Annotated in this window: 90 protein-coding genes and 7 pseudogenes (1 of these 97 running past the window's edge); 56 read left to right on the forward strand and 41 right to left on the reverse strand. The window is 72.7% G+C overall.

The features are described 5' to 3' along the window. The 5 genes and pseudogenes from ABD946_RS39675 to ABD946_RS39695 form a co-directional block, all read left to right on the forward strand. Positions 1-373: pseudogene (locus ABD946_RS39675) on the forward strand (transketolase family protein); the annotation flags it as partial. 106 nt (positions 374-479) lie between these two features. Continuing rightward, positions 480-674 (forward strand): annotated as a pseudogene (locus ABD946_RS39680) (SDR family NAD(P)-dependent oxidoreductase); the annotation flags it as partial. A 73-nt stretch (positions 675-747) separates the two neighbouring features. After that, positions 748-1,251 (forward strand): SDR family oxidoreductase, encoded by a 504-nt coding sequence (locus ABD946_RS39685; RefSeq protein ID WP_345290671.1) that lies wholly within the window; start codon positions 748-750, stop codon positions 1,249-1,251. 68 nt (positions 1,252-1,319) lie between these two features. Continuing rightward, positions 1,320-3,023, forward strand: a complete 1,704-nt coding sequence (locus tag ABD946_RS39690) for an ABC transporter substrate-binding protein (protein WP_345290672.1) — start codon at positions 1,320-1,322, stop codon at positions 3,021-3,023. 98 nt (positions 3,024-3,121) lie between these two features. Continuing rightward, positions 3,122-4,411, forward strand: coding sequence for an MDR family MFS transporter (locus ABD946_RS39695; RefSeq protein WP_345290574.1), 1,290 nt, complete (start codon positions 3,122-3,124; stop codon positions 4,409-4,411). Positions 4,412-4,477: 66 nt separating this feature from the next. Here ABD946_RS39695 and ABD946_RS39700 read toward each other — a convergent pair whose 3' ends face one another. From ABD946_RS39700 to ABD946_RS39710, 3 genes are all read right to left on the reverse strand, one after another. Continuing rightward, on the reverse strand, positions 4,478-5,284 hold the full coding sequence (locus ABD946_RS39700) for a hypothetical protein (protein WP_345290575.1): 807 nt from the start codon (positions 5,282-5,284) through the stop codon (positions 4,478-4,480). A 169-nt stretch (positions 5,285-5,453) separates the two neighbouring features. Then, entirely contained in the window at positions 5,454-6,614 is a 1,161-nt protein-coding gene (locus tag ABD946_RS39705; RefSeq protein WP_345290576.1) for a metallophosphoesterase, read from the reverse strand. Between the two features lie 87 nt (positions 6,615-6,701). Further along, entirely contained in the window at positions 6,702-7,874 is a 1,173-nt protein-coding gene (locus tag ABD946_RS39710; RefSeq protein ID WP_345290577.1) for a LacI family DNA-binding transcriptional regulator, read from the reverse strand. Between the two features lie 329 nt (positions 7,875-8,203). On the opposite strand from ABD946_RS39710, the gene hisC reads away from it, so the two are divergent. Continuing rightward, a complete protein-coding gene (hisC, locus tag ABD946_RS39715) occupies positions 8,204-9,283 on the forward strand; it encodes a histidinol-phosphate transaminase (RefSeq protein WP_345290578.1) in 1,080 nt (359 codons plus the stop codon). 62 nt (positions 9,284-9,345) lie between these two features. On the opposite strand, the gene ABD946_RS39720 is transcribed toward hisC, so the two are convergent. After that, positions 9,346-13,557 carry a ricin-type beta-trefoil lectin domain protein gene (locus tag ABD946_RS39720; protein WP_345290579.1) on the reverse strand — a complete coding sequence of 1,404 codons (4,212 nt, stop codon included), beginning with the start codon at positions 13,555-13,557 and terminating at the stop codon, positions 9,346-9,348. Positions 13,558-17,580: 4,023 nt separating this feature from the next. Here ABD946_RS39720 and ABD946_RS43340 point away from each other — a divergent pair. From ABD946_RS43340 to ABD946_RS39790, 14 genes and pseudogenes are all read left to right on the forward strand, one after another. Then, positions 17,581-19,572: pseudogene (locus tag ABD946_RS43340) on the forward strand (RHS repeat protein); the annotation flags it as partial. Between the two features lie 754 nt (positions 19,573-20,326). Continuing rightward, positions 20,327-20,950 (forward strand): polymorphic toxin-type HINT domain-containing protein, encoded by a 624-nt coding sequence (locus tag ABD946_RS39730; protein ID WP_486334150.1) that lies wholly within the window; start codon positions 20,327-20,329, stop codon positions 20,948-20,950. Then, entirely contained in the window at positions 20,950-21,666 is a 717-nt protein-coding gene (locus ABD946_RS39735; protein ID WP_345290581.1) for a hypothetical protein, read from the forward strand. The genes ABD946_RS39730 and ABD946_RS39735 overlap by 1 nt, the downstream gene beginning before the upstream one ends. A gap of 114 nt (positions 21,667-21,780) precedes the next feature. Continuing rightward, the gene (locus ABD946_RS39740; protein WP_345290582.1) at positions 21,781-22,173 is read left to right on the forward strand and encodes a hypothetical protein; all 393 of its coding nucleotides are present in this window, start codon (positions 21,781-21,783) and stop codon (positions 22,171-22,173) included. Between the two features lie 276 nt (positions 22,174-22,449). After that, complete coding sequence (locus ABD946_RS39745; protein WP_345290583.1) at positions 22,450-23,772, forward strand: efflux RND transporter periplasmic adaptor subunit; 1,323 nt, start codon at positions 22,450-22,452, stop codon at positions 23,770-23,772. Between the two features lie 17 nt (positions 23,773-23,789). Continuing rightward, a complete protein-coding gene (locus ABD946_RS39750; RefSeq protein ID WP_345290584.1) occupies positions 23,790-24,527 on the forward strand; it encodes an ABC transporter ATP-binding protein in 738 nt (245 codons plus the stop codon). Then, the gene (locus tag ABD946_RS39755; RefSeq protein ID WP_345290585.1) at positions 24,524-25,723 is read left to right on the forward strand and encodes an ABC transporter permease; all 1,200 of its coding nucleotides are present in this window, start codon (positions 24,524-24,526) and stop codon (positions 25,721-25,723) included. Before ABD946_RS39750 ends, ABD946_RS39755 begins: the two co-directional genes overlap by 4 nt. A 7-nt stretch (positions 25,724-25,730) precedes the next feature. Beyond that, positions 25,731-26,420 (forward strand): hypothetical protein, encoded by a 690-nt coding sequence (locus ABD946_RS39760; protein WP_345290586.1) that lies wholly within the window; start codon positions 25,731-25,733, stop codon positions 26,418-26,420. Positions 26,421-26,553: 133 nt separating this feature from the next. Then, complete coding sequence (locus ABD946_RS39765) at positions 26,554-27,318, forward strand: response regulator transcription factor (RefSeq protein WP_345290587.1); 765 nt, start codon at positions 26,554-26,556, stop codon at positions 27,316-27,318. Between the two features lie 17 nt (positions 27,319-27,335). After that, the gene (locus tag ABD946_RS39770; RefSeq protein WP_345290588.1) at positions 27,336-28,784 is read left to right on the forward strand and encodes a sensor histidine kinase; all 1,449 of its coding nucleotides are present in this window, start codon (positions 27,336-27,338) and stop codon (positions 28,782-28,784) included. A gap of 195 nt (positions 28,785-28,979) precedes the next feature. Then, positions 28,980-30,518: a cytochrome ubiquinol oxidase subunit I gene (locus tag ABD946_RS39775; RefSeq protein ID WP_345290589.1), complete on the forward strand. Its 1,539-nt coding sequence runs from the start codon at positions 28,980-28,982 to the stop codon at positions 30,516-30,518. Positions 30,519-30,539: 21 nt separating this feature from the next. Then, a complete protein-coding gene (cydB, locus tag ABD946_RS39780; protein WP_345290590.1) occupies positions 30,540-31,544 on the forward strand; it encodes a cytochrome d ubiquinol oxidase subunit II in 1,005 nt (334 codons plus the stop codon). Between the two features lie 27 nt (positions 31,545-31,571). Next, positions 31,572-35,372 carry a thiol reductant ABC exporter subunit CydD gene (gene cydD, locus ABD946_RS39785; protein WP_345290591.1) on the forward strand — a complete coding sequence of 1,267 codons (3,801 nt, stop codon included), beginning with the start codon at positions 31,572-31,574 and terminating at the stop codon, positions 35,370-35,372. Between the two features lie 9 nt (positions 35,373-35,381). Further along, positions 35,382-37,166 (forward strand): GAF domain-containing sensor histidine kinase, encoded by a 1,785-nt coding sequence (locus tag ABD946_RS39790; RefSeq protein WP_345290592.1) that lies wholly within the window; start codon positions 35,382-35,384, stop codon positions 37,164-37,166. 7 nt (positions 37,167-37,173) lie between these two features. Here the strand turns inward: ABD946_RS39790 and ABD946_RS39795 are convergent, their stop codons facing one another. The 3 genes from ABD946_RS39795 to ABD946_RS39805 all read right to left on the reverse strand — a co-directional run bounded on the left by ABD946_RS39795 (position 37,174) and on the right by ABD946_RS39805 (position 39,703). Further along, positions 37,174-38,010 (reverse strand): HAD family hydrolase, encoded by an 837-nt coding sequence (locus ABD946_RS39795; protein WP_345290593.1) that lies wholly within the window; start codon positions 38,008-38,010, stop codon positions 37,174-37,176. Between the two features lie 69 nt (positions 38,011-38,079). Further along, entirely contained in the window at positions 38,080-38,691 is a 612-nt protein-coding gene (locus ABD946_RS39800; RefSeq protein ID WP_345290594.1) for a hypothetical protein, read from the reverse strand. A 124-nt stretch (positions 38,692-38,815) separates the two neighbouring features. Then, positions 38,816-39,703 (reverse strand): LLM class flavin-dependent oxidoreductase, encoded by an 888-nt coding sequence (locus tag ABD946_RS39805; protein ID WP_345290595.1) that lies wholly within the window; start codon positions 39,701-39,703, stop codon positions 38,816-38,818. Between the two features lie 304 nt (positions 39,704-40,007). On the opposite strand from ABD946_RS39805, the pseudogene ABD946_RS43345 reads away from it, so the two are divergent. After that, positions 40,008-40,436 (forward strand): annotated as a pseudogene (locus ABD946_RS43345) (class III lanthionine synthetase LanKC N-terminal domain-containing protein); the annotation flags it as partial. A 46-nt stretch (positions 40,437-40,482) separates the two neighbouring features. Continuing rightward, entirely contained in the window at positions 40,483-42,546 is a 2,064-nt protein-coding gene (locus ABD946_RS39810; RefSeq protein WP_345290596.1) for a protein kinase domain-containing protein, read from the forward strand. 173 nt (positions 42,547-42,719) lie between these two features. Here ABD946_RS39810 and ABD946_RS39815 read toward each other — a convergent pair whose 3' ends face one another. Next, the gene (locus ABD946_RS39815) at positions 42,720-42,884 is read right to left on the reverse strand and encodes a hypothetical protein (protein ID WP_345290597.1); all 165 of its coding nucleotides are present in this window, start codon (positions 42,882-42,884) and stop codon (positions 42,720-42,722) included. Positions 42,885-43,223: 339 nt separating this feature from the next. Further along, entirely contained in the window at positions 43,224-44,072 is an 849-nt protein-coding gene (locus ABD946_RS43245; RefSeq protein ID WP_380149530.1) for a hypothetical protein, read from the reverse strand. On the opposite strand from ABD946_RS43245, the gene ABD946_RS39825 reads away from it, so the two are divergent. From ABD946_RS39825 to ABD946_RS39880, 12 genes are all read left to right on the forward strand, one after another. After that, positions 43,996-44,826, forward strand: a complete 831-nt coding sequence (locus tag ABD946_RS39825) for a hypothetical protein (protein WP_345290599.1) — start codon at positions 43,996-43,998, stop codon at positions 44,824-44,826. The genes ABD946_RS43245 and ABD946_RS39825 overlap by 77 nt on opposite strands. Continuing rightward, positions 44,823-45,656 carry a hypothetical protein gene (locus ABD946_RS39830; RefSeq protein WP_345290600.1) on the forward strand — a complete coding sequence of 278 codons (834 nt, stop codon included), beginning with the start codon at positions 44,823-44,825 and terminating at the stop codon, positions 45,654-45,656. Before ABD946_RS39825 ends, ABD946_RS39830 begins: the two co-directional genes overlap by 4 nt. Continuing rightward, positions 45,653-46,576, forward strand: coding sequence for a hypothetical protein (locus ABD946_RS39835; protein ID WP_345290601.1), 924 nt, complete (start codon positions 45,653-45,655; stop codon positions 46,574-46,576). Before ABD946_RS39830 ends, ABD946_RS39835 begins: the two co-directional genes overlap by 4 nt. A gap of 158 nt (positions 46,577-46,734) precedes the next feature. Further along, a complete protein-coding gene (locus tag ABD946_RS39840) occupies positions 46,735-47,688 on the forward strand; it encodes an ABC transporter ATP-binding protein (RefSeq protein WP_345290602.1) in 954 nt (317 codons plus the stop codon). Next, complete coding sequence (locus ABD946_RS39845) at positions 47,681-48,610, forward strand: ABC transporter permease (RefSeq protein ID WP_345290603.1); 930 nt, start codon at positions 47,681-47,683, stop codon at positions 48,608-48,610. The genes ABD946_RS39840 and ABD946_RS39845 overlap by 8 nt, the downstream gene beginning before the upstream one ends. A 9-nt stretch (positions 48,611-48,619) precedes the next feature. Then, the gene (locus tag ABD946_RS39850) at positions 48,620-49,537 is read left to right on the forward strand and encodes an ABC transporter ATP-binding protein (protein WP_345290604.1); all 918 of its coding nucleotides are present in this window, start codon (positions 48,620-48,622) and stop codon (positions 49,535-49,537) included. 58 nt (positions 49,538-49,595) lie between these two features. Beyond that, positions 49,596-50,312: an ABC transporter permease gene (locus tag ABD946_RS39855; RefSeq protein ID WP_345290605.1), complete on the forward strand. Its 717-nt coding sequence runs from the start codon at positions 49,596-49,598 to the stop codon at positions 50,310-50,312. 321 nt (positions 50,313-50,633) lie between these two features. Next, complete coding sequence (locus ABD946_RS39860; RefSeq protein ID WP_345290606.1) at positions 50,634-51,359, forward strand: FadR/GntR family transcriptional regulator; 726 nt, start codon at positions 50,634-50,636, stop codon at positions 51,357-51,359. 100 nt (positions 51,360-51,459) lie between these two features. Beyond that, on the forward strand, positions 51,460-52,686 hold the full coding sequence (locus ABD946_RS39865; RefSeq protein ID WP_345290607.1) for a CynX/NimT family MFS transporter: 1,227 nt from the start codon (positions 51,460-51,462) through the stop codon (positions 52,684-52,686). A 98-nt stretch (positions 52,687-52,784) separates the two neighbouring features. Beyond that, the gene (locus tag ABD946_RS39870; RefSeq protein ID WP_345290608.1) at positions 52,785-53,996 is read left to right on the forward strand and encodes a threonine synthase; all 1,212 of its coding nucleotides are present in this window, start codon (positions 52,785-52,787) and stop codon (positions 53,994-53,996) included. A gap of 112 nt (positions 53,997-54,108) precedes the next feature. After that, complete coding sequence (locus ABD946_RS39875; RefSeq protein ID WP_345290609.1) at positions 54,109-55,026, forward strand: sporulation protein; 918 nt, start codon at positions 54,109-54,111, stop codon at positions 55,024-55,026. A 160-nt stretch (positions 55,027-55,186) separates the two neighbouring features. Then, positions 55,187-57,145 carry an LCP family protein gene (locus ABD946_RS39880; protein WP_345290610.1) on the forward strand — a complete coding sequence of 653 codons (1,959 nt, stop codon included), beginning with the start codon at positions 55,187-55,189 and terminating at the stop codon, positions 57,143-57,145. A gap of 101 nt (positions 57,146-57,246) precedes the next feature. On the opposite strand, the gene ABD946_RS39885 is transcribed toward ABD946_RS39880, so the two are convergent. From ABD946_RS39885 to pheA, 3 genes are all read right to left on the reverse strand, one after another. Beyond that, positions 57,247-58,050, reverse strand: coding sequence for an HAD family hydrolase (locus tag ABD946_RS39885; RefSeq protein ID WP_345290611.1), 804 nt, complete (start codon positions 58,048-58,050; stop codon positions 57,247-57,249). After that, positions 58,047-59,321 carry a serine--tRNA ligase gene (serS, locus tag ABD946_RS39890; RefSeq protein ID WP_345290612.1) on the reverse strand — a complete coding sequence of 425 codons (1,275 nt, stop codon included), beginning with the start codon at positions 59,319-59,321 and terminating at the stop codon, positions 58,047-58,049. The genes ABD946_RS39885 and serS overlap by 4 nt, the downstream gene beginning before the upstream one ends. Positions 59,322-59,977: 656 nt before the next feature. Next, a complete protein-coding gene (gene pheA, locus ABD946_RS39895) occupies positions 59,978-60,913 on the reverse strand; it encodes a prephenate dehydratase (protein WP_345290613.1) in 936 nt (311 codons plus the stop codon). A 380-nt stretch (positions 60,914-61,293) separates the two neighbouring features. Between pheA and ABD946_RS39900 the strand changes: the two genes are divergently transcribed. Then, on the forward strand, positions 61,294-62,058 hold the full coding sequence (locus ABD946_RS39900) for an ABC transporter ATP-binding protein (protein ID WP_345290614.1): 765 nt from the start codon (positions 61,294-61,296) through the stop codon (positions 62,056-62,058). 731 nt (positions 62,059-62,789) lie between these two features. Further along, positions 62,790-64,319, forward strand: a pseudogene (locus tag ABD946_RS39905) (ABC transporter permease); the annotation flags it as partial. A gap of 331 nt (positions 64,320-64,650) precedes the next feature. Here the strand turns inward: ABD946_RS39905 and efeB are convergent. The 6 genes from efeB to ABD946_RS39935 form a co-directional block, all read right to left on the reverse strand. Further along, positions 64,651-65,865, reverse strand: a complete 1,215-nt coding sequence (efeB, locus tag ABD946_RS39910) for an iron uptake transporter deferrochelatase/peroxidase subunit (protein WP_345290615.1) — start codon at positions 65,863-65,865, stop codon at positions 64,651-64,653. 5 nt (positions 65,866-65,870) lie between these two features. Then, positions 65,871-67,952 carry a FixH family protein gene (locus tag ABD946_RS39915; protein WP_345290616.1) on the reverse strand — a complete coding sequence of 694 codons (2,082 nt, stop codon included), beginning with the start codon at positions 67,950-67,952 and terminating at the stop codon, positions 65,871-65,873. 6 nt (positions 67,953-67,958) lie between these two features. Then, complete coding sequence (locus ABD946_RS39920; RefSeq protein ID WP_345290617.1) at positions 67,959-68,462, reverse strand: copper chaperone PCu(A)C; 504 nt, start codon at positions 68,460-68,462, stop codon at positions 67,959-67,961. Beyond that, on the reverse strand, positions 68,459-69,139 hold the full coding sequence (locus ABD946_RS39925; protein WP_345290618.1) for an SCO family protein: 681 nt from the start codon (positions 69,137-69,139) through the stop codon (positions 68,459-68,461). The genes ABD946_RS39920 and ABD946_RS39925 overlap by 4 nt, the downstream gene beginning before the upstream one ends. Positions 69,140-69,219: 80 nt before the next feature. Then, positions 69,220-69,966 carry a YcnI family copper-binding membrane protein gene (locus ABD946_RS39930; protein WP_345290619.1) on the reverse strand — a complete coding sequence of 249 codons (747 nt, stop codon included), beginning with the start codon at positions 69,964-69,966 and terminating at the stop codon, positions 69,220-69,222. Between the two features lie 140 nt (positions 69,967-70,106). Continuing rightward, complete coding sequence (locus ABD946_RS39935) at positions 70,107-70,925, reverse strand: hypothetical protein (protein ID WP_345290620.1); 819 nt, start codon at positions 70,923-70,925, stop codon at positions 70,107-70,109. A 230-nt stretch (positions 70,926-71,155) separates the two neighbouring features. Here ABD946_RS39935 and ABD946_RS39940 point away from each other — a divergent pair, with 230 nt between their 5' ends. Continuing rightward, positions 71,156-71,806 (forward strand): ATP-binding protein, encoded by a 651-nt coding sequence (locus ABD946_RS39940; protein WP_345290621.1) that lies wholly within the window; start codon positions 71,156-71,158, stop codon positions 71,804-71,806. 59 nt (positions 71,807-71,865) lie between these two features. Next, positions 71,866-72,717 carry a nucleotidyltransferase domain-containing protein gene (locus ABD946_RS39945; protein WP_345290622.1) on the forward strand — a complete coding sequence of 284 codons (852 nt, stop codon included), beginning with the start codon at positions 71,866-71,868 and terminating at the stop codon, positions 72,715-72,717. 4 nt (positions 72,718-72,721) lie between these two features. Here ABD946_RS39945 and ABD946_RS39950 read toward each other — a convergent pair whose 3' ends face one another. Continuing rightward, the gene (locus tag ABD946_RS39950) at positions 72,722-73,504 is read right to left on the reverse strand and encodes a thioesterase II family protein (RefSeq protein ID WP_345290623.1); all 783 of its coding nucleotides are present in this window, start codon (positions 73,502-73,504) and stop codon (positions 72,722-72,724) included. Positions 73,505-73,642: 138 nt separating this feature from the next. On the opposite strand from ABD946_RS39950, the gene ABD946_RS39955 reads away from it, so the two are divergent. The 4 genes from ABD946_RS39955 (at position 73,643) to ABD946_RS39970 (ending at position 77,038) form a co-directional block, all read left to right on the forward strand. Further along, on the forward strand, positions 73,643-73,888 hold the full coding sequence (locus ABD946_RS39955; RefSeq protein WP_345290624.1) for a hypothetical protein: 246 nt from the start codon (positions 73,643-73,645) through the stop codon (positions 73,886-73,888). A gap of 27 nt (positions 73,889-73,915) precedes the next feature. Beyond that, positions 73,916-75,178: an amidase gene (locus ABD946_RS39960; protein WP_345290625.1), complete on the forward strand. Its 1,263-nt coding sequence runs from the start codon at positions 73,916-73,918 to the stop codon at positions 75,176-75,178. Between the two features lie 232 nt (positions 75,179-75,410). Next, positions 75,411-76,028, forward strand: a complete 618-nt coding sequence (locus ABD946_RS39965) for a TetR/AcrR family transcriptional regulator (RefSeq protein ID WP_345290626.1) — start codon at positions 75,411-75,413, stop codon at positions 76,026-76,028. A gap of 140 nt (positions 76,029-76,168) precedes the next feature. Further along, the gene (locus ABD946_RS39970; protein WP_345290627.1) at positions 76,169-77,038 is read left to right on the forward strand and encodes an alpha/beta fold hydrolase; all 870 of its coding nucleotides are present in this window, start codon (positions 76,169-76,171) and stop codon (positions 77,036-77,038) included. 57 nt (positions 77,039-77,095) lie between these two features. Here ABD946_RS39970 and ABD946_RS39975 read toward each other — a convergent pair whose 3' ends face one another. Next, positions 77,096-77,308 (reverse strand): DUF5302 domain-containing protein, encoded by a 213-nt coding sequence (locus ABD946_RS39975; RefSeq protein WP_345290628.1) that lies wholly within the window; start codon positions 77,306-77,308, stop codon positions 77,096-77,098. Positions 77,309-77,606: 298 nt separating this feature from the next. Between ABD946_RS39975 and ABD946_RS39980 the strand changes: the two genes are divergently transcribed. Continuing rightward, positions 77,607-78,428, forward strand: coding sequence for an integrase (locus ABD946_RS39980; RefSeq protein ID WP_345290629.1), 822 nt, complete (start codon positions 77,607-77,609; stop codon positions 78,426-78,428). A 79-nt stretch (positions 78,429-78,507) separates the two neighbouring features. Here the strand turns inward: ABD946_RS39980 and ABD946_RS39985 are convergent. Beyond that, positions 78,508-79,230, reverse strand: a pseudogene (locus tag ABD946_RS39985) (pirin family protein); the annotation flags it as partial. Between the two features lie 65 nt (positions 79,231-79,295). On the opposite strand from ABD946_RS39985, the gene ABD946_RS39990 reads away from it, so the two are divergent. Continuing rightward, positions 79,296-80,996 carry a recombinase family protein gene (locus ABD946_RS39990; protein WP_345290630.1) on the forward strand — a complete coding sequence of 567 codons (1,701 nt, stop codon included), beginning with the start codon at positions 79,296-79,298 and terminating at the stop codon, positions 80,994-80,996. A gap of 69 nt (positions 80,997-81,065) precedes the next feature. Here ABD946_RS39990 and ABD946_RS39995 read toward each other — a convergent pair whose 3' ends face one another. The 10 genes from ABD946_RS39995 to ABD946_RS40040 all read right to left on the reverse strand — a co-directional run bounded on the left by ABD946_RS39995 (position 81,066) and on the right by ABD946_RS40040 (position 91,729). Next, positions 81,066-81,740 (reverse strand): recombination directionality factor, encoded by a 675-nt coding sequence (locus ABD946_RS39995; protein ID WP_380149507.1) that lies wholly within the window; start codon positions 81,738-81,740, stop codon positions 81,066-81,068. Further along, positions 81,737-83,191, reverse strand: coding sequence for a replication initiator (locus tag ABD946_RS40000; protein WP_345290632.1), 1,455 nt, complete (start codon positions 83,189-83,191; stop codon positions 81,737-81,739). Before ABD946_RS40000 ends, ABD946_RS39995 begins: the two co-directional genes overlap by 4 nt. A gap of 267 nt (positions 83,192-83,458) precedes the next feature. Next, positions 83,459-84,868 carry a cell division protein FtsK gene (locus ABD946_RS40005; protein ID WP_345290633.1) on the reverse strand — a complete coding sequence of 470 codons (1,410 nt, stop codon included), beginning with the start codon at positions 84,866-84,868 and terminating at the stop codon, positions 83,459-83,461. A gap of 112 nt (positions 84,869-84,980) precedes the next feature. Further along, a complete protein-coding gene (locus tag ABD946_RS40010; RefSeq protein ID WP_345290634.1) occupies positions 84,981-85,364 on the reverse strand; it encodes an SCO3933 family regulatory protein in 384 nt (127 codons plus the stop codon). A 2,045-nt stretch (positions 85,365-87,409) separates the two neighbouring features. Further along, positions 87,410-87,862 carry a hypothetical protein gene (locus ABD946_RS40015; protein WP_345290635.1) on the reverse strand — a complete coding sequence of 151 codons (453 nt, stop codon included), beginning with the start codon at positions 87,860-87,862 and terminating at the stop codon, positions 87,410-87,412. Positions 87,863-88,094: 232 nt separating this feature from the next. Then, positions 88,095-88,595 (reverse strand): ATP-binding protein, encoded by a 501-nt coding sequence (locus ABD946_RS40020; RefSeq protein ID WP_345290636.1) that lies wholly within the window; start codon positions 88,593-88,595, stop codon positions 88,095-88,097. 75 nt (positions 88,596-88,670) lie between these two features. After that, positions 88,671-89,513 (reverse strand): hypothetical protein, encoded by an 843-nt coding sequence (locus tag ABD946_RS40025; protein WP_345290637.1) that lies wholly within the window; start codon positions 89,511-89,513, stop codon positions 88,671-88,673. Continuing rightward, positions 89,497-90,351, reverse strand: a complete 855-nt coding sequence (locus tag ABD946_RS40030) for an aldo/keto reductase (RefSeq protein ID WP_345290638.1) — start codon at positions 90,349-90,351, stop codon at positions 89,497-89,499. Before ABD946_RS40030 ends, ABD946_RS40025 begins: the two co-directional genes overlap by 17 nt. 38 nt (positions 90,352-90,389) lie before the next feature. Then, positions 90,390-91,577 carry a cupin domain-containing protein gene (locus tag ABD946_RS40035; RefSeq protein ID WP_345290639.1) on the reverse strand — a complete coding sequence of 396 codons (1,188 nt, stop codon included), beginning with the start codon at positions 91,575-91,577 and terminating at the stop codon, positions 90,390-90,392. An 11-nt stretch (positions 91,578-91,588) separates the two neighbouring features. Continuing rightward, the gene (locus tag ABD946_RS40040; protein ID WP_345290640.1) at positions 91,589-91,729 is read right to left on the reverse strand and encodes a hypothetical protein; all 141 of its coding nucleotides are present in this window, start codon (positions 91,727-91,729) and stop codon (positions 91,589-91,591) included. A 173-nt stretch (positions 91,730-91,902) separates the two neighbouring features. Between ABD946_RS40040 and ABD946_RS40045 the strand changes: the two genes are divergently transcribed. After that, on the forward strand, positions 91,903-93,219 hold the full coding sequence (locus tag ABD946_RS40045) for an NsdA family TPR-like regulatory protein (protein ID WP_345290641.1): 1,317 nt from the start codon (positions 91,903-91,905) through the stop codon (positions 93,217-93,219). Position 93,220: 1 nt separating this feature from the next. On the opposite strand, the gene ABD946_RS40050 is transcribed toward ABD946_RS40045, so the two are convergent. The 4 genes and pseudogenes from ABD946_RS40050 to ABD946_RS40065 form a co-directional block, all read right to left on the reverse strand. Further along, complete coding sequence (locus ABD946_RS40050) at positions 93,221-93,754, reverse strand: NUDIX hydrolase (RefSeq protein ID WP_345290642.1); 534 nt, start codon at positions 93,752-93,754, stop codon at positions 93,221-93,223. 162 nt (positions 93,755-93,916) lie between these two features. Further along, positions 93,917-94,867 carry a pirin family protein gene (locus ABD946_RS40055; protein ID WP_345290643.1) on the reverse strand — a complete coding sequence of 317 codons (951 nt, stop codon included), beginning with the start codon at positions 94,865-94,867 and terminating at the stop codon, positions 93,917-93,919. Between the two features lie 93 nt (positions 94,868-94,960). Further along, positions 94,961-95,191 (reverse strand): annotated as a pseudogene (locus ABD946_RS40060) (pirin family protein); the annotation flags it as partial. Between the two features lie 124 nt (positions 95,192-95,315). Further along, entirely contained in the window at positions 95,316-95,837 is a 522-nt protein-coding gene (locus ABD946_RS40065; RefSeq protein WP_380149505.1) for an SseB family protein, read from the reverse strand. A 159-nt stretch (positions 95,838-95,996) separates the two neighbouring features. Here ABD946_RS40065 and ABD946_RS40070 point away from each other — a divergent pair, with 159 nt between their 5' ends. After that, a complete protein-coding gene (locus tag ABD946_RS40070) occupies positions 95,997-97,826 on the forward strand; it encodes an acyl-CoA dehydrogenase (protein WP_345290644.1) in 1,830 nt (609 codons plus the stop codon). Positions 97,827-97,938: 112 nt separating this feature from the next. On the opposite strand, the gene ABD946_RS40075 is transcribed toward ABD946_RS40070, so the two are convergent. Genes ABD946_RS40075 through ABD946_RS40085 form a run of 3 tightly spaced genes read right to left on the reverse strand, consistent with a single transcriptional unit; the run spans position 97,939 to position 101,449 of the window. Beyond that, entirely contained in the window at positions 97,939-99,192 is a 1,254-nt protein-coding gene (locus ABD946_RS40075; protein ID WP_345290645.1) for an ABC transporter permease, read from the reverse strand. Beyond that, positions 99,192-99,971: an ABC transporter ATP-binding protein gene (locus tag ABD946_RS40080; protein ID WP_345290646.1), complete on the reverse strand. Its 780-nt coding sequence runs from the start codon at positions 99,969-99,971 to the stop codon at positions 99,192-99,194. The genes ABD946_RS40075 and ABD946_RS40080 overlap by 1 nt, the downstream gene beginning before the upstream one ends. After that, positions 99,968-101,449, reverse strand: coding sequence for a peptidoglycan-binding protein (locus ABD946_RS40085; RefSeq protein WP_345290647.1), 1,482 nt, complete (start codon positions 101,447-101,449; stop codon positions 99,968-99,970). Before ABD946_RS40085 ends, ABD946_RS40080 begins: the two co-directional genes overlap by 4 nt. Positions 101,450-101,813: 364 nt before the next feature. On the opposite strand from ABD946_RS40085, the gene ABD946_RS40090 reads away from it, so the two are divergent. Further along, positions 101,814-103,115: a M18 family aminopeptidase gene (locus tag ABD946_RS40090; RefSeq protein WP_345290648.1), complete on the forward strand. Its 1,302-nt coding sequence runs from the start codon at positions 101,814-101,816 to the stop codon at positions 103,113-103,115. Between the two features lie 92 nt (positions 103,116-103,207). Here ABD946_RS40090 and ABD946_RS40095 read toward each other — a convergent pair whose 3' ends face one another. Then, complete coding sequence (locus tag ABD946_RS40095; RefSeq protein WP_345290649.1) at positions 103,208-103,630, reverse strand: DUF350 domain-containing protein; 423 nt, start codon at positions 103,628-103,630, stop codon at positions 103,208-103,210. A 106-nt stretch (positions 103,631-103,736) separates the two neighbouring features. Here ABD946_RS40095 and ABD946_RS40100 point away from each other — a divergent pair, with 106 nt between their 5' ends. The 6 genes from ABD946_RS40100 to ABD946_RS40125 all read left to right on the forward strand — a co-directional run bounded on the left by ABD946_RS40100 (position 103,737) and on the right by ABD946_RS40125 (position 109,770). Next, positions 103,737-104,042, forward strand: a complete 306-nt coding sequence (locus ABD946_RS40100; protein ID WP_345290650.1) for a hypothetical protein — start codon at positions 103,737-103,739, stop codon at positions 104,040-104,042. Between the two features lie 7 nt (positions 104,043-104,049). Next, entirely contained in the window at positions 104,050-105,270 is a 1,221-nt protein-coding gene (locus tag ABD946_RS40105) for a glutathionylspermidine synthase family protein (RefSeq protein ID WP_345290651.1), read from the forward strand. 79 nt (positions 105,271-105,349) lie between these two features. Further along, the gene (locus ABD946_RS40110; protein ID WP_345290652.1) at positions 105,350-106,153 is read left to right on the forward strand and encodes a hypothetical protein; all 804 of its coding nucleotides are present in this window, start codon (positions 105,350-105,352) and stop codon (positions 106,151-106,153) included. Positions 106,154-106,185: 32 nt separating this feature from the next. Continuing rightward, positions 106,186-106,986: a hypothetical protein gene (locus tag ABD946_RS40115; RefSeq protein WP_345290653.1), complete on the forward strand. Its 801-nt coding sequence runs from the start codon at positions 106,186-106,188 to the stop codon at positions 106,984-106,986. A 95-nt stretch (positions 106,987-107,081) separates the two neighbouring features. Next, positions 107,082-107,903 (forward strand): hypothetical protein, encoded by an 822-nt coding sequence (locus ABD946_RS40120; protein ID WP_345290654.1) that lies wholly within the window; start codon positions 107,082-107,084, stop codon positions 107,901-107,903. Positions 107,904-107,955: 52 nt separating this feature from the next. Continuing rightward, positions 107,956-109,770, forward strand: coding sequence for an NHL domain-containing thioredoxin family protein (locus tag ABD946_RS40125; protein ID WP_345290655.1), 1,815 nt, complete (start codon positions 107,956-107,958; stop codon positions 109,768-109,770). A gap of 3 nt (positions 109,771-109,773) precedes the next feature. Here the strand turns inward: ABD946_RS40125 and ABD946_RS40130 are convergent, their stop codons facing one another. Both ABD946_RS40130 and ABD946_RS40135 read right to left on the reverse strand, forming a co-directional pair. After that, on the reverse strand, positions 109,774-110,367 hold the full coding sequence (locus tag ABD946_RS40130) for a GNAT family N-acetyltransferase (RefSeq protein ID WP_345290656.1): 594 nt from the start codon (positions 110,365-110,367) through the stop codon (positions 109,774-109,776). A gap of 106 nt (positions 110,368-110,473) precedes the next feature. Next, positions 110,474-111,757 carry an adenylosuccinate synthase gene (locus ABD946_RS40135; RefSeq protein ID WP_345290657.1) on the reverse strand — a complete coding sequence of 428 codons (1,284 nt, stop codon included), beginning with the start codon at positions 111,755-111,757 and terminating at the stop codon, positions 110,474-110,476. A gap of 126 nt (positions 111,758-111,883) precedes the next feature. Between ABD946_RS40135 and ABD946_RS40140 the strand changes: the two genes are divergently transcribed. The 3 genes from ABD946_RS40140 to purM all read left to right on the forward strand — a co-directional run. Beyond that, positions 111,884-112,708 carry a diacylglycerol kinase family protein gene (locus ABD946_RS40140; RefSeq protein WP_345290658.1) on the forward strand — a complete coding sequence of 275 codons (825 nt, stop codon included), beginning with the start codon at positions 111,884-111,886 and terminating at the stop codon, positions 112,706-112,708. A 219-nt stretch (positions 112,709-112,927) separates the two neighbouring features. Next, positions 112,928-114,508 carry an amidophosphoribosyltransferase gene (purF, locus tag ABD946_RS40145; RefSeq protein WP_345290659.1) on the forward strand — a complete coding sequence of 527 codons (1,581 nt, stop codon included), beginning with the start codon at positions 112,928-112,930 and terminating at the stop codon, positions 114,506-114,508. A gap of 82 nt (positions 114,509-114,590) precedes the next feature. Continuing rightward, a protein-coding gene (gene purM / locus ABD946_RS40150) for a phosphoribosylformylglycinamidine cyclo-ligase (RefSeq protein ID WP_345290660.1) crosses the window boundary here: on the forward strand, positions 114,591-115,343 show its 5' portion. Its footprint extends 333 nt past the window's final position; only the first 753 of its 1,086 coding nucleotides appear in the window; the start codon lies at positions 114,591-114,593; the stop codon falls past the right edge of the window.

The following is a 115,343-nucleotide window of genomic DNA, read 5'->3' on the forward strand; positions in this document are numbered from 1 at the left end:
CGCCGCACCGGAGGCGGCCGAGGTCTGCCTGGTCTCGGTCGGCGAGGTCGGCACCGAGCTCAGCCTGGCCGCCCGCCGGGAGCGGCCGGAGCTGGCGCACGCCCACCTCTGCTACCTGGACCACGAGCACCTCGCCGAGGCCGCCGTCCAACTGGCCGGACGGTACCGGCGGTTCGTGGTGGTCGAGGAGCACCGGGCGGCCGGCGGGGTGGCCTCGGCGCTGGCCCTGCTGCTCCGGCAGGCCACCGTCCACGGGGTCAACGCGGGCCAGGGCTGGCCCTCGCACGGCGGTGACCACGACCACGTGCTGGCCGAACTCGGCCTCGACCTCCCGACCGTGCTGGCCGCCGCCGAGGCCGCCGCCCACGACTGAGCGGGCCCCTGGGCCCGCGTGGCCGACGTACCGGCCGACCTGCCCGCAGGGCAGGAGATCTCACCCGACCACAGCACACCCGCAGCACACATGAGGAGCGACACGGATGGATCTCGGACTCGCCGGCAAGGTGGCGCTGGTCGCCGCAGGCACCAGCGGACTGGGCCTGGCGGTGGCCACCGCCTTCGCCCGGGAAGGGGCCACCGTCTCGGTGGCCGGGCGCGACCCCGAGCGGCTGGCCCGGGCGGTCGCGGCGCTGGAGAAGGAGTCCGCCGGTGGCTCGGTGAGCGGCTTCCCGCTCGATGTCCGGGACGAGGAGGCGGTGGCCGACTGGGTGGCCCGGGCCGCCGAACTGCACGGCGGGGGTCGACATCGTGGTGACCAACGCGGGCGGCCCCGGCCCCGGACACGCCACCGAGCACAGCGTGCAGACGTACCGGGACGCGGTGGAGCTGAACCTGCTCTCGGCGGTCTCGCTGGTCTCGGCCGCCGTGCCGCACATGCGCCGCGCCGGCTGGGGCAGGGTGCTGTTCATCACCTCCCTGGCCGCCAAGCAGCCGATCTCCGGCATGGCGCTCTCCAACACCGTCCGGCCCGGCCTGCTCGGCTACGCCAAGTCGCTGGTGCACGAGCTGAGTCCGGACGGCATCACGGTCAACGTGCTCGCCCCGGGGATGACCAGGACCCCGGAGCTGGAGCACTGGGCGAAGGGTCTGCCCGGCGGCATCCCCGGCCTGACCGCCGACATCCCGGCGGGCCGGCTGGCCGAGCCCGAGGAGCTCGGCGCGGCTGCCGCCTTCCTGGCCTCCACCCGGGCCGCCTTCGTCACCGGCACCGTGCTGCCGGTGGACGGCGGCGCCACCCGCAGCCTGCTCTGACCCACCGCCGTTCACCCGACCACCCGCCGGCGGCAGCCCGCCGGCCCGGACCGAAGGAGTCCAGCATCATGACCGATCGGCGTGGCCCCCAGGACGACACCACCCTCGACCCGACCACCCTCGACCCGACCGCCCACCCGGGCGGCCAGCGACTGGTGATCGACCATCAGGGAGTGGTGACCGCCCCGGCGCCCGAGGTGCCCGGTGCCCGGCCCGGCGGTACCGTCACCCTCCTCGCCGACGCCCCGCCGGAGCACATGGACCCGGCCCAGACCTACATCGGCACCACCCTCGCGGTGGCCACCGCCCTGTTCCACCGCTCGCTGACCGGGTACGTGGAGGATCCGGAGGGCGGGGTGCTCACCCTGGTCGGCGACCTGGCCACCAACGCCGGCCGGACCGACGACGGCGGCCTGACCTGGACCTACACCCTGCGCGAGGGCCTGGCCTTCTCGGACGGCACCCCGATCGGCTCGGCCGACGTGGCGCACGCCGTGGCCCGGTCCTTCTCCGAACTCGGCGACTACGGACCGCAGTTCATCCAGCGCGCGCTGGACCCGGAGCGCACCTACCGCGGCCCCGGCCCGGACGGTCGCCCCGCCCCCGGGGTCACCACCCCGGACGACCGCACCATCGTCTTCCGGCTCGCCGAGCCGTACCCGGACTTCCCGTTCTTCGCCGCCACCACCACGACCACCCCCGTCCCGGCCGACCGCGCCCCCGGCGCCGAGTACGAGACCGAGTGGCTCTCCACCGGCCCGTACCGGCGTGGGGAGAGCGTGCCGGGCGAGTACTTCGTGCTGGAGCGCAACCCGCACTGGAGCCCGGCCACCGACCCGATCCGCCGTCAGTACGTGGACCGGATCCGCTGGGAGTTCGGGGTGGACCGGACCGCGCAGACCCGGCGGCTGGCCGAGCCCGACGCGGACGACGCCACCTCGATCGCCACCACCGACGTGGCACCCGCCGACATCCTCTCGGTGCAGATCGACCCGGAGAAGCTCTCCCGGGTGCTGGACGGGCCGACCCCGTACGCCCAGTACGTCTACATCAACACGCAGCGGGTCACCGACCTCGACGTCCGCCGCGCGCTGATCTACGCCTTCGACCGCGAGTCCTACGTCGAGGCGGCCGGCGGCTCGGCCGCCGCGGAGCCGGCCACCACCGTGCTGGCCCCGATGATGCCCGGTCACCAGCCGTACGACGCCTACCCGGCCGGGCCCAACGGCGACGTGGAGCGGGCCAAGCGGCTGATCGAGGGCAAGGAGGTGCCGGTGCTCCGGTACGCCTTCCAGGACATCGCCCCGCTGCGCAAGCTGGCCCCGGTGGTGAAGACCGCGCTGGAGCGGGCCGGCTTCCGGATCGAACTGGTCCCGGTGGACCGGGCCGCGTACTACAGCACGGTCGGACGCCGGGACACCGACGTGGACCTGATCTGGGGCGTCTGGGGGCCGGACTTCCCGGACCCGGCCGGCGTGATGGACGTGCTGTTCCGCGGCGACCGGATCACCGCGACCGGCAACATGAACCTCTCGTACTTCGACGTGCCGGACATCAGCCGGCGCCTCGCCGAGCTCGGCAAGGAGACCGACCGGGCCGCGGCGGCGGCCGGGTACGCCGAGATCGACCGGGAGATCATGACCGACCACGCGCCGCTGATCCCGGTCTTCTACAAGCGGCAGTTCTCGCTGGTCGGGCCGGAGGTGGGCGGGCTGTTCGTCAGCGCGCTGTACTCCTTCCCCAACCTCACCCGCGTGCACGTGCTGAGCTGACGGAACGCCGGCAAGTCGGTCCTGCAAGGCCGTTGCCGATCCGATCGTGAACAGAGGAGGATGACCGGGTGTCGACCGAACCGCTCCGCAGGAGCTCCGTGACGTCCCGACTGCGCGCCGGCCTGGGGGGTCTGGGCGGTCTGCCGAGTGCCTTCTGGGTGCTCTGGGCGGGCACCCTGGTCAACCGGATCGGCACCATGGTCCAGCCCTTCTTCGCGCTCTACCTGACCACCAGCCGGGGCTTCTCGGTGGCCTCGGCCGGTGGTCTGCTGGCGCTGTTCGCGGTCGGCCAGGTGTTCTCCCAGCTGATCGCGGGCGCGCTGGCCGACCGGTTCGGCCGGCGTACCACCCTGCTCGGCGGAATGCTGGCCAGCGCGGCCCTGATGGTCGCGCTGGCCGGCAGTGACAGCATCGGCGCCTTCGCGGTGGAGCTGTTCCTGCTGGGGGTGGCGATCGACGTCTACCGGCCCGCCTCCACCGCCCTGGTGGCCGACCTGATCCCTGGTCAGGACCGCACCAGGGCCTACAGCCTGCTGTTCTGGGCGGTGAACCTCGGCTACACCGCCGGCGTGCTGATCGGTGGAGTGCTGGTCAAGTTCGGCTTCCAGTGGCTGTTCTGGGTCGACGCGGCCAGCTGCGCCGCGTTCGGCCTGATGGTCTGGTTCGCGGTGAGCGAGACCGCGCCGGCCAGGGCCCCCGCGGCGGTGGCGGCCGCCGGGAAGCGGGCGGAGGGCCTGGGCACGGTGCTCCGGGACAAGGTGATGACCGCCTTCGTCCTCACCACCAGCGGCTACGCCTTCGTCTACATGCAGACCATGTCCACCCTGCCACTGGCGATGCGGGCGGAGGGCCTGTCGCCCGCCGCGTTCGGTGTCGCGATGGCGGTCAACGGCGTGGTGATCAGCGTCGTCCAGCCGCTCGCGGCGAGCCGGCTCAGCCGGGCCGACCTCAACAAGGTGCTGGTGGCCGGCATGGTCCTGGTCGGCGTCGGCTTCGGCCTCAACTCCCTGGCCTCCTCCCCGTTCGGCTTCTCCGCCACCACCGTGATCTGGTCCCTCGGCGAGATCGCCTTCACCGGCGCCAGTGCCGCCACCGCCGTCGCCCTGGCCCCGCCCCACCTGCGCGGTCGCTACAGCGGCGTCTACGGCTTCGCCTGGTCCCTCGGCGGCCTCCCCGCCCCCCTGGTCGGCGCTTGGCTGCTCGGCCACGGCTCCGCCACCCTCTGGCTCGCCTGCGCCGCCATCGGCCTCGGCGCCGCCCTCGCCCAGTACCTCCTCGGCCCGGCGGTCGCCCGCCGCACCACGGCCGTCGCCGCCGCCGAGGCCGCCGCCGCCGGTACGGCGGAGTCCCAGGTCGCCGCCGGCCCGGCGCGGTCGGACGACCGCTGACGCGGTGCCCGGCGTGCGTGGTCCGGGCCTTCCGCGAGGGCAGGCCGCCGCGGTGGTGACCTGGGGTCAGACCTCGTCGGGGCCGGTGAAGTCGGGGGAGGCGAAGTCGGGCGAGGTGTAGCCCGGGCCGGTGAAGTCGGCCGGGCGCTGGGTGCGGCCGTCCGGGGTCGTGACGCCCTCGACGCCGGGGCTGGTGAAGCCGGGGCTGGAGTAGCCGGGGGAGCCGGGGCGCGGGCCCGGTCTCGGGACGGCGGCCGGCGCCGGCGCCGGATCGGTGTAGAGGTTGGCCACCAGCCAGGGCAGCAGGGCGCGTTGGTGCAGGGCGGTCAGCCAGGCCTGCCGGGCCCCGGCCAGCTCGGCGTCCTGGGCCGGGGCGGCGCCGTCCCGCAGGGCGGTGAGCAGCAGGCCGACGATGCCGACCACCAGGGCGGTGACGGCCACCGCCAGGGAGACCCAGCCGGCCGTCACCACCGCCCGGGCCAGCGCCAGCCCGGGCGAGGCGCCGCGCAGCGCGTAGCCGATCACCAGCAGCAGCAGCCCGGCGAGGCCGGCCAGGATCGGGGTGAGCACGGTGAGCACCGGGAAGAGCCCGGCGCCCTCCTCGCTGCGCAGCCGGTCGGTCAGGCCGAGCGGTGCGGGCGGCCCGGCCGCCCGCAGGGCGGTGTAGCGCTGGTACTCGTCGGCCGCCGGGGCGGCCACCGCGTCGGCCGACTGCGCGGCCTTGGTGCGGAGTTGGGCCGGGTTCAGGTGCGGCCCGGGGGCGGCGAAGGCGGCGCCCAGCGCGGGGTCGCGCAGAGCCTCGTCCAGGGCCCGGTCGAAGTCCGGCCGGTCCTCGGGGAGTAAGCGTGCGGTGTGCTGCGGGGCCTGGTCCACGGAGGAACCCCCGTTCCGTCGTCGCGCTGCGAGAGGTGCGGGTGTGCGAGATCGACTCGATGGTAGGGGCCGGAGGCGCCCGGAACACAGTCGCTTTCCGGTTTTCCGTACGTTCCGGTGCGCGCCGGGGACGTGAACGTGACCTTTCAGGACGCTTCCTGACGGTGGTTCAGTCCAGCGGCAGCCGGGCGACCAGCAGCCGGCCCTCCATGGTGACCCCGCCGTCCATCGCCACGGCCAGCTCGTCCGCGTAGATGTACGGCCCCGGCACGTGCGGCGGCACGCCGTCCTCGGCGTGCGTGGAGCCGGTCAGGTACGGGATCGGGCTGTGCCCGTGCACCACCCGGTGGCCGCCGTAGGCGCCGAGCAGCTCGTGCACCGCCTGCGCCCCGGCCGGGCCGCGGAAGGCGAAGCGCTTGGTGAAGCGGCGGAAGGCGTCCCACCACTCGTCGGCGCCCTCGTCGGCGAGCAGCCGGTGCACCGCCTCGTTGACGTCGTCCAGGCTGGCGCCGTACTCGAGGTAGGCGGTGGTGTCGGAGTGCAGCAGCAGGTGGCCGTCCTCCAGGGCGATGGCGGGCAGCCGGGAGAGCCAGCTGACGTGGTGCGACTCCAGCCGCTCCAGGTCGCTCTGCTGACCGCCGTTCAGCCGCCAGGCGGCCAGGAAGGAGGCCGTCCCGGCGGTGGACTGCACCGGCTCGTCGCCGTAGCGGGCGGCGCCCAGGAAGAGCAGTTCGTGATTGCCCATCAGGGCCCGGCAGTACCCGCCGGCCGCGGCCGCCTCGGCGGCCAGCTGCATCACCAGGTCGATCACGCCGATGCCGTCCGGGCCCCGGTCGGTGAAGTCCCCGAGGAACCAGAGCCGGGAGCGGCCGGCCGACCAGTGGCCCTCGGCGTCGATCAGGCCCTGCTGGTGCAGTGCGGCCAGCAGCTCGTCGAGGTAGCCGTGCACGTCGCCGACCACGTACAGCGGGCCGGGCGCCTCGCCGGGCTCCGGCTGCGGGTACGGGTAGTGGACCTCCTCCGGCGGGACCGGCTGGGCCAGCTCCATGGTCGGCGGGTCGTCGGACCCCGCCGCCTCGTGCCCGTACTCGTGGACGGGCTCCCGGACCGCCTCCGGGCCGTAGCCGGAAGCGGTCTGACTGACCGTCGGCCAGTGCTGCTCCAGGAACCGGGCACCGCCGTAGCCGCTGTACGTGGCGTCGTAGCCGTAGCCGCCGGGCGGCTCGGGAGGCTCGTAGTAGGAGCCGTACGGGAGCACGTCGAGGTCCTGCGGCTGGCGGGGGCCTGACTCGGGGAGCTCAGGCCCGGGGAGGCGGTCCTCGGGTGTCATTCGCCCATCATAGGAAGACCGCTCTCCCCTAGTCCCCACCTGGTGCCCACCAATCGTCCGTCGGCCGGGTCCGGTCCGTGGCCTGCGTTACATCTCCCCCGGTGGCCGGGGCGGGCTCACCGTGGTGCGCGGGCTCCGGCGTTGGGAGGAGGCGCGGACGATGAGCTCGGTCGGCATCAGGGTGCCGGGCGGTGGTCCGGCCGAGGCGGTCCGGTAGCGCGGCGGGAAGAGCCGGGTGCCCTTGACCGGATCGGAGGAGGCCCCGGGGGAGGAGTCGACCCCCTCGATGGCGTCGATCAGCAGGTTGACCACGGTGGTGCCGATCCGACGGGGCTTCAGGGAGAGCGTGGTGATGGGCGGCTCGGTGCCGGCGTACACGTCGCTCTCGCTGCAGCAGACCAGCAGCAGGTCCTCCGGCACCCGCAGCCCGTACCGGCGGGCGGCGGCCAGCAGGTCGGTGCCGTTGGGGTCGAAGAGGCCGTAGACCGCGTCCGGCCGGTCGGGCCGGGCCAGCAGCCGGTCGGCGGCCAGCGCACCGGCGGCCGGGTCGTGGGCCGGGTAGGCCTCGTAGACCGGCTCCTGCCCGACCCGCTCGCACCAGCCGAGGTAGGCGTCGGTGGAGAGCCGGGTGTAGGTGTCGGTGGAGGTCCCGGTGAGCAGGCCGATCCGGCGGGCGCCCGCCTCGCTCAGGTGGTCCAGGATGCCCAGCACGGCGGCCTCGTGGTCGTTGTCGACCCAGGCGGTGACCGGGCAGTTGCCCGGTTTGCCGTCGCTCACCACCGGGACGCCGGACCGGTAGAGCTCGCTCACCAGCGGGTCCTGGTCGGGCGGGTCGATCACCACGGTGCCGTCCAGCGCGATGTTCCCCCAGACGTCGTGCCGGGAGGAGGCGGGCAGCACGACCAGCGCGTAGCCGCGGCTGAGCGCGGCACTGGTGGCGGCCCGCGCCATCTCGGCGAAGTAGGCGAACTCGGTGAAGGTGAACGGCTCTTCGCCGTAGGTGGTGACGGTCAGTCCGATCAGGCCGGAGCGTCCGGTGCGCAGGGTGCGGGCGGCGGCCGATGGGCGGTAGCCGAGGCGCTCGGCCACCTCGCGCACTCGGCTTCTGGTCTCGTCGGGAAGGCGGCCCTTACCGTTGAGGGCGTCCGAGACCGTGGTGATCGACACTCCGGCGGCTGCTGCCACATCCCGGATGCCGGCCCGCTCCAGTCGCCGCGAGGTGGTGGGTCGCCGACCGCTCTGGTTGGCTGCTGCTGTCATGGCGGACCGATCGTATGGCGCGTGACCGCGCTGTGTGACCGGTACCGACAGAGAGTCAGAAGAACCGTTTCTCCATGAACCTTCGGCCGTGCATCCCTTCGATACCGGTCGCAATCCAGGCCTCTTACCTCTGACATGTGCCATGGGAACCCGGCAGAATGGCTGATCGGTACCCGTACCCCGAACGAGCAACTCACCCGCACGGGTGAGTGCGACCACCATCGTCCGGGGCACCCGACCGGGGTGGGACGGGTACGCACCACGGGGCCTGGCGCGCGTACGGCGATCCCGGCCGCGTACGGCACCACGATTTCGACAAGGAGCGCACCGTGACCGGTACGGCAGCACAGGGCCCCCGCCTGAGGCCGACGCTGGACGGCATCCCGACGTACAAGCCCGGCAAGCCGGCCGGCGCCGACTCGTACAAGCTGTCCTCCAACGAGAACCCCTTCGAGCCGCTCCCCGGCGTGCTGGACGCCGCCGTGGCGGCCGCCGGCTCCTTCCACCGCTACCCCGACATGGCCGCCACCGAGCTGGTCGAGGAGCTCGCCGCCCGCTTCGGCGTGCCGGCCGAGCACGTGGCCGTCGGCACCGGCTCGGTCTCGGTCGCGCAGTCCCTGGTGCTCTCCACCGCGGGCCCGGGCGACGAGGTGCTGTTCGCCTGGCGCTCCTTCGAGGCCTACCCGATCATCACCCAGGTCGCCGGGGCCACCCCCGTGCCCGTCCCGCTGACCGCGGGCGAGGAGCACGACCTGGACGCGATGCTGGCCGCGATCACCGAGCGGACCCGCCTGGTCTTCGTCTGCAACCCGAACAACCCCACCGGCACCGTGATCCACCGGGCCGAGCTGGAGCGCTTCCTGGACGCCGTCCCGAGCGACGTCCTGGTCGTGGTCGACGAGGCCTACATCGAGTTCATCCGGGACGAGCGGGTGCCCAACGGCATCGACCTCTACCGCGACCGCCCGAACGTCTGCGTGCTGCGCACCTTCTCCAAGGCCTACGGCCTGGCCGGCCTGCGGGTCGGCTTCGCCGTCGCCCACGAGCCGGTGGCCACCGCGCTGCGCAAGACCGCGGTCCCGTTCGGCGTCTCGCAGCTGGCCCAGGACGCGGCCGTCGCCTCGCTCCGCGCCGAGGACGCCCTGCTGGTCCGGGTCGAGCACCTGGTCGCCGAGCGCGGCCGGGTGACCGCCGCCCTGGCCGCCCAGGGCTGGCAGCTGGCCGACACCCAGGCCAACTTCGTCTGGATCCGCCTCGGCGAGCGCACCCTCGACTTCGCCGCGGCCTGCGCCGCCGCCGGAGTCGTGGTCCGCCCCTTCCCGGGTGAGGGCGTCCGCGTCACCATCGGCGAGCCCGAGGGCAACGACATCTTCCTCGCCACCGCCGAGGCCTTCCGCAAGTCCCTCTGAGCGGTTGAACCCCGAAGGGCCCGCAGCTCGGTGGCTGCGGGCCCTTCGGGGTTGACCGGTCGTCAGCTGCCGGACAGCCCGGCGGCCGGGGAGCCGAGCCCGGCGGCCGACCAGCGCTGCGGGTTGGTCCCGTTGCAGTCGTACAGGGTCACCCGGGTGCCGTTGCCGATGTTCCCGTTCGGCAGGTCGAGGCAGCGCCCGGACTGCGGGTTGAGCAGCGCGCCGTTGGCCTGGGGCAGCCACTGCTGGTTGCCCGCGTCGGTGCCGCCGGGGTCCTTGCAGTCCCACAGCGCGGTCGGGGTGCCGTTGGCGGTGCCGTTGTCGTGCACGTCCAGGCACTTGCCCATGATCCGGAGGGTGCCGTCGCCCCGGAGCTCGAACTGCTGGGCCGTCGAGGTGTTGCAGTCCCAGATCTGGATCGCGGTGCCGTTGTCGGTGCCGGCGGCGTTGTCGTCCAGGCACTTGGCCTCGCTCACCCCGGAGACCAGGGAGGTCCTCGCCGCGGTGGGCACGGACGACCGGTCGAGGACCGAGAGGTTGCTGACCGCCCCGTCGAAGGTGGAGCTCGGCTTCGACTGGTACTTGTACCGGCCGACCACCAGCGGGCCGGTGGCGTTCCAGGCGTTCGCCCGGGCGTGGTGGCCGGTCCCGGCCAGCGTCCCGTTGACGTAGAGCGCGATCTGCCCGGTGGGCTGGTCGTAGGTCGCGGTCAGCTGCGTCCAGGTGCCGAGGCGGACGCCGGCCGCGGCGTTCATGGTGGTGGTCTGGTCGTAGGCCCAGTCGTCGTTGTCGCGCTGCGACATGGCGAACCGCCAGGTGCTGTCGCCGCCCTCGGCCCAGAGGATGAACCCGGAGGCGTGGGCGCCGTCCTGACTGAGCACCACCCCGCCGGTGGCGTCGGCCCGGGCCCAGGTGGAGAGGGTGAAGCTGCGGCTGGTGTCGACCGCCGGGGCGGAGGTGGTGGCGACACCGGTCCGGCCGTCCAGGTCGAGCACCTTGGTGGAACGGCCCGCGACGGTGGCGTCGGCCCAGCCGGCGCCGGTGCCGCTCAGGGTGGCGTTGGTCCGGCCGCGCAGGTCCGCGGCGGTGCTGCCGGTGCCCTCGTCGAACTTCCAGTGCGAGCGGGAGATCCGGGCGTCGCCGACCGTGTTGGCGGCACCGAAGCCGGTGACCACCTTGTTGGCGGCGGTGCCGTTCAGGGTGACCAGCCGCTGCCGGCCGTCCAGTGCCCAGAGGTCGGCCACCGCGTCGGCGCTGGTGTCGCCCGAGGAGCTGAGCACCGGGTAGTCGGTGGCGTTGAGCTGCTGGGCGATCCGGGTCCGCTTGCCGTGGTCGGCGAGCGCGGCGACATCGGCGCCGTTGGCGTACTGGTACACCTCACCGTTGCCGTCGTTCCGGGCCCAGAGGTCCGGCAGGCCGTCGCCGGTGGCGTCGCCCGGGGCGATCAGCGAGAGGCCGTCCCAGCCGCCGGAGCCGAGCACGATCGGGTCGCGCAGGGTGCCGGTGCCGCCGCTGCCCTGGAACAGGATCAGCTGGGTGCCGCCCTTGCCGTCGCCCTCCACGGTGATCAGGTCGTTGCGCGGGTCGCCGGCCTCCTTCTTGGCGTCGCCGACCGCGAGGATCTGCCTGACCCGGCTCCAGTCCGCCGCGTACTCGTCGCCGCAGGGGTTGCCGGTGGCCTGCACCAGGCAGTCCTGCGGGTCGGGGCGGCCGACCGGGAGCTGCTTGGCGGCGGCGAAGTACAGGTTGCCGTTGGCGGCCAGGCCGCCCTGGGTGAGCGAGTTCCGGTAGTAGTACAGGGCGTTGTCGCGGTACGCGAACAGGTCGTCGTACCGGATGCCGTTGCCGCCCCGGTGGGTGACCTGGGTGCCGTTCCAGCCCTTGCCGCCCGGGCTGTTGGCCTTGTCGGAGGCGACCACGCCGGCGGCGGGGTCGGTGGCGGTCGGGTAGACCACCAGGTCGCCGCCCGGGGTCGGGGCCAGCAGGTCCACCCGCTCGTCGCCGGTGATGTCGCCGAGCACGGTCTTGGCCGCCGGGTTGTCCGGCGCGTAGAAGGTGTAGGTCTGCTGCTGCGAGCGGTTGCCCGCCCGGTCGACGGCCTGCACCCGGAGGGTGTTGGTGCCCCAGGTGGTGGGCGTCAGGTCGATCGCGGCACTGCCGTCACCGGTGGCGTCCACCCGCTTGGCGCTGCCGACCGGGATGTTCCCGTTGAACGCGTACTCGTAGAACAGCACGCCGCTGGAGCTGTCGGCGGAGCGGACGGTGAAGGTGCCGGGCTGACCGACGTACTTGGCCGAGCCGGGCAGGGTGCCGGCCGGCGGGTACTCGGCCGAGGTCACCACCGGCACCGAGGGCGGGGTGGTGTCGAGGCTGAACGTGCAGCCGGTGGTCCAGTTGGAGGTGCGGTCGCCGTCGCCGCCCTGGGCCCTCCAGTAGTAGCGGTGTCCGTCCTGCAGGCCGGTGGTGACGGCCGAGGCCCAGTGCGTGCCGGTGCCGGCCGAGATCCAGCCGCTGTCCCAGGCCACCGGCTCGCCGGCGGTGGTGTCGTGCACGAGGAAGTGCACGTCGTTGTTCTGGTTGTCGGGATCGCCGATCCAGGCCCCGAACCGGATGCCGGACGCGGAGTTGGTGGCGCCGATCCAGCCGCAGCCGTTGCCGTTGGCGTTCTGCGGCGCGGGGTCGATCGCCAGGCTCCACGGCTCGTACGGTGCCCGGTTGTACTCGATGTACAGGAACGGCAGGTTGTTGCGGTCCCGGGTGAAGCGCTTGAACGAGTAGTTGCCGCTGGTCTTCGACTCGTCGGCGGAGAACAGCGCGAAGGTCAGGTTGCCGCGCCACTCGTTGTCGGCCAGGTGCTGGCGGACGTCCCACTCACCGCGGGTGGTGGTGCCCGGGCAGCCGTTGCCGCCGGAGCTGTTCAGCCAGGAGGTGCCGATCGCACCCCAGTCCCAGGGCTGGGAGTTCCAGGTGGTGCCGGAGCCGAGCGGGTCGGTGGCGTGCAGCACCACGCCGCGGTTGTTGCTGCAGGTGTTGTCCGCCGCGTAGGACTGGGTGGCGTACAGCGACGCCTTCTTGATGCTCTTGTCCCGCAGGTCGCTGGTGTCCAGCTGGACGTAGTACCGCTCCAGGCCCTTGGCGGTCTGCCACTGCTGGTACCCCACGCCAGGGTCGTAACCGGCGGCGTAGGAGTCGTAGTTGACGGTGTTCGGGTAGCCCTCCTGGACCCAGGCCCAGTGCTGGGTGCCCCGGTTGGTGGGCTGCCAGGGCGGGTCGATGAAGACCGGGTAGGTGGTCTTCGGGTCGCTGAGGAAGGCGGGGTCGGGGGTGAGCGCGACGCTGTCCGCGCCGAGGTCGGTCTTCAGCCGGCTGACCTTGGCCTGGCCGCCGGGGCCGTCCTCGTCGGAGCCGGGCTTGGCGGCGGCCGGGGCCGGTGCGGTGGCCGGTGCGGCCGACAGCGGTGCCGACCTGAGCATCCGGGGGGCCGGGGCCGGGGCCGGGGCCGGGGTGGCGGCGGTGCTGGAGTCCCACATGACGGGGGAGGGCGCGTGGAAGACCACCCGGCCGGAGTCGTCGGTGGCCTTGAGGTTGCCGTGCTCGTCGGCGGTGACGCTCACGCCCCGGCTCTTCAGGCCCATGGTGAGCTTGGCGAGCTTCGGGTTGCGGGCCGCCTCGGCCGACTTGACCACCAGGACCTGGGAGATGCCGCCGGCCTGATCGGCGGTCAGCTTGAGGTCGGTACCGGGCGCGACGTCCCGGTAGGTGGCGGTGTCACCCTCCAGGGTCGGTGCGGGGAGCGCCTCCGGCCAGCTCAGCGTGATCGCCTTGCCGCCCTGCTCCAGGGTGGCGAGCGGTGCGGTGCCACCACCGGAGAGGGCCAGTGCGCCGGTGGTGGCCTTGGGCCGGAGCAGTCCGTCGGCCGACCGGGACAGCGTCGCGTCCAGCTCGGCCCAGCGGTCGCCCTGCTTGGTGCGCACCGGAGCGACGCTCCGGGAGAGGGCGAACGAGCCGTCCGGGTTGGCCACCACGGTGTCGGTCTCGGTGGTCAACGCCGGTACGGGGACCGGCTTTCCGGTGCGCTTGGCCTCGGCCTGCGCGGCGGACTCGGCACGCTCGCGCTCGCTGACCGGTCGGTCCGGCGCGGTGGTGCGGTCAGCCGCCCGCTGCGGGTCGGCCGCGAGCGCGGCGGGAGCCGCTCCCAGCAGACCGACCGAGAGGGACAGGCTGACCAGACCCGTGAGCGCGGCGGACCGGTGACCCGGCCGCCTCCGAGGCATGGCCCCCATTGGAGTACTCCCAGTATTCATGGTGCGTAGACGATGGATCGCGACGCTAGCACTCGCGGGAATGAATCTGACGCACCGTCATGGAGGGGGTCGGGTGACGCAGATCATACGTGTACTGAGCGTTGTTGATCCACTCTCTCGGGTAATTCTCATCGTTTCTTTAGGTGAGGATGATATGTCGCCATAACGGTCCAAACTGGACAGTCCCTCGCCGTCGATGTGACGGTGCGTTGGACGCCCTGAGCCGGCGTCACGAATTGATGACCTTTATGACGGACCGTCATTCCGGGATTGATGATTGACCATCACTTTGCCGCAGGTAGGCTCCCGCCGAAATTGATCATTACTGAAATTGGGGGGCGTGCCGTGCCGGCCGTGCCTGAACTTCCCGTGCCCAGACGGCGGTCAGCCGCCTTCCGGCGCACCAGCACCACCGCCGTGCTGGTGCTCTCCCTACTGGCCGGAGTCGGTCCGGCCCAGGCCGCCGAGTGGAAGCCGAAGGATCCCCGGCGCTGGTCGCCGGGCAAGCTGACGGTGTCCCAGTCGGTGCCTGGCAAGGACGCCGACTCCGGCGCCGGCCCGGCCGCGACGGGTGACCGCGCGCCCAAGTGGCGGCCCACCGAGGTGAACTGGCCGGCCGCCACGGATGCCGAGGTGAACCTCGCGGCCACCGCCCCGGCCGTCCGCGGCTCGCTGTTCGCCGCCTCCGGCGCGTCCTCCTCCGGGCAGGCCGGGAACGCCCCGGTCTGGCTCGAATCACCGGCCGCGGTGGTCGCCCCCGGCGCGCAGCGCCGGTCGGCCGGACCCAAGGCCGGCAAGGCCGAGGTCCGGCTCGCCGACCGGGCGAGCGCCGAGAAGCTCGGTGTCAACGGCCTGCTGCTGACGGTCGGAGCGGGCGAGGGCACCGAGGCCGGTGCCCCGGTCAAGGTCTCGGTGGACGTCTCCCGGATCGCCGGCGCGTACGGCGGTGACTGGATCTCCCGGGCCCGGCTGGTGGCGCTGCCCGAGTGCGCGCTGACCACGCCCGACCGGGCCGAGTGCCGGACCCAGTCGCCGGTCGTGACCGCGGCCGACCCGGGCCGTCCCGGCCTGCTGAGCACCGAGCTCGCGATGCCGGCCGGCGGCCCGGCGACCGCTCCGGCCGGTTCCATGCGGCTGAGCGCGGCGTCCGGCGGCGGTGCCGTGGTGCTGGCGGCCACCGCCGCCCCCGGTGGTGGCGCGGGCAACTACGGCGTCAGCAGCCTGGCTCCGTCGGGCACTTGGAGCGCCGGTGGCAACACCGGTGGCTTCAGCTGGTCCTACCCGATCGACGTGCCCGAGGGCCTCGGCGGCTCCAAGCCGAACGTCGGGCTCTCCTACAGCTCCCAGGCGGTCGACGGCCGCACCGCCGCGACCAACAACCAGGCCTCCTGGATCGGCGAGGGCTGGGACTACACCCCGGGCTTCGTCGAGCGCCGGTTCAAGCCCTGCGCCAAGGACGGCCAGACCGGCTCGGGCGAGCAGTGCATCTCCGGCTACAACGCCACCATCTCGCTGAACGGCCGCTCCTCCGTCCTGGTCAAGGACGACAGCACCGGCACCTGGCGGCTGGAGGGTGACGACGCGTCCAAGGTCGAGCTGCTGACCGGCGCCGACAACGGCGACAACAACGGCGAGCACTGGCGGGTCACCACCACCGACGGCACCCAGTACTGGTTCGGGGCCGGCCGCAAGCCGGGCACCCCCACCGCACCGGCCACCAACTCCGCCTGGACCACGCCGGTCTACGGCAACAACGCGGGTGAGGAGTGCAACAAGGCCGCCTTCGCCGACTCGTTCTGCAACCAGGCCTGGCGCTGGAACCTGGACTTCGTGGTCGACGCCAAGGGCGGCGTGATCACCCACTGGTACGACACCGAGACCAACAACTACCGGCGCGGTCTCTCGGCCGCCAACCCGACCGGCACGCTCACCTCGTACGTCCGCGGTGGCACCCTGAACCGGATCACCTACGGCTCCAAGCTGTCCGACCCGGACACCGTGAAGCCGACCGCCCAGGTGCTGTTCGGCACCGCCGAGCGCTGCCTGCCCGACGCCGGCTTCGACTGCGCCCCGGCCAAGCTGACCAAGGCCGACGCGGCCAAGTGGCCCGACGTCCCGTTCGACCAGAACTGCGCCGCCACCGGCACCTGCGAGAACTACTCCGCCACCTTCTGGTCCACCAAGCGGCTCACGAAGATCACCACCCAGGTGCTCAGCGGCGGCTCCTACCTGGACGTGGACTCGTACGACCTCACCCACGAGTTCCCGGACCCGCAGGACCACACCGCCCCGGCGCTCTGGCTGGCCTCCATCACCCACAACGGCCATGACGGCGCCGCCAGGCTCAGCACCCCGCCGGTCACCTTCACCGGCCAGCTGAAGAACAACCGGGTCGACTCCAGCGGCGACAACCGCCCGCCGCTGAACCGCCGCCGGATCGTCGCGATCACCGCCGAGACCGGCCAGGTAACCGACGTCACGTACGCCGAGCCGGACTGCGCGCCGGGCGCCCTGCCCACCGCCCAGGACGGCAACACCAAGCGCTGCTACCCCGTCTACTGGAACCCGGACGAGAAGAGCCCGGTCGACCCGACGCTCGACTGGTTCCACAAGTACGTGGTCTCGGCGGTCACCGAGCGGGACCCGTTCGGCACCTCGCCCGACCAGCTGGTCCGGTACGAGTACGTCGGTGACGCCGCCTGGCACCGCGACGACGACGAGCTGACCGAGGACAAGCGCCGCACCTGGAACCAGTTCCGCGGCTACGAGCAGGTCATCACCCGGACCGGCGCGGCGCCCGACGTGGTCGGCAAGTCCGCCTCCTTCTACCTGCGCGGCATGGACGGCGACGTCAAGGCCGACGGCAGCAAGCGCTCGGTCACCTTCACCGACAGCACCGGAGCCACCGTCAAGGACGGCAACCCGCTGGCCGGTTCGGTCCGGGAGACCCAGGCCTTCGCCGGCGACGGCGGCGCGCTGACCGTCTCCTCGCAGTCCGACCCGTGGCTCTCCCCGGTCACCGCCAGCCACGGCCGGGGCGGCGGCCTGCCGCCGCTGACCGCGCAGATGCTGCGCGGCGGCTCGGCCCGGGACCGCGCGCTGCGCAGTGACGGCGGCTGGCAGACCACCTCCAAGACCGCGACCTTCGACCCCGTCTACGGCATGCCGGTCAGCGTGGTCGACAAGGCCGACGGCCTGTCCGACATCTGCACCACCACCACCTACGCCCGCAACACGGCGGCCTGGATGGTCGACCGGGTGGCCGAGACCGTCCAGATCCAGGGCGGCTGCACCACCCCGACCGAGGCCAACACCCTCGGCCGCAACCGCACCTTCTACGACGGCCAGTCGCACGGCGTGCTGACCGGCCCCGGCCTGGTCACCGGCACCGAGGAACTGGACCGCTTCGAGGGCGGCCAGCCCAAGTACTCGACCGCCTCCACGGTCGGCTACGACGCCTACGGACGGGTCGTCACCAGCACGGACCCGGCCGGTGCCACCACCACGACCGCCTACACCCCGGCCGGGCCCGCCCTGCCTGACACCGTGAAGGTCACCAACGCCAAGGGCTGGGCGACCACCTCGACCTTCCACCCGACCCGGGAGACCGCGGTCAAGACCGTCGATCACAACGGCCGGACCAGCGAGCAGACCCTGGACGCCCTCGGCCGGGTCACCGCGACCTGGCAGCCGGGGCGGGCCAAGGCCACCCAGAGCGCGAACACGGTGCTCGAGTACCAGCTCCGCAACACCGGCACCAGCTCGGTCACCACCAAGACCCTGCGGGCGGACCAGTCCTACCGGGTCGGGATCGAGATCCTGGACGCGTTCGGCCAGACCGTCCAGCAGCAGAGCGACACCGCGAACGGCTCGGCCGGACGCCTCGTCAGCGACACCTTCTACGACACCCTCGGGCGTCCGAAGAAGACCAACAAGGCGTACGGCAACACCGCTTCGGGCCCGACCACCACCCGGTTCGTCGCCGACGACAACATGGTGCCCGGCCAGAGCGCGGTGTTCTACGACGGCCAGGGCCGCCCGGTCACCCAGACCTTCTCCTCGAAGGCGATCGAGCAGTGGCGCGGCACCACGTCCTACCCGGGCGTGGAACGCACCGACACCACCCCGCCCAAGGGGGACATCGCGACCAGCGTCATCACCGACGCCCGCGGCCGCTCGGTCGAGAGGCGCCAGTACAAGACCGGCGCGCCCAACGGCGAGTACGACGCCACCCGGTACGGCTACGACACCGAAGGCAAGCTGACCCAGGTCAACGACGCCGCAGGCAACGCCTGGACGTACGGCTACGACCTGCACGGCCGGCAGACCAGGGCGGAGGACCCGGACAAGGGCACCACCACCACGACGTACGACGCGGCCGACCGGCCGGTGGCCACCACGGACGCCCGAGGGGTCACCACCTACGTCAGCTACGACATCCTGGGCCGCCCGACCTCCCGCAACCTCGGCGCGGTGGACGGCACCAAGCTGGCCACGTACGACTACGACACCCTGCTCCCGGGCCTGCCCACCGCCAGCACCAGCTGGGTCAACGGCAAGGGCTTCCGGCAGGAGGTCACCGGTTACGACACGCTCTACAACCCGCTCGGCAGCAAGCTCACCGTCCCGGACGGCGAGGGCGCGCTGTCCGGCACCTACACGGCCAGCACCCAGTACGACGCGGTGACCGGCCTGCCCCGCCGGACCACCCTGCCCGCGGCAGGTGGCCTCCCCTCCGAGCGGCTCTCGGTCGGACGGAACGTCAACGGCCTTCCGGTGTCCATGGGTTCGGACAGCGTCGACTACGTCAACTTCACCGACTACGACGAGTTCGGCCGGGTCCAGCGGACCACCTTCGGTGACGTGCCCAAGCAGGTCGCCTTCACCTCCAGCTACGACCCGGCCACCGACCGGGTGCTCCAGACCCAGCTGCAGAAGCAGGACGCGGCGAACCCGGTCGACATCACCGACTACACCTACACCGAGGCCGGCGACGTCACCTCGGTCAGCACCCAGCAGGGCGCCGTCCGTGACACCCAGTGCTTCACGTACGACCACCTGCGCCGACTGACCCAGGCCTGGACCGACACCGGCACCACCACCAGCAAGCCCGGCCCGTCCGTGCCCGGCATCGGCGGCTGCACCAACGCGGCGCCGCAGACCGGCAAGATCGGCGGACCGGCTCCGTACCGGCAGTCCTTCAGCTACGACGTGACGGGCAACCGCACCTCGTTCACCGACCACGACCCGGCCGGTGACCCGCTCAAGGACACCACCACCACCCTCAGCTACCCGGCGCCCGGCCAGCCGAAGCCGCACGCCCCGACCAGCACCACCACGAAGACCGGCAACGGACCCACCGTCACCACCGGCTTCACGTACGACCAGACCGGCAACACCCTCACCAAGCCCGACGCCGCCGGCAACACCCAGACGATGACCTGGACCCCGGACGGCAACCTGGAGAGCGCCAAGACCGGTACGGGAACGTCCACCTACGTCTACGACACGGAGGGCAACCGCCTGCTGCGCCGCGACCCGGGCAGCACCACGCTCTACCTGGGCAGCACCGAGCTGACCCTGAACACCATCGGCAACACGGTCAGCGGCACCCGCTACTACAGCACCGCCGGCGGCCCGACCATCGTCCGCAGCTCGGACGGCCGGCTCGCCTACACCGCCGCCGACCACCACAACACCGGCACCACCTCGGTCGACGCGGCCACCCTCCAGGTGCAGCGCCGGGCCACCAAGCCGTTCGGCGAGGAGCGCGGCGCCCAGCCGACGCCCGGCAGTTGGCTCGGCGAGAAGGGCTTCGTCGGCGGCGCCCAGGACAAGGCCACCGGCCTCACCCACCTCGGCGCCCGCGAGTACGACCCCCGGCTCGGGACCTTCCTGTCGGTCGACCCGGTCATCGACCCGTCCGACCCGCAGCAGCTCCAGGGCTACCTGTACGCCAACAACAGCCCGCTCACCTTCACCGACCCCGACGGCCTGTTCTGGGGCAGCCTCAAGAAGGCCGTCAGCAAGGCCGTCAACACCGTCAAGGACAACTACAAGGCCATCTCCAACATCGGCCACACCGTCCTCGACGTGGCCGGCATGATCCCGGTGATCGGCGAGATCGCCGACGTCGCCAACGGCGTCTGGTACGCCGCGGAGGGCGACTGGAAGAACGCCGCGATGTCCTTCGCGGCCGTCGTCCCGGTGGTCGGCAGCGCCGTCACCGGAGCCCGGGTCGCGGCCAAGGCCGCCAAGTACGTCTCCAAGGCGACCAGCCGCACCAGCAAGGCGACTTCCGCCGCCCGCCGCGGCACCAGCTGGAGCGCGAAGGCCGGCCCGCCGCCGGGCAAGACCAAGGCGAGCGGCGCCAAGTCGGGCTCCTCGGGCGGCAAGTCCGGTGGCAGTAAGGCGAGTGGCAGCAAGGCGAGTGGCGGCAAGTCCGGTTCCAGCGGCAAGGGTTCGTCCGGTGCCGGCGGTCGCTCCGCCAACTCGGGCAGCCGCCAGGCCCCGGGGTGCAAGAACAACAGCTTCACCCCGGACACCGAGGTCCTGATGGCCGACGGCACCCGCAAGCCGATCGACCAGGTGACCAACGGCGACCAGGTGCTCGCGTCCGACCCGGCCACCGGCCGGATCGAGGCCAAGGACGTCACCGCCGTCATCACCGGCGAGGGCGACAAGAACCTGGTCGAGATCACCGTGCTCCCGGCCGGGGCCGCGGAACAGCCCGCAGCCGCTGCCCCCCCAGGTCGTCACGGCGACCGACAAGCACCCCTTCTGGCTCCCCGAGCAGAAGACCTGGACCGAGGCCGAGCAGCTCCAGCCCGGTCAGTGGCTGGAGACCTCCTCCGGCACCAAGGTTCAGATCGGCAGCATCCGCCGCTTCACCCAGCAGCAGCGTGTTCGGAACCTCACGGTCAGTGACCTGCACACGTACTATGTGCTGGCGGGTGACAGTCCGCTTCTCGTTCACAACTGCAACGTCGGGCTCGGGTACCAGAAGGCGAAGGCCAAGGAGTGGGCCAACAACGAGGGCCTCACCCACTTCATGGACCTGCGCTTCATCGACACCTGGAGCACCGAGGTGAAGAAGGCCATCGACAACCCCAACACGACGATCCACGTGTTCACGGAGCAGTTCGAAGGAGGCTTCGAGGGGATGGCGACCCGGGGCCTCGCGGGCGGATCGGGTGTTCACGCGACCGCGCAGGAGATGTCCTGGCTCGCTCGGGCCGTGATCGGTGAGCGGCGGTCCTGGGATTCGATCCAGTTCTACGACAAGAGTGGAAAGATCGACGTGCCCGAGCCCCTGTGGCACGAAAGCAAGTGGTACACCGCCTGGACCCTGGAGTGGGCCTGATGACGAACCAGGTGAATCCTCCGGGATCGTCCGCGGAGGATCTCCGTCTCCGCCACTACCCGGATCTTGTGCAGAGCGGAGGGCTTCGGCCGGCGATCCTCGTGGTCGCGGGTGCGCACCGGACCGAGCCGGGAGTCCTCGCGGAGGGCCCGATGCCGTCGGCCTCCCAGTGGAGCGTGGCGGAGTTCGCGTCACCACGGGGAGCCATGCGGGTCAACCTCGGCCATGGCGTCCGCAGGTTCGCCGTCACCCTGGACGGCCACGGGCATGTCTGGGCGAGCGGTAGCACGTCCGACCTGTCCGAGGTGGTCGAGGTGCTGGTGTCGTGGCAGCACGGGGTCAAGCTGAGGGAACTCGCAGCGAGGTTCCCCTTCATGGAGTTCGACCGGCTGAGCCAGGCCTACGAGGACGGCAACGTCGTCGAGGTGCAGTGGGACATCGTCATCGGCGACGACGATTTCCTCCTGTACCGGGAACTGCTTCTGGCCCTGCGGGAGAATGCCGGGCTGCGCGAGTTCTTCCCGTACTTCTCGCACTGGACCTTGAGACTGTCGAAGGACCAGGCGGACGCGGGGGCGGCGGAGATCCTGATCCAGCGGGCTGCCGAGGGGGAGGGCTTCGTCCTCTGGTCGTCATCGGCGCTCGACCACAAGCGCGAGTTCCACGGCGTGGGTGAGGTGCTGCGCGCGGCCGCGTCCCTGGCCGACGAACTGTAGAAACCGCCGAGGGACGCTCGGGCGAGCCGCCACCGACATTCGTGTCGGTGGCGGCTCGCGTCGAGGCGTCGGAAGGGTTCCACATCGGTTGGCTCGAGCGGAGGAGAGGAAGCCGTGCTTCAGCAGGTTCCCGTGGTGCTCGACGACTACCGGGACATCGAGGGGTTCGACCCGGAGGGTTTCCCGGAGGCCGGGAACTTCGAGGTCGAGCTGTTCGACGACCCTGAGGTCGACGGCCTCTCGCTCCGATTCGTGGACCGCCTGCTGGGCGTCGGTGTGGCGTTTCCCTGGTGGGACCGGTTGGAGGAGTGGAGTGAGGCTGATGTTCCTACTGGAACGATCAGTGAACCCTTCGCCGATCTGGAGCAGGGGTGGCGAATTCTGATCTGGGAGCACCAGGGGTTCGTCTTCGTCATGGAAGGTGACGACGGCGTCTTCCACACCTGGATTCGGATTCCCGTGGCGGTCTGGTCCGCGGCATGGCGATCCCGGCTGGGCCGTCCCTGACGTTCCGCCGAAGCCGGGTCTGCGCGAAGTTCCCGCGTCGTCGTCCGCCTCTTCCCGGGCGCGGGCATCCGCGTCACCACCGGCGGGCCACCAGGCGGGCCGGGACCATGAGTGTTCTGGGCGGAGCCTGGGAGGCGGCTGGGAGTGCGGCGGGGTGCCACCAGGGGAGCGGGAGGTGGGGGCGTGTAGGAGGTGGGGAGCCCTTGGTGAATCTCCCAGTCAGTTCCCAGGCAGGCCACAGGGGTTGGAAAGCGCCGGGGGGCAGGGTGGTGTGCCATGAAGGTGCTTCCTCGGCGGCGGGCCGCCGTCCTTGTGAACTCCGCGCTCGTGGTGGCCCTCGCGGCCGGAGGCGCGGTGGCGTACACGACCGTGGGCAGTGACAGCGGGGTGGCGGCGAGCAAGCCGCAGACCCGTACGGCCACCGTCACCAAGGGGACGGTGCTGGCCACCGTGTCCGGATCGGGCACCCTGTCGTCGCCCAGTGACGCGGGCCAGGACTTCGTCACCGGCGGGAAGGTGACGGCCGTGAAGGTGGCCGTCGGTGACGTGGTGAAGAAGGGCGACGTGCTGGCCACGGTGGCGACCACCGACGCCCAGCAGCAGGTGGACGCGGCCCAGCGCGCGCTCACCACCGCCAACGCCAACCTCACCAAGGCGGAGGCGGGCCAGAAGGTGACCACCACCACGCCGGGCAAGACCGACGAGCGCGGTCAGCAGTCCCAGCCGACCACCACGACCACCACGACGGTGGACGACGCCCAGGTGGCCCAGGCCGAGCAGCAGGTGGAGACGGCGCAGACCCAACTGACCAATGCCAAGGCCGCGTTGGTCGGTACCACGCTGACCGCCTCGACCGACGGCACGGTGGCCTCGGTGGCCGGCAAGGTCGGCGACACCGTCTCCGGCACGGGCGGCAGCGGCGGCAGCTCCGGCAGCGGCAGCAGCGGCACCAAGAGCACCGGGACGGGCACCAGCACCAGCAGCTCGCTCAGCGGGTTCGTGGTGCTGACCAACCCGGCCGGCATGCGGGTCACCGCGAACTTCTCCGAGCTGGACTCGCTCAAGGTGCGGAAGGACGCGGCCGCCACCGTCACGCTGAACGCGCAGTCCGACACCAAGCTCAACGCCAAGGTGCTGAGCGTGAGTTCGCTGCCGAACGGCAGCAGCGGGACCGGCCAGGGCAGCAGCGCGGTGCAGTACGCGGCCGTGCTGGAGATCACCGGCGACACCAGCAAGCTGCGCACCGGCCTCAGCGCCACCATCTCGGTGGTCACCGGTGAGGCGCAGAACGCCCTCTCGGTGCCGAGCGCCGCGCTCTCCGGCACCGGCTCGTCCCGGACCGCGACGGTGGTGAAGGACGACGGTTCGACCGAGCGGGTCCAGGTCACCGTCGGCGTCGAGGGCGACTCCACCGTGCAGGTGACGGAGGGTCTGACCGAGGGCGAGAAGGTGCAGTTGGTGAGCACCACGGTCAGCGGCGGCAACGGCTTCCCGAGCGGCCAGTTCCCCGGACTCGGTGGCGGTGGCGGTGGCGGTGGCGGCGCCGCAGGTGGCTTCGGCGGTGGCACCCGCAACGGCGGTACGGGCGGCGGGCGTTGATCGTGGCAGGCCGGAGCGTGACGGCCCGTCCGGTGATCCAGCTCCGGAACGTGGTGAAGCGGTACGGCAGCGGCGACGCCACGGTGTACGCGCTGCGCGGCCCGGACGGCCCCGACGGGCAGCCGCTCGGGGTGAGCCTGGACATCGCGGAGGGCGACTTCGTCGCGGTGATGGGCAGTTCGGGCTCCGGCAAGTCGACCCTGATGAACATCCTGGGCTGCCTGGACGTGCCCACGTCCGGTCGCTACCTGCTGGACGGCACCGACGTGGGCCACCTGGACGAGGGCCAGCTCTCGCTGGTGCGCAACCGCCGGATCGGCTTCGTCTTCCAGTCCTTCAACCTGGTGCCGCGCACCACCGCGCTGGCCCAGGTGGAGCTTCCGCTGGCCTACGCGGGGGTGCGCAAGGCGGAGCGCCGCAGCCGCGCGCTGGCCGCGCTGGAGCGGGTCGGTCTGGCCGACCGGGCCGGGCACAAGCCGAACGAGCTCTCCGGCGGTCAGCAGCAACGCGTCGCGGTGGCACGGGCGTTGGTGACGGCCCCGGCCATGCTGCTGGCCGACGAGCCGACCGGGAACCTGGACAGCCGCTCCACCGAGGAGGTGCTCGGCATCATCGAGGGCCTCAACCGGGCCGGCCGCACGGTGGTGCTGATCACCCACGAGGACGAGGTGGCGGCCCGGGCCGGCCGGGTGATCCGGCTGGTGGACGGGGCGGTCGTCTCGGACGTCCGGCAGCACGAGGAGGTGGCGGTGTGATCGTCTGGCAGATGGTGCGGTTCGCGTTCGGCGGGCTGGCGGCCAACAAGGTGCGCTCGGCGCTCACCATGCTCGGGGTGCTGATCGGCGTCGCGGCGGTGATCCTGCTGCTCGCGGTGGGCAACGGCTCCTCGGTCGCCGTGAAGAACTCGATCACGGCGCTGGGCACCAACTCGCTGACCGTGAGCGCCTCCAACCTGCGCGGCTCCACCACGGCGGCCAAGCCGCTCACGGTGAACGACGCCAAGGCGATCGCCCAGGACGGGGCGGCCTCGGTGAAGTCGGTCGCCCCGGTGGTGACCACCTCGGCCGCCGCGAGCTACGGGGACGTCTCGCACACCCCCGGTTCGGTGGTCGGGACCTACCCGGCGTACTTCGAGACCGCCAACCAGAAGGTGGAGAAGGGCGACTACTTCTCCAACGACGACGTGCTCAACTCCCGCAAGGTGGTGGTGATCGGCTCCACCACGGCCAGCCAGCTGTTCGCGCAGGAGGACCCGGTCGGCAAGCGGATCGTGATCGGCGGGACCCCGTTCACGGTGACCGGGGTGCTGAAGACCAAGGGCGCCAGCGGCTTCAACGACCCGGACGACGTGGTGATCGCCCCGCTGCCCACCGTGCAGAACGCCTTCACCGGCTTCGGTTCGGTCAACCAGATCCTGGTGCAGGCGAGTTCGGCCGAGAGCACCACCGAGGCGCAGGCCGAGGTGAGCCGGGTGCTGCTGGCCTCGCACGCCATCGCGGACCCGTCGAAGGCCGACTTCCGGATCTCCAACCAGGCCTCGCTGCTGACCGCCCGGGAGTCCACCACCAAGACCTTCACCGTGCTGCTCGGCGCGGTGGCCGCGATCTCGCTGCTGGTCGGCGGGATCGGGATCACCAACATCATGCTGGTGACCGTCACCGAGCGGACCAGGGAGATCGGCATCCGCAAGGCGCTCGGCGCGCCCCGGGCGGCCATCCTCGGACAGTTCCTCACCGAGTCCACCCTGCTCTCGGTGCTGGGCGCCGGGCTCGGCGTGGTGGCCGGACTGGTCGGTGCCCGCTTCACCATCGTCGGGATCACGCCCGTGGTGATCCCCGAGTCGGTGCTCGGCGCCTTCGGCATCGCGGTCGCGATCGGGTTGTTCTTCGGCAGCTACCCCGCCAACCGGGCCGCCGGGCTGCGCCCGATCGAAGCCCTCCGACACGAATAGGAATCCGATGAGCACTCCACAGAACGGCCCGGCGCAGGAGACCGACCCGCTGGCCTCCCCGCCGGACGCCCGCGACATCGCGGCCGAGCTGGCCGCCCCGCCCCGGCGCAAGCTGCCCTGGCCGACCCTGGTGCTGGCCGCCGCGGTGGTGGCCACCCTGGGCTTCGTCGGCGGGGTCCAGTACCAGAAGGGCGAGGGCGGCGGCGGCAACAGCGCCCAGGGCCCGCGGGCCGGGGCGAACCAGGGCCAGTTCCCGGGCGGGTACGGCGGCGCCAACCGGCGGGCCGGCGGCCAGAACGGTCAGAACGGACAGAACGGGCAGGGCCTGCCCAACGGCCAGGGCCTCCCCAACGGCCAGGGCGGTTTCACCCGCGGCACCGTCAAGCAGGTGGACGGCAACACCGTCTACCTCACCGACGCCAACGGGAACACCGTGAAGGTCACCACCACCGACGCCACCAAGGTGCAGCTCGCCAAGCAGGGCAAGGCCTCCGACCTGACCCCCGGTCAGTCGGTGACCGTGGTCGGCACCCCGGACGGCTCCGGCGGCTACGCCGCCACCCAGCTCACCGAGGGCGCGGCCGGAGGTTTCCCGGGCGGCTTCGGCGGTGGCCGCGCGGGTGGGCAGACCGCTGGCCAGACCGGTGGGCAGACGGGTGGACAGACCGGGGCCCAGCCGGGTCAGGGCACTCCCTGACGGGCCGGGGACGGCCCCCGGAGCGGGGATGGGACGAAGCTCATCCCCGCTTCATGGAACGCGCGTAGCCTCGCCGGGCTATCGTCCTTCGGAGGACAACCGGGGGACAGGCAGACCGGGAGGCGGATCTACGGTGCAAGGGACAGCGACCAGGACGACGGGCCAGCCGGCCGGCACGACCGGCGGCGAGGCGTACCTGCTGGTGGTGGACGACGAGCCGAACATCCGCGAGCTGCTCTCCGCCTCGCTCCGGTTCTCCGGGTTCCGGGTGGAGTCGGCGGCCAGCGGCGAGGAGGCACTGGCCGCGATCGCGGCCGAGCGCCCCGATCTGGTGGTGCTCGACGTGATGCTGCCGGACCTGGACGGGTTCACGGTGGTGGAGCGGCTGCGCGAGCAGGCGCAGTGGCCGCAGCCGGCCGACCACGTGCCGGTGCTGCTGCTGACCGCCAAGGACGGCACCACCGACAAGGTGCACGGTCTGGCGGCGGGGGCCGACGACTACGTCACCAAGCCCTTCAGCCTGGAGGAGCTGATCGCCCGGATCCGGGCGATCCTGCGCCGGGCCGGCGGTCCGACCGAGGACGGCCGGCTGACGGTCGCCGACCTGACGCTGGATCCGACCGCGCACGAGGTGACCCGGGGCGGGGAGGCCGTCGGCCTCTCCCCCACCGAGTTCAAGCTGCTGCACTACCTGATGGCCAACGTGGGCCGGGTGGTCTCCAAGGCGCAGATCCTGGACCACGTCTGGGCCTACGACTTCGGCGGCGACCTCTCCATCGTCGAGTCGTACATCTCCTACCTGCGCCGCAAGCTCGACGCCGGCCCGTCGGTGCACGGCCCCAAGCTGATCCACACCGTCCGCGGCATCGGCTACGCCCTGCGCAGGCCCCCGCAGTAGCCGGAGCCGGACCCGCCGTGTTCTCGAAGACCTCGCTCCGCACCCGTCTGCTGGTGCTCGTCCTGCTGCTGGCCGCCGCCGGACTGGCCGTCAGCGACGTCGTCGTGCTCGGCACCGTCCGGGGCAACCTGGTGGGCCGGGCCGACGACCAGCTGAAGCGCTTCGGCGAGCAGGTCTCCCGCCGGCCGCCGGACAAGGTGCTGGACGGCGGCCGCCCGCTGAACGAGCGCCGGGTCGCCCTGGCGCTGCCCAGCCAGTACGTGCTCCGCTACCTGGAGGCGGACGGGCGGGTGCAGTCCGAGAACCGGGTGCCGATGGGGGAGGAGACCAACGGTCCCCGGGTGAACGGCCTCGGCCCGGAGGTGGGGCGGGCCTTCGACGCGCCCGCCCAGCGCGGACACGGCAGTTGGCGGGTGCTGGTGCTGCCGATCGGCAAGAACGCCCTGGCCGCCGCCACCACCCCGGCCGCCGAGACCCCCCGCTACGTGATGGTCTCCATGTCGCTGGACGACGTGGAGGACACCGTCGACCGCCTGCAGGCGGCCTTCCTGGCGATCGGCGCGGTGGTGCTGGTCGCCCTCGCCGGGGTCGGCACCTTCGCGGTCCGGGCCGGGCTGAAGCCGCTCAGCCGGATCGAGCAGGACGCCGAGCTGATCGCCGAGGGCGGGCTCTCGCACCGGATGGCCCAGCCCCCGGGGCGGACCGAGGCGGCCCGGCTGACCGCCGCGCTCAACAGCATGCTCGCCCAGCTGGAGTCCGCCTCGGCCGCCCGGGCCCGCTCCGAGGCGCGGATGCGCCGCTTCGTGGCGGACGCCTCGCACGAGCTGCGCACCCCGCTGGCCGGCATCCGCGGCTTCGCCGAGCTGCACCGGATGGGCGCGCTGCAGGACGTGGACCGGGCGATGGACCGGATCGAGTCGGAGGCCGTCCGGCTGGGCACCCTGGTCGAGGACCTGCTCACGCTGGCCCGGCTGGACGAGGAGCGCCCGCTCGACCTGGCGCCGATGGACCTGCGCACCCTGGCGGCCGACGCCCTGCACGACCTGACCGCGCTGGACCCGGGCCGCCCGGTCACCCTGACCGGCCCGGGCGGCGGCGCCGTCCCGCGCCCCGCCCCGGTGCTCGGGGACGAGGCCAGGCTGCGCCAGGTGATCACCAACCTGGTCGGCAACGCGGCCAAGCACACCCCTTCGGGCACCCCGGTGCGGATCGGCGTGGGCCGGACGGAGGACGGCTGCGTGCTCGAAGTGGCGGACGCCGGACCGGGCATGACCACCGATCAGGCCGAGCGGATCTTCGACCGCTTCTACCGGGTGGACGCCTCCCGGACCCGGCAGGAGGGCGGGGGAGCCGGGCTGGGCCTGGCCATCGCCTTCGCGCTCACCCAGGCCCACCGCGGCGAGCTGACCGTCAGCTCGGCCCCCGGTGAGGGCGCGGTCTTCCGCCTCTGCCTGCCCGCCGTCTGACCCTTCCTCAGCCCGGTCCGCCGGTGTGACGGCGACCACGCACCCCCGGTGTTCGAACCGTTCTAAGCATCGGGGATACTCCCCTTGTGAACGTGTTCACGTTCACAAGCGGGCAAGCTTTGCCGGTTTTCCTGGGACGACCTGGTAAAAGTTCTTTTTGTCCGTTATGTGAGCATCGGTCAGGAAGAAGGCGAAGTGGACCTAGCAGTCGCTCACGAGACCGTCGCGCGGTGGCAGTTCGGTGTGACCACCGTCTACCACTTCCTCTTCGTGCCGCTGACGATCAGTCTGGCCGCCCTGGTGGCCGGTCTGGAGACCGCCTGGGTGCGGACCGGCAAGGAGAAGTACTTCCACGCCACCAAGTTCTGGGGAAAGCTCTTCCTCATCAACATCGCCATGGGCGTGGTCACCGGCATCGTCCAAGAGTTCCAGTTCGGGATGAACTGGTCGGACTACTCCCGCTTCGTCGGTGACGTGTTCGGCGCCCCGCTGGCGATGGAGGCGCTCATCGCCTTCTTCTTCGAGTCCACCTTCATCGGCCTGTGGATCTTCGGCTGGGACAAGCTGCCCAAGAAGATCCACTGCGCCTGCATGTGGATGGTGGCCCTCGGCACCGTGCTCTCCGCCTACTTCATCCTGGCCGCCAACTCCTGGATGCAGCACCCGGTCGGCTACGCGATCGACCCGGTCACCGGGAAGGCCCAGCTCACCGACATCGCCCGGGTGCTGTTCCAGGACACCACCGTGGTGGTGGTCCTGCACACCCTCACCGCGGCCTTCCTGACCGGCGCCGCCTTCATGGTCGGCATCTCCTCGTACCACCTCTGGAAGGCCAAGCGGTCGGGCGAGAACGACCCCAAGAAGACCGCCGTGATGCGCACCTCGCTGCGGCTCGCCCTGGTGGTCGCCGTGGTCGCGGGCCTCGGCACCGCGCTCAGCGGCGACAGCCTGGCCAAGGTGATGTTCCGTCAGCAGCCGATGAAGATGGCCTCGGCCGAGGCGCTCTGGGACACCGAGGCGCCCGCCCCGTTCTCGATCTTCGCGGTCGGCGACGTCAACGAGGGCCACAACAGCGTCGCGCTGGAGATCCCGGCCATACTGTCCTTCCTCGCCAACAGTGACTTCACCTCGGCCGTCCCCGGCATCAACGAGACCGCCGCCAGCGAGGCCGCCAAGTACGGCGGCCAGCCGCAGGACTACATCCCGAACATCTTCGTCACCTACTGGGGCTTCCGCCTCATGATCGGCTTCGGGATGACCTCCTTCGTGGCCGCGCTGATCGGCCTCTGGACCACCCGGAAGAAGTTCTTCCTGGACCGGGCGTACCGGACCGGGGACGAGGAACCGCCGCGCCTGATGCTCTGGAAGAACAAGGAGCTGGGCCCCTTCCTCACCAAGTGGAGCTGGCGGATCGGCATCTTCACCATGGGCTTCCCGCTGCTGGCCAACAGCTTCGGCTGGATCTTCACCGAGATGGGCCGTCAGCCCTGGGCCGTCTTCGGCCTGATGACCACCGCCGACGCCGTCTCCCCCAACGTCAGCGTCACCATGCAGGTGGTCGCGCTCACCACCTTCACCACCCTCTACGCGATCCTCGCGGTGATCGAGGTGAAGCTGCTGGCCAAGTACGCCAAGGCCGGCCCGGTGACCGGCGAGGAACCGCCGGCCAAGGACCCCACGCTGCGCGGCGGGGACCCCGAGGACGCCGACAAGCCGCTCGCCTTCGCCTACTGATTCGCTGACTGGGGATCTCGGATGCAATTCCACGACGTCTGGTTCGTGCTGATCGCCGTGCTGTGGATCGGCTACTTCTTCCTGGAAGGCTTCGACTTCGGCATCGGCGTCCTGACCAGGCTGCTGGCCAAGGACCGGACCGAGCGCCGGGTCCTGATCAACACCATCGGCCCGGTCTGGGACGGCAACGAGGTCTGGCTGCTCACCGCCGGCGGCGCCACCTTCGCGGCCTTCCCCGACTGGTACGCCACCCTGTTCAGCGGCTTCTACCTGCCGCTGCTGATCATTCTGGTCTGCCTGATCGTGCGCGGCGTGGCCTTCGAGTACCGGGTCAAGCGGGACGGCGAGCGCTGGCAGCGGAACTGGGAGCAGGCCATCTTCTGGACCTCCCTGATCCCGGCCTTCCTCTGGGGCGTGGCCTTCGCCAACATCGTGCAGGGCGTGGACATCGACGCCGAGAAGAACTACGTGGGCGGGTTCTGGGACCTGCTCAACCCGTACGCCGTCCTCGGCGGCCTGGTCACCCTGGTGCTCTTCACCTTCCACGGCGCGGTCTTCGCCTCGCTCAAGACCCTCGGCGACATCCGGGACCGGGCCCGCGGCCTGGCCCTCCAACTCGGGCTGCTCACCGCCGTGCTGGCGCTGGTCTTCCTGATCTGGACCCAGGCCGACGGCGGCAACGGGTGGAGCCTGGGCGCCATGGTGATCGCGGTGGTGGCCCTGGTCGGCTCGCTGGCGGCGATCCGGATCGGGCGCGAGGGCTGGTCGTTCGCGCTCTCCGGCGTCACCATCGCGGCCGCGGTGGCCATGCTCTTCCTGGCGCTCTTCCCGGACGTGATGCCCTCCACCCTGGACCCGGCGTACTCGCTCACCGTGGAGAACGCGGCCTCCTCGCCGTACACCCTGAAGCTGATGACCGTCGTGGCGGCGGTCTTCACCCCGCTGGTGCTGCTCTACCAGGGCTGGACCTACTGGGTGTTCCGCAAGCGGATCGGCACCCAGCACATCCCCACCGCCGCGCACTGACGTACCGCCCCCCAGGAGGGCCGAGCCATGCCGAAGGACCGCCGAGGGCCCGTCGATCCCCGACTGCTCCGGGAGGCCCGGGCCACCCGGGTCTTCCTGGCCGGGTCGGTGCTGCTCGGCGGGGCTGGCGCCCTCCTGACGGTGGCCCAGGCGAGCCTGATCGCCGAGATCGTGGTGCGGGCCTTCCAGCGGGGGGAGTACGGGCTCACCACCCCGCTCCTCCTGCTGGCGGCCACCGCCCTGGGCCGGGCGCTGGTCGCCTGGCTCACCGAGCTGACCGCCCACCGCTCGGTGGCCCGGGTCAAGTCCGAGCTGCGGCGGCGGCTGCTGGAGCACGCCACCGCGCTCGGCCCGGCCCACCTCTCCACCCGGCGCACCGGTGAGCTGGCCACCCTGGCCACCCGGGGGATCGACGCGCTGGACGACTACTTCGCCCGCTACCTCCCGCAGTTGGCGCTGGCCGTGGTGGTGCCGGCCGTGGTGCTGCTGCGGATCCTCGGCGCCGACCTGACCTCGGCCGCGATCATCGCCGGGACCCTGCCGCTGATCCCGCTCTTCATGGTGCTGATCGGGATGGCCACCCAGAGCCGGATGGACCGTCAGTGGGCCTCGCTGGCCCGGCTGGGCCACCACTTCCTGGACGTGGTGGCCGGGCTCCCCACCCTCAAGGTCTTCAACCGGGCCAAGGCCCAGGCCGAGACCGTCCGCCGGATCACCGACGAGCACCGCCGGGCCACCCTGCGGACCCTGCGGATCGCCTTCGTCTCCTCCTTCGCGCTGGAGCTGCTGGCCACCCTCTCGGTCGCACTGGTCGCGGTCGGCATCGGCTTCCGGCTGGTGAACGGGTCGATGCCGCTGGAGACCGGCCTGCTGGTGCTGGTGCTCGCCCCCGAGGTCTACTTCCCGATCCGCCAGGTCGGCGCGCTCTACCACTCCAGCGTGGAGGGGCTGAGCGCGGCCGACGAGGTCTTCGAGGTGCTGGAGACCCCGCTGCCGGCCGACGGCACCCGGCCCGCCCCCGACCTGCGGACCTCGGTGGTCTCGGTGGACGGACTGACCGTCGGGGACCGGCTGGCACCGGTCTCGCTGGCACTGGAGCCCGGCACCGTGACCGCCCTCACCGGGCCGAGCGGGGCGGGCAAGTCCACCCTGCTGGCCGCGCTGCTCGGCTTCGTGCCGGCCGACGGCGGCACCGTCCGGGTGGACGGCGTGCCGCTGGCCGAACTGGACCGGGCGAGCTGGCACGCCCAGATCGCCTGGGTGCCGCAGCACCCGTACCTGTTCGCCGGGACGGTCGCCGACAACCTCCGGCTGGCCCGCCCCGACGCCACCGACGCCCAGCTGCGGGCGGCCCTGGCGGCCGCGTACGCCGCCGACTTCGCCACCCCCGAGCTGGTCCTCGGCGAGCAGGGCGCCGGCCTCTCGGCCGGCCAGCGCCAGCGGCTGGCCCTGGCCCGCGCCCTGCTGACGGACCGTCCGCTCCTCCTCCTGGACGAGCCCACCGCCAACCTCGACGGCGCCGGCGAACAGGCCGTGGTCGACGCCCTCGCCGCCCTCCCGGCCACCGGCCGCACCGTCCTCTTCGTCGCCCACCGCCCCGCCCTGCTGGCCATCGCCGACCGTCACCACCACCTGACGGCGGCTCAGCCGGCCGCGGCGGACGTGGCGGCGGCTGCGCCGGGCTCGGGTGCTCGGGCCGAGGGGGCGCCGGGCGTGGCTGCGCGTGCTTCGGCTGCGCCGGGCCTCGCCGCCGCGACGCAGGCCGCGCTGGGCGCGGGCGCGGATGCGCTCGTGGGCGAGGCAGCGGAGGCGCCGGCCCGCCCGGGCGGGTCTCCGTCCGTCCCCGTCCAGACCTCCGCCGACGGCGCTGCGTCCGTTCCGGAGCGGGACCGGGCTCGGCCGGGCGGGCCTGCGTCGGTCGCGGCCCCGTCGGCTTGCGCCGGCTCCGCCGTGCCCGCCCCGGCTCCGCCGGGCTCTGCGGCGGCGGCCGGCCCGGGCGTTGTTTCACGTGAAACCGGGACCGGGCCGGAGGCCGACCCACGGCGGACCGCTGCCGTGCGGCCCCGGCTCACCCTGGCCACCGTGCTCGGGAGCCTCGCCCTCGGGTGTGCGGTGGCGCTGATGGCGACCTCGGGGTGGCTGATCTCGTACGCCTCCGAGATGCCGCCGGTGCTGTACCTGATGATGGCCGTCACCTCCGTCCGGGCCTTCGGCATCGGCCGGTCCGTCTTCCGCTACGCCGAGCGGCTGGTCTCGCACGACGCGGTGCTCCGCGCCCTCGGCGCGGTCCGCACCACCGTCTACCGCCGTCTGGAGCGGCTGGCCCCGACCGGCCTGCCGGCCTTCCGCCGGGGCGACCTGCTGTCCCGGCTGGTGGCCGACGTGGACGCCGTCCAGGACCACCACCTCCGTTGGCGCCTGCCCGCCGCCGTCGCCGCCACCGTCTCGGTCCTCGCCTCCGTCGGCCTGGGCCTCTTCCTCCCCGCCGCGGGCCTCCTGCTGGCCGCGGGGCTGCTGCTGGCCGGGGTCGCCGTCCCGGCCCTCGCGGCGCGGCTCTCGGCCCGGACGGAGCGTCAGCAGGCCCCGGCCCGGGGCGAGCTGGCCACCGCCGTGGTGGACACCCTGACCGGGACCGCCGAGCTCACCGTGGCCGGTGCGCTGCCGGCCCGGCTGGCGGTGGCCCGCGAGGCCGACCGGCGGCTGACCGCGCTGGCGGCCGGATCGGCCGCCGCGCTCGCCCTGGGCAGCGGCCTGATCGCCGCCGTGACCGGCCTGACCGTGGCGGCGGCCGCCGCCCTGGGCGTGCACGCGGTCTCCACCGGTGCGCTGGCGGGCGTCTGCCTGGCCCTGGTGGTGCTCACCCCGCTGGCCGCCTTCGAGGCCGTCTCCGGGATGCCGCTCGCCGTCCTGGCACGGGCCCGCAGCCGGGGCGCCGCCGCCCGGCTGGACGAGCTGCTGGCCGCCGAGCCGCCGGTGGTCGAGCCCGCCGACCCGGTGGCCCCGGCCGAGCCGGGCTCCCGGGTGACGGTCCGCGGCCTGACGGCCCGTTGGCCGGGCCGGACCGAGCCGGCCCTGGAGGGCGTCGACCTGGACCTGGCGCCCGGCCGCCGGGTGGCCGTGGTGGGCCCGTCCGGCTCCGGCAAGACCACCCTGGCGCTGGCGCTGCTGCGCTTCCTGGAGCCGGAGGCCGGGCGGATCGCGCTGCACTGTCCACAGCCTGTGGACACCCGGCGGATGGACTCCGACGACGTCCGCCGCTCGATCGGCCTGTGCGCCCAGGACGCCCACCTCTTCGACAGCTCGCTGCGCGAGAACCTCCGGCTGGCCCGCCCCGGCGCCACCGACGGGGAGCTGCGCGCGGCCCTCGCCGGGGCCCGGCTGCTGGACTGGACCGAGGGCCTCCCGGACGGCCTGGACACCATGGTCGGCGAGCACGGCGCCCGGCTCTCCGGCGGCCAGCGCCAGCGCCTGGCACTTGCCAGGGCGCTGCTCGCCGGGTTCCCGGTGCTGGTGCTGGACGAGCCCGCGGAGCACCTGGACCTCCCCACCGCCGACGCGCTCACCGCCGACCTGCTGGCCGCCACCACCGACCGGGCCACCCTGCTGATCACCCACCGGCTGGCCGGGCTGGACGGGGTCGACGAGATCCTGGTGCTGGAGGGCGGCCGGGTCGTCGAGCGCGGCGGCTGGCGGGAGCTGACGGCCGATCCGGACGGGCGGCTGACCGCCATGTGGAAGCGGGAGCAGCTGGCCGACGGAGCCCTCGCGTCGATTCCCGAGACCCGCCACGAGCCTGCGCACGGCCCCCTGCAAACCGTCACAAACTAGGCTCAACCCATGGAGACTCCGGAGCAGAGCACCGACCCGACCGCGCACCGCGTGCCCGAGATCGCCTCCCTCGGTCTGGACACGCTGGTCACCGAGGTCTCCGAACGCCTCCAGTCGGCGGCCGCCGTCACGGACCGGATGCAGCGCCTGCTGGAGGCGGTGGTCTCGGTCGGCGCCGGCCTCGACCTGCACGCCACCCTGCAGCGGATCGCCGGTGCGGCCGCCGACCTGGTCGACGCCAGGTACGCCGCCCTCGGCGTGGTCTCCCCGCACAACGACGGGCTCTCCGACTTCATCCACGTCGGCATCGACGACGAGGCCGCCGCCGCGATCGGCGAACTCCCCACCGGGCGCGGCATCCTGGGCGCGCTGATCGACCACCCCGAGTCGCTCCGCCTCGCCGACCTCTCGGCCGACCCGCGCTCGGTCGGCTTCCCGCCGCACCACCCGCCGATGAAGTCCTTCATCGGCGAGCCGATCCGGGTCCGCGGCGAGGTCTTCGGCAACCTCTACCTGGCCGAGAAGAAGTCCACCTCCGGCGCCTTCACCCCCGAGGACGCCCAGGTGGTGCACGCCCTGGCGGCGGCCGCCGGGGTGGCGATCGAGAACTCCCGGCTGTACGAGGAGGGCCGGCGCCGGGAGCGCTGGATCGCCGGCGCCTCGGCCGTCACCACCGCGCTGCTCTCCACCGACCGGGCCCAGGTCGCGCTCACCGTGGCCGCCGAGCAGGTCCGCGAACTGGCCGACGCCGCCCTGGGGATGATCCTGCTGCCGACCGGCGACGGTCAGATGCGGGTGGCGCACGCCTCCGGGGAGAAGGCCGAGTTCGTCCAGGGCGAGCTGCTGCCGCCCAGCAGTTTCGCCGCCGAGCTGCTGCGCGGCGAGAGCGTCTACCTGGACGACATGTCCACCGACCCGACCGTGGTGATCCGGCTGGCCCGCTCCTTCGGCGCCTCGATGGCGGTGCCGATGATCGCGGCCGGGCGGGTGCTCGGCGGCCTCTCGGTCTGGCGCAGCGCCGGGGCCCCGCCGTTCACCGAGTCGGAGAAGCAGCTGGCCGAGGCCTTCGCCTCGCAGTCGGCACTGGCCCTGCGGCTGGCCGAGGGGCAGCGCGACCAGCAGCGCCTCGCGGTCTTCCAGGACCGCGACCGGATCGCCCGGGACCTGCACGACCTGGTGATCCAGCGTCTCTTCGCCACCGGGATGATGCTGGAGGGCGCGGCCCGGCGGGCCCTGGTGCCCGAGGTGAAGACCGGCATCGGCAAGGCGGTGGACGAGCTGGACGCCACCATCCAGGAGGTCCGCACCACCATCTACGCGCTCCAGCACGACGACCACGGTGACGAGCCCGACAACCTGCGCACCCGGGTGCTGCGGGAGGGCAGCCAGGCCGCCGCCGCGCTGGGCTTCAAGCCCTCGATGACCTTCACCGGCCCGGTGGAGAGCCTGGTCGGGGAGAAGACGGGCCGTCAGCTGCTGGCCGCCCTGCGCGAGATGCTCTCCAACGCGGCCCGGCACGCCCGGGCCTCCCGGGTCGGCGTGGAGCTCGACGCCACCGTCCACCTGGACGCGGAGGGCCACCCGCTCTCCGGCGACCCGGAGGCGGCGGAGCGGCCCGGCTGGCCCGGCGTCCTGCTCACCGTCACCGACGACGGCGTGGGCATCCCGGACGGCGGGCGGCGCAGCGGGCTGAAGAACCTCACCCGGCGGGCCGAGGTGCTGGGCGGCGACGCCTGGCACGAGCCCGGCCCGGACGGCCGGGGCACCCGGGTCCGCTGGTCGGCCCGGCTCTGACCGCCCCTCAGGACAGTCCGAGCAGCTCCTCCACCACCCGGGCCACGCCGTCCTCCTCGTTGCTGAGGGTGTGCTCGGCGACGGAGGCCAGCACGTCCGGGTGGGCGTTGGCCACCGCGTAGGAGCGCCCGGCCCAGGCCAGCATCTCCAGGTCGTTCGGCATGTCGCCGAAGGCCACCACCTCACTGCGGTCGATGCCCTGCTCGGCGCACCAACCGGCCAGCGTGGTGGCCTTGGTGACCCCGAGCGCGCTGATCTCCAGCAGTGCCACCGGGGCGGAGCGGGTGATCTCGGCGTACCGGCCGGCCACCGCCCGGGCCTTGTCCAGGAAGACGTCCGGGTCCAGCTCCGGGTGCTTGACCAGCACCTTGAACAGCCCGTCGACCCGGCCCTCGGCCAGCAGCCGCTCGGCCGGGGCGACGGGGTGCTCGTTCTGCGAGTCCCACATGAAGAGCGAGTACTCCGGCTCCCGGGCGAAGCCGCCGGGGAACTCGAAGGCGAAGGCGCTGCCCGGCAGTTCGGCCCGGAGCAGTTCGACCACCCGGAGGGTGTCGGCCGGGGCCAGCGGGAAGGTCCGCAGCAGTTCGCCGCGGTGCACGTCCACCACCGCCCCGCCGTTGGAGCAGATGGCCACCCCGTGGCCGCCGATGTGCGGGCTGACCTGCGCCATCCAGCGCGGCGGCCGGCCGGTCACGAACACCACCCGCACGCCGGCCCGCTCGGCCGAGGCCAGTGCGGCGGCGGTCCGCTCCGAGACCACGCCGCCCGAGCAGAGCAGCGTGCCGTCCAGGTCGGTGGCGATCAGCCGGGGCGGGCGGGGCAGCGGGCGGGAGGAGTCGGTCACCGCTCCATCTTCGCTCACCGCGCCCGCCCCGGCCGCTACCGGGACCACCCGCCCCGGCCGCCACCGGGACTACGGGTGCCAGACCTCGCGGATCGAGGTGATCTTGCCGGTGCCGTCCAGCGAGATCTCGTAGATGCCGCCGGAGCAGCTGTACGGGTCCTTCACCTGGGCCCGGTCCACCAGGCAGTCCCCGATGTGCTGCCACAGCTCGCCGACCGGCACCGTCTTGACGTTGCCGGCGCCGGTGGAGATCTGCGCCTTCACCGTGGTCGCGAACATGTAGGTCTTGTCGGCCCCGGCGCCCTCGTAGTGCCCGTCGTTCGGGTCACAGACGAACTTGGCGTCCTTCACGTACAGGGTGTCCTGCTTGGGCGGCTTCACCGCCTGGACGTACTTCCAGTTCGGCTTCGGCGCCGGGGTGCTGCACCCCTCCACGTCCTCGCCGGTGCCCGCGTCGCTGCTCGCCGCAGCGGTCGGGCTCTTGCTCGCGCCCGCCTTCGCGGTGGCCTTCGCGCTGCCCGAGGCGGAGGCGCTCGGCGCGGCCGAGGGCGCGCTGCTCACCGTCTCCGACGGGGCGGCGGCGGCCCGCCCGTCGCCCTCGTCCTTCTTCTGGCACCCCGTCAGCCCCAGCACCAAGGCCGAGACCACCGCAACACCCGTCACCAGTCCACGAGCTGACATACCGACGACTCCCCCGCACTTCGATCCACGACCGTCAACGACCGGACAGGCTACCCACCACCGCGGACGCCCGCGCCCGGACCCCTGGTTCTCCAGCGGCCCGGGCGCTGATCGAGGGGCGGTCTCAACCCAGCTGGGCCAGGCCCTCGGTGGCGATCCGTTCGAAGACCGCGAGGTCGTTGGCGAAGATCGAGTCCGGCACCGGCCAGTGGATCACCAGCTCGGTGATGCCGATCTCCCGGTACCTCCCCGCCCAGTCCACGAAGGCGTCCAGCGACTGCAGCGGCTTCTCCGCCGTCGACCCCTGGAGCAGCACCTTCTCCAGCTCGGCGACGTCCCGGCCGCGGGCCTCGCAGGCCACCGCCAGCTTCGCCAGCTGACCGGCGATCACCGCCGGCGCCTGCTCCACCGGCACGTCGGCCGCTCCGCGCGGGTCCCCGTACGTCACCCAGCCCTGCCCGTGCTCGGCCGCCAGCCGCAGCCCGCGCGGCCCGGTCGCCGCCACGTAGAACGGCACCCGGGGCGTCTGCACGCAGCCCGGGACGTTCCGCGCCTCGACCGCCGAGTAGTACGTCCCCGCGCGCGTCGTGGCGTCGTTGGTCAGCAGCTCGTCCAGCAGCGGCACGAACTCCCCGAACCGGTCCGCCCGTTCCTTCGGCGACCAGGCCTCCTGCCCCAGCGCCGTCGCGTCGAACCCCGCCCCGCCGGCCCCGATCCCCAGCGTCAGCCGCCCGCCGGACACGTCGTCGAGCGTGATCAGCTCCTTCGCCAGGGTCACCGGGTGCCGGAAGTTCGGCGAGGTCACCAAGGTCCCCAGCCGGATCCGCTCGGTGGCCGTGGCCGCCGCCGTCAGGGTCGGCAGTGAGCCGAACCACGGCTCCTCGCGGAACGAGCGCCAGGAGAGGTGGTCGTAGGTGTAGGCGGTGTGGAAGCCGAGGTCCTCGGCCCGCCGCCAGATCTTCTGCCCCTCGCTCCACCGGTGGATGGGGAGGATCACCGTACTGAGTCGCATGGGACCGACCCTACGACGCACGGGGGCGGACGCCCCGTCAGGAGCCGTGCGGGACCGGCGTGGTCGACCCGGCGCCGCCGCCACGGCCCCGGCCGCCACCGCCCGGGCCCGGTGATCGACCTGACAGGGTCCGGAGCCGGCCCGGGCGGGCGGAGCTGCGGCCATACCGCTTCCGAACCGTCCGTGAACCCGCGCGGGACTCCTCGGCGTCAGGCTGTACCGACCCGCTCCGCAGGAGGTTCCGTTGTTCGACGCGATGTCCGAGGCCTTCGCCGACGCGCAGTTCTACGCCCCCCTCGGCACGATGGCCGACCCGGGCCGGCGCTTCGCCCCCGCCCGGGTGCCGGACGGCTGGCGCGGTGCCGACCGGGACGTCTGGACGGCGTGGAGCGCCCCCGGGGTCCGCCGGGCCGAGCAGGGCTGGAAGGTCCACGTGTCGGCGCGGCTGGAGCGCGCCCAGGAGGTCCTCGACCTGGTGGCGGACCGGTGCTTCGCCGAGGGGGTGCCGTTCAAGCACCTGTCGGCGCACTTCTTCTACCTCGCGCTGCACCACAAGCACGCGGCCCGGCCCCAGGCGGGCAAGTTCTGCGCCGCGTACCCGCCGGACACCGAGGCCGCCGGACGGCTCCTCGCGGCCCTCGCCGAGGACCTGCGCGGCGAGGAGGGCGGGTACGTCCTCACCGACCGCCGGTACCGCGACTCGCGGACCGTCCACTACCGGTACGGCGCGTTCGGCCCCCCGGAGCCGGCTGCTGGCCGACGGCACCGCGCAGCCGCTGGTGCGGGACGGGCACGGCCACGAGGTGCCGGACGTCCGGCTGCCCCGCTTCGCCCTGCCCGACGGGGTCACCGACCCCTTCGTCACCGAGGAGCCGGCCCCGCACCGGGGCGCGATCCGGATCCGCGGCTACGAGGTCCTCACGGTGCTGCGGCCGAGCAACGCGGGCGGTGCCTACCGGGCCCGCGACACCCGGACGGGACGCCTCGTCCTGGTGAAGGAGGCGCGGCCGCACAACGGGTACACCTGGGACGGGGCCGCCGCCCAGGAGCGGCTGCGACGGGAGTACGAGACCCTCACCGCCGTGCACGCGGCCGCTCCGGGCGCCTGCCCCGAGCCGCTGGACCACTTCACCGAGTGGGAGCACGACTTCCTGGTCATGGAGCTGGTCGAGGGGCTCCCGCTGGTGAAGTGGATCAACCGCAGCTCGCCCGTGCTGCTGGCCGGCCGCCCCGCCGAGGACTTCGACCGGTACCACGCCGCCTGCCGCCGCCTGCTCGGCTCGCTGGACGAGGCGCTCGGCCGCCTGCACGCGCTGGGGCTCCGGTTCGGCGACGTGAACCCGGGGAACGTCATCGTCACCCCCGCCGGGGACGCCAGGCTGGTCGACTTCGAGACCGTGACCCCGGTGTCGGCGGCCCCCGCCCGGATGGGCACCCCGGGCTTCGTCCCGCCCCGGGCCCTCGCCGCCGCGCACCCGGACCCCCTGCTCTCCGACCGCTACGGCGCGGCGGCCGTGGCGCTCGCCCTGCTGGCGCCGTTCCCCAACGCCCCGCAGCTGACCCCGGCCAACTTCGCGCTGCTGCGCCGCGACCTGGCGGCCGTCTCGCCGGTGCCCGAGGACCTGTGGCGGCGGGCCACCGCCTTCCACCGGCGGGGTGCGGACGAGGCCGCGGGCCTGCCCGGCCCCGAGGAGGTGGAGGCCGACCCGCTGGGCTGCCTGGCGCGGCTCGCCCGGCGGACGGCCACCGGTCTGCTCGACCTGGCGGCCCCCGAGCGCCAGGACTGGCTCTTCCCGCCGTCGCCCTCGGCCTTCGGCACCAACACGGTCTGCCTGGCGTACGGGACGGCCGGCGTGGTGCACGCCCTGCACCGGGCCGGCCTGCCGGTCCCCGGGGAGGTCGGCGAGCGGCTGCGGCGGGACGCGCTCGCCTCGGCGGACGCGCTGCCGCCCGGGCTCGCGGTCGGCTCGGCCGGCGTCGCGCGGGTGCTGGCCGAGGCCGGGCACCTCGACGAGGCGGTCGGCCTGCTGCGCACCGCCGACGGCCACCCGCTGACGCGGACCACCAGCACGCTGGCGGGCGGTCGGGCCGGGGTCGGCCTCGCCTGGCTCGCCCTGCACCGGCGCACCGGCGACCCGTGCCACCTGGAACGGGCGGCCGCCGCCGGGGACGCGATCCTGCGCACCCCCGACCTGGGGCCCACGCTCGGCGCCGACGACGCCCGCGGCCTGTTCCACGGCCGCTCCGGGCCGGCCCTCTTCCTGCACCGCCTGGCCGACCGCACCGGGGAGCAGCGCTACCGTCGGGCCGGACTCGCGCTGCTGCACGAGGAGTTGGACCGCGCGGTGGAACTGTCCGACGGATCGCTGTCGTTCGCCGACAACGGCGTGCGCCGTCGGGTCATGCCCTACCTGGCCACCGGCTCCGCCGGGATCGCCACCGTCCTGCTGCGCTACGCGGCGGGCCCGGCGGCCGACGAACGCTGTGCCACCGCCCTGCCCCGGGTCGTCGCCGACACCCGCAAGGTCAGCGCGGCGCAGCCCGGCCTGCACGACGGCTTCGCCGGCCTGGTCCACCTGGCCGCGGAGCACGCCGACTCCACCCGGGACGGAGCCGACCGCGACCACGCGGTGCGGCTGGCGACCGGGCTCCTCAAGTACGCCGTCCCGCACGGTGACGGCGTCCGCTGGCTCGGAACGGGCTCGCTCCGGTTCAGCGCCGACCTGGCCAGTGGCAGCGCGGGGATCCTGCTGGCACTGTGCCGAGCCCTCCACGGCCCGGGTGACGACCGGTTCACCCTGGATCCCCTCAACCAACCGCAGAGAGAAGGGAGTTGGCGATGACCGAGGTTCTCGCCCTGCAGCAGCTCGCGTTCGAGGACGACGAGGAGTCGGAGGACCGCATGTTCCCCTGCTTCAGCATCTACGAGAGCACGATCACCCAGTCCGACTTCTGACCGCCGGAGTCCCCCGCCGCCGCCCCTCGGGGCGGCGGCGCACCGGCGCGTGACGGACCGTCAGGCCTCTGACTGGGCCTCCAGGAAGTAGGCGGTCCCGGTGGTGTCGGCGGTGGTGCCCATCAGGGCGGCGACCACGGCGGCCCGGGCCTCGTTTACGTTCGGCCGGTTCACGCCGATCAGATCGAGTACCCACGCCAACTCGTCGGGCAGTACGACACCCATTCCGCTTCCACCCCCGTGGCAGACGACCCCAGCAGGCTAGCGGTGCCGCCGCCCTCCGGCACGGACATCATCGGATCCGGCCGGGCGAGGTGTTCGTTGCGGTTCGGTCACGGGGTGTCCGGTTGAGTGGGCATTGTGACGGATCGTCGGGGAAATCGGATTGGGGGGTGGGGGGAATGCGAACCATAATCCGTGCTGTCACGCGCGAGGGCGTGCTTCGGTGAGGAGCAGGGGCCCCGCGTTCGGTTCTTCCGGGGGAGTGCCTTGTCCGCGTCCGAGTACGCGTCAGCACCCGTGCCCGAAACCGCCTCCGTGGAGGCGGCCGGGCCCGAGGGTGGGTCAGTGGGGACGTCGAGCAGCGGCGGTCGGATGCCGCGGGCGCTCGGGGTCGGCCTGGCGGTGGCCGGGCTGGTCGCGGTGACCGCGACCAGTGCCGCCGTCACGGTGGCGGTCGGGAAGCCGGAGGGGAAGCCGGTCGCCGCGGCCGCGCCCTCGGCGAGCGCGAGCGCGTCCGCGACGCCGAGCCCCGGCCCCAGCCCGAGTGCGTCCGCGACGCCGTCGGCCAGCCCGACGCCCGCGCCGAAGCCCACGCCCTCGTCGACCCTGCACGGCACGGTGGACGGGGCGACCCACGGCGGCGACCTGCGGTACTTCCTGCTGCCGATGCCCTGGGGCGCCGAGTCCTACGGCCCGTCGGACGGCGTGAAGTTGACCACCGAGGAGGTGGCCGCGGAGTTCTCCAACGCCGAGGAGATGGGCGAGGTGCTCGCCTCCTACGGCTACAAGAACGACGCGGCGACCCGTCGCTACCGGACGGCCGACGGCCGCCAGGAGGTCAACGTCCGCCTGCTGCGCTTCAAGTCGCGGCAGATGGCGAAGGAGTTCGCCGACGGCATGACGATGAGCAAGGGCGAGAGCTTCGGCATCGACGGCGACCCCGACGGCCGCGGCATCATGCTCAAGCCCGAGCAGGAGGCGTGGACCGGGAAGATGGTCGGCCTCTCCTCCGTCGGCGACGTCGAGTACCAGGTCACCGTGTACGTGAAGGGCACGCCGGACAAGGCCGCGCTGCACGACGCGATGAAGCGTCAGCGAGAGAGGTTGTCCTCCGGTGGCTGAACCGTTCACCACGCCCGAGAGCACCACGCCCGAGAGCACCGCGCCGGAGAGCACCGCGCCGGAGAGCACCGTGCCCGAGGCCCTGGCGCCCGAGCTGCTCGCGGCCGGTGGCGACCCGGAGCCGTCCGCGCCGCGCCGCCCGCTCTCCACCGCCCGCCTGCTGCTGGCGGCCCTGCTGGTCGGCCCGCTGCTCGGCGCCTCGGTCGGCTACGCCGTCCAGGCGGGCAGCCCGCCCACCCCGCTGCCCGTGCTCGCCGTGCCCTCGCCCACCTACCCGGCCGCTCCGGCGGACCCGCAGGCCGTGGCGGAGGCGGCGGTCGCACCGCTGAAGATCGACGGTGACCTGCGCACCCTGCTGGTGCCCCGGCCGCAGGGAACGGAGGACTGGGACTACGACTACGTGTCCGGCTCCGGCTGGTTCACGGTGGGGGAGAAGGCCATGTCGGTCGGCAACTCCGCCTCGTACTTCCGGTCCATGCTCCAGGACGGGTTCCGCCGCGACGCGGTGGCCACCTGGCGCAAGGGGGACGTGAAGTGGCGGGTCGAGCTGATCCAGTACCACTCGGACAAGGCCGTCGCCGCGCAGCGCGAGGCGGAGCGCCACGAGGTGGGCGCCCTGCCGCTGGGCGGGATCTCCGGCGGCGTCTACCAGACCGACGACACGGCGCAGACGTACGTGGACTCCACCGAGCAGTACTACTCCGGGGAGGCGCTGGCCCGGCGCGGTGACGTGGTGATGCGGATCACCGTGTTCTCGCCCGCCAAGGTCGACCGGGACGAGCTCGCCGGCATCGCCAAGCAGCAGTGGGAGCGGCTGGTATGAGCATCCTCGAGAACCCCGGATCCCCGCAGCAGGAGCAGCGGTTGACGGAGGGTCCGGAGCAGCGGCGCCCGAGCCAGGCCCGGCGCACGGCGCTGCGGGCCGGTGCCGCCGTGGTGGCGGCCGCCCTGCTGGGCGTCGGCATCGGCGTCGGTATCCTGCGCGTCCGGTACCCGGAGGGCGGGACCGCGGCGGCCGCGCCGTCCGGTCGGCCGTCGGTCGCGGCGACGGCCACGCCCTCGGCGTCGCCGAGCCCGTCCTTCGGCACCAGGGAGAACGGCAGCCACTTCGGCTCGCTCCGCGACCTGCTGCTGCCACTGCCGGACGACCACCGGGTCGGCCCGGACGCGGGCGCGTACGGGAACGACACCGAACTGACCGAGGACCAGCGCAAGAACTGGGTCGAGGACCAGCTGCACGACCTGCCCGAGAAGCTCCGGGACGCGCTGCGCAAGGAGTGGCAGGACCAGCCGCTGACCGGTGCCGGCGTGCGCAGCTACGTGGCGTCCGACCACTCGTACGTGGTGACGATCTGGCTGCTGAGGTACCACCAGGAAGCGATCAAGGCGGACACCGCCTGGCAGAACGCGTTGGGTTCGGACTCCGGCCTGTACCGGATCGGCCCGAGCGTGGCCGGTCACGAGCAGGCGCGCTGCTTCCTGCCGTACGCCGCCCCCGGGGCCAAGATCGACCGGCTGGTCTGTTCGGCGGCCGAGGGCGACCTCCGGGTCGAGATGCAGGTGGAGGGGATCGCCCCGCTGCCGAAGGAGAAGACCGTGGAGCTGTTCAGCCGTCAGCTGGACCGGCTGGCCCGTCCGGGAGCGTCCGCATGACCGAGCAGAACGCGCAGCCGGAGCAGAACGCGCAGCCGGCACCGACCGAGCCGCCCGTGCGGGCCGTCGCCCCGCCGCCCGTTCCGGAGCAGTCCGCCCCGGCGCCGGACCCGGCCCCGGCCCCGGCGCCGGCCGAGGCCGACGCCGACGCCGACGCCGTGCCCGGCACCGAGGGCCCGGCCGCGGAGCGGCCGCGCCGCCCCCGCCGCAAGGTGCGGGCCCGCTGGGTGGCCGCCGTGCTGGTGGCGGTGCTGACCGGCACCGGCGCCGCCGCCGCGGTGATCGCCCCGGAGCGGACCGAGCTGCCCGGCCTCAGGACCCCGAACGACGGCCGGTACGTCCTGCCGGAGTTGACGCTGCCTCCACTGCCCTCCGGCCGGCCCGCCCCGTCGGCCAGCGGTGCGGGCAACCGGCACCACGCCGACCTGCGGCAGCTGCTGCTGCCGGCACCGGCCGGGGTGACCGCCGCGGCCGAACGGAAGGGCTGCGGGGACTACGCCGAGCTGGAGAAGGAGCCGGCCGAGGCCCGCGCGATCCTGCTGCAGAACGGTTGCCGGGACGCGGTCCGCCGGGTCTGGACGGCGCCCGACGGCACCCGGACCGAGCTGTGGCTGCTCCGCTTCGGTTCCGAGGACGAGGCCAAGGCCCACTACCTGGTGATGAACTACGGCCAGCTCAAGGAGCCGGCCGGGCTGGAGGCCTCGGTCGACGGCATCGCCCCGGAGATGGACCGGATCACCACCGTCAAGGTCAGCGCGGACAAGGCGGGCAAGCCCGGCGAGCAGCCCCGGCCGGTCGCCAGGGCCGCGTACTTCCAGCGCGGGGACGTGACGGCGCTGGTGCTGACGGCCAATCAGGAAGGTGTCCCGCTGCAGGCCTTCCGCCAGGTGGCCATGGGCCAGTTCGGCATGCTGGGCTGACGCCCGCGCCCGGCACCGGGCCTGGGCTGACGCCTGCGCCCGGCACCGGGCCGTCCGACCCTTAGGGGCTGGGCGGCCCGGCGTCATCCTGGGGTAGGGGGAGCGGCTCCTCTCGCCAGCTCATTCCACCCACGGGGCGCGGCCACTAGGTTGGGACGGTGTCCACCACTGTCATCAAGACGGACGCCCTCACCAAGAAGTTCCCCCGGGTCACCGCACTGGACCGGCTCACCGTAGAGGTGCAGCCCGGTGTGGTCGGTCTGGTGGGGGCGAACGGGGCGGGCAAGTCCACACTCATCAAGATCCTGCTCGGGCTGGCCCCGGCGACCTCCGGCACGGGCCAGGTGCTCGGCCTGGACATCGCCACCGAGGGCTCCGCGATCCGCGAGCGGGTCGGCTACATGCCCGAGCACGACTGCCTGCCGCCGGACGTCTCCGCGACGGAGTTCGTGGTGCACATGGCCCGGATGGCCGGGCTGCCGCCGGCCGCCGCGCGCGAGCGGACCGCCGACACGCTGCGCCACGTCGGCCTGTACGAGGAGCGCTACCGCCCGATGGGCGGCTACTCGACCGGCATGAAGCAGCGGGTGAAGCTGGCCCAGGCCCTGGTCCACGACCCGCAGTTGGTGCTGCTGGACGAGCCGACCAACGGCCTGGACCCGGTCGGCCGGGACGAGATGCTCGGCCTGATCCGCCGGGTGCACACCGACTTCGGCATCTCGGTGCTGGTCACCACCCACCTGCTCGGCGAGCTGGAGCGCACCTGCGACCACCTGGTGGTGATCGACGGCGGCCGCCTGCTGCGGTCCTCCTCCACGGCCTCCTTCACCGAGGCGACCCAGCTGCTGGCGGTCGAGGTGACGGACCGTCCGGACGATCCGGGCTTCGACGCCGACGAGGCCGTCCGGGAGCGGCTGGCCGCCGCCGGTCTGGTGGTCCGTCAGGACGGCGCCAAGATCCTGCTGGTGGAGATCGCCGGCGACGAGACCTACGACACCGTCCGGGACACCGTGGCCGATCTGGGCCTCGGCCTGGTCCGGCTGGAGCAGCGCCGCCACCGGGTCTCCGAGATCTTCACGACCGAGTCCACGGAAGGCCGTGCCGATGTCTGAGCAACTTCCCTCCGGAGCGGCGCCGGTGGACTCGCCGGTGGACACCGGGGTCATCCACAACATCGGCTACCGCAGCTACCAGGGCCCGCGGCTCGGCCGCGGCTACGCCACCCGCTCGCTCTACGTGCAGAGCCTGCGCGCCGCCTACGGCCTCGGCCGCTCGGGCAAGTCCAAGGTGCTGCCGATGCTGGTGGCCTCCGCGCTGACGGCCGCCGCCGTGGTGATCGTGGCGATCGGGCTGTTCCTCCAGGGGCCGGTCAAGACCGACCTGTTCCCGGTGGACTACGCGCAGTTCCTCTCCGCCTTCGGCGTGCTGGTGCAGATCTTCGTGGCCGCGCAGGCCCCGGTGCTGATGTCGCGGGACCTGCGCCACCACACCGTGCCGCTGTACTTCTCCCGGCCGATCACCCGCGGCGACTACGTCCGGGCCAAGTTCGCCGCGATGACCTCGGCCATGCTGCTGATGACCGTCACCCCGCTGCTGGTGCTCTACCTGGGCTCGATCCTGGGCGGGCTGCCGCTCGGCAAGAACACCGGGCACTTCCTCCAGGGCCTGGCCGTCGCGGTGGTCCTTTCGGTGCTGTACGCCGCGCTGGGCCTGGCGATCTCCGCGCTGACCCCGCGCAAGGGCTTCGGCGTGGCCGCCATCATGGGCGTGCTGGTGGTGAGCCAGCCGGTCGCGGCCATCTTCTACGTCCTGATCGGCGGCAACCGGATCGACCCGCCGGAGTCCGCGCACTGGGCCTTCCTGCTCTCCCCGACGAACGCCGCCGAGGCGATGCTGAACCAGCTGCTGGACATCAGGACGGCCGGGCCGCTCACCGCCCCGGACGGGATCGGCGTGGTGGTCTTCGCGCTGGCCGTGGCCGCGATGATCGGCGGCTCGTACTGGGCGCTGCTGCGCCGCTACCGGAAGATCTGAGGGAACGTCATGGCCGTCATCACCATCGACAGGGTCTCCCGCTGGTTCGGCAACGTGGTCGCCGTCAACGACGTCAGCATGGAGATCGGGCCGGGCATCACCGGTCTGCTCGGGCCCAACGGCGCGGGCAAGTCCACCCTCATCCACATGATGAGCGGTTTCCTGGCCCCCTCCTCCGGGGCGGTCACCCTGGACGGGGAGCCGATCTGGCGCAACCAGGAGGTCTACCGCAAGATCGGCCTGGTCCCGGAGCGGGAGTCGATGTACGACTACCTGACCGGCTGGGAGTTCGTGCTGGCCAACGCCGAACTGCACGGCCTGGCCGATCCGGGTGCGGCCGCGAAGAGGGCGCTCGGGCTGGTCGAGATGGAGTACGCCCAGGACCGGAAGGCCGGGACGTACTCCAAGGGCATGAAGCAGCGCGTCAAGATGGCCTCCGCACTGGTGCACGACCCCGAGGTGCTGCTGCTGGACGAGCCGTTCAACGGCATGGACCCGCGCCAGCGGCTGCAACTGATGGAGCTGCTGCAGCAGTTCGGCTCGGCCGGGCGGACGGTGCTGTTCTCCTCGCACATCCTGGAGGAGGTCGAGCAGCTGGCCCGGCACATCGAGGTGGTGGTGGCCGGCCGGCACGCCGCCTCCGGTGACTTCCGGAAGATCCGCCGCCTGATGACCGACCGCCCGCACCGCTACCTGGTCCGCTCCAGCGACGACCGCCGGCTGGCCTCCGCGCTGATCGCGGACAGCTCCACCGCCGGGATCCAACTGGACTGGCACGAGCGGGCGCTGCGCATCGAGGCGATCAACTTCCCGCAGTTCACCGCGCTGCTGCCGAAGGTCGCCAAGGAGGCCGGGATCCGGCTCTACACCGTCTCCCCGGCCGACGAGTCGCTGGAGAGCGTCTTCTCCTACCTCGTCGCCAACTGACGCCCCGCCTCCGACGCCCCGTCGCCGACGCCTCGTCGCACCCGAAAGGCTGACCCCTGTGAACCTGACCGTCGCCAGGCTGACCGTCCGCGGCCTGCTGGGGCGCCGCCGCGGCCTCCTGCTGCTGGCCGCGCCCGTGCTGCTGCTGGTGATCTCCGTGATCGCCCGCAGCGGCAGCGAGGACAAGCACGACCTGGCCACCACCATCCTCGGCCAGCTCTCGCTGGGCACCCTGCTCCCGCTGCTCGGCCTGATCGTCGGCACCGGCGTGATCGCCACCGAGATCGACGACGGCTCGATCGTCTACCTGCTGGCCAAGCCGCTGCCCCGTTGGCAGATCATCACCACCAAGCTCGCGGTGGCCGTGGTGACCACCTGGGTCTTCGCGGCCCTGCCCACCCTGATCGCCGGGCTGGTCCTGGTCGGGACCGAGGACGGCCTCGCGGTCGGCTACGCGGTCGGCACCCTGGTGGCCGGCGCCGCCTACAGCGCGCTCTTCCTCCTGCTCTCGGTGGTCACCCGCAACGCGGTGGTCGTCGGTCTCGGCTACGCCCTCATCTGGGAGAGCCTGATCGGCAACTTCGTCGACGGCGCCAAGACCCTGAGCATCCAGCAGTGGGGCCGCAGCATCGCCGAGTCCGTCGCCGCCGAGGGCGCCATCGACGCCACCGTGGCCACCGCGGTCGCCGTCCCGCTCCTGATCGTGGTCATCCTGGGCGCCACCGCCCTCGCCGCCGTCAAGCTGGCCGGCCTCACCCTGGCCTCCGAGGAGTAGCCCGCATCCCGCACCGCGAACATCCCGCACCGCGAACGAGGAGGGCCCCGGCATCCGCCGGGGCCCTCCTCGTTCGCGGGCACCCACCCGGAACCCTTCGGGGGCGGCCAGGGCCACCTCCCCCGACGGCCACGCAACGCCCCCGAAGGTGAGCACATGCTCACACCGCGTCGATCATCCGCACCACCCCCGTTCGGCGGGGTGTGTCCCGGGGCGCCCCGTGCTAGACGTGCTGTCAACAGTGGCCAGTTGTAGGATGACCGGGCAAGAGGTTGTAGGATGACTGCCGTCCACTGCTGAGCGAACCCGGAAGGAGCCCCCATGAGTGCGGACGGGCTGCAGGCCGCCGGGCGGCGTTCGCTGGTGGACGTGACGATCGAGCAGCTGCGCGAGCAGCTGAGCGCCGGGAGCTGGCCGGTCGGGGCGCGGATCCCGACCGAGCACGAGCTGGCCGAGCGGCTCGGGGTCGGGCGGAACACGGTGCGGGAGGCGATCCGGGTGCTGGTGCACGCGGGGATGCTGGTCTCGCGCCAGGGGGAGGGCACCTTCGTGACCTCCACCACCGACCCGGCCGCGGTGCTGCGCGGGGTGCAGCGCTCCGGCGTCCGGGACGTGCTGGAGGTCCGGGCCGCGCTGGAGGCCGAGGCCGCTCGCCTGGCCGCCGTGCGGCACACCCCCGAGGACATCGCCCGGATGCGTGCCGCGCTGGCCCGCGAGGCCGAGATCATCGCCGCCGAGCCCGACCGGGCGGGGCGCGAGGCGACCGTCGAGCACGACCTGGAGTTCCACACCGCGGTGGTCGAGGCCGCCCACAACCCGGCGCTGACCGAGGTCTACCGGTACTTCGGGGCCTCGGTGCGCGAGTCGATGCGGACCGCCTTCGGCGACCACGAGATGCCCGAGGTGGTCGTCGCCACCCACGAGGCGCTGGTGGACGCGATCGAGAGCGGCGACCCGGAGCTGGCCGAGGCCGCCTGTCGCCGGCTGCTCGCGGAGCCGACGGCCGCCGTGGAGCAGCTGCTCGCCGCCATCGCCGCGCGGAAGTGACGACCGTTCAGCCCGAGTCGTAGCCCGCGCACGTCACCGGCCGCACGAGCCGGTCCCTTCCTCGTTCCGCCCCGCCCTGTCCGGAGAAGACACCACCGTCATGACGGTCACCCACGCCCAGCAGCTCGCCACCCCGACGGTCCGTACCCGCACCAGGCTCGCCCACCCCGCGCTGATGCTGCTCGGCATCGTGCTGGTGGCGCTCAACATGCGGGCCTGCCTGGCCGCGATCTCCCCGCTGGTCGGCGAGATCCAGCGCACCTTCGGCCTGTCGGCCACCGCGGCCGGTCTGATCACCACCGTGCCGGTGCTGTTCCAGGGCCTGGGCGCCCCGCTGACGCCCCGGCTGACCCGGCGCTTCGGCGCGGAGAAGGTGGTGCTCGGCGCGGTGCTCACGCTGGGCGCGGGGGTGCTGCTCCGGGTGCTGCCCAACGTCGCGGCGCTGTACGCGGGGTGCATGGTGATCGGGATCGCCATCGCGGTGCTGAACGTCTCCATGCCGGGCCTGGTGAAGCGGGAGTTCCCGGGGAACGCGGCCACCATGACCGGTGTCTACTCCACCACCATGCTGGTCGGCGCGACCCTCGCGGCGGCCACCTCGGTGCCGCTGGAGAAGGTGCTCGGCGGCGGTTGGCAGGGCTCGCTGGCGGCCTGGTCGGTGCTGGCGCTGGTGGCCGCGGCGGCCTGGCTGCCGCAGGTGCTGAAGTCCCGTCAGGAGAAGGCCGCGGTCGCGGCCGCTCCGGCCGGTGCGGCGATCGCGAACATCTGGCGGAACGGGCTGTCCTGGCGGATCAGCGTCTTCATGGGCGTCTCCTCGCTGATGGTCTACACGCTGGTGGCCTGGATGCCGACCATCCTGGCGGACCACGGCATGGACCGCGGCGAGGCCGGTCTGGTCTTCGCGTTCAGCAACCTGGTCCAGGTGATCGGCGCCTTCCTGGTCCCGCTGATCGCCGGCCGGATGACCCGTCAGCGCGGGCTCGCGGTCACGATGGCCGGGCTCAACGCGGTGGGCATCGCCGTCCTGCTGCTGGCCCCGGTCTCCGGCGCCTGGCTGGCCGCCGGCGTGCTCGGCATCGCCCAGGGCGGCTCGCTCGGACTGGCGCTGGCCTTCATCGTGCTGCGCACCCGCAGCGCGCTGGGCGCGGCGCAGCTCGGCGGCATGACCCAGGCGGTGGGCTACCTGGTGGCGGCCGCCGGGCCGGTCGGCGCGGGCGCGCTGCACCAGCTGACGGGCGGTTGGGAGCTGCCGCTCGTGCTGCTGCTGGCGCTCGCCGCGGTGGCGGCGGTGGCCGGCTGGGGCGCCGGGCGCAACCAGGTGCTCTGAGCGGCCCCGCCGCCACCTGACACAGTCGGGGTGCCGATCGCCTCCGGGAGTGCCCGAAGAGGCCCTCGACCACCCTCCGTGTCCCTACCGTTGGCGGCATGACAGCTGCCGCTTCCCTGGCCACCGCTCAGGTCTCGCTCGGCGATCCCGAGGTCCGGTACCCGCTCTGGCCCGCCCTCACCGCCGGGTGCCCGGTCACCAGCACCCCCGAGCTCGCCTACCCGGTCGAGGTCGACTACGACTACCCGGCCGTCCCGGCCGCCCTGTTCGCGCAGCCGCCCGGCCCGGGCCTGGACCGCTGGGCCCCGCTGCTGCCCCCGCTGGACGCGCCCACCCTCGGGGAGGGCGGCACCCCGCTGCTCGCCCTCCCCGACGGCACCCTGGTCAAGGACGAGTCCCGCAACCCGACCTGGAGCCACAAGGACCGCCTCAACCGGGTAACGGTCAGCGCCGCCGTCCACCAGGGCGCGCCCGGCATCGTGGTGGCCTCCTCCGGCAACCACGGCGCCTCGGCCGCCGCGTACGCCGCCCGGGCGGGGCTGCGCTGCGTGGTGCTGGCCTCGGCGAGCTCGCCGCCGGCCGTGCAGTCCTTCCTGAACGCCTACGGCGCGCTGGTGCTCCCGGTGCCGGTCGAGGCCCGCTGGCCGCTGCTGCGGCAGATCGCCGAGCGGACCGGCTTCCACCCCGTCAGCAACCACACCCGCACCCACACCGGCCACGGCTTCGGTGCCGAGGGCTACAAGACGGTGGCGTACGAGCTGCACGCCGAACTGGGAACCCCGGCGGCGGTGTTCGTGCCGACGGGGTACGGGGAGCTGCTGTACGGGGTGTGGAAGGGCTTCGCCGAGCTGCAGCGGCTGGGCCTGGCGGCCCGGGTGCCGAGGGTCTTCGGCTGCGAGCCGGCCGCCGGCGGCCCGCTGGCGGCGGCGGTGCGCACCGGCGTCCCGGCCGCGGTGGTGGAGGTCGGCCCGACGGAGGCGTACGCGATCGACGTCACCAACGGCGGCCACCGGGGGGTCCGGGCGGTCACCGCGAGCGGTGGCGGTGCGCTGCTGCTGACGGACCGGGAGGTCCGGGCCGCGCACGGGGAGTTGGCGGCCCAGGGGCTGTGGTGCGAGTTCTCCTCGGCGATCGGGCTGGCCGGTCTGCGGCAGCTGGGCGGGCCGGCGGCCTTCGACGGGCCGGTGGTCTGCGTCTCCACCTCCAGCGGCTTCAAGGACCTGCGGGTGGGCACCGAGCGGGCCGAGGCGCTGGACCCGGAGTGGGAGGCGGTGGCGGGTCGGCTGAAGGCGGCGGGGATCGAGGCCTGAGCGGTCCGGGCGGCCCGGGCGGCCCGAACGGTTCACCGGTGCGGAACCGCGCCGCCGTGCCCTGCGTTTCTCCGTTCGCCGTTCCCCTTTCCCGGAGTTGGAGTACCGCCCCATGGTGTTCAAGAAGCTGCTCGGTGCCCTCGGTGTCGGCGGCCCGGCCGTCGACACGGTGCTGTCCACGCCCGTGGTGCGGCCCGGTGGCCTGATCGAGGGTCAGGTCCACCTGACCGGCGGCAGCCAGGAGGCGGCGGTCAACGCGATCACGCTCGATCTGGTCGCCCGCGTGGAGATCGAGCACTCCGAGGGCGAGGCGAACGGCCTGGCCGGCTTCGCCCGGCACGTGGTGACCGGTCCGTTCACCCTGGCGGCGGGCGAGCGGCGCTCGCTCCCGTTCTCCTTCGCGGCCCCGTACGAGATCCCGGTGACCGAGCTGGCCGGGCAGCACCTGCACGGCATGGCGCTGGGCGTGCGGACCGAGGTGGACATCGCCGGGGCCCGGGACAAGGGCGACGCCGACCCGCTCGGGGTGGAGCCGCTGCCGGTGCAGCGCGCGCTGCTGGAGGCCTTCACGGCGCTCGGCTTCCGCTTCCGCTCCGCCGACCTGGAGGCCGGGCGGATCCACGGCACCGCGCAGGGCCTGCCGTTCTACCAGGAGATCGAGTACCTGGCCGCGCCGCAGTACGCGGACCGGTTCGGCGCGCTGGAGCTGACCCTGATCACCTCGGCCGAACGGGTCGAGGTGGTGCTCGAGTTCGACCGCCGGAGCAGCGACGTGGTCAACCACCACGTGGTGGAGCACGCGGTGGCCGGACAGGACCTCACCGGCCTGGTGGACGGCTGGATCCAGGAGGCGCTGGCCAAGGGCCCGTACGGCCACGCCCACGGCCACGCCCACGGCCACGGTGGCGGGCACGGCTTCGGCGGCGGCCTGGTGGCGGGTGCGGCGGTCGGGGTGGTCGGCGGTCTGGTGGTCGAGGAGTTCATGGACGAAGTGGTCGAGGAGGCCTTCGAGGATGCCTTCGAGGACTGATCCGATCGGGGTCACGGGGCTTGGTGGATCCTGCAATCGGGAGCCCGCCCCGTGACTCCGCAATGTTGCCTTTATATGCTCCGCAGAAGCTCTCCACGGCGGTATGCGGTCGGGGCGAAGCTGACGGAGTAGTACCTGGCTGCTGGTGGAGGGTGTGCGAATGTCTGGCCAGAGGCCGGGGTCCCCGGACCACGCCGAATGGTGGCGCGACGACGCCGCTCACGGGGGGGCCTACCAGGACCCGTACCAGCAGCAGTCGTACCCGCAGCAACCGCAGTACCAGCAGCCGCAGTACCCGCAGCAGGGCTACTACCAGCAGCCGCAGGCGCCCTATCAGCCGCAGGACCCGTACCAGGAGCAGTACCAGCAGGTGCCGCAGCAGGTCCCGCCGCCGCAGCGGGCCCAGCGGCCGGTCCCGGAGCCCGAGCCGGAGCACCTCGACCAGGAGCCGGTGCCGCGGCAGCCCACCGGCGGCCGGGCCGAGGCGCGCCGGGCCCAGCAGGCGGCCGCACTGGCGGCGCAGGGCGGCGCGGGCGCCGAGGACGGCACGCCGCCGGCCGGGCCCGGCCGGGCCGCGACCCGGGCCGCCGCGGCCAAGGGGGCGCCCAAGCGCAGCCGGAAGAAGATCGTCGCCCTGGTCGCGGCCGGGGCGATGGCCCTGGTGGTCTGCGCCGGCGGCGCGCTCTACCTGAAGTTCAACGGCAACCTCAGCACCTTCGGCAGCGACGGCCTGAACGAGGACCGCCCGGACGCCGCAGCGCCCGACGCCAACGGCAACACCCCGCTCAACGTGCTGCTGATCGGCTCCGACTCGCGGGCCGGCGACAACGCCAACCTGGGCGGCGGCGAGGAGGGCGGCGCGCGCTCCGACACCACGATCCTGCTGCACGTCTACGCCGACCGGAAGCACGCGGTCGGTGTCTCCTTCCCGCGCGACGCGCTGGTCACCCGCCCCAAGTGCAAGCTCCCGAACGGGAAGTGGACCAAGGAGGAGGCCGGGGTCATGTTCAACTCCGCCTTCTCCGTGGGCGGCACCGAGGAGGGCAACCCGGCCTGCACCCAGAACACCGTGGAGAAGCTCACCGGCCTGCGGGTCGACCACACCATCGTGGTGAGCTTCCAGGGCTTCGCCGCCATCACCGACGCGGTCGGCGGCGTCAACGTCTGCCTGCCCAACGCCATCTCCGAGGGCGACCTCAACCCGAACCTGCACCGCAAGGGCAAGCAGATCTTCCCCAAGGGCGAGCAGAAGGTCTCGGGCCAGAAGGCGCTGGACTACGTCCGGCTCCGGCACGGCATCGGCGACGGCTCGGACATCGGCCGGATGAAGCGTCAGCAGGCCTTCCTGGGTTCGCTGATCAAGGACATCAAGGCCAAGGGCATGGACGCCGGGACGCTGCTCCCGCTGGCCGACGCGGCCACCAAGTCGATCACCGTGGACGAGGCGCTCGGCTCCCCGGCCAAGCTGCTCTCCTTCGCGCTGCAGATGAAGAACATCGACCTCAAGAACATCCAGTTCATCACCCCGCCGTGGCGCTTCGAGGGCTCCCGGGTGGCCTTCCAGAAGCCCGACGTGGACGCCCTCTGGGCCGCCCTGAAGAGCGGCCGCACGCTGGACGGCCAGGACGCCAACGCACCCGCCGCGGGCGGCGGTTCGCCCGCCCCGGCCGCGCCCTCGCCCAGCCCCTCGCCGACCCAGGCCGCCCCGTCCGCGGTCAAGGGCACCGGCGTGAAGGTGAACGTCTACAACGGCACCACCACCGCCGGGCTGGCCACCGGCGCGGTCACCAAGCTGAAGGACTCCAAGTTCACGGTCGGCGCCACCGGTAACGCCTCCACCCAGAACCACACCACGACCACCGTGCAGTACGGCCCGGGCCAGAAGGCCGGTGCCCAGCTGGTCGCCGACCTGTTCCCCGGGGCCGCCCTGGAGTCCTCCACCAAGGCCGGCATCAACCTGGTGCTCGGCCAGGACTACGCCGCGGCCAACGGCGCCACCACCCCGGCCGCCGGTGGCGCCGGCGCCACCCCGACCGCGCTGCCCACCAGCATCTCGGGCGCGGCCCGCTCCGCGGACGCCCCGGCCTGCGACGACCTCACCTACGGCAGCCCGGGCTGACGACGCGTCAGGGGCCCGGCGCGTGCGCACCGGGCCCCTGCTGACGGTCCCTCGGACGGGCTGACGGCCCCTCGGACGGGCCCGGCGGGCCCGTTCCCGGGTCAGCCGTAGAGCCGCTCCAGGACGACGGCCACGCCGTCCTCGTCGTTGCCCGCGGTCACCTCGTCGGCCACCGCCAGCAGCTGCTCGTGGGCGTTGGCCATGGCCACCCCGTGCCCGGCCCAGCCGAACATCGGGACGTCGTTCGGCATGTCGCCGAAGGCGATGGTCTCGGAGCCCTTCACGCCCAGCCGGTGCGCGGCCACCGCGAGGCCGGTCGCCTTGGACAGGCCCAGCGGCAGCATCTCGACCACCCCGGGGCCGGCCATCGTGATGGTCACCAGGTCGCCCGCCAACCGCTCGGCCGCGGCGGCCAGTTCGTCGTCGGTGTGCTCCGGGTGCTGGAGGTAGAGCTTGCTCACCGGCTCGGCCAGCAGCTCGTCCCGCTCCACCCGGCGGATCGGCAGCCCGGTGCCGATCTCCAGCGCGTAGCCGGGCCCGGTGATCACCTCGCCGTCCAGCCCGTCCTGGCTGGCCGCGACGGCCATGGTGCCGATCTCGGCCTCGATCTTGGCCAGTGCGGCGGCGGCCAGCCGCCGGTCCAGGGTGAGCGAGGTGAGCAGCCGGTGCTCGCCCGCGTCGTAGACCTGGGCGCCCTGCGCGCAGACCGCCAGGCCGGTGTAGCCGATCTCGTCGAAGACCGTCCTGGTCCAGCGTGCCCCCCGCCCGGTCACGATGATGTGCCGCGCCCCGGCCGCGCCGGCCAGGGCCAGCGCGGCGCGGTTGCGCTCCGAGACGGTCTCCGCCGAACTCAGCAGGGTGCCGTCCAGGTCGGTCGCGACCAGGCGGTAGGGCAGGGGGGTCACTTGACGGGTTCCAGGACGGAACGCCCGCCGAGGTAGGGCCGCAGCGCCTCGGGGACGACCACCGAGCCGTCCTCCTGCTGGTGGTTCTCCAGCAGCGCCACGATGGTGCGGGGCACGGCCACCAGGGTGCCGTTCAGGGTGGCCAGCGGGCGCACCCCGTTCTCGTCGCGCAGGCGGATGGCCAGGCGGCGGGACTGGTACTCGGTGGTGTTCGAGGTCGAGGTGACCTCGCGGTACTTGCCCTGGGTCGGCACCCAGGCCTCGATGTCGAACTTGCGGACCGCCGAGGAGCCGAGGTCGCCGGAGGCGACGTCGATCACCCGGTAGGGCAGCTCCAGCGCGTTCAGGAAGTCCTTCTCCCACTGGAGCAGGCGGCGGTGCTCGGCCTCGGCGTCCTCGGGCGTGGTGAAGACGAACATCTCCACCTTCTCGAACTGGTGCACCCGGATGATGCCGCGGGTGTCCTTGCCGTAGGTGCCGGCCTCGCGGCGGAAGCAGGACGAGTAACCGGCGTACCGCAGCGGGAGCTTGTCCGCGTCGAGGATCTCGTCCATGTGGTACGCGGCGAGCGGGACCTCGGAGGTGCCGACCAGGTAGCGGTCCTCCTCCTCCAGGAAGTAGACGTTCTCCGCCGCCTGGCCCAGGAAGCCGGTGCCGTCCATGGCCGCCGGGCGGACCAGGGCCGGGGTGATCATCGGGATGAAGCCGGCCGAAGTGGCCTGCGCGATCGCCATGTTGACCAGGGCGAGCTCCAGCAGCGCGCCGACGCCGGTCAGGTAGTAGGAGCGCGCACCGGCCACCTTGGCCCCGCGCTCGGTGTCGATCGCACCGAGGATCTTGCCCAGCTCGACGTGGTCGCGGGGCTCGAAGCCCTCGGCCGCGAAGTCGCGCGGGGTGCCGATCTCCTCGAGGGTGACGAAGTCCTCCTCGCCGCCGACCGGGGCGGCCGGGTCGATCAGGTTCGCCAGCCCGCGGGCGAGGCGGTCGGCCTCCTCGGTGGCCTCGCGCAGCTCGGCCTCGGCGGCCTTCACCTCCGCGGACAGCTCGCCGGTCCGCTTCAGCAGGGCGGCCTTCTCCTCGCCCTGGGCCTTGGGGATCTGCTTGCCCAGGGTCTTCTGCTCACTGCGCAGCTCGTCGAAGCGCGTGGAGGAGGAGCGGCGCCGCTCGTCGGCTGCGAGGAGGGAGTCGACCAGGTCGACGTCCTCTCCACGGACGCGCTGCGAGGCGCGCACTCGGTCAGGGTCCTCACGGAGCAGGCGAAGGTCAATCACGGGGCCCAGCCTACCGGGGTGGGGGGTTCCGTCCGGAACGGGTTTCGCCGGTGTCGGACACTGTCCGGTCCATGGATTTATGTCCGCTTTTGTGGCACTGTGCCCCCGCGCACGTGTCAGGTCGGGCTGTGGACTGTGTCGAGTGGCTGGGGATAACTCCGCCGAGCCTGTGGATAACCACTGTGGAGAACCGCTCCCGGGCTCGCTGTCCACAGGTCCGGCGGCGGGCCTGTGGACGAGTCGGAAGTGACGGTTGTGGTGGCGATCCGCCAAGGAATTGAGGTTTGAAACCTCGATACGCCCACACGGGTAAGGGAATTTACCCACTCGGCCGGGTGATTTGCGGGATCGGGGGTGACTCTGGTCCGATTAGTCGGCTCCGACCGAGAAGCAGATGATCTGACCAGCTCCCGCAGTGGATATGCCGGTTTGTCGACTCGTCCCCAGGGCTGTGGATAACTCGGTGGAGGGCCGCCTGTGGACGGCCCCCGGGGGCCTGTGGACGAAGCATGCCGCCCGCCCCGGCGGGGCGGGCGACGGTCGGGAGCCCGCACTGCACCGCGCGGGTGAAGGGCTCCGCGTGTCGGAAATGGGACCTGAATGGTCGAAAGCGGTCGGCTCGGATCAGTTCCGGGCAAAGGCTCCGGAGAACGGACTCAGAGTTCGCCGCGTCCGTCCAGGCAGCGCGAGAGCCAGTCGGCGGCGGCGCTGAAATCCTGGTCCGAGGTGCCCGGCCGGAGCGCGGTCGGCGCCCCGTGGTCCGCCCGCGGATAGGAGCCGAGGAAGCGCACCTGCGGACAGATCCGCCGCAGGCCCATCAGCGCCTCGCTCACCCGGCGCTCGCTCAGGTGCCCCTCGCAGTCGATCAGGAAGCAGTACTGCCCGAGCCCCTCACCGGTCGGCCGGGACTCGATCCGCATCAGGTTGATCCCGCGCACGGCGAACTCCTGGAGCAGCTCCAGCAGCGCGCCCGGGTGGTCGTCCGGCAGCCAGACCACCATCGAGGTCTTGTCCGCCCCGGTCGGCGAGGAGACCCGTCCGGGCCGGCCCACCAGCACGAACCGGGTGGTCGCGTTGGCCGCGTCGTGGATGTCGGTGACCAACGGCTCCAACTGGTAGATCGGCGCCGCGAACTCACCGGCGAACGCCCCGTCGAACCGGCCCTCCTGGACCAGCCGCGCGCCGTCCGCGTTCGAGGCCGCCGACTCCCAGCGGGCGTCCGGCAGGTTCGCCGCCAGCCACTTGCGCACCTGCGGCTGGGCCACCGGGTGGCTGGTCACCGTCTTGATGTCCTCCAGCACCGTGCCGGGGCGCACCAACAGGGCGAAGGAGATCGGCAGCAGCACCTCGCGGTAGATCATCAGCGGCCCGCCGTTGGCGAGTTCGTCGCTGGTCGCCGTGACGGCGCCCTCCACCGAGTTCTCCACCGGCACGAACGCCCCGCTCGCCTCCCCGGCCCGCACCGCGTCCAGCACCGCCGGCACCGAGGCCAACGGCACCAGCTCCCGGGTCGCCGCCTCCGGCAGCGTCCGCAGCGCCGCCTCGGTGAACGTCCCCTCGGGGCCCAGGTAGGTGTACCGGGTCGCCGACATACCGCCTCCGAACGCATCGCAACAGCCAGACCGATCCACCTTAGCCAGTCCCACGCACCCCCACCGACCCGTCCGCCGACTGGTCTGCGCCCCGGGCCCCGGAGGGGCCACCAGGGGCGCGGGGCTGCGCCCCGGGCCGAAGGCCTCAGGGGCGCGAGGAACTGCGCGAGGGGGAACGGCAGCACCGGCAACCGGCTGACGGCGGTTCAGTTGCCGGTGCGCCGCCTTCCGGCCCGCGCAGTTCCTCGCGCCCCCGGCGGCATGGCCGATTCCCACCGGGGGTTATCCCCACCCCGGGGACGCCAGGGGACTCCATGGTTCCCGGAGCCCGTCGTTCCTAGGTTGGGAGATGCCGAAGATCCCGCCCCGGAAGGACCCCGATGGCCGTCCAGCAAGCCCACCCCGCCGCCGTCGAACTGCGCGGCGTACAGCGCCGTTACGGCTCCGTGCAGGCCCTGCGCGGCATCGACCTGGTGCTGCCCCGGGGCGGCTTCACCGCGGTGATGGGCCCGTCCGGCTCGGGCAAGAGCACCTTCCTGCAGTGCGCCGCCGGCCTCGACCGCCCGGACGCCGGTCAGGTGCTCCTCGGCGGCACCGACCTGGCCACCCTCGGCGAGAACAAGCTGACCCGGCTGCGCCGCAGCCGCATCGGCTTCGTCTTCCAGTCCTTCAACCTGCTCCCCTCCCTGACCGTCCGTCAGAACGTCCTGCTCCCGCAGCGCCTGGCCGGCGCCCGCCAGGACCGCCGCCGGGCCGACGAACTCCTCGCCCGGGTCGGCCTGCCGGAGCACGGCGGCCGCCGACCGCACGAGCTCTCCGGCGGCCAGCAGCAGCGGGTGGCCATCGCCCGCGCGCTGGTCACCGACCCGGAGGTGGTCTTCGCGGACGAGCCGACCGGCGCCCTGGACGCCCGGACCGCGCACGAGGTGCTGGGCCTGCTCCGCCGGGCGGTGGACGAACTGGGCGCCACCGTGGTGATGGTCACCCACGACCCGGTCGCGGCCTCGCACGCGGACCGGGTGCTCTTCCTCGCCGACGGCCTGCTGGTCTCCGCCCTGGAGCGCCCCGACCCGCAGACCGTCTCCGACCACCTGCTGCGCCTCACCGCCCGTGCCACCCACGCCGGTTCGGCGGTGGCGGCATGAGCGCCCTCGGCCTGGCCGCCGCCTCGGTGCGGGCCCGCCCGGCGGCCTTCGTCGGCAGCTTCGTCGCGCTGCTGTTCGGCGCTGTCGTCACCATCGCCTGCGGCGTCCTGCTCCAGACCGGCCTGACCGCGTCCCTCCCGCCGGTGAAGTACGCCGGGGCCCCGGTCGTGGTGGCGAACCGGGCCTCGGCCGAGGTCACCGTGGCCCCGGTCCCCGGCGAGAAGCCCGAGACCACCCGCATCACGCTGCCCGAAAGGGCAAGGGTGGAGCTGGAGTTGGCCGGCCGGATCGCCGCCCTTCCGGGCGTGGCCTCGGCCGTCCCCGAGCTCTCCTTCCCGGTCACCACCACGGCCGGCCCGTCCACCGCCACCGCCCTGACCGGTACCGACGGTCTGCAGGGCCGCGCCCCCGCCGCCGCCGAGCTCGCGGCCGGTGCGGACACCCCGTACCGCACCGGCGACCGGGTCACCCTCAACACCCCCTCCGGTCACCGGAGTTACCTGGTCACCGGCACCCTGCCGGGCCGTACCGGCCTCTGGCTCGACCCGGCCGAGGCGGCCCGCGCCGCCGGCCATCCGGGCCGGGTGGACGTCATCGCGGTGCAGCCGAAGCCCGGCGTCAGCACCGCCGAACTCGCCGACCAGGTACGGACGGTGGCCGCCGGCGCCCAGGTGCTGACCGGGGACGACCGCGCCACCGCCGAGCAGCCGCAGCTCGCCAACACCCGGGAGATGCTCACCGCCCTCGGCGGCTCCTTCGGCGGCATCACCGCCCTGACGGCGGTCTTCGTGGTCCTCGGCACCGTCGCCCTGGCCACCAACCAGCGGTCCCGCGAGTTCGCCCTGCTGCGCGCGGTCGGCGCCACCCCGGGCCAGATCCGCCGCACGGTGGCGACCGAGGCCGCGCTGCTGGCACCGGTCGCCGGAGCCCTGGCCGTGCTGCCCGGACTGGGCCTGGCCCGCTGGTGGTTCGGGCAGATGACGGAGCGCGGCATGGTGGCCGAGGGCGTGGCGCTGAACACCGGCCCGATCCCGGTGCTGGCCGCGGTCGGCACCGGACTGCTCTCCGCCCTGCTGGGCGGCTGGCTGGCGGCCCGCCGCCCGGCCAAGCTGCGGCCCGGACTGGCGCTCAGCGAGTCGGCGGCCGAGCGCCCCGGGCTCGGCAAGGTCCGCACCCTGTTCGGCGCGCTGGCCCTGGCCGGCGGCCTCGCACTGGCGGGCGTCGCGGCGAACCTCGGCGGCTCCGACGCCGCCAACACCGCGCTGGGCGTGGTGATGTGCCTGCTGCTGGCGGTCGGCCTGCTCGGCCCCCTGCTGGCCCGGGCCAGCGCCGCCGTCCTCGGCTGGCCGCTGCGCCTGCGCGGCGCGGCCGCCTCGCTGGCCGCCGACAACACCCGGGCCAACGCCCGCCGGCTGGCCTCGGCGATCACCCCGATCGTGATGGTCACCGCCTTCTGCGGCACCCTGCTCTTCCTACAGAGCACCCTCACCCACGCCGCGGGCGAGCAGGCCCGCCGCGGCCTGGTCGCCGACCACGTGGTCACCTCCGCCGGCCCGGGGCTGTCCCCGGACACCGTGTCCAGGGCGGCCCGCCTGCCCGGCGTCGGTGCGGCGGTCGGCATCCTCGACACCGCGGTCGCCCACCGCTCCGGCGACACCCCGGCCACCGCCACCGCCCTGGGCATCTCCGGCGACCCGGCGGCCTACGCCCGGGTGCTCGACCTCGGCGTGCGCGACGGCGACCTGTCCGGCCTGGCCCGCCCCGGCACGGTCGCGCTGGCCGCCGGTCTGGCCGAGGACCTCGGCGTGACGGTCGGTCAGCACGCCGCCCTCTGGCTCGGCGACGGCACCCCGGTGGAGCCGCTCGTGGTGGCCACCTACGACCGCGGCCTCGGCCTCGGCGAGGCCGTCCTGCCCCGCGCCGACCTGGCCGCCCACGTCACCACCGGCTACGACGGCCGGCTGCTGGTCCGGGCCGCCGACGGTGCCGACCGCGCCGCCGTGGCACGGGAGTTGGCCGGCCTCGGCGCGGTCACCGTGACCGACGCGGCCGAGCACGGCGCCCAGGCCGACCGCGACCGCGAGGCCAGCGGCTGGGCCAACTCCGTGATGGCGGCGGTGCTCGGCGGCTTCGCGGCCGTCGCCGCGGCCAACACCCTGGTGATGACCGTCCTGGACCGCCGCCGCGAGCTCACCCTCCTCAGGCTGGCCGGCTCCACCCGCCGCCAGATCCGCGGCATGCTCCGCTGGGAGGGCCTCCTGGTCGCCTCGGCCGGCCTCCTGATCGGCACCGCCATCGCCTGGGCCACCCTCACCCCCATCGCCCGCGGCCTCACCGGCGGCACCCCCTACGTCCCCCCCGACCCTCGCCCTCCCCCTCGCCGGAGCGGTCGTCCTCCTCGCCCTTGCCTCCACCGCTCTCCCAGGTCGGGCGATCATTTCGCGGCGCTGAGGAAATCGGTCACCCCGGGGGCGCGAGGAACTGCGCGAGTCGGAAGGCGGCCCAGCGCTAGATCGGGGCAGGCGAGCCAGTTGCACGCGCTGCCGTTCCCCCGCGCGCAGTTCCTCGCGCCCCCGGCATCACCAACCCCGCTCAGCCCTCCAGGAGTTGCTGCCCGACGTACCCGCCCTCGGGTGCGCCGGGCGGCACCGCGTACAGCCCCGAACTCTCGTGCCGCAGGAACCGCGAGAGCCCGTCCCCCCGGGCCAACTTCCGCTGCACCGGGACGAACCCCCGCAACGGATCGGCCTGGTACGCGACGAAGAGCAGCCCCGCGTCCGGCGACCCGTCCGCCGTGACCCCGTCCGCGTAGGAGAACCCCCGCCGCAGCATGGCGGCACCGCCGTTCGCGGAGGGCGCCGCCACCCGCACGTGCGCGTCGGCGGGGATCAGCAACCCCCCGTCCGGCCCGGTGGCGGTGAGGTCCACCGGCGTGTGCTCGCCCCCGCCCGAGAGCGGGCCGCCGTCCGACTTCCGCCGTCCGATCACCCGCTCCTGACGGTCCGTCGGCAGGCTCTCCCAGTTGTCCAGCAGCATTCGGATCCGCCGCACCACCGCGTACGTCCCGCCCCGCATCCAGTCCGACCCGCCCGCGAACACCTTCTCCTCGAACCCGGCCTCACCCGCCTTGGGGTTCCCGGTGCCGTCGATCTGGCCCATCAGGTTCCGCGGCGTCATCGGCCGCTCGGTGGCCCCGGGCGTCCGGCTGAAGCCCGCCATCTGCCACCGGAGGGCCGCCGCCCCCGTCGCCTGCCGCTGCAGCACCCGGAACGCGTGGAAGACCACCAGCGCGTCGTCCGCCCCGATCTGCACCCAGAGGTCGCCCTCGCTCCGCGCCGGGTCGATCGCGTCCTCGGGGAAGGCCGGCAGCGGGGCCAGTGCGGCCGGCCGACGGTCCGTCAGACCGGCCTTCTCGAAGAGCGCGGCCCCGAACCCGAAGGTGAAGGTCAGCCCGCACGGCCCGGCGTCCAGCGCGATCTGGTTCTCCGCCGACTCGGCCGTCTCCCCCCGGGCCAACCGCGCGGCGGTCGCCGACCACTGCCGCAGCAGCTGCCGCAGCCCGTCCCGGCCCGTGCCCGGGGCCAGGTCGAAGGCGGCCAACTGCACCCGGGCCTGGCCCGGTTCGGTGATCCCGGCCTGCCTCGGCCCGAAGAACGGGACGGCGGCCCGGCCCAGGGCCGCCGGAGCCCCGGCGGGGGAGTCGGCCAGCGCCTGCCGGCCCAGGGCACCGCCGGCCACGCCGACGGTCAGCCCGGCGGCTCCGACTCCGCCCAGGACGGCGCGGCGGGAGAGAGGGGACGCGCTCATGGTGCTCAGCCGATCTTCAGGGGTTTCACCTCGGTCACCTGGTCGATGTCGGAGGACCGCACGGTCACCGACACCACCCAGTTGCCCGCCAGCGGGAGTTGGGCCTGCCCGGTCCACTTGCCGGGGCCGCCGGACTGCAGGGCCACCGGCAGCGGGCCGAGGTCACGGTCCGGCAGGGTGACGGCCAGCTGGACCTCGGGCACCTCGACCGGCTGCCCGGCGGTGTCGGTCAGGGTCAGCGTGGTCGCGTTGAGCCCGACCCCGGCGGGGTTGAGCGTGACGGTGGCGGTGCCCTTGGCGTTGGGGGTGCGGCCGCCGGTGTCGTACGGGAGCTTGAGCTCCACGGTCCTGCCCGGCACCGTGCCGTCCCGGACCGGGTTGCGGTCGCCCGTGCCCGGTGCGGCGGAGCTGCCGCCACCGGGGGAGGCGGCCACCGCCTCGGCGACCTTGCCGGGCGGGGTGTTGGTCAGCATGGTGGTGACCACCAGCACGGCGACCGCCACGACGGCCTCCACCAGCACCGAGCGCCGCAGCCCGGCCCGGGCGGGGGAGCCGTCCCGCTCCTGACGCTCCGTCGCCTCGGCCCGCGCGGCCCGCTGCAGCGCCAACTGCGCGGCCCGCACCGGGTCCTCCTCGCCCGGGTCCGCACCGGAACCCCCGGTGCCGCCCGCAGCCCGGCCGCCCCTGGGGCCCACGCCCTCGCGCACCTCGACCCGCCCGGCCTCGACCTCCGCCTTGACCCCGTCCCGCTCCGCGGCCTCCGTGCCCTCCGCGGCGTCCGGCTCGGCCCGCAGCCGCGCCACCCACCCTCGGGAGAACCAGGCCACTCCGACCATCGCGACCACCACGCCGGTCTTCACCAGCAGCAGCCGCCCGTACTCGGTGTCCACCAGCGCCGCCCAGCCGCCCAGCCCGCGCCAGGACTGGTACAGCCCGGTGGCCACCAGCGCCGTGACCGACCAGAAGGCCAGCCGGGAGAAGAGCTCGACCGCGCGCGTCCCGACCCCGGCCCGCAGGCCGATCAGCAGCGCCACCAGCCCGCCCAGCCAGAGCGCCATCGCCAGCAGGTGCACCATCGCGCTGGGCAGCGCCAGCCAGACCTGCTCGCCGACCGAGGCGTGGTCCGCCCCGGCCCAGGTGGCGGAGAGCGCCACCGCGAGCACCAGCCCGGCCACCCCGAGGCCCAACCGGGCGTCCCGGAGCGGACGTTCGGCGGCCTTGCGCTCCAGCCGCCGCAGCTCGTCCTCCTCCGCGTCCCCCGTCGGTCCGGAGCCGTCGGCCGCCCCCGCCGTCGGCACGGCCGGCCGGGCCTGGCCCAACTGCCCCACCAGCAGCGAGAGGAAGACCCCGGCGGCGGCGAGCAGCAGCAACCGCACCGAGAGCGCGGTGCCGATCCGCTCGTCCAGCGTGGCGCGCACCAGCGAGAGGTCCAGCGCCTGCCCGATCCCGGTGCCCCGCTCGTACGGGCCGCGCAGCAGCAGCACCCCGACGGTCGAGACCAGCAGCGCGACCCAACCGGTCATCAGCAGCCGCTGCACCGCCCGCACCGCGACCCCGGCGGGCCAGCAGACCAGCACGAACGCGGCCGCCCCGGCCAGCAGGGCGAAGGCGCCGTACGCGACGGCCCGGCCGGTGCCGTAGAAGAACGCGACCGTGGAGTCGGCCTCGGCGTTCTGCAGTGCGGTGGCGGAGACGGTGGTGGCGGAGGGGGCGCCGATCGAGAAGACGAAGGCGCCGCCGATCGGGTGCGAGTCCTCGGAGACGGCCCGCCAGGCGACGGTGTAGGTGCCGTTCGCCAGGCCGCCCTTGAGGCCGACCCGGGCGGTGGCGGCCTTGCCGTCCACGTGGCCGGGGGCCCCACTGTCCACCGACGCACCGTCGGGGCCGAGCACCCGGACCGAGTCCGGCGAGAGCGAGACGCCCTCGCTGAAGGTCAGCGTGACGGCCGCCGGGGCGGCGGGCAGCACCGTGTTGGCCGCCGGGTCGGTGGAGACCAGCGCGGCGTGCGCGGAGGCCGTCCCGGCCCCGCCGATCAACAGCACCAGAACCGCGCCCGCCACGGCGAGCAGAGCACCGAGCCTTCTCATGGGTCGTCAGCTTCCCGGTCGGTAGGTGAGCGGCTGGACCGGGACCTTGACGGCCACCGTCCCGCCCTTCTTGAAGGTGAGGTCCAGTTCGAGCTGGTCGCCGACGGCGGGCGCCTTCTCCCAACCCATGATCATCAGGTGGTTCCCGCCCCGGGCCAGCTGCAGCTCGCCGCCGGACGGCACCGGGAAGGACTCCACCTGCTCCATGGTCTGGTCGGTGGAGCGGTGCATGGTGACCGACTTGGCCGCGGGGCTGGAGACCTTCACCAGTTCGTCGGCGCCGCCCTCGTTGCGCACCGTCAGGTACCCGGCGCCCATCCCGTTCGGGCTGGCGGGCAGCGGGATGTAGGAGTCGACCACGCTGAGCCTCGGGGCGGCCCCGGCCACCGCGGCACCGGCCGACGGCGCGTCGGCCCCGGAGCCGGACCCGCAGCCGACGAGTATCGTCCCGGCGGCCAGCACGGCGGCCAGGCCCGACCCGATCAGGGCACTGCGGCGGAAGCCGGTCACGCGGCCACCCCCTTGGCCAGCAGCGGGAGGTCGTGCGCGAAGGTCTGGGTGGAGGTGCTGCTCAGGTAGAGCAGGTGGGCCTTGTCGTCGGAGGGCAGGAAGCCCAGCACCTGGGCACCGTGCGAGGAGGTGACGGTGCCGTCCTTGTTCACGATCGGGTCCTCGACCAGCACGCCGAGGGTCTTGGCGGCGGCCTTCACCTTCTCCAGGTCACCGGTCAGGCCGGTGAAGCTCTTGCCCATCGAGTCCAGCCAGGTGCGCAGCACCTTCGGGGTGTCCCGCTCCGGGTCGGTGGAGACGAAGACCACGTCGATCTTCTGCTGCTCCTCCGGGGAGAGCTTGGACATCGCCACGCCGATGTCGCCCATGGTGGTCGGGCAGACGTCCGGGCAGCTGGTGTAGCCGAAGAACAGCAGGGTGGCCCGGCCGGCGGTCTTGGCGCGCAGGTCGTAGGGCTGGCCGGAGGTGTCGTTCAGCACCAGGTCGGGCTTGTCGAAGTGCTTGGTCAGCACGGTCGCCTGGTAGGGCGACTTGCTGCTCTCCTTCGAGACCTTGGCGGGGCCGCCGGCGCCGGAGCCGGAGGAGCCGCAGGCGGTCAGGGCGAGGGCGGCGGTCAGCGCGAGGGCGGCGGCGCCGAGCAGTCGGGGGGAGGTCCGTCGGGTGGTGCGGGGTGCCATGGTGATCCGTTCGTGGGGCGTGCGACTGCGGCCGGGCCCGGGCCGCCGCCTGGCGTGCGGCGGCCCGGACCGGCCCTGACTCAGGAGGCGCTGCTCTTGCGGCGCAGGCCCAGGACGCCGAGCCCGGCGCCGATCACGCCGACCACGATGCCGACCACGCCGAGGGTGCGGGCGGTGGAGTCGTCGGCCTTGGCCACGGCCTGGCCGCCCTTGTCGGCCGCCTTGTCCTTCGCGGCGTCGGCCGAACCGGCCGCGTGGTGGTCGGCGCCGGCAGCGGCGGCCGGGGCCTTGGTGAGGGTCAGCACCGGGGCGGGCTTGGCCGGCTCGGGCTGGCCCTCCTTGGCCTCGTCGATCCAGCGGACCACGTTGCCGTCGTCGTAGGTCTGCAGCGCCTTGAAGGTGAGCTTCTCGGTGTCGGTCGGCAGCGCGCCGAGCGAGACCTTGAACTCCTGGAACTGGCCCGGGGCGATCTTCGCGCCGCCCTCGGCGGTCCAGGTGATCTTGGAGACCGCTTCGGTGATGTCCTGGCCGTGCGCCTTCAGCGGCTTGTCGAGCTTGGACTTCTCCAGCACGGCGGTCCAGCCCGGCACCGGCAGCACACGGACCGAGGCCATCGGGTGGTCCAGCGGAAGGTTGACCTCGAGCTTCACGGTCGAGGCGGAGTCGCTCTCGTTCGGCACCCGGAAGTCGACGGCGGTGTAGCCGCCCTGCTGGGCCGAGCCCGGCTGGACGGTGACGTGCGCGAACGCCGGGGCGGCCAGGGCCAGCACGGAGGCGGCGGCGACGGCGGCGGCAGCGGTGAGACGACGGGCAGGAGAGATGCGCATGGGTGTGGGCTCCAGACGGAGACGGCGGGCTGCCGCGCCGGCCGTGGTCGGCGGCGCGCGGGCCCGCAGGGGTACGGGACGTGGGATCTGACCAGGGGTCAGTACTCTTCGCACGCCGTACGGGGCCCGGAGGCCCTGGGTCAGCGCGCGAACCCGTACCCGGGAGGCCCGCGCCTCAGCAGGCTGTGCCGCAGCGAGACGGCGGCGGGCAGCCGCCAGTCGCCCGCCCGGGGCGCGCGCAGGGCGCGCGGCGCGGGCAGCGGGCCGAGCAGCAGCGCCAGCACCAGGGCCAGCACCGTGCGGAGCGGGGCGGCGCACTCCTGTGCCGCCCGCGCGGTCAGCCGGAGCAGCCGCCAGAGCGCGGCCTCCCCCCGGCGCAGCCACCAGCCGGCCACCACGGCGGCGGCCAGGTGGCCCAGCAGCATCGGGACGGTCATCCCGAGGAAGCCCTGGTCCGGAGCGGCGGTGGTCAGCGGGTAGGCCGTCGGGTCCAGCCCGGCGGCCCGGACCAGCTGCGCCGGGTCCCCGGCCAGCGGGAGCCCGGTCTCGTTGCAGACCAGCCGCCCCGCCACCTGAGGCAGCGTCAGCCCGCCGTGGTGCATCCCGGCCATGCCGGTCATCGCCACCCCGGCGAACCCGCCGCAGGCCGAGTGGAAGAGCAGGTGCAGCCCCAACTGCCCGGCGCCCAGCGCCCCGGCGATCGAGCCGAGCGAACGCTCCCGGCCGCCGAGCGCGGCGGCCACCGCGCAGACCAGCACGAAGCCGAGCACCAGCGCGGGCAGTGCCACCTCGCCGCTGCCGACCAGGGTGTGCCCGGCGGCCGCGATCACGGTGCAGACCAGCGCGAACGGCACGGCCCGGGCCAGCCGCAGGTCCCACGCGGCGACGGGAGCGGCCTGCGGAGCACGGCGGCTCCCGGTGGCGGCTCCCGGCGGCGGGGCGGGCTGATGGCTGGTCATGGCTGAGCCATCCTCTCACCGCCTACAAGCGGCCCCCGGGGAGGGGCGGAAAATACATCACATTGCCCCGTTCGGCCCCGGCGTGCGCGCCGTGCAACGCGCTGCCCGGCACACCCCGCTGCACCAGTCCATCCGCCGAACGGGCGGTCCCGGGGCCCGTGCACGGTTCACCCGCGAATGTGCCGGAGATACCTAGTTGTATGTGGAGCCGCAGCCAGGAGGGACCTCCCGTGGACATCTGGTGGACTCTGCACCTCAAGCGCGACCCGGCCAGCGTGCCGCTCGCCCGCCGCATCCTGCTGGGCGCCATGGACTCCGCCGGGGTCGACCCCCAGATCGCCTTCGACCTGGGCATCGCCCTCACCGAGGCCTGCGCCAACGCCGTCGAGCACGCCACCACCGCCCGCCCCGACGAGGGCTTCCAGGTGACGGCCTCCATCTCCGGCGACACCCTGCGCATCGAGGTCACCGACTCCGGCCCCGGCCTGCCCCCGGCCACCGTCCCCGTCCGCACCCCGCCGCTGCCCGCCGTCCGCCGCGCCGCCGCCCCCTCCCCGGCGCGCCCCCGCACCCGCTGTCGCACCCGCCGCGGCCGCGCCACCCTCCCGGCCCCCGCCCTCACCACCCACCGCCCCCGCGGCGACGGCCGCCCCGCCCCCTACGACACCCACGTCCTCCCGGCCGGCCGCCCCACCTCCGCCCGCCCGGTCGACCTCGAGGCCCTCCCCGACCTCTCCGCCGAGAGCGGCCGCGGCCTCTTCCTCATCCACGCCCTCACCGACCACGTCCAGCTCCGCAACCACCCCCTCCGCGGCGCCATCGTCAGCTTCGACAAGGTCCTCAAGTGGCAGGACGACGCCCTCCTCCGCGCCGCCTCCTGAGCACCGTCCCGGAAGGAAACCCGGCTGACCTGCCGTCAGCCCGGCCGTAGGCTCGCCGGATGACGAACCCGCAGCTGCCCGAACCCGCCGCCACGCTCGCCCGGATCGGGGAGCGGCTGGCCCGGCTGCCCGGGGTGACGGGGGTGGTGCTGGGCGGCTCGCGGGCCCGGGGCGCGGCCCGGCCGGACTCGGACCTGGACATCGGGCTGTACTACGACCCGGACGCCGCGCCGGAGTTCGGGCAGGTGCTGGCGGCGGCCGCGGAGCTGGACGACGGGGGCGCACCGGCCGGGCACGGCGGGTACGGCGAGTGGGGGCCGTGGATCAACGGCGGCGTCTGGCTCACCGCGGACGGGCTGAAGACCGACGTCCTGCTGCGCGACCACGCCCGGGTGGAGCGGGTGGTCCGGGAGGCGGCGGCCGGACGCTTCACCGTCGACTACCAGCCGGGCCACCCGCACGGCTTCGTCTCGACCGTCTACGCCGGCGAGGTGCGGCACAACCTGCCGCTGCGCGACCCCGAGGGCCGGCTGGCCGCCCTGCGCGCCCTGGTCGACCCGTACCCGCCGGCGCTGGCCGAGGCCGTGGTGGCCCGGTTCGGCTGGGAGGCGGGCTTCTCCCTGGACGGGGCACTCTCCCCGGCCCGCCGGGGCGACCTGCACCAGGTCACCGGCCTGCTGCACCGCGCGGTGGCCTGCCTCAACCAGGTGGTCTTCGCCCTCAACGGCCGCTTCCTGCTGAACGAGAAGGGCGCCCTCGCGGAGGCGGCGGGGATGCCCCGCACCCCCGCCGATTACCGGCCCCGCACGGAGGCGGCCCTGACCGGGCTCTCGGTCGACCCGTCGACGCTGCGGTCCGCCGTGGACGCGGTGCGCGGGCTGCACGAGGAGCTGGCGGGCCTGCGGCCGTGAGGCGTCAGGAGGCGTCCTGCCGGAGCACACCGCCGAGGTCGGCCACGATCTGACGGGCGATCACCTCACGGTGCTCGCGCAGGTAGAAGTGGCCCCCGGGGTGGAGGTGCAGGCCGGTGAGGTGCGGCAGCCGCCCGGCCAGCTCCGCCACGGCGGGGGCGGGCGTCACGGGGTCCTCCTGCCCGGCGAAGAGCGACTGCGGCAGCTCGGTCAGCGGCGCGCGCAGCTCCGCCGGCGCGGTGTCCACCAGCTGGAAGTCGCTCCGGATCGCGGGGGAGAACATGTTCCACAGCTCCGGCACGGCCAGCACCTCGGCGGGGGTGCCGCCCATCCCGACCAGCAGCTCCCGCAGCGCGTCGTCGGAGCGCAGGTAGCGCGGCTCCGCCGCATCGGCGGGCCGGGCCCGGTCGGCCGCCCAGGCCGAGAGGCCGAGCCAGCGCGGCCCCGGCTCCCCGGCGGTCCGTATCCGCCGGGCGAGTTCGGTGGCGACCAGTCCGCCCATGCTGTGCCCGAAGAAGGCGTACGGCCCGGTCAGCAGGCCGCGCAGGTCCGCCCGGAAGCGCTCGGCCAGCGCACCCAGCTCGGTCAACGGCGCCTCGCTGCCGCTGAAGCCGCGCCCGGGCGCCTCCGTCAGCACGACGTCCCAGTCGGCCGGGAAGAGCTCGCACCACTCCCGGAAGAACAGGTGCGAGCCACCGGCGTGGTGGAAGAGGAAGAGCCGCACGGCGGGCGCCTCGACCGGCCGGAGCCGGATCGCGGTGCGGTCGGTGCGGAGCGTGGCGCTCATGCGGGATCCTCCGTGGTCGGTCGTCCGGTGACGGGTACCAGTCTGGGGCCGGGGCGCCCGGCGGCCGGGCACCGGGTCGGCCGTCCTGACGGGCGCTCAGGAATTGCCGGTCGCGGGCGGGCGGCGCAGCCTTGGGGCATGGAGCACCAGATGCGGGCCGAGTACGGCCCTGACGGTCAGTCCGGTGGCGTGAAGAGCTGGCACATCACCACGGTGGGCGCCTCCACCGCGATGTGCGGCCACGAGCTGGAGAGCGCGGCGGAGACCCGGGAGCCGACCCGGTGGTCGGAACAGCCCGACCTCAACTGCCACACCTGCGGAGCCCTCTTCCTCCGCGAGGTGCCGTACCTGCCCAGCGAACACACCTACACCGAGCAGCCCTAGCCCGCCGCGCCCGTGGACCCGGCAGGCGTGCACCCGGCAGGCGTGGACCCGATGGACGTGGGCCCCGAGGGCGAAGGGGCGGACCCGGAAGGCGTGGTCGAGGAGCTGTGCGCCCGGATCGACCGGCTCGACCCGCTGCTGCGGACCTTCACCCCGGAGCCCGGTCGCTACGCCCGGCTCGCCGCCGAGGCCCGCACCCTGGCGCACCGCCCCGACCGCCCCGACCGCCCGCCGCTGTACGGGGTGCCGGTCGGGGTGAAGGACGTCCTGCACGTGGACGGACTCCCGACCCACGCCGGCTCCGCCCTGCCGCCGGGCGTGCTCGCCGGGCCGGAGGCGACGGCGGTACGGCGGCTGCGGCGGGCGGGAGCCCTGGTGGCGGGCAAGACCGTCACCGCCGAGTTCGCCCTCGGCGCCCCCGGCCCGACCCGCAACCCGCACGACCCGACGCGCACCCCGGGCGGCTCCAGCAGCGGCTCGGCGGCGGCGGTCGCGGCCGGGCTGGTGCCGCTCGCCCTCGGCACCCAGACCCTCGGCTCGGTGATCCGCCCGGCCGCCTACTGCGGCGTCGTCGGCTTCCGCCCCACGTACGGCCGGATCCCCCCGGACGGGATGATCGCCTGCGCCCCGAGCCTCGACACCATCGGCGTCCTGGCCTCCGGCGTCGCGGGCGCGGCACGCGCGGCGGCGCTGCTCTGCGACGGCTGGACGCCGGTGGCCGGCGAGCTGCCCGCGCCGGTGCTCGGCGTCCCCGAGCCCTACCTGGCCCCGGTCGATCCGGCCGCGCTGGCGGTCTTCGAAACGGTCCTCGGGGAGCTGGGGCTGACGGTCCGTCGGCTGACCCCGGCGGGTGGCCTGGAGGCCGTGGTCGAGGCCGTGGAGGTGGTCACCCGGTACGAACTGGCGCGGGTGCACGAGGAGTTGTTCCCCCGCTTCGGCCGCCTCTACCGCCCCGAGACGGCGGCGGCCATCCGGCACGGGCAGGAGATCACCACCGCGGAGTACGCCGCCGCCCAGCGCGACCTCACCCGCCACCGCCGCGACCTCACCGCACTCACCGCGACCGAGGGCATCGACGTCTGGGCCACCCCCGCCGCCACCGGCGCGGCCCCGTCCGGTCTGGAGTCCACCGGCGACCCCGTCATGTCCACCCCCTGGAGCGCCCTGGGCTGGCCCGCCCTCACCCTCCCCACCACCCCGCCCGACGCCCTCCCCCTGGGCCTCCAACTCATCGCCCCGGCCCACCACGACGAACGCCTCCTCACCTGGGCCGGAGACTGGGCAACGTAGGTGGTCACCCCAAGGGCGCGAGGAACATAGGTGGTCACCCCGGGGCGTGAGGAACGTAGGTGGTCACCCCGGGGCGCGGGGAACTGCGCGAGTCGGAAGGCGGCCCAGCGTGAGGTCGGGGCAGGCGAGCCAGTTGCACGTGCTGCCGTTTCCCTGCGCCCCCGGCATCACCACCTGCGTGCGCCGCGCAGGCCCTACCCTGGAGGGCCGGATGCGGAGTGAGGTGGGAGCAGTGGCCGGAACAGCCACCGACGGACGGGTGCAGCGGGGCAACGAGACCCGTCGCGCGGTGCTCGGCCGGGCCGTCGAGGTGGCCTCGGTCGAGGGGCTGGGGGCGCTGTCGATCGGGCGCCTGGCCACCGACCTGGGGCTGAGCAAGAGCGGGGTGTTCGCCGCCTTCGGGTCGAAGGAGGAGCTCCAGCTCTCCACCGTCCGGGCCGCCCGCCGGATCTTCTACGACGTCGTGATCGCCCCGCACGAGCAGGAGGCCCCGGGCCTGTCGAAGCTGCGTGCCCTGTGCGCGAGCTGGGTCGGCTACGCCCGCGACCGGGTCTTCCCGGGCGGCTGCTTCTTCCAGTCGGTCTCGGCGGAGTTCAACACCCAGCCCGGCCCGATCCGGGACGCCCTGGCCGAGGCCGCCCGCGACTGGGAGGGCCTCCTGATCGACCTCGTCCGCGCCGCCCGCGCCGCCGGCGAACTGACCCCGGCCGCCGAGCCCGAGCAGCTCGCCTTCCTCCTGGTCGCCGCGATGGAGACCGCCAACGCGCAGAGCCTGCTCCTCGACGAACCGGCCCGCTTCGACCGCGCCGCGGCCGTCATCGACCGGACCCTCACCGCCTTCGCCTCCTGACCCCCGCCCGTCCCCGCCCGTCTCCACCCGCACCGTTCACCGTCCGCCGTCCACTCTCCAAAAACTGCACGAACGGTCGTGCTAATATATTTCCCCAGAGAGGCCGCACACCCATGCCGCGGCCCGACCGGGGAGCGCCCATGGACCTGTCCGTCGCCCTGATCCGCACCACCCTCAACGCCACGGCGGCCCTCGCGCCCCGCCTGGCCGGCCACGCCGCCTTCGCCCTCTTCCTCCGCCCGGTGCACCGCAGCCGTCTGCGCCCCGAGGAGCGCGAGCTGCACGCCGCCGCCGCGGTCGAGCGCATCGAGGTGCACGGCACCGCCGTCACCACCTACCGCTGGGGCGACGGTGCGCGCCCGGTGCTGCTGCTGCACGGCTGGCAGTCCCGCGCCTCCCGCTACGCCGCCCTGATACCCCGGCTGCGCGCACTCGGCCTCACCGTGGTCTCCTTCGACGCCCCCGGCCACGGCGAGTCGGCCGGCCGGACGGTGACGATCCTCGACTACCGCGAGGCGATCCGTCAGCTGCACGACCGCCACGGCCCGTTCGAGGCGGTGGTCGCCCACTCCCTCGCGGTCCCGGCCGCCGTGCTGGCGCTGCGCGACACCGCCAAGGCCGGGCGCCTGGTGGCGATCGCCGGCCCGGGGGACTTCGACTTCTTCCCGCGCGCCTTCGCCGCCGGCCTCGGTCTCGGCGGCTGGGCGGTCCCCGAACTGCGCCGCCGGATCGCCGCTGTGCTCCCGCCCGGCCTGGAGTATCCGGGCCTCAGCCCGGTGCACCGCCCGGAGGAGCTCGCCCTGCCCGTCCTCCTGGTGCACGACGAGGACGACCGCGTGATCCCGTACGCCGAGTCCGGCCCGCTCCACGCGGCGTACGAGCCGTACAGCGCACGCCTGCTGACCACCCGTGGGCTCGGCCACAAGCGGGTGCTCACCGAGCCGGCCGTGCTCGACAACGTGCTCGGCTTCCTCGCCGAACCGTTCCCCGTCCCCACCCCCGCCCGCTGAGACGCGAAGGGCGGCCCTCCCCTGGGGGAGGACCGCCCGGACGGCGCCGAGGGGCCGTCAGCCGCCGCTCTTGCGACGGAAGTTCCGCTTGCCGCCGGCCGCCGCGTGGGTGCCGTGGATCTTCGACTCCCCGCCCTGGCCGCCACCGTTGCCGCCCTTGGCGCCCTGCTTGCGGGCGAGCGCGGCGAGGAACTTCGCCTTCTGGTCGTCGGGCTCGGCGACGGGCTCCTCGCTCGCCGTCGGCTCGACGGGATCGGGGGTGGCGCTCATGTGTGACCTCCAGGAACCGGTACCGGTGTTACGGGGTCACCCTGTCACGCCCGGGGCCGTCCGGCTGGCCATTTCCCCGCCGGGCCCGGTGGCGGTTCAGTGCGGCCGGTCCCGGTACTCCGGGCCGCCGATCAGGTAGAGCAGGGCGAGCGTCGGGAAGCCGATCGCGGCGATCAGCAGGACGAAGAACTGCAGCACCATCACGTGAGGCTCCTGAAAAGGTGACAGAACAGGACATTCACGACGCTATCCCGTCGGCACCCTGTCCGCTCGCGCGCTCCGCCGCCACACTGTCGGGATGCAGGTAGAGCTCGCGGGCGAACCGCAGAAGCCGGGCCGGGAGAGCGAGGACTTCGCCGCCGCCAGCCCGGAGGCACTGGTACTGCTGGACGGGTCGAGCAGTCCGGAGGACTTCGAGTCCGGCTGCCGGCACGGCACCCCTTGGTACGTCCGGCGCCTCGGCGTCCACCTCCTGGCCAGACTCACCGACCGGGCCGACCGCTCGATCGCCGAGTGCCTGGCCGACGCCATCGTCGAGACGGCCGCGCTGCACGGCGGCCGCTGCGACCTGGCCCACCCCAACACCCCGGCCGCCATGGTGGTGGCGGCCCGGCTGCACGGCAGTTCGCTGGAGTACCTGGTGCTCGGCGACTCGATGCTGGTGCTGGACCTCAAGGACGGCCCGCCCCGGGTGATCGGGGACAACCAGCGCTTCCCCGCCGGTGAGCTGCTGCGGCGTCAGATCTGGTCCACCGTCCCCGGTTCGGCCGAACGGGCGGACCTCCACCTGCGCTACGCCCTCGCCGTCCGGGCGGCCCGCAACACCGGGCACGGCCCGTGGATCGCCGCCGCCTCCCCGCGCGCGGCCGGCCACGCCGAGACCGGCTTCGTCCGGCTGACCGCCCTGCGGGCCGTCGCCGCCCTCAGTGACGGGGCCTCCCGCTGGACGGAGCGCTTCGGCCTCGGCAGCTGGTCCGACGCCGTCCACCTGCTCGCCGAACAGGGCCCGGCCGAACTGATCGCCCAGGTCCGCGCCACCGAGCGGACCGACGCGCACTGCCGCCGCTGGCCCCGGGGCAAGGCCCACGACGACGCCTCCGCCCTCTACGCCCGGATCTGACGGAACGCCGACGGAACGCCGACGGAACGCCGGAGGCCGGACCCCCGCACGGGGACCCGGCCTCCGGCCCGACGGCGGGTCAGTCCGTCGGCTGCCCGAAGGCGCCCGACTGGAAGTCCCGCATGGCCTGCTCCAGCTCGCGGTGGCTGTTCATCACGAACGGCCCGTAGTGCGCGACCGGCTCCCGGATCGGCTGCCCGCCCAGGATGATCACGTCCAGGTTGGGGTGCCGGGAGTCCTGCTTGGCGTCGGCCGCGATGGTGAGGGTGTCGCCCTCGCCGAAGACCGCCGACTGGCCGGTGCGGATCGGCCGGCGCTCGGCGCCGATCGTCCCGTCGCCGTTGAGCACGTAGGCCAGCGCGTTGTAGTCCTGCCGCCAGGGCAGGGTGAGCTCCGCGCCGGGCGTGACGGTGGCGTGCAGCAGGGTGATCGGGGTGTGGGTGATGCCCGGGCCCTCGTGGCCGTCCAGCTGACCCGCGATCAGGCGGAGGACCGCGCCGCCGTCCGGCGTGGTGAGCAGCTTGACGTGGCCGCCGTGGATGTCCTGGTACCGGGGCTGGGTCATCTTGTCCGCGGCCGGCAGGTTCACCCAGAGCTGGATGCCGTGGAACAGGCCGCCGGTCAGCACCAGCGACTCCGGCGGGGTCTCGATGTGCAGGATGCCCGAGCCGGCCGTCATCCACTGGGTGTCGCCGCCGCCGAGGTGGCCGCCGCCGCCGTGCGAGTCCTTGTGGATGAACTCGCCGTCGATCAGGTAGGTGACGGTCTCGAAGCCGCGGTGCGGGTGCCACGGGGTGCCCTTGAGTTATGTCAGTTAAGGGACCAGTACCATTCAGACGTATGTCCGCACCATCAGTCATATCCGGCATGGATGTGCACGCCGCCGTCTACGGTCGTCAGTCCGACGCCCGGGAGAACGCGAGCGAGGCGTCCACCACGACCCAGCGTGAGAAGGGCTTCGAGGCGGCCCGCAAGCGTGACGCTGCGTCGATCACCTACTACGAGGATCTCGGCATCTCGGCGTTCACCGGCGTTGAGCGCCCGGACTTCGAGAAGCTCTTGCAGGACTGCCGTGCTGGCCGGATCAACCTGTTGATTGTCTACTACATCAGCCGGTTGTCCCGACTTGACCCACTTGATGCGATTCCGATCGTGGTGGAGCTGCTGAACCTCGGTGTGACCATCGTCAGCGTCACCGAGGGCGAGTTCCGCAAGGGCAACCTGGTGGACCTGATCCACATGTTCATGCGGCTCGACCAGTCCCACAACGAGAGCAAGAACAAGAGCGAGGCCGTCAGCGGTGCCAAGGCCACCGCCGCTGGACTCGGCGGGTACCTCGGTGGCAAAGCGCCGTACGGGTTCGAGCTGTGCGCGGAGACGCGGTTCACGGCGGACAACAAGCCGATCGTCATCCAGTTGCTGGTGCACACCAAGCAGGAGCCGGGCGTCATCAGGCGCTGGTGGACGACGATCAAGAAGCACATGCACGAGCCCTACGACCCCCGCCAGCGCCACCACCCGGGCTCGCTCGGCGGGATCGTGAACGGCATGAACAACGGGCCCAGCCCCGTCCCGACCCGTGGCGCGACCTACGGCAAGAAGACGAAGGACAGCGCGTGGGACACGAAGACGGTCGTGCGCATCCTCCGAGACCCTCGGATCGCGGGTTTCGCCGCCGTGCCCGTCTACAAGGTCAAGGAGGACGGCACGGTCACCGGCACAGTGGAGAGCTACCGCATCCTGCGTGACCCCGTGACGATGGAGCCCATCCGCCTCTACGAGCCGATCATCCCGCCGGAGGAGTGGTACGAGCTGCAACAGTGGCTCGACAGCCGGGGACGCGGGAAGGGCCTCTCACGCGGGGAAGCGCTCCTGTCCGCTATGAGCCGCCTGTTCTGCGAGTGCGGGTCGGTGAAGACCTCCCACGCCGACAGCGCCAAGGCGTTCAAACGCTCCTACCGGTGCCGCCGCCGCAAGATCCTGCCGGGACAGCACGCCGGGGAGTGCACGATCAGCCAGGCCGCGCTGGACGGGCACGTGGCGCGGAGCATCTTCGCCGTACTCCGCAAGGCCGAGCACGACCTAGACGCGCTGGCCGTCCTCGCGGAAGCCGCCCGCAGGTTCGGTGTCGCCCACGAGTCCCCGGAGCGTTCACGGGAACGGGCGACCCTGGTGGCGGACCGGGCCGACGCCGTACGTGCTCTGGAGGAGCTGTACGACGACCGCAAGGCGGGCGGCTTCAGGGGCGACATCGGCCGACGGAGGTTCGTCACCGAGGAAAGCGCGCTGCTGAGCCTGCTGGAGGCCGCAGAGGCACGCCTGACCGTCCTGGAGGAGTTCGCCACTCCCGTGGTCCCGATCGCGGAGTGGCTGCCCACGGACCCGGGGGCGGACCCCATCGGGGAGGGGTCGTGGTGGCACAGCGCCCCGCTGGCCGACCGTAGGGAGTTCGTGATGCTGTTCGTGGACCGGATCACGGTCTACAAGTCCAAGGTGCGCGGCGGACGCGAGCCGGTCGAGGGCCGCGTGACGATCCAGTTCGCCACCAAGCCGCAAGACGACCAGTAGCAGCAGGCCGCAACGGCAGCAGGCCCCGGACAGGATGTGTCCGGGGCCTGCGTCGTTGTTCGGGACTCGCTAGCCCCACGGTCCGATGACCGTCAGCGTGGTCTTTCGGAACGAGACCTCCACGCCGCCCAGGGCGACCGTCACCAGCTCGATGGCCAGTTCCGCCAGGGTCTCGCCGCCGATCTCGCCAAGGCGCTCCCGGATGCCGGGTGTGTCGTCCGCGAGAAGTTGGGACGGCGAGCTGAACACGAACTCCCCCAAGCCGTAGGCGTCCGCCAGGCGGAAGGTCACCGTGGTGTCCGGCTGTGGGGCCCGCAGGGACCGGGCCAGCTCGGCGCGCCCGGCAGGCGAGGCAGGGCAGCCGCACGGGGTCCCACGCCGCGAAGCAGGGGAGAGGAACAGCACGCCGTCGCAGTGGTGCTCCAGGCCCTTGGTCCCCCACAGTCGCAGTTCCGTGGCCACGGCGGGCGCGCCGGCCAGGACCACGCGCACCGACGCCGAGGAGGTGACCACCTCCGTTCCGTCACCGGTGGTCTGCGGTACGCCGCCGAGCAGGCCAGCCACGGCCGAGGTCATCTCGCCTGAGGTCCCGCACACCCGCCAGGTCGCCAGCGACTCCGGGCAGTTGCCGACACGGCGGCCAGAGTGGAACCGCCCCGCGACAGCCGCCGAGGAGGCCACAGACCCGACCGGACCGGCAGCGAGACCCGCACCCGTCAGGCAGGCAGCGACAGCACCGGTCATGTCAGGTCCCCTTCCCGCTTGAGCCGTTGGGTGGTCTGCCGGTTGTGGCGTTCGGTCTCGGCGAGGAGTTCCTCGCCGGGGCTGTAGCCGGAGGCGAGGTAGCGCCAGTGGGAGACGAGGAGGGTGGTGTCCGGGTCGAGGGCTTCCACGCCGTCGCGCATCCGGGCCTGTTCGCTCTGCCAGGTTCGGCGGGCTCCGCGCAGCGCGCCCAGGGTGGTGGAGTAGCGGCGGGACTTGGTGGAGAAGTGGCCCCGGAAGCCGAGCATGTGCGCCCAGCGGGTGAGTTTGAGGTGGGCGAACTCGGTCAGGGCTCCGAGCTGCCAGCAGGCGCGGATCATGTGCCGGGCGTGCTCGGCCAGGTCGAGATCGTTGATCCCTTCCGCCAGGCCGGTGGCGTCGCACGCGGCGCAGGGGCGGGTGGTGCCGTCGGGGGCGGTGCCGTGTCCGCGTCCCTTGCACGGGGTGCAGTACAGGGGCCGGTCGACGGTGCCGGTGCCTTCCGCGCCCTTGGTGGCGTACTTGGCGATGTACCCGGCAACGGCCGCGTCCGTGAGCGGGGCGGTGTCGTCGGTGTCGGGGCGGGTGATCTCGCGAATGTCGAGCTGCGGGCCCCAGGTCAGACGGCGCTCCCCGATGGCGTCGCTGACGACCGTGACGGAGACCCCCGCGGCTTCCTTCACCGCCTCGGTGAGGAGCTGGGCGCTTGCCCAGGCCGGAGGCTCGGCGGTGGAGCCTTCCGGGCCGTCGAGGCGGATGATCGCGTGGAAGTGGACCAGGCCGCGTTTCTGGTACTCCGCCACCTTCGCGAACGACACCCGGGCGTGGGCGGCGAGTTGCTTGACGCTCAGGCCGGCCGAGCGGGCGACCGCGCGGCGCAGGTAGGTGGTGAAGCGCGCCCACAGGGCACCGGCGTGGGCGTTGAACAGGACCGCGCCGTTGTAGTCGTAGGCGCTGGGGTCCAGGGCGGTGCCCAGGGCGGGGTGGCCCTCGGGGTGGTGGGCGCCGCAGCGGCAGGCGTACGGCTTGCCGGTGGCGGTGGTGGGCCGGTTGTGGACGCGGCCGAAGGACGGGGCGGTGAGGGTGACGAACAGGCGCGGGTGGGTGCGGACCTGTTCGGGGGTGCCCTTACCGCCGGACAGCCCCGCCCGGATGAGCTGGTAGGTGTCGGCGGCGTAGGTGCGCGAGCAGGCCGGGCATCGGGTGGCGCGCCGGTTGCCGCACGCGGTGAGGATGTGGCCCAGCGGTTCGGTGGCGGTGCTGTAGTGGCGCACCGGCAGGCCCGTCTGCGTGGAGAAGGCCGTCACGGTGCCTTGGAGCTGGATGGGGCGGGTGCATCCGGCCAGGCGCTCCACTCGGGACTGGATGCGGTCGAAGTCGTCCCGGGCGGCGAGGGTGAGCAGGTCCCGGACGGCCGGTGAGGTGATGTGGCGCAGGTCGGGGGTGTCGGTCATCGGGGGTCTGTCCTTCCGGGCAGCTCAGCACTGCGGTTTTCGGCATGGGGGTGCCGTCGCGCCGACCGGGCGAGGGTGTTCGCGCGGTCGGCGCGAGGCGGTGGGGTGAGAGGTTCGGGCACATCGGCCCGTGGTCGGGTGGACTCGTCAACTGGCGTAATTCGTCAGCGAGTTGGAACGCCACCCGTGGTACTGCTGTGGTGCGGTGGTGCAGTTCTCCGTGTCGTGATGGTGCGCTTGCGCAGACGGCACGGTGGTGCGGGTGTGCTAGTCGGTCTTGACGAGGGTCAGCGGGTGGGGGTCGAGAGCGGCCAGGAGGGTGGTGGGGTCTGCGGTGTGGCGGGCGGATGAGCGGGCGATGCGGGCGGTGTCGTCCGGGTTCACGTAGGGGATGCGGATGCGGGTGAACCCTTCGCGGCCCTGACTGGCCATGGTCGCCACGCCGACGAAGCCCGAGTCCTGCATGCCCACCGGGTTGGCGTCCGGCCAGTTGCGGATGTCCTCGCCCAGGGCTGCCACCGCGGCCTCGGTGGTCTTCTGCGCGAAGGACAGCGAGACGGGGCACACGTCGCGGATGAAGGTGGGGATGGCGTCGCCGGTGGCCTTCTGGGTGGCGACGATGACGACCATGCCGACGCTGCGGCCCTTCTTCACCAGGTCCTCGACCAGCCGGGCGTTGTCCGCCGAGAGCGCCGCGAACTTCTTCGTGGCGGGGTCGGAGCCCTTGTAGTCGCGGAAGTAGGTGTGCGCTTCATCGATCACCAGGACCACCAGCGGCCACGCCTTGGACGGGCCCTTGGCCCACATGTTCGGTGAGCCCAGCACGCGGCGGATGGAGGAGGAGCGGGCGCGGCGCAGTTCCACCAGGCGCGTGAACAGCTTGTTGGCGGCCTCCAGGTCGTCTCCGACGAACGCGAACAGGCGGTCCGTGACGTCCGCGTAGTCGCCCTCATGGGCGTGGGAGACCTTGCCGTCCGCGACCGCGATCTGAACGGCGTCGGAGGGGGCGAGCTGGCAGATCAGGCCGTTGATCAGGCTGGTCTTGCCGAAGCCGGGCAGGCCGGCCACGCACACCCCCGGCACGTTCGACATGCGCAGCGTCGAGGCGAGCGCGTATTCGTCGATGCCCAGATCCCACACCGACAGGTCCGCTGGGGGCTTGCCCGAGGGGGTCAGGTCGTAGGGGACGAGCAGCGGTTCGTCCCGCACGGCGCGGATGGTGAGGTGCCCGGGCTTGGCCGGGGTGACCGAGACGCGGGTGCAGCCCCAGGCGTCCGCCAGGTGCGAAGCGTGCTTCTGCACCTCCTCCAGGCCGACCTTCGGCACGGTCTTCATGGAGACGACCACGCCGTAGCGGTCGGGCTTGGTCCGCACCTCGGGGATCAGGATGCGCGGCTCCGGCCTGCCCCCGTTGCTCCCCGAGGTCGACAGGGTCTGGAGCAGGGTCGGAGTGCGGTCGGTGGCCACCAGGCCAAGCGTTCGGGCCAGGCGCGGCCAGCCACGCCGGATACGGGACGCCTGCCGTATCGAGCAGCGGGTGAGCGGGTCCGCCCGCAGGTAGCGCACCAGGGTCGAGATCAGCATGACCAGGACCACCAGGCCCGTCAGGGCCATGGCGTACACCATCGGCGCGGGCAACGGCGTATCGGCGTAGGGGATCGAAACGGTGTCGTTCATCGGGTCACATCCAAAGGCGATCGGAGGACAGAAGAGGAAGGCCGGACAGGGCCGGGGCCGGACCCGCAGACGGGAGAGTCCACGGGCCCAGCCCGGCAGGGGAGTTGAGCTCTCACGCCGCCTTGGACGCGGGCTTCGCCGGGGCAGCCGGGGCCGCAGCACCGGCGGTCACCGGGGTCAGGGAGGCGGCACGGTAGGCCACGCCCGACTGGACCTGACCGTTGAAGAGGTTCGCCCACGGGGAGGCCGTCAGGCCGACCGGGCGCACAACGGCACCGGCCGCCAGATCGGTGCAGCCGCTCTCCGGAACGGTGACCTTGACGATCTGCGCCGTCGCCTCGTAGGTCTCCAGAAGCTGGACCGTGAACAGGGTCTCGCCGCTCTCGCGGTCGGTGGCGACCTGACCAGTTGCCACGTCGGTCAGCTTCGGCATCGGCGGCACGGCGACCATGTGGGTCATGCCGGTCAGGTCGGGGCGGATGGTGATACGAGCCATGGTGAAACTCCAGGGTGTTGACGAGATGAGGAGCCGCAAGGACAGCGGCCCCATCAGGGGCGGCGAGACCATCGGTGGTCCCACCGGGTAATGCGGCGGAGGAAGGCCCACGGGCGGGGGTGCCCTGGCCGGCCGGGCGCTTTCTGTATTCATGTGCGACTCCTGTTTTCGGGCATGCCGAATAAGCTGTGCAACGGTCGTGTTTTCGCTAAAGCCGGGCGAGTGCGCCTGATCTCTTTCTAGACGCAGATCACGGCCGCACCAAGCGGAGTGCCGCTACCTTCCCGGATGGATTCCGCCAGGCGGGAAACCTGGTGCCTCCCGTCCCGCCTGCCGGGATCTGACACCCACAAAACCCCACGCCAGCAGGCTTGTCGAGCCCCTGTCCGACGCGATGCCGGAGGCGGTGAGAGACGTCGAGAGACGACGAGATCCACCGCAATGCGAGGAGAAGGCTGGTTGTGACGCAGCTCATGGCAGCCCATGACGACCCTCCTTTCTCGCGGCATCGGGTATCGCCCGGGCATGGATCGCTGCGGGCATGGACACAGTGCACCCGAAGGCGCGGTTAGGTACGGCCGAAGATTCGTGATAGCGACCCCGGCGGAGTCGGCACGAATACCTTCACCCGAGGTCTGCGGACATTTCAAATTACGGGCCAGAGTGGGAAGTTGTTTCCGGGAATGCGGGAGGCGACTTTCTCCCATTGCGGGTCGGGCGGATCGACTGTCACGGAATGTCCCGTTCTGCTCGATCGCGGGATGGGGGCGGGGTACGTCCTGCGGTCACACCGGGCCGATCCGGCATCTCGCACTGTGGTGCACAGCCTGTGGACAGTCGAGTACTTTCCGTGGCCGTCCGGTTCGCACCGGCAGGACCAGTTCCGCACGCAGGGTGGTCCTTGCGCGGGAGATACGGCCGGTGTTACGGCGGGTGCCCGAGCAATCCGTCCGCATCCGAACAGACCTCGCAGGGCAAGGGCGCTGAGTGCACTTGTGACGCGGGTCTCACCCGGGGCGGGCAAGGGCGCAGAGGACCAGAGGGCCGCCAGCCGTGGCGGATCTTCCGTGCGTGGCATGAACTCTCCTCATGTCGTGGGCCGTTCGCACCGGTGATCCCGCAGGCGCAGAGCAACTCTCAGCCATCCAGAGCCCGACGTATCGGGCCGAACCTGTGGTAGTGCAGAGCCCAGGTCCCGGGATCGCTACTAGAGGTGCCGAAACGGCCCACGGTGTGACACCCGCCAAAAGGAACTTCCGATCCGGTGCCGGGGAAACGTCAGCGGAGGCGTCGCGGACCGGCACGGGCCACCGCGGAATGACCGTCAACGGCCCAGGCATGACGACAGCGAGCCGACGCGCAGCAGGCGTAACGAGCAGCGGTCATGAGCCGCAGGAAGCGGGCCGGGAGCGAGGCGAACGAAGGCCGGGCGGGTGCTGGGCTTGGGCGGGATCATGACCGACGACGTCCCACCGGTGCAGCGACACGCAAGAGGACTCGCGGCAGAACGCGGAAGCGGCCTCGGAGCAGGGCTCAACGAGGCAGGCCCAAGAGGGCGTGTTCAAAGTTTCATTACTGGATCAAGAGCGGCCCGCCAAGGCGGGCCGCGCGCCGCCGCGTTCCCGCCCGCCGCTCCTGTCTCGCGCCCCGCTATGGGCGGACCCGCTGGCGGCGCAGAAACGAGAGTGGCGGTCGAGCAGGGCCCGCACCGAAGTTCGGGGCGCGACACAGGCCGCAGCGTGGTGCAGGCGCAAAGGCCGATGGCTGATCGCCGTACGTCCAGGCTCCCCGCTGCTCGATGATCCGGGGCGGACGGAACCCGTCAAGCCCGCAACGCTCACCACCGACGCCACGCACAGGCACACATCAGCGGGCTTGACCGAACCCGCCCGCCCCTACTCTCGGCAGCTATCGGGGAGCCCGGCCGGAGTGGCCCCCGTCTTCGCTCGCCCATCAGCACGACCCGTCGGCCGTGCAGCGCGAGAAGGGCTCGGCGCATCACGCACGCCGAGCCCCACATGTCAGTTCACGGATGAGCTGCTGTCCTACCCGTTGCCGAACGTCCCGCCAGGCGCGGTAGCCGACCGGGCACAGCGGGCGCACCTCACCCTCGACCAGATCACCACCGGGCCGCGGATCACGTCCTCCAGGCCGCCCTCCAGCGACAGCCTTCCGGCCAGCCGTCCGCACTCCGAGCAACGACGATCAGCGTCGCGCCGGGCGTAGCAGTCCAGGCAGTGGAGCACATGCGGCGCTTCCACGAGGATGGCGGCCGGCGCCGGGGCGTTCGTCAGGTGACGGCACGCCTTGAGAGCGTCCCGCTTCCTCGCCGCATCCATCGTGGCCACCGCTTCACGCTGCCACGCCGGGGCCAGGGCCGCAGGCATGGCGGTCTCCAGTCCTCTGCCCTGCCCAGCCAGGAACCCGGCCGCGTGAGCATCCGCAGCGCGAATCTGGTCCTCAAAGGCGGCCAGCCCGGGGTTGGCAGGCTCGTTCATCTCGCTCGTCTCGTTCTTCGGTATCGGCTGCTGGCTTCGGGAGGGCCCCGCCCCGGTCGTCCGTGGTCCACAAGTCACGTCACCGGGGCGGGGGTTGTGCTGCCCAGCGGTTGCAGGTGCCGCCAGGGGTCGATGGGGCCGTCCCGACCCTGGGGGGTTGGGCCAGGACGGCCTACGCGGGTGGGGGAGCCCGCGCCTCCGCCGTGTGGGAGCGGCGGAAGACCGCGAGCCGCTACGAGGCGGCCCGTATCTGCCCGGAGGGCTTCACCAGTGCGGGCCGTAGGCGGATGACTGGGGAAGCCGTAGGCGTCTGGGAAGGGGTCGGGCGGGCGAGCTCGGCCCAGACGAGTTTGCCGAACGGCATGGGCTGCACTCCCCATGCGATCGAGTTGGCCGCCACCAGGGCGATCCCTCTCCCGCCGGTCAGCGAATCGGAGGGCGGCAGGAGAACCGGCACGGCCCACGAGGAATCACGCACCCCGATCCGCAGTGCCCGGTGGTCCAGGTGCAGAGACAGGCCGATGGTGCGGCAGCCGGTGTGCACCACAGCGTTGGTGACCAGCTCGGAGGTGATCAGCAAGGCCGCCGCTTCGAGGTCGCCGACTTCCCACCGGGCCAGCGCGGTGGAGACGAGCGCCCGCGCCGTCCGGGGGGAGGCGAGCGAGCCGGGCAGCAGCCGCCACCGGCCCCGGACCGCCGGAGCAAGAGGCTCCGGGGCCGGTAGGGCAGTCATCGTCTTTCCTGGGTGGTCTGCAAGGTGCCCTCCAGTGGTATGGCCGAAGCCGTCCGTGCCGAGGGCAGGCAGCTCTCAGCCGCGGAGTTCGATGAGGTGACTGATGCGAGCCCGCAGCGGGCCCTCCAGCTCGGTGTGGTCGCCGCGTTCGATGCCTTGGAGCAGCTCGGTGGCGACCACGAGTTCGGCGAAGCGCCCGGCCGGGGTGTCGAGGATGTGGCCGAGGTGGTGCCGGATCTCGGCTGCGGTCTCGGGGACGAGCAGTGAGTAGGCGTGCAGGACGGCGGCGTCGTAGCCGGTCGGTGCCACACCCCAGCCCTCCCAGTCGAGCACGGTCAGGGTCGGCTGGGTGAGGTTCGCCCAGTGCAGGTCACCGTGGGCGGTGGACCACGCGGGGACGGTGGTGTCGAACCCGTCGCCGAGGTAGTGCGGCATCGCCCGATCGAGGTACTCCTGTCGCATGGCGACCCGATCGGTGGGCACGGCCGCCACAGCGGTAAGCGTGGTGCCCAGGGATTCCCACCAGGTGTCACCGACGGCCGGGGCCGAACGCAGCAACGGCCCGTCAGTGGTGATGGTCGGGTCGGTGATCCGGTCGTACAGCTCGGCGAGGTAGCCGTTACCGCCGTCGGTCCAGGTGTGCCATGCCTGAAGGTGCGGGCGGGGGACCGCAGGAGGCATGAAGCGTTCGGCCTCCTGCGGTCCGTCCCAGATCTTCCCGCCGGCCTTCTCCACCGGAGCGCACACCAGGCGCAGCCAGGCGTTGCCGCTCACGCTGGTGACCGGGCGGCCCAGGGTACGGCCGCGCCAGCCCCACGCCTCCCGCTCCCCGTCCAGTGCCACGGCGAGGGCCGAAGCGGCTGCTGTGTGGGCGTCGCGCATCCGCGTGGCGGTGTCGATCTCAGGTTCCGAGTACATCCGTGACCTTCCGGAGCAAGTCCTGCGACAGGGGCGCGCGGCCGACGGCATCGGCGGCGCGGCTCCAGTGTTGCGGGTTGCCGGTCGAGAGCAGGACACGCGAGATTCCGGGGGCTGAGGCGACCACGGACAGGGCCGCCTCAGCCGGGGTGCTGCCGGGGGCGATGAGCTCGGCGAGTTCGGGCCCGATCATGTCGGGGATCTCCCCGCCGTGCAGCGGGGCCGACGCGAACACCTCCAGGCCCGCGCTCGCCGCTTCCACCAGGACGCCCAGGCCGTCGAGGGCCAGCCCGACAGGAGCCAAGTGGACGACGGACACCGGAAGTTGGATCGAACGCAGGTGGTGGTTCAGGCCACCGGCACGGACGGCGAGGGCGACCAGGTCCGCCACATCGAACAGGCCGGTGCCGAAGCCCTGCCAGGTCGCCACCCCGTACGCCTTGATGACGCCCTGGTTGCAGGCTTCCTCCAGGGCGAGGAAGGCCGCGTAAAGGCGCTCGGTGACGGCATCGGGCGGGCAGTCGTGTTCGGGGTTGTGGACGAACACGATGTCCGGGGCCCTGCCGAGGCGACGCGCGCTGCGGGTGACCTGCCAGGCGATGTAGCCCGGGGTCAGGCAGTGCCCGCGTCGGGCGTCCTCCGGGGTCAGCATCCCGGCTCGTACCGCGATCCGCCCCGTGTCGGCGGGGACGAACCCGACCTTGGTGGAGACCTTCAGGTCCGGGTGGCGGACGAGCACCGGAGCGAGCGCGTTCTCGGCCTGGCCGTGCGCGTAGTTCGGGGCGGTGTCCACCCAGTCCGCTCCGAGGGAGGCCGCCATCATGGCGTCCCGCCGCACGTCCCGGCACCGATAGGTGCCAAGGCCCAGACGCGCCGTCACTGTCCTGCTCCGATCGCGACGACCTGACCTTCTACCAGCTCCGTCACGACGCCGGCCGCCTGGGCGGGAGTGATGCCTGCGGCCTGCGCCAGGTCGGCGAGCCGGTGCATGGCCCCGTCGAGCAGCAGGGCGAGCATCGGTTCGGCCTTCGCGGCGAACGTCCACTCCTCCCCGCCCGCGATCAGCCGCGCCGTGGTCCCGTCTCCGGAGTCGAGTACGGCGCGCGTGGTGACCAGGCGTACCCGCAGGTCGGGGTTCGGCGGGGCTGCGGTGATGTAGGGCAGCGAAGGGGCGAGACGCGCTCGCTCGGTCGCATCCCGGCTCGCGGCGAACCGGGTGATCAGGTCAGGGCTCTCCAACTCGGAGGCGACGAGCTTGGCGAGGTCGCGAAGGAAGGACCGCTGTTCGGCTGCGGTGCCGAAGCGTGGCACGTCCACCCGGACGCCCTCGTGAGCGCGTAGGGCCTCCGACAGCCAGGTGATCAGGTCCGCCCCGGTTGTGCTCTGCATCCCGCACGTGAGGTGGAGGGAGTGCTGCCCCTCGGATGCGGAGACGGCGTGCCACCAGCCGCGCGGCAGGTACAGGAGGTCGCCGGCGGTGAGGACCAGTTCCGCGATCGGGGTCTCCGGTGGAAGCTCGGGGGAGTCCACGTCACGGTGCATCGGGGCGACGCGGGTCGGACCGTAGATCCGCCAGCGCTTCGCACCGTCGAGCTGGAGGACCACCACGTCGTGGTCGTCCCAGTGGACCCCGAAACCCTCGGTGCTGGTCCACGAGGCGTAGAGGTTGGTCTGCACCCCGGTGCGCAGCCAGCGCTCCAGGTCCATGGCCAACCCACCGATGCCCTGGTGGAGTTCGTCCACCGCGTCCAGGACCAGGGTGGCTCCTTGAGCGAGTTGCTGGTGGAGTGCGGAGGGCTGGAGCTGGTTCCACACCGTGCTCCGCCGGGTGACCACCGGCCGGGAGTACAGGTGCGTCGGGAGCTGGGCGCCGTCGGCGGCCAGGCGGAAGCGAGGGGATTCGAGCCGGTGGACGGCCAGGATGGCGTTCAAGTCATCCCAGCCGAAGAGGCCGGCGGTTGACGTGGCGTCACCACGTACGACCTTGTAGCTGCGGCCGAGCGTCTGGGCGAGGAAGTCATCCCCGCCCAGACGCTCAACCACCGAGGGCTGCTCGGCGGTCATGAGTGCAGCCGTCAGTCGTTGACGTCGCTGCGACCGGTGGAACCGCCGTCCGAGGGCTGCTCGTCGCGCAAGCGGGCCGCGGCGACCTTCGAACGGGACAGGAGCAGGGCGTCGCCGTCCAGCTCCGTGTTGTTGGTGAGGTTCTCAGACATGAAGAACTCCCGATCCGGTGACTGCCGCCGGGGCTCCGGCGGCTGACAACCACAATCGCCGCCCAGTCAGTTCACGGATAAGGCCAGCATGGGTACCCATGGTGGGTAAACTCGCGGTCAGTTATCCCGCGTGACAGTGAGCGATGATCGTCCCGGCGGTGGGGGTGCCGGATATGACTGATTCCACTGCGCCGCCAGGGCTTCCGGGCCGCCTGCTGGCAGACCCAGAAATGATCACTGCGTGCCGTGCCCGTGACTTCGCACGGATCTTTCAACTCGCCAGGTCTAAAGGCGGATTCCACTCGTCCCGGATCGCCCGGGTGTGCGAGATGACGCCCAGCAGGGTCGGCGAAGTCATGTCGGGCCGACGGCAGATCACCAACATGACCGTCATCGAGCGCATCGCGGACGGACTCCGGATTCCTGGCCACTTGCTTGGCCTCGCGCGACGGGAGTGGGAGCGCCCGAAGGCCGCCGCTCAGAAGCCGGTGGTCCCGGCCGCTCCGATGATCGTGGAGCCCTGGATGCCACCGGTTCCCCTGCCCGGATCAGGGTTGGACGAGATCCTGTCCATCGCGGCCGGCACCAGGGTGACGCCGACCGTGCTGCGGTCGCTCCAAGCGTCCATCGAGGACTACTGGCGGCGTGACGACGAGCATGGCGGTGAAGCTCTCCGGCCAGCAGTGATCGGGCAACTCAGGTACGTCATGGGTGTGTTGCGAGAGACCGCCGATCCCAACTACCGGCGTAGCCTTCACGGGATCGCGGCTGAACTCGCGCGCCTCACCGGCTGGACCTACTTCGACGCGCGGCAGCACAGGACCGCTCAGAGCTACTTCACGGAGTCCCTCCGGCTGGCACGCGAGATCGAGGACAGCCCATTCGTCGCCAACGTGCTCGCGTGCCTCAGCCTCCAAGCGACCTACCAGGACAGGGCCAACGACGCCATCACCCTGGCGCGGGCCGCCCAGGACAGCGCGCTCCTCGACGGCGGCACCCCGAGGCTGCTGGCCATGCTCTCGACCCGTGAAGCCTTCGCCCACGCCAGTGCCCAGGACAAGCAGGCAACCCACCAGGCGATCAACGAGGCCCACCGCTACTTCGGGATGATCAGCCAGTCGGATGACGATCCCGCTTGGGTCCAGTACTTCGACCAGACGAAGCTCACCGTGGACACCGGAATTGCCTTGGGGCAGCTTGGGGACGCGGTCGCGGCGGAGCCCCTGATCGCCGAGGCGCTGCGGATCGAGCCGACGGCGAACCTGCGAGGCCGGGCGTTTCACACGTTCTGGCTGGCCCGAACCCAACTCCATCTCCGGGACGTGGAGTTGGCCTGCGCCACGGCAGGAGAGGCCCTGGACCTCGCGGCGGCCGTGGACTCTCCGAGGGTCACCGCGCACCTCGGAGAGTTCCGACAGTTGCTCAAGCCGTACGCTTATGCCCCTCCGGTGGCCGAACTGGTCAGCCGGATCGGCGAATTGGCCGCCTGAGTCAGAGGCCAGCTTCGTCCAGCAACAGGTACAGCACCCCAACGAGCGAACCGCTGCTGACGATCTCCCGCCGGTCGATCATGCCGCGCAGCTCGGACAGCGGAATCCACTCGATCCGATCGGATTCGTTGCGTTCACTCGGAGGGCCCGCGTACTCGACCGCATCGGCACGGAAAACGAAGTGCTCGGAATCCGTGATGCCGTTCGCAGGCTGGGCGTAGATCAACGGTCGGATGCCACTGGCCGTCCAGCCGGTCTCCTCCAGCACCTCGCGGGATGCGGCTTCCGCCGGAGTCTCGTCGGCCTCGATCAAGCCCATGGGCAGCTCCCAGGCCCACGAGTCGGTGATGAAGCGGTGCCGCCACATCATCAGCACCCGCTTCTCGCTGTCCACCACTGCGGCCACGGCCAGGTGCCGCAGCTTCAAGACGTGGTGCTCCCAGCGGTGCCCATCGGGTTGTTCAACATCGACCATCCACAGGTTCACCCATGGGTTCTCGTAGATCGGACGTTCCCCGTGGATCTTCCACTGCATCGCTGCGGCCCCTCTCGACGGACTCCCAGCATGTCAGAGACGAGGCTGTGGTGGGCCTGCTCGGCCGAATTTGCGTCAGAGTGACGAATAGCGCCCTCGCTCGGGGCTGTGACGCAGAAGGCGCGGGCATCTGATGATCGATCAGACGCCCGCGCCTTTGCGTCAAGCTGCGGGAATGGTGCCCAGACGGCCGGCCTGGAAGTCCTCCATGGCCTGCTGGAGTTCGCGGTGGCTATTCATCACGAACGGGCCGTAGTGGGCAACGGGCTCGCGGATGGGGAGGCCGCCGAGGAGGACGACCTCGAAGGTGGCGTTGCGGGAGTCCTGCTTCTCGTCGGCGCGGATGGTGAGGAAGTCGCCCTCGCCGAAGACGACGGCCTGGCCCATGTGGAACGGGCGGTGCTCCTCGCCCGCCGTGCCGCTGCCAGCCAGGCCGTAGGCGAGGGCGTTGAAGTCGGTGCGCCACGGGATGGTGATCTGGGCACCCGGGTTGACCGAGATGTGGGTCATGGTGATCGGCGTGTGGGTGGCACCAGGGCCCTGGTGGCCGTCGATCTCACCGGCGATCACCCGAACCAGCGCGCCACCGTCGGCGGAGGCCAGCAGCTTCACGCTGCCGCCGCGGATGTCCTGGTACTTGGGCGCGATCATCTTGTCCGAGGCGGGCAGGTTGACCCACAGCTGAAGGCCGTGGAAGAGGCCGCCCGACATGACCAGCGACTCCGGCGGGGTCTCGATGTGCAGCAGGCCGGAGCCGGCCGTCATCCACTGGGTGTCGCCGTCGGTGATGGTGCCACCGCCACCGTGCGAGTCCCGGTGGATGAAGGTCCCGTCGATGATGTAGGTGACCGTCTCGAAGCCGCGATGCGGATGCCAAGGGGTCCCCTTCGGCTCCCCAGCGGCATAGTCGACCTCGCCCATCTGGTCCATCATGATGAACGGGTCGAGGTACTTCTGATTGATCTTGGCGAAGGCTCGGCGGACCGGGAAGCCCTCCCCCTCGAAGCCCTCGGGCGCGGTGGCGACGGCCAGGACGGGGCGGCCCTGGGCGCCCTCGGTGGCGGCCGCGATGCGCGGCAGGATCAGCGGGTTCTCTACGGTCACGGCAGGCATGTCGGCCTCCTCAGAAGGTTCGGGCTTGGACGGTCAGCTGCGTTTCCGCAGGTCAGGACTCCCCTTGCGAGTAGTCCCCCAACTGGACTAACTTTTGGGCTCTCCGGCGGCGTACTCCACCTCGCCCATCTGGTCCATCATGATGAACGGGTCGAGGTACTTGGTGTTGATCTTGGCGAAGGCCCGGCGGACCGGGAAGCCCTCGCCCTCGAAGCCCTCCGGGGCGGTGACCACCGCGAGCACCGGTCGAGGGGTGTTGGTCGCGGCGTCCGGGGTGGCGACGCGCGGAAGGGTCAGCGGGTTCTCGACGGTCACGGCGGGCATGTCGGCCTCCTTCTTCGGGGTTCTCTGGCCTACGTCGGCCAATGTAGTTCAATCCTCAACAACAATCAAGTTGAAAGTTGAACCATTGGGTCATGGGCCTCCCCTGGGGGATCCCCGAGGGGGCTCAGCCGTACATCCGCCGCATGGTGAAGTCGACCATCTGCTCCACCGCCTTGGCGTCGAACACCATCCGGTGCTCGCCCTCCATGTCGAGGGCGAAGCCGTAGCCGGTCGGCAGCAGGTCGAGGACCTCGGCGCCGGTGACGCTGAAGTGCTTGGAGTCCTTGCCGGCGTAGCGGCGCAGCTCCTTGAGCGAGCTGAACATCGGGATCACCGGGGTCGGCGTGTTGTGCAGCGCCAGGAAGCCGGGGCGGTCGCCGCGCGGGCAGTGGACCTTGGAGGTGATGAAGATCGCCTGGAAGTCCTCGACCGGCATGGCGCCGGTGGTGAAGGCCCGGACCGCGTCCGCGAGGGATGGCGGCGAGGGTTCCGGGTAGAGAGACTGCTGGGGGGCGGCCTGCGGAGGCTGTTCGCCGTACTGGCCGGGGCCCGGCATGCCGTTCATCCCCTGCTGCTGGGCGTGCTGCTGCTGCGCCTGCTGCTGGTAGGGGTCGCCCTGGTACCCGGTCTGCTCGTAGCCGTACACGGGGTCAAGGTTATCGGCGGACGTGACCCTCTTCATAGCCCCTTCGGCTCCAGGGGCTTGTGCATGTTACTTACGGGTAGCATCATGGTGCCTACTGGTGGGTAAGTGGGGCGCTCGAAGGTGGCGGACCCGCGGAAGCGACGAACCGGAGAAACGGTCATGGGTCACTACAAGTCCAACCTGCGCGACGTGGAGTTCAACCTCTTCGAGGTGTTCGGTCGTGACCAGGTCTACGGCACCGGTCCGTACGCCGACATGGACGTCGAGACCGCGAAGAACATCCTCAGCGAGATCTCCCGGCTGGCCGAGAACGACCTCGCCGCCTCCTTTGCCGACACCGACCGCAACCCGCCGGTCTTCGACCCGGAGACCAACACCGCTCCGATCCCGGAGACCTTCAAGAAGAGCTACCAGGCGTACATGGACGCCGAGTGGTGGCGTCTGGGCATCCCGGAGGCGATCGGCGGCCAGGTCACCCCGTCCTCGCTGATCTGGGCCTACGCCGAGCAGATCCTGGGCTCCAACCCCGCCATCTGGATGTACTCCTCCGGTCCGGCCTTCGCCGGCGTCGTCTACGACGAGGGCACCGAGGAGCAGCACAAGGTCGCCAAGCACATGGTCGACCGCCAGTGGGGCGCCACCATGGTGCTGACCGAGCCGGACGCCGGTTCGGACGTGGGCGCCGGCCGCACCAAGGCGATCAAGCAGGAGGACGGCTCCTGGCACATCGAGGGCGTCAAGCGCTTCATCACCTCGGGCGAGCACGACATGTCCGAGAACATCATCCACCTGGTGCTGGCCCGCCCCGAGGGCGGCAAGCCGGGCACCAAGGGCCTGGGCCTGTACATCGTCCCCAAGTTCGACTTCGACTGGGAGACCGGCGAGCTGGGCGAGCGCAACGGCGCCTACGCCACCAACGTCGAGCACAAGATGGGCCTCAAGGCCTCCAACACCTGCGAGATGACCTTCGGCGCCAAGCACCCCGCCAAGGGCTGGCTGGTCGGCGAGACCGTCGACGGCATCCGCCAGATGTTCAAGATCATCGAGTTCGCCCGGATGATGGTCGGCACGAAGGCCATCGCCACCCTCTCCACCGGCTACCTGAACGCGCTGGAGTACGCCAAGGAGCGCGTGCAGGGCGCCGACATCTCGCAGTTCCTGGACAAGACCGCGCCGCGCGTCACCATCACCCACCACCCGGACGTGCGCCGCTCGCTGCTGACCCAGAAGGCGTACGCCGAGGGCATGCGCGCCCTGGTGCTCTACACCGCCTCCGTCCAGGACGACGTGATGGCCGCCCGCCTGCGCGGCGAGCACGACGACGCCGCCGAGCGCCTGAACGACCTGCTGCTCCCGATCGTCAAGGGCTACGGCTCGGAGAAGTCCTACGAGCAGCTCGCCCAGTCCCTGCAGACCTTCGGCGGCTCCGGCTTCCTGCAGGAGTACCCGATCGAGCAGTACATCCGCGACGCCAAGATCGACACCCTGTACGAGGGCACCACCGCGATCCAGGGCCTGGACTTCTTCTTCCGGAAGATCGTCAAGGACGGCGGCCAGGCGCTCACCGTGGTCTCCGAGCAGATCAAGAAGTTCCTGGCCACCGGCGAGGGCGGCGAGGCCCTGGCGGCCGAGCGCGAGCTGCTCGGCAAGGCGGCCGGCGACCTGGAGGCGATCGTCGGCAAGCTGCTGGCCGACCTCTCCTCGGTCGAGCAGGACGTCAAGAACATGTACAAGGTGGGCCAGAACACCACCCGCCTGCTGATGGCCTCGGGCGACGTGGTGGTCGGCTGGCTGCTGCTCCGTCAGGCCTCCGTGGCGCTGGCCAAGCTGGAGGCCGGTGCCACCGCCAAGGACGTGCCGTTCTACCAGGGCAAGGTCGCGGCCGCGAAGTTCTTCGCCCGCAACGTCCTGCCGACGGTCACCCCGCAGCGCCTGATCGCCGAGGGCATCGACAACGAGCTCATGGAGCTGGCGGAGGAGGCCTTCTAGGCCTCGCCCGGAAGACTGCCTGACACACCCTCAGCACCCGGGGCCCGGTCCGACTGGACCGGGCCCCGTGGTGCGTCCGCGGCCGCCGGGCCCGGTCCGGCCGGACCGGGGTTCAGCCGCCGCCGCGCAGCGCCTTCAGCGGGTCGGTGCGGGCCGCCCGCAGCGACGGGTAGAGGCCGGCCAGCAGGCCGGTCACCGAGCCGATCAGCGGAGCGGGCAGGGTGGTGGCCGGGTGCATGACCGCCGTCCAGTCCCGGGCGGCCGCCACCACCAGCACCGTCAGCACGCCGAGGCTGGTGCCGACCAGGCCGCCGAGGGTGCCCAGCACGGTCGACTCGGTGAGGAACTGGCCCGCGATGTGCCTGGTCCTGGCGCCGAGCGCGCGGCGCAGGCCGATCTCCTCGGTGCGCTCCAGCACGGCCACCAGGGTGGTGTTGGCGATGCCCACCGCGCCGACCAGCAGGCAGATCGCGGCCAGCGCCAGGAAGAGCCCGGTCAGGTCCGAGGTGACCCGGTCGCGCAGGCCGTGCGGATCGGGCGGCGGGGTGACGGCGAAGGAACCGGGGGAGTCCGGGCGCAGGGCGGTCGCGACCTGCTCGGCCACCACCGCGGCCGCGCCGGTGCGGGTGGCGATCAGCCCCTGGGCGCTGCGGTCGGGCTCGGTGCCGGGGTTGCCGTAGCGCTCCAGCGCCGTGCTCGCCGGGACGATCACCCCGAGCAGGGTGGCGGGCAGCCGCTGGACGTCCGAGTAGATCCCGATCACCGTGTACGGCAGCCCGTCCAGGAAGACGGCCGGCTGCACCTCCAGCCGGCTCACCCCGAGCCGCTTGGCGGCGGCCTGACTGAGCATCACCACCGGCTGCGCCGTCCGCTGCGCGAAGGCGTCCACGGTCACGCCGCCCACCAGCGTGGGGGCCATCGCGGCGACCGCGCCCGGGGTGGCCGCGAAGACGGTGAGGCCGGTGCCGGCGCTCTGCGCCTCGGTGGGGCGGGCCGAGAGCACCGGGTTGGCGGGGAGCGGCCACCAGACGCCGGCCGCGGTGACGCCGTCGATCCCGGCGAGACGGGCGTCCGCGTCCTCGGGGAAGCTCGGTGGCGGGTTGGTGCCGGGGCGGACGCCGTCGGTCCGCGGGCGGTCGGCGACGTTCACGGTGGTGGCCCTGGTCAGGTCGAACTGCTCGCCGATCCGTCCGGAGGCGGTCGCGGTGAGGCCCAGCACCGCCACGAAGGCGCCGATGCCGAGCACCGTCCCCAGCACGGTGAGGACCGACCGGCCGGGGCGCTGGAGGATGCCGGCCAGGGCCTCGGCGCACAGGTCCCGCGGGCCGAGCCGGGAGCCGGGCTCCGGCAGCGGGTGACGGGCCATCAGCGGACCACCTCCGAGGTCTCGGAGAGCACGCCGTCCCGGATCGCCACCTGCCGGCCGGCCCGGGCCGCCACCGCCGGGTCGTGGGTGATGACCACCAGGGTGTAGCCCTGGCCGTGCAGCCCGTCGAACTGCGCGAGCACCGCCTCGGCGTTGGCGGAGTCCAGGTTCCCGGTCGGTTCGTCGCACAGCAGCAGGCTCGGCCGGTTCACCAGGGCCCGGGCGATGGCGACCCGCTGGCGCTCGCCGCCCGACATGGTGGTCGGCAGCGCGCCCAGCCGGTGGCCCAGCCCGACCAGCCGCAGCGCCTCCCGGGCCGCCCCGGCCCGCTGGGCCCGGGGCACCCGGTTGTAGACCTGGGCCAGCACCACGTTCTCCTCGGCGGTGCGGTGCGGCAGCAGGTGGAAGGACTGGAAGACGAAGCCGATCCGGCGCCCGCGCAGCGTGGACCGGTCGCGGTCGCGCAGCGCGCCGGTTTCGATGCCGTCGAGCTCGTACCGCCCCTCGGTGGGGGTGTCGAGCAGGCCGAGCAGGTGCAGCAGGGTGGACTTCCCCGAGCCCGACGGCCCGGTGACGGAGACGTACTCGCCCTGGCGGACCGTCAGGTCGGCGGGCCGCAGCGCGACCACGGGCGGCTGCCCGGCGAAGCTGCGGCCGACGCCGGCCAGCCGGATGACGGGAGGCCCGTCCGCGGGCGCGCCGGTGGTCCGGGCGGGCGGACCGGCCGCCTCGGTCGGCGTACCGGCGGTCGGGGCGGGCGCCCCGGTGGCCGGGCTCATGAGCCGACCACCACCTGGTCGCCGGGCTTCAGGGCACCCTCGATGTCGGGGACGACGCCGACCAGGCCGTCGGCGCTGACGCCGGTGGTGACCGGCACGTCGGCTCGCAGACCGCCGGCCCCCACGGTGCTGACGGCGGTCCGTCCGGCCGTGTCGGTGAAGACCGCCGCCACCGGGACGGCGGTGACCGGCCGGCCGGCGGTGTCCTTGAGGATGGTGATCCGGACGTTCCTGCCGCTCAGCGCGGCCGGCAGCGGGCTGTCGGGGGTCACGGTGACCGGGATGTACGAGGGGCCGGCCGGGGCCCCGCCCCCCTGGGCCGGCGCGGGGGCGGCGCCACCGGCGTTCTGACCGGCGGCGGCCCCGCCGAGCGCGATCACCTTGCCGGCCGGCGGGGTGGTGGTCGGCGCGCCCAGCTCGGCGACCCTGCCGGTGAGCTTGGTGCCGGTCTCCTCGTCCAGGACCTCGACCGCCATGCCGGCCTTGACCGCGGCCGCCTGGGCCGGGGGCAGCTGGCCCGTGACGGTCAGTCCGCCGCTGGTGAGCGAGAGCAGGGCACCCGCGACCGGGGCCCCGACCGAGCCGTTCACGGCCGTGACGGTGGCCGGCAGGGCGGGCAGGAAGACCACGTGGGCGGCCGGCACCATCGGGCCGTTCACCGCCACGGCCCGGGCCAGCGCCGCCTGGTCGGCCGTCACCTGCTTCCTGGCGGCGGCGATCTGCTGGTCGAGGCCGGCTCCGACGGACGGCTGCTCGGACGGCGTCCCGGCCGGCCGGCCGGAGTTCCGCTGCGCGACCAGGGCGTCCACCGTCTGCCGACCGGTGTCCACCGCCTTCTGCGCGGCGTCCACCGCCTGCTGGGTGGCGGGGCCGGTGACCGGGACCGGATACCCGAGGCGGCGGTAGAACCCCGTGACCGCCGTCTTCGTGCCGGGGCCGAAGGTCCCCTTCTCGTCCGAACCGGTCGAGTGCCCCAACTCGCCCAGGGCCTCTTGTAGTTCGACCACGTCCGGACCGCTGGCCCCGGGCTTCAGGTCGCGGTACGCGGGCACGGCGCCCCTCAGGACGTACACCGGCTGGCCGGACACCTCGGCGAGCAGCCGGCCGCCGGTCACCGTGTCGCCGGCCCTGGCGCCCGCCTTGGACAGGAAGAGCTGGGTGACCTCGGTCGACGCGGCGGTCGGCACCACGTCGTACCGCGTGGGCGGGTACACCGAGGCCCGCGCCGTCACCGAGGGGTTGAGCACCCGGCTGACGGCCGGGACGGTGAGCAGGGTGCGGGGCGGCGCGGCCGTCCGGGCCGCGCGCTCCGCCGGGGACTTCACCAGGGTGGTGGCCGCCAGCCCGCCGGTGGACAGCACGGCCGAGACCACCGCGACCACCAGCACCACCCGCTGCCGCCGGGCAGCCGCGGACCGTCCGGGCGGGTGGCCCTCCGGCGGCCCGCCGGCGTCCGGCCACGGGCTCTTCCTGCGCATCACGGACACCCTCGTCCCCCCAGGCGGCCCGCGGTCGAGTGGGCGGGCCGTTCCGGGTGAATTGTTGTGGATGCTCAGTCAGTTGGGGCCGGAACCGGCACAATCGGAGGTCGGGGGGCGGAGACGGCGCACCGCCTCGCGCGGGCGGAGGGCCCCCTGGGGCCGGGAGGAGAACGGATCGGGGCACGGCTTCGAGGGCCGGAACGACGGATTCCGGGGAGCGGACTGGGGGAAAGGCAACGAGCGCTTCACCGTTGTGTCACCGTTGTTGAGTTCACAGCGTCATGTCCGTGTACGGGCATATGCTCGGGTGCGAAGACCGGTCCCCCATCGGGCTTCAGCCCTCCCTCGACCCAGGAGCAGCATGTCGACCGCCGTCCGCCCGGCCTCCTTCGACCGAACGCACACCGACGACCTGATCGCCTTCCTCAGCGCATCGCCGTCGCCGTTCCACGCGGTGGCCAGCGCGGCCGAGCGGCTCGAGAAGGCCGGCTTCCGCCGGGTGGCCGAGACCGATGCCTGGGACGCCGCGGCCGGCGGCCGGTACGTGGTCCGGGGCGGCGCGCTGATCGCCTGGTACGTGCCGGAGGGCGCGGGCCCCGAGACCCCGTTCCGGGTGGTGGGCACCCACACCGACTCGCCGAACCTGCGGGTCAAGCCGGTGCCGGACACCGGCTCGGCCGGCTGGCGGCAGGTCGCGGTGGAGATCTACGGCGGCGTCCCGCTGAACACCTGGCTGGACCGCGACCTCGGCCTCTCCGGCCGACTCGCCCTGCGCGACGGCAGCGTGACGCTGGTTCAGCTGGACGAGCCGCTGCTGCGCGTGCCGCAGCTCGCCATCCACCTGGACCGCCAGGTGAACGACGGCATGAAGCTCGACAAGCAGCGCCACCTCACGCCGATCTGGGGCCTGGGCAAGGTCACCGAGGGCTCCCTGATCGAGTACGTCGCCGAGCGGGCCGGTCTGGCCGCCTCCGACGTGATCGGCTGGGACTTGATGACCCACGACGTCCAGCCGCCCGCGTACCTGGGCAAGGACCGCGAGCTGCTCGCCGCTCCGCGGCTGGACAACCTGCTCTCGGTGCACGCCGGCACCGCCGCGCTGGCCGCGGTGGCCACGGCCGGCGGCGAGCCCGGCTGCATCCCGGTGCTGGCCGCCTTCGACCACGAGGAGACCGGCAGCGAGTCCGACACCGGCGCCCAGGGCCCGCTGCTGGGGAACGTGCTGGAGCGCAGTGTCTACGCGCGGGGAGGCACTCCGGAGGACCGCGCCCGCGCGCTGGCCGGGACCATCTGCCTCTCCTCCGACATGGGCCACGCCGTCCACCCGAACTACACCGAGCGCCACGAGCCCGGCCACCAGCCGCTGCCCAACGGCGGCCCGATCCTCAAGGTCAACGTCAACAACCGGTACGCCACCGACGCGCTCGGCCGCGCCGTCTTCACCGCCGCCTGCGAGAAGGCCGGCGTGCCGTGGCAGACCTTCGTCTCCAACAACTCGATGCCCTGCGGCACCACCATCGGCCCCATCACCGCGGCCCGCCTCGGCATCACCACGGTGGACTGCGGCATCGCCGCGCTCTCCATGCACTCCGCCCGCGAGCTCTGCGGCGCCGAGGACCCGTACCTGCTGGCCGCCGCCCTCAAGGCCTTCCTGGAGGGCTGACGCCGCGGCGCTGACGGAACGACAGGACCCCCTGGAGCAGAGGCTCCAGGGGGTCCTGTGCGCGATGCGATGTCAGGCGATGTCAGGCGATGTCAGGCGATCGAGGCGGCGATGATCGCGGCCACCGCGAGGTTCATGCTGGCGGTCACCCAGACCGCCGGGTGCGGCTCCGGGTCGACCAGGATGGCGCCCAGCTTGCCCGGCGTCAGCACGTCCAGCAGCCAGAAGGCCACCGCCATCAGCACCAGGCCGAGCACGCCGAAGGCCGCGGTGGTGGCCAGGCCCTTGCCGAAGTCGTCGTAGGTGTACATGATCGCGGTGAAGACGATCCCGCCGATCCCGAGCAGTGCGGAGCTGAGCACCAGGGCGGCGTTGCGGTTGCGGTCCACCCAGATCTGGTGGCTCAGCTTCCCGGGGGTCAGCAGGTCCACCAGGCCGACGCCGAGCAGCAGCAGGACCACGCCCACCGCCCCGAAGACGGCGGCGGCGCCGAGGCCGTTGACGATGTCGTTCACTGGGTGGCCCCCCGGAGTGGAAAGAGTCGGAATCCCTGGCTCAAGGATCGGCAAAAGATATCCCATCGGGTTCCCTTTGGGACCCTTCCCAGTAGCATCTCCCGCCATGACCTCCACTCCCGTTCCCGACCGCCGCAGATCGGGCTTCGTCGCGCTGGGCATGGTCGGCACGCTGGCCCTCGCACTGACGAGCTGCTCCTCGAACAGCAGCGCCCCGCGCCGCTGCGTCGACCCGGGCAGCCTCAAGGTGCTGGACAACCACTCCTGCACCGACAGCAAGACCTCGGCCGGCCGCTGGTACTACTGCGGCTCCGGCTCGCTCAGCGCCACCGGCGGCACCTTCGTCAAGGCCGACACCAAGCGCGGTGGCTTCGGCTGCCCGTCCGGCTCCTCCGGCTCCGGCGGGGGCTGAGCACCCGATGCGCCGTCACACCATCACCCCGCGCCCCGACTGGCAGCCCACCGTCGAGTCCCAGGGCCTGATCTACGCCGTCTGCCAGGACCCCTGCAACCAGGGCGGCCCGCACGCCTACTGGGACGAGAGCGCCTACTACGAGTTCTCGCTGCCCGAGGTGGAGGCACTGGAGGAGGTGGTCGAGGAGCTGCACGAGCTCTGCCTGGAGGCCGCCGACCACGTGGTGCGGACGGAGCGGTACGCCGACTACGGCCTGACCGATCCCCGGGTGACGGCGATGATCGCCGAGTCCTGGCGGCGCCGCGACGAGCAGCCCTCCGTCTACGGCCGGTTCGACCTGGCCTACGACGGCACCGGCCCGGCCAAGCTGTTCGAGTACAACGCGGACACCCCGACCTCGCTGATCGAGGCGGCCGGTCCGCAGTGGTTCTGGATGGAGCAGCTCTTCCCCGGCGCCGACCAGTGGAACTCGCTGCACGAGCGCCTGGTCGCCTCCTGGGAGCGGCAGAAGCACCTGCTGCCGCCCGGCCCCGTGCACTTCGCCCACTCCCGCGGCGACACCGAGGGCGAGGACTGGATGACCACCCTCTACCTCCAGGAGACCGCGGAGCAGGCCGGCCTGGAGACCATCGGCATCGCCGTCGAGGACATCGGCCTGGACGGCCTGACCGGCCGCTTCGTCGACCTGGAGCAGCGCTACATCCGCTCGCTCTTCAAGCTCTACCCCTGGGAGTGGCTCACCGAGGAGGAGTTCACCCCCGCCCTGCTCTCCGGCGTCGACCTGGGCGGTTCCACCGGCAACACCCTGTGGATCGAACCGCCGTGGAAGATGCTGCTCTCCAACAAGGCGCTGCTCGCGGTCCTCTGGGAGCTCAACCCCGGCCACCCCAACCTGCTCCCCGCCTACCTGGACGGCCCCCGCGAACTCGCCGCCACCGGCTACGCGATGAAGCCGCTGCTCGGCCGGGAGGGCGCGGGCGTGCGGATCGTCGAACCCGACGGCCACGAGACCAGACTGGCCGAGTGGGCCGGCGACCCGGACCGCTACGGCAAGGAGGGCTTCTGCTACCAGCAGCTCTGTCCCCTCCCCGACTTCGACGGCAACCGCCCGGTCCTCGGCACCTGGGTCGTCGACGGCGAGGCCGCCGGCCTCGGCATCCGCGAGACCGACGACTCCCCCATCACCCACCAGGGCGCCCGCTTCCTCCCCCACCTGATCCGCTGACGCGTCGTCGGCCCCCGGTGTCGGCGTCCGTCCGTGCCCGGTGTAGGAAAGGGGCCGACACACGAGGGGGATCACGACCATGAAGAAGACGCTGCGCGGACGGGCAGCCGCGCTGCTCGGAGCCGCCCTGCTGGCCACGGCCGTCCCGGCCCTGACCACGACCCCGGCCGCCGCGGCCGGCCCGGTGTACCTGGAGGCCGGCAAGCGGCTGGGCCCGGGGGAGAGCCTGGCCGACGGCGAGTCCCGTCTGGTGATGCAGGGGGACGGGAACCTGGTGCTGTACCTGGTCGGTCCGTCCGGGCAGAACGCCGTCCCGCTGTGGGCGAGCGGGACGTACAACAACTGGGGTGCGTACGCCGTCATGCAGGCGGACGGCAATTTCGTGATCTACCGTCAGAACGGCAGCGGCCCGGGCGACGCGCTCTGGTCCAGCGGCACCTGGAACAGCCCGGGGGCACGCCTCCAACTGCTGGACGGGACGGTCTACGTCACCAGCGCCACCATCGGCCACCGGAGCTGGCAGAGCGGTACCAGCCGCTACGGCACGCCCGACAACGTGACCGGCCTCGGCTCCGGCTCCCGCACCGACTCGAAGTCCGTCTGGCTGGTGATGCAGTCGGACGGGAACCTGGTGCTCTACCGCAAGCGGGACGGCCAGGCGCTGTGGGCCACCGGTACCTGGAACCACCCGGGTGCCACGGCGGGCCTGCCCTACGGCACCGGCGAGTTCCTGGTCAGCGACCCCCGGCAGGGCCGGATCTGGTCCAACGGCGTCGACGTCCGGACCCAGGCCAGGGCCAAGCTCCAGGACGACGGCAACTTCGTGGTCTACGACGCCGCGGGCCGGGCCCTCTGGTCCACCGGGACCTGGGGCAACTGGTAGACCGTCAGACCGACAGCGGGGAGTCCGAGGAAATGCGCAAGACCATGCTCAGAAGGGCCGCCGCCCTGATCGGCGCGGCCGTGTTCGCCGCCGCGGTGCCCGCGCTGTCGGCCACCCCGGCCGCGGCCGCGGACTCCGCCTACCTGCGGGCCGGCCAGCGGCTGGATCCCGGCGCGAGCATCAGCAGCGGGGAGTCCCGTCTGGTGATGCAGGGGGACGGGAACCTGGTGCTGTACCTGGTCGGTTCGTACGGCCAGAACGCCGTCCCGCTCTGGGCGAGCGGGACGTACAACAACTGGGGTGCGTACGCCGTCATGCAGGCGGACGGCAATTTCGTGATCTACCGTCAGAATGGCAGCGGCCCGGGCGACGCGCTCTGGTCCAGCGGCACCTGGGGATCGCAGGGCGCGTACGTCCAGCTGCTGGACGGCTCGTTCTACGTCAACGGGTCGCCCCGGCGGTGGGAGAGCGGGACCGGCCACCGGGCCGTGTTCGACCGCATGGGCGGGCTGGCCTCCGGCCAGTACGTGGCCTCCAACTCGGTCTGGCTGGTGATGCAGCTGGACGGGAACCTGGTGCTCTACCGCAAGCGGGACGGCGCGGGCCTCTGGTCCACCGGCACGTGGAGGTACCCGGGCGCGGTGACGACGGTCAGCTACAACACCGGCGAGCTCTCGGTGTGGCGCATGCAGGGACCGGCGGGGACGCTCTGGTCCAACCACGTCACCGACCCGAGCGGCGCGACCCCCAAGGTCCAGGACGACGGCAACTTCGTGCTGTACAACGGCCAGGGCTGGCCCATCTGGGCCAGCGGCACCTACGGCAACTGGTGATCACCCCCGCCTGACGGCCCGTCCGGGCCGCAGTGTAGAAATCGTGGGTCCACGGAGGTTCCGTGGGCCCACGATCTCCTTGGGGGCTCCGCACCATGCGGACGAACACTCTCGGCCGCGCCGCGGCCGCCCTGCTCAGCGCCGTCCTGCTGGCCGTCGCGGCCCCGGCCGTGACCGCCTCGGCGGCCGAGGCCGAGTTCGCCACCCTCGGGTCCGGCGAGCGGCTGGAGCCGGGCGAGGCCCTGGTCAGCGGCGAGGCCGCGCTGGTGATGCAGGAGGACGGCAACCTGGTGCTCCGGCTGGTCAACGACCAGGGCGACCTCGGCCCGGCGGTCTGGGCCAGCGGCACCTACGGCAACCGGTCCGCGTACGCCGTCATGCAGGAGGACGGCAACTTCGTGGTCTACCGCCAGAACGGCGCCGGCGCGCTCTGGAGCACCCGCAGCTGGGGCCACCCGGGGGCCACCCTGACCATGCTCGGCGGCTGGCTGCGGGTCGGCGACAACTCCACCTACTGGAACCCCGGGACGGGTCTCGGCGCGGCGGTCCAGGGCAACGGCACGCCCCGGGAGGGCGTCGTCAACCAGAGCCGGGTCCTGGAGCCCGGGCAGTGGGTCCGGTCGAACTCGGTCTGGCTGCTCAACCAGCAGGACGGCAACGTGGTGCTCTACCGCAAGCGGGACGGCGCCGCGCTCTGGTCCACCGGGACCTGGAACCGGCCGGGCCAGGGCCTCACGGTGAACAACATCCACGGCAACCTGTACCTGCGGGACATGAAGACCCACAACATCAGCTGGACCCTGCCGACCAGGAACCAGCCCAACGCCTACGCCAAGGTCCAGGACGACGGCAACTTCGTCCTCTACTCCCAGACCGGCCAGCCGCTCTGGTCCACCGGCACCTGGGGCAACTGGTAGCCACCGCCCGCACGAGGAATGCGGCCGTGCCCCCATGCGGTTGGATGGGGGCATGGCTACTCGTGCTCGTGTCCGCGCCCCCGAACTCGTGGGGAAGGGCGGCTGGCTGAACACCGGCGGCAAGGACCTGTCGCTGGCTGACTTCCGCGGCAAGATCCTGGTCCTGGACTTCTGGACCTTCTGCTGCATCAACTGCCTCCACGTCCTGGACGAACTCCGGGAGTTGGAGGAGAAGCACCGCGACACCCTGGTGATCGTCGGCGTGCACTCGCCCAAGTTCGTCCACGAGGCCGAGCACCAGGCCGTGGTGGACGCGGTGGCCCGGTACGAGGTGCACCACCCGGTGCTGGACGACCCGGAGCTGGTCACCTGGAAGCAGTACGCCGTCCGGGCCTGGCCGACGCTGGTGGTGATCGACCCGGAGGGGTACGTGGTCGCCCAGCACGCCGGCGAGGGGCACGCGCACGCGATCGCCAAGCTGGTCGAGGAGCTGGAGCAGGAGCACGCCGCCAAGGGCACCCTGCGCCGCGGCGACGGCCCGTACGTCGCGCCGGAGCCGGTCGCCGGGGACCTGAAGTTCCCGGGCAAGGCGGTCCTGCTGCCGAACGGGCACTACCTGGTCGCCGACTCGGGCCACCACTCGCTGGTCGAGCTGGCCGAGGACGGCGAGACGGTGGTGCGCCGGATCGGCGACGGCGAGCGCGGCTTCACCGACGGCACCGCGCCCCGGTTCAGCGAGCCCTCGGGCCTGGCGCTGGCCCCGGAGGGCCTCGGCTACGACGTGGTGGTGGCCGACACGGTCAACCACGCGCTGCGCGGGGTGAGTCTGGCCGACGGCTCGGTGACCACGCTGGCCGGCACCGGCAAGCAGTGGTGGCAGGGCTCGCCCACCTCGGGCCCCGGCCGCGAGGTCGACCTCTCCTCGCCCTGGGACGTGGCCTTCTTCGACGGCCGGGTCTGGATCGCGATGGCCGGCGTGCACCAGCTCTGGGCCTACGACCCGGCGTCCGGTGAGGTCGCGGTGGCGGCGGGCACCACCAACGAGGGCCTGGTGGACGGCCCGGTGGCGGAGGCCTGGTTCGCCCAGCCCTCCGGTCTGGCGGTCTCCGCGGACGGCGAGAAGCTCTGGGTCGCCGACTCCGAGACCTCGGCGGTCCGTTGGGTTTCACGTGAAACCCAGACCGTGCACACGGCCGTCGGCACCGGCCTGTTCGACTTCGGCCACCGCGACGGCGAGGCCGGCCAGGCCCTGCTCCAGCACCCGCTCGGGGTGACCGTCCTCCCGGACGGCTCGGTGGCGATCGCCGACACCTACAACCACGCGCTGCGCCGCTTCGACCCCTCCACGGGCGAGGTCACCACCCTCGCCACCGACCTGCGCGAGCCCTCCGGCGCGGTGCTGGTCGGCGGCGACATCGTGGTGGTCGAGTCGGCCCGGCACCGGCTCACCCGGCTCCGGCTCCCCGAGGAGGCCGTCCGGGTCGAGGCGGTGGCCCACCGCACCCAGCGCGCCGCCACCGAGGTGGCCCCGGGCCCGCTCCGGCTGGACGTGGTCTTCCAGGCCCCCACCGGCCAGAAGCTGGACGAGCGCTACGGCCCGTCCACCCGGCTGCTGGTCTCCTCCACCCCGCCCGAGCTGCTGCTCTCCGGCGCCGGCGCGGAGAGCGACCTCACCCGCGAGCTGGTGCTCAACGGCGAGCTCACCGAGGGCGTGCTGCACGTCTCCGCGATGGCCGCCTCCTGCGACGACGACCCGGAGATCGAGTACCCGGCCTGCCACGTGCACCAGCAGGACTGGGGCGTCCCGGTGAAGCTGGTCGCGGGCGGGGCCGACCGCCTGCCGCTGGTGCTGGCGGGCATGGAGTAGGGATCAGCCCCGGGCCAGACGGCCCGTCAGGACGTTCTTCGCGAGCGGCCACTCGTCCGCGAGCATCGAGAAGTACACGCTGTCCCGCCAGCTGCCGTCCCGGCGCTGGCGGGACCGGCGCAGGGTCCCCTCGTACTGCGCGCCCAGGCGCCGGATGGCGTCCTGCGAGCGCTGGTTGAGGTGGTCGGTCTTCCAGAAGACCCGGCCCATGCCGAGCTCCTCGAAGGCGTGGGTGAGCAGCAGCAGCTTGGACTCGGTGTTCACCGCCGTCCGCCAGGCCGACCGGGCGTACCAGGTGCCGCCGATCTCCAGCTGCTCGTGCTCGGCCGAGGCGTCGAAGTAGCAGGTCATGCCGATCGCCCGCCCGGTCTCCACCGGGACCACCGCGAACGGGACGCAGTCCGCGTCCCCGGTGCGCGCCTCGACCGCCGCCACCATCTCCCCGGGCGTGCCCGGCACCGGCCCCAGGATCCAGCGGAACACCTCCTCGTCGCCCCCGGCCGCCTCGAACAGGTCGGCCGCGTGCGCGGTGGTGAGCGGCTCCAGCCGGACGTGACGGCCGGTCAGGACGGTGGGGGAGGGCAGCTTCGCGGTCATGTCCCGGTACGTTAGCCGCGCTTTGCACTAGCAGCAAGGGCACTATGCACTAGTTCAAAAGCAAAGGGCCCCACCCGAAGGTGGGGCCCTGCGCTCAACTACCGGATCAGATGAAGGAGTTGATCTGGATCGTCTCGGTCCGGCCGGGGCCGACGCCGATCGCGGAGATCGGGGCGCCCGACATCTCCTCCAGCGCCTTCACGTAGGCCTGCGCGTTCTTCGGCAGGTCGGCGAAGGTCTTCGCCTTCGAGATGTCCTCGGTCCAGCCGGGGAAGTTCTCGTAGATCGGCTTGGCGTGGTGGAAGTCGCTCTGGTTGTACGGGAGTTCCTCGACGCGCTTGCCGTCGATCTCGTACGCGACGCAGACCGGGATCTGCTCCCAGCCGGTCAGCACGTCCAGCTTGGTGAGGAAGAAGTCGGTCATGCCGTTCACCCGGGTCGCGTAGCGCGCGATCACCGCGTCGAACCAGCCGCAGCGGCGGTCACGGCCGGTGGTGACACCACGCTCGCCGCCGATCCGGCGCAGCGCCTCGCCGTCCGCGTCCAGCAGCTCGGTCGGGAACGGGCCGGAGCCGACCCGGGTGGTGTACGCCTTCAGGATGCCGATGACCCGGTCGATCTTGGTCGGGCCGATGCCGGACCCGGTGCAGGCGCCGCCGGCGGTCGGGTTCGAGGAGGTGACGAAGGGGTACGTGCCGTGGTCGACGTCGAGCAGGGTGCCCTGGCCGCCCTCCAGCAGGACCACCTTGTTCGCCCTCAGCGCCTCGTCGAGCACCAGCGTGGTGTCGGCCAGGAAGGGCTTGAGCTTGTCGGCGTAGCCCAGGTACTCCTGCACCACCAGGTCGGCCGGGATGGCGCGGCGGTTGTAGAGCTTGACCAGCAGCTGGTTCTTGTCGTGCAGCGCCGCTTCGACCTTCTGGATCAGGATCGACTCGTCGAAGAGGTCCTGGACCCGGATGCCGACGCGGTTGATCTTGTCCGCGTAGGTCGGGCCGATGCCGCGGCCGGTGGTGCCGATCCGGCGCTTGCCGAGGAAGCGCTCGGTGACCTTGTCCAGGGTCCGGTGGTACGGCGTGATCAGGTGCGCGTTGCCCGAGATCAGCAGCTTCGAGGTGTCGATGCCGCGCTCGTTCAGGCCGTTGAGCTCGGAGAGCAGCACGCCCGGGTCGATCACGACGCCGTTGCCGATCACCGGGACGACGTTCGGGCTGAGGATGCCGGAGGGCAGCAGGTGCAGGGCGTACTTCTGATCGCCGATGATCACCGTGTGACCGGCGTTGTTACCGCCCTGGTAGCGGACGACGTAGTCGACGGAGCCGCCGAGCAGGTCCGTCGCCTTCCCCTTGCCCTCGTCTCCCCACTGGGCACCAACGATCACGAGTGCCGGCACAGGCGTACACCCCTTCGGGTTGGGGCATCCTGCGTAGGCCGCAGTCTGCCCCGAGATAGACGAAGCCCCTGGCGCAATAGCGCAAGGGGCTCTTGCACCGAGAGATTACCTGAGGAAGGACGGGTCGTGTCGTCTGTGTCCACGCCCGAGGGCCGTGCCGCCGACCCGGGCGCGCCGGGCCAGCTGCTGCTCCTCCTCGACCCGGCCGCCCGGCGGGCCGACGGCGAGTCGGTCCGGATCGCTCGGGACGTGCTCGCCGGCGGAGCCGACGTGAAGCTGGCGCTGCCCGAGAGCCCGTCCGAACTCGACCGGATGCTGGCGCACCGGGGCCGACGGCGACCGGTGGTGATCGGTTCCGATCTGGCTCTGCAACGGGTGCTCCAGGCCCTGCACCGCCAGCGCGACCTGGGCTCCGACCCGCTGGGCGTGGTCCCGGTCGGCCGCCCCGAGGCGGTGGCCTCGGCCCGCGCGCTCGGCGTCCCCGCCCAGCCGGTGGCGGCCGCCCGGGCGGTGCTCTGCGGCAGCGCCCGCAAGCTCGACCTGCTGGTGGACGACGGCGGCGGGGTGGTGCTCGGCGAGGTCCGGGTGCACGGCGACTGGACCGGCCGCCCGGGGGCACTGCGTTCGCTATGGGCGAAACTGGCTGCGGCCGAGCAGGGGACCTCCCCCGTCCCGGACGCCCACCGCCTGCGGATCGAGGCCGACGGCCGCCTGCTCGCCGACCTCCCGCACGCCGTGCACCGCCTCCAGGTCAGCCTGCCCGCCGGGGCCGGCGAGATGGAGCTGCGCCTGCACACCCCCGAGGGCCCCCGCACCCTGCGCGCCGCCCGCCTCGCGGTGGCCGGCCGCGGCTTCGGCTACGAGGCCGACGGCTGCCGGGTCGGTCCGGTCCGCACCCGGGTCTGGACCCTCCATCCGGGCGTCTGGCAGCTCCTCGTTCCGGCCGCGTGAGCAGCGTCACGTCCGCGCCCCCCGCCGGGGGCCGCGCGGATGATCGGGAAAGGCCGGAGTCCGCGTACGCCAAGGCGAGCCGCGCATTCAACGAATTGTGTCCGGGAAAAGCCCCACCCCGGTAAGGGGTTTTGTCTACGCGCGTTGCTATCCGATCGCCCAATAACCGCGCCGTCCCCCGTTCGGGAAGGCGTACGGAACTGCCCTAGACTCGTTGACGTGCCACGTGGTGACGGAAGACTCAACCACGATCTTCTTCCCGGCGAGAAAGGCCCCCAGGACGCTTGCGGCGTCTTCGGGGTCTGGGCTCCCGGCGAGGAGGTCGCCAAGCTCACGTACTTCGGCCTCTATGCCCTGCAGCACCGCGGTCAGGAATCCGCGGGCATCGCAGTGAGCAACGGCTCCCAGATTCTCGTCTTCAAGGACATGGGGCTCGTCTCCCAGGTCTTCGACGAGACCTCCCTGGGGTCGTTGCACGGGCATATCGCCGTCGGACATGCCCGCTACTCGACCACCGGGTCCTCGGTCTGGGAGAACGCCCAGCCGACCTTCCGGGCGACCGTGCACGGCTCGCTCGCGCTCGGTCACAACGGGAACCTGGTCAACACCGCGGAGCTCGCCGCGATGGTCGCCGAGCTGCCCGGTGAGGAGCACGTCTCGCGCTCCGGCCGGTCCGCCGCGACCAACGACACCGACCTGGTGACGGCGCTGCTCGCGGGCTACCCGGACCTCTCCATCGAGGAGACCGCCAAGCAGGTGCTGCCCAAGGTCAAGGGCGCCTTCTCGCTGGTCTTCATGGACGAGCACACCCTCTACGCGGCGCGCGACCCGCAGGGCATCCGCCCGCTGGTGCTCGGGCGCCTGGAGCGCGGCTGGGTGGTCGCCTCCGAGACGGCGGCGCTCGACATCTGCGGCGCCTCCTTCATCCGCGAGGTGGAGCCCGGCGAGCTGATCGCCATCGACGAGAACGGCATGCGGACCTCCCGCTTCGCCGAGGCCAAGCCCAAGGGCTGCGTCTTCGAGTACGTCTACCTGGCCCGCCCGGACACCACCATCGCCGGCCGCAACGTGCACCTCTCCCGCGTGGAGATGGGCCGTCGGCTGGCCAAGGAGGCGCCCGTCGAGGCCGACCTGGTGATAGCCACCCCCGAGTCCGGCACCCCCGCCGCGATCGGGTACGCGGAGGCCAGCGGCATCCCGTACGGCTCCGGCCTGGTGAAGAACGCCTACGTGGGCCGCACCTTCATCCAGCCCAGCCAGACCATCCGCCAGCTCGGCATCCGCCTCAAGCTCAACCCGCTGCGCGAGGTCATCCAGGGCAAGCGCCTGGTGGTCGTGGACGACTCGATCGTCCGCGGCAACACCCAGCGCGCGCTGGTCCGGATGCTCCGCGAGGCCGGCGCGGCCGAGGTCCACATCCGGATCTCCTCGCCGCCGGTCAAGTGGCCGTGCTTCTTCGGCATCGACTTCGCCACCCGCGCGGAGCTGATCGCCAACGGCATGACGGTGGAGGAGATCGGCCGCACCCTCGGTGCGGACTCGCTCGCCTACATCTCGATCGACGCCATGATCGAGGCCACCACCCAGCCCAAGGACAAGCTCTGCCGGGCCTGCTTCGACGGCGAGTACCCGATGGAGCTGCCGGATCCGGCGCTGCTCGGCAAGCTGCTGCTGGAGGCCGAGATCGCCGGCAGCAAGCAGCAGCCGGCCGTCCGGGGCAAGTCCACCGGCTCCGACCTGGACGGCGTCCAGTCGCTGCTGGGCGGGCACGGCGCGGCCGACGCGCTCCGCAGGCCCTGATCCACCGCCGCCCCGGTCCTCCCAGGCCGGGGCGGTGCAGTTCTCGTACACCCCCACCCCTGACCCGAAAGGGCCACAGCACGTGACCAGCAACCAGAGCGGTGCCACCTACGCCGCCGCAGGTGTCGACATCGAGGCCGGCGACCGCGCGGTCGAGCTGATGAAGCAGTGGGTGAAGAAGGCCGACCGCCCCGAGGTGGTCGGCGGTCTCGGCGGCTTCGCCGGGCTCTTCGACGCCTCCGCCTTCAAGCGCTACGAGCGCCCGCTGCTGGCCTCGGCGACCGACGGGGTCGGGACCAAGGTGGCCATCGCCCAGGCGATGGACAAGCACGACACGATCGGCCACGACCTGGTCGGCATGGTCGTCGACGACCTGGTGGTCTGCGGCGCCGAGCCGCTCTTCATGACCGACTACATCTGCGTGGGCAAGGTCGTCCCGGAGCGCGTCGCGGCGATCGTCAAGGGCATCGCCGAGGGCTGCACGCTGGCCGGCTGCGCGCTGGTCGGCGGCGAGACCGCCGAGCACCCGGGCCTGCTCGGGCCGGACGACTACGACGTCGCGGGCGCCGGCACCGGTGTGGTGGAGGCCGACAAGCTGCTCGGCGCCGAGCGCGTCCGGGCCGGTGACGTGGTCATCGCGATGGCCGCCTCGGGCCTGCACTCCAACGGCTACTCGCTGGTCCGCCACGTGCTGCTGAACCAGGCCAAGTGGTCGCTGGACCGCCAGGTCGAGGAGTTCGGCCGCACCCTCGGCGAGGAGCTGCTGGAGCCGACCCGGATCTACTCGCTGGACTGCCTGGCGCTCACCCGGGCGACCGAGGTCCACGCCTTCTCG

Source organism: Kitasatospora albolonga, assembly GCF_039535905.1.
Lineage (GTDB): Bacteria > Actinomycetota > Actinomycetes > Streptomycetales > Streptomycetaceae > Kitasatospora > Kitasatospora albolonga.

Excerpts from the sequence above, each read along its gene's own strand:
- ABD946_RS39690 (WP_345290672.1), top strand. The coding sequence starts at position 1,320 with ATGACCGATCGGCGTGGCCCCCAGGACGACACCACCCTCGACCCGACC.
- ABD946_RS39705 (WP_345290576.1), bottom strand. The coding sequence starts at position 6,614 with ATGACACCCGAGGACCGCCTCCCCGGGCCTGAGCTCCCCGAGTCAGGC.
- ABD946_RS39710 (WP_345290577.1), bottom strand. The coding sequence starts at position 7,874 with ATGACAGCAGCAGCCAACCAGAGCGGTCGGCGACCCACCACCTCGCGG.
- ABD946_RS39720 (WP_345290579.1), bottom strand. The coding sequence starts at position 13,557 with ATGCCTCGGAGGCGGCCGGGTCACCGGTCCGCCGCGCTCACGGGTCTG.
- ABD946_RS39735 (WP_345290581.1), top strand. The coding sequence starts at position 20,950 with ATGACGAACCAGGTGAATCCTCCGGGATCGTCCGCGGAGGATCTCCGT.
- ABD946_RS39745 (WP_345290583.1), top strand. The coding sequence starts at position 22,450 with ATGAAGGTGCTTCCTCGGCGGCGGGCCGCCGTCCTTGTGAACTCCGCG.
- ABD946_RS39760 (WP_345290586.1), top strand. The coding sequence starts at position 25,731 with ATGAGCACTCCACAGAACGGCCCGGCGCAGGAGACCGACCCGCTGGCC.
- cydB (WP_345290590.1), top strand. The coding sequence starts at position 30,540 with ATGCAATTCCACGACGTCTGGTTCGTGCTGATCGCCGTGCTGTGGATC.
- cydD (WP_345290591.1), top strand. The coding sequence starts at position 31,572 with ATGCCGAAGGACCGCCGAGGGCCCGTCGATCCCCGACTGCTCCGGGAG.
- ABD946_RS39790 (WP_345290592.1), top strand. The coding sequence starts at position 35,382 with ATGGAGACTCCGGAGCAGAGCACCGACCCGACCGCGCACCGCGTGCCC.
- ABD946_RS39800 (WP_345290594.1), bottom strand. The coding sequence starts at position 38,691 with ATGTCAGCTCGTGGACTGGTGACGGGTGTTGCGGTGGTCTCGGCCTTG.
- ABD946_RS39805 (WP_345290595.1), bottom strand. The coding sequence starts at position 39,703 with ATGCGACTCAGTACGGTGATCCTCCCCATCCACCGGTGGAGCGAGGGG.
- ABD946_RS39815 (WP_345290597.1), bottom strand. The coding sequence starts at position 42,884 with ATGGGTGTCGTACTGCCCGACGAGTTGGCGTGGGTACTCGATCTGATC.
- ABD946_RS39830 (WP_345290600.1), top strand. The coding sequence starts at position 44,823 with ATGAGCATCCTCGAGAACCCCGGATCCCCGCAGCAGGAGCAGCGGTTG.
- ABD946_RS39835 (WP_345290601.1), top strand. The coding sequence starts at position 45,653 with ATGACCGAGCAGAACGCGCAGCCGGAGCAGAACGCGCAGCCGGCACCG.
- ABD946_RS39845 (WP_345290603.1), top strand. The coding sequence starts at position 47,681 with ATGTCTGAGCAACTTCCCTCCGGAGCGGCGCCGGTGGACTCGCCGGTG.
- ABD946_RS39850 (WP_345290604.1), top strand. The coding sequence starts at position 48,620 with ATGGCCGTCATCACCATCGACAGGGTCTCCCGCTGGTTCGGCAACGTG.
- ABD946_RS39860 (WP_345290606.1), top strand. The coding sequence starts at position 50,634 with ATGAGTGCGGACGGGCTGCAGGCCGCCGGGCGGCGTTCGCTGGTGGAC.
- ABD946_RS39865 (WP_345290607.1), top strand. The coding sequence starts at position 51,460 with ATGACGGTCACCCACGCCCAGCAGCTCGCCACCCCGACGGTCCGTACC.
- ABD946_RS39870 (WP_345290608.1), top strand. The coding sequence starts at position 52,785 with ATGACAGCTGCCGCTTCCCTGGCCACCGCTCAGGTCTCGCTCGGCGAT.
- ABD946_RS39875 (WP_345290609.1), top strand. The coding sequence starts at position 54,109 with ATGGTGTTCAAGAAGCTGCTCGGTGCCCTCGGTGTCGGCGGCCCGGCC.
- ABD946_RS39880 (WP_345290610.1), top strand. The coding sequence starts at position 55,187 with ATGTCTGGCCAGAGGCCGGGGTCCCCGGACCACGCCGAATGGTGGCGC.
- pheA (WP_345290613.1), bottom strand. The coding sequence starts at position 60,913 with ATGTCGGCGACCCGGTACACCTACCTGGGCCCCGAGGGGACGTTCACC.
- ABD946_RS39900 (WP_345290614.1), top strand. The coding sequence starts at position 61,294 with ATGGCCGTCCAGCAAGCCCACCCCGCCGCCGTCGAACTGCGCGGCGTA.
- efeB (WP_345290615.1), bottom strand. The coding sequence starts at position 65,865 with ATGAGCGCGTCCCCTCTCTCCCGCCGCGCCGTCCTGGGCGGAGTCGGA.
- ABD946_RS39915 (WP_345290616.1), bottom strand. The coding sequence starts at position 67,952 with ATGAGAAGGCTCGGTGCTCTGCTCGCCGTGGCGGGCGCGGTTCTGGTG.
- ABD946_RS39925 (WP_345290618.1), bottom strand. The coding sequence starts at position 69,139 with ATGGCACCCCGCACCACCCGACGGACCTCCCCCCGACTGCTCGGCGCC.
- ABD946_RS39930 (WP_345290619.1), bottom strand. The coding sequence starts at position 69,966 with ATGCGCATCTCTCCTGCCCGTCGTCTCACCGCTGCCGCCGCCGTCGCC.
- ABD946_RS39935 (WP_345290620.1), bottom strand. The coding sequence starts at position 70,925 with ATGACCAGCCATCAGCCCGCCCCGCCGCCGGGAGCCGCCACCGGGAGC.
- ABD946_RS39945 (WP_345290622.1), top strand. The coding sequence starts at position 71,866 with ATGACGAACCCGCAGCTGCCCGAACCCGCCGCCACGCTCGCCCGGATC.
- ABD946_RS39950 (WP_345290623.1), bottom strand. The coding sequence starts at position 73,504 with ATGAGCGCCACGCTCCGCACCGACCGCACCGCGATCCGGCTCCGGCCG.
- ABD946_RS39955 (WP_345290624.1), top strand. The coding sequence starts at position 73,643 with ATGGAGCACCAGATGCGGGCCGAGTACGGCCCTGACGGTCAGTCCGGT.
- ABD946_RS39970 (WP_345290627.1), top strand. The coding sequence starts at position 76,169 with ATGGACCTGTCCGTCGCCCTGATCCGCACCACCCTCAACGCCACGGCG.
- ABD946_RS39975 (WP_345290628.1), bottom strand. The coding sequence starts at position 77,308 with ATGAGCGCCACCCCCGATCCCGTCGAGCCGACGGCGAGCGAGGAGCCC.
- ABD946_RS39980 (WP_345290629.1), top strand. The coding sequence starts at position 77,607 with ATGCAGGTAGAGCTCGCGGGCGAACCGCAGAAGCCGGGCCGGGAGAGC.
- ABD946_RS39990 (WP_345290630.1), top strand. The coding sequence starts at position 79,296 with ATGGATGTGCACGCCGCCGTCTACGGTCGTCAGTCCGACGCCCGGGAG.
- ABD946_RS39995 (WP_380149507.1), bottom strand. The coding sequence starts at position 81,740 with ATGACCGGTGCTGTCGCTGCCTGCCTGACGGGTGCGGGTCTCGCTGCC.
- ABD946_RS40000 (WP_345290632.1), bottom strand. The coding sequence starts at position 83,191 with ATGACCGACACCCCCGACCTGCGCCACATCACCTCACCGGCCGTCCGG.
- ABD946_RS40005 (WP_345290633.1), bottom strand. The coding sequence starts at position 84,868 with ATGAACGACACCGTTTCGATCCCCTACGCCGATACGCCGTTGCCCGCG.
- ABD946_RS40010 (WP_345290634.1), bottom strand. The coding sequence starts at position 85,364 with ATGGCTCGTATCACCATCCGCCCCGACCTGACCGGCATGACCCACATG.
- ABD946_RS40015 (WP_345290635.1), bottom strand. The coding sequence starts at position 87,862 with ATGAACGAGCCTGCCAACCCCGGGCTGGCCGCCTTTGAGGACCAGATT.
- ABD946_RS40020 (WP_345290636.1), bottom strand. The coding sequence starts at position 88,595 with ATGACTGCCCTACCGGCCCCGGAGCCTCTTGCTCCGGCGGTCCGGGGC.
- ABD946_RS40025 (WP_345290637.1), bottom strand. The coding sequence starts at position 89,513 with ATGTACTCGGAACCTGAGATCGACACCGCCACGCGGATGCGCGACGCC.
- ABD946_RS40035 (WP_345290639.1), bottom strand. The coding sequence starts at position 91,577 with ATGACCGCCGAGCAGCCCTCGGTGGTTGAGCGTCTGGGCGGGGATGAC.
- ABD946_RS40040 (WP_345290640.1), bottom strand. The coding sequence starts at position 91,729 with ATGTCTGAGAACCTCACCAACAACACGGAGCTGGACGGCGACGCCCTG.
- ABD946_RS40045 (WP_345290641.1), top strand. The coding sequence starts at position 91,903 with ATGACTGATTCCACTGCGCCGCCAGGGCTTCCGGGCCGCCTGCTGGCA.
- ABD946_RS40050 (WP_345290642.1), bottom strand. The coding sequence starts at position 93,754 with ATGCAGTGGAAGATCCACGGGGAACGTCCGATCTACGAGAACCCATGG.
- ABD946_RS40055 (WP_345290643.1), bottom strand. The coding sequence starts at position 94,867 with ATGCCTGCCGTGACCGTAGAGAACCCGCTGATCCTGCCGCGCATCGCG.
- ABD946_RS40070 (WP_345290644.1), top strand. The coding sequence starts at position 95,997 with ATGGGTCACTACAAGTCCAACCTGCGCGACGTGGAGTTCAACCTCTTC.
- ABD946_RS40075 (WP_345290645.1), bottom strand. The coding sequence starts at position 99,192 with ATGGCCCGTCACCCGCTGCCGGAGCCCGGCTCCCGGCTCGGCCCGCGG.
- ABD946_RS40080 (WP_345290646.1), bottom strand. The coding sequence starts at position 99,971 with ATGAGCCCGGCCACCGGGGCGCCCGCCCCGACCGCCGGTACGCCGACC.
- ABD946_RS40085 (WP_345290647.1), bottom strand. The coding sequence starts at position 101,449 with ATGCGCAGGAAGAGCCCGTGGCCGGACGCCGGCGGGCCGCCGGAGGGC.
- ABD946_RS40090 (WP_345290648.1), top strand. The coding sequence starts at position 101,814 with ATGTCGACCGCCGTCCGCCCGGCCTCCTTCGACCGAACGCACACCGAC.
- ABD946_RS40100 (WP_345290650.1), top strand. The coding sequence starts at position 103,737 with ATGACCTCCACTCCCGTTCCCGACCGCCGCAGATCGGGCTTCGTCGCG.
- ABD946_RS40105 (WP_345290651.1), top strand. The coding sequence starts at position 104,050 with ATGCGCCGTCACACCATCACCCCGCGCCCCGACTGGCAGCCCACCGTC.
- ABD946_RS40110 (WP_345290652.1), top strand. The coding sequence starts at position 105,350 with ATGAAGAAGACGCTGCGCGGACGGGCAGCCGCGCTGCTCGGAGCCGCC.
- ABD946_RS40115 (WP_345290653.1), top strand. The coding sequence starts at position 106,186 with ATGCGCAAGACCATGCTCAGAAGGGCCGCCGCCCTGATCGGCGCGGCC.
- ABD946_RS40120 (WP_345290654.1), top strand. The coding sequence starts at position 107,082 with ATGCGGACGAACACTCTCGGCCGCGCCGCGGCCGCCCTGCTCAGCGCC.
- ABD946_RS40125 (WP_345290655.1), top strand. The coding sequence starts at position 107,956 with ATGGCTACTCGTGCTCGTGTCCGCGCCCCCGAACTCGTGGGGAAGGGC.
- ABD946_RS40130 (WP_345290656.1), bottom strand. The coding sequence starts at position 110,367 with ATGACCGCGAAGCTGCCCTCCCCCACCGTCCTGACCGGCCGTCACGTC.